The 113,303-nt window shown below is 64.7% G+C and carries 101 protein-coding genes, 1 tRNA gene, 2 pseudogenes and 2 riboswitches (2 of these 106 cut by a window edge); of the genes and pseudogenes, 47 read left to right on the top strand and 57 right to left on the bottom strand.

The window, feature by feature from the left end; translation table 11 throughout:
* Positions 1-132, top strand: the 3' portion of a protein-coding gene (locus PXJ20_RS02230) for a hypothetical protein (RefSeq protein ID WP_421030082.1). It extends 45 nt beyond the left edge of the window; the window shows 132 of its 177 coding nt (coding positions 46-177); its start codon lies off the left edge, out of view; it ends in the stop codon at positions 130-132.
* A 359-nt stretch (positions 133-491) separates the two neighbouring features.
* Here the strand turns inward: PXJ20_RS02230 and PXJ20_RS02235 are convergent, their stop codons facing one another.
* Positions 492-989: a helix-turn-helix domain-containing protein gene (locus PXJ20_RS02235; RefSeq protein ID WP_421030083.1), complete on the bottom strand. Its 498-nt coding sequence runs from the start codon at positions 987-989 to the stop codon at positions 492-494.
* An 87-nt stretch (positions 990-1,076) separates the two neighbouring features.
* Between PXJ20_RS02235 and PXJ20_RS02240 the strand changes: the two genes are divergently transcribed.
* From PXJ20_RS02240 to PXJ20_RS02290, 11 genes and pseudogenes are all read left to right on the top strand, one after another.
* Complete coding sequence (locus PXJ20_RS02240; protein WP_421030084.1) at positions 1,077-1,292, top strand: hypothetical protein; 216 nt, start codon at positions 1,077-1,079, stop codon at positions 1,290-1,292.
* Positions 1,293-1,306: 14 nt separating this feature from the next.
* Positions 1,307-1,504 carry a hypothetical protein gene (locus PXJ20_RS02245; RefSeq protein WP_421030085.1) on the top strand — a complete coding sequence of 66 codons (198 nt, stop codon included), beginning with the start codon at positions 1,307-1,309 and terminating at the stop codon, positions 1,502-1,504.
* A 39-nt stretch (positions 1,505-1,543) separates the two neighbouring features.
* The gene (locus PXJ20_RS02250; RefSeq protein WP_421030087.1) at positions 1,544-1,747 is read left to right on the top strand and encodes a hypothetical protein; all 204 of its coding nucleotides are present in this window, start codon (positions 1,544-1,546) and stop codon (positions 1,745-1,747) included.
* On the top strand, positions 1,735-1,983 hold the full coding sequence (locus tag PXJ20_RS02255; RefSeq protein ID WP_421030088.1) for an ogr/Delta-like zinc finger family protein: 249 nt from the start codon (positions 1,735-1,737) through the stop codon (positions 1,981-1,983). The genes PXJ20_RS02250 and PXJ20_RS02255 overlap by 13 nt, the downstream gene beginning before the upstream one ends.
* An 86-nt stretch (positions 1,984-2,069) precedes the next feature.
* A complete protein-coding gene (locus tag PXJ20_RS02260; protein ID WP_421030089.1) occupies positions 2,070-2,282 on the top strand; it encodes a hypothetical protein in 213 nt (70 codons plus the stop codon).
* A gap of 4 nt (positions 2,283-2,286) precedes the next feature.
* Complete coding sequence (locus PXJ20_RS02265; protein ID WP_421030090.1) at positions 2,287-2,490, top strand: hypothetical protein; 204 nt, start codon at positions 2,287-2,289, stop codon at positions 2,488-2,490.
* Between the two features lie 44 nt (positions 2,491-2,534).
* Complete coding sequence (locus tag PXJ20_RS02270; RefSeq protein ID WP_421030091.1) at positions 2,535-2,729, top strand: hypothetical protein; 195 nt, start codon at positions 2,535-2,537, stop codon at positions 2,727-2,729.
* Positions 2,729-2,986, top strand: a complete 258-nt coding sequence (locus PXJ20_RS02275; RefSeq protein WP_421030092.1) for a hypothetical protein — start codon at positions 2,729-2,731, stop codon at positions 2,984-2,986. The genes PXJ20_RS02270 and PXJ20_RS02275 overlap by 1 nt, the downstream gene beginning before the upstream one ends.
* Positions 2,987-2,988: 2 nt before the next feature.
* Positions 2,989-5,781 (top strand): toprim domain-containing protein, encoded by a 2,793-nt coding sequence (locus tag PXJ20_RS02280; RefSeq protein WP_421030093.1) that lies wholly within the window; start codon positions 2,989-2,991, stop codon positions 5,779-5,781.
* 720 nt (positions 5,782-6,501) lie between these two features.
* Positions 6,502-6,558, top strand: a pseudogene (locus PXJ20_RS02285) (DNA-binding protein); the annotation flags it as partial.
* A gap of 113 nt (positions 6,559-6,671) precedes the next feature.
* Entirely contained in the window at positions 6,672-7,748 is a 1,077-nt protein-coding gene (locus PXJ20_RS02290; protein ID WP_421030094.1) for a tyrosine-type recombinase/integrase, read from the top strand.
* Positions 7,749-7,814: 66 nt separating this feature from the next.
* Here the strand turns inward: PXJ20_RS02290 and PXJ20_RS02295 are convergent.
* A tRNA-Arg gene (locus PXJ20_RS02295) sits at positions 7,815-7,890 on the bottom strand.
* A 319-nt stretch (positions 7,891-8,209) separates the two neighbouring features.
* Between PXJ20_RS02295 and PXJ20_RS02300 the strand changes: the two are divergent.
* Positions 8,210-9,129: pseudogene (locus PXJ20_RS02300) on the top strand (c-type cytochrome).
* A 195-nt stretch (positions 9,130-9,324) separates the two neighbouring features.
* Here PXJ20_RS02300 and PXJ20_RS02305 read toward each other — a convergent pair.
* Positions 9,325-11,415 (bottom strand): UvrD-helicase domain-containing protein, encoded by a 2,091-nt coding sequence (locus PXJ20_RS02305; protein WP_421030095.1) that lies wholly within the window; start codon positions 11,413-11,415, stop codon positions 9,325-9,327.
* A 266-nt stretch (positions 11,416-11,681) separates the two neighbouring features.
* Here PXJ20_RS02305 and PXJ20_RS02310 point away from each other — a divergent pair, with 266 nt between their 5' ends.
* The 8 genes from PXJ20_RS02310 (at position 11,682) to PXJ20_RS02345 (ending at position 22,926) form a co-directional block, all read left to right on the top strand.
* Positions 11,682-12,725, top strand: coding sequence for an oxidoreductase (locus tag PXJ20_RS02310; protein ID WP_421030096.1), 1,044 nt, complete (start codon positions 11,682-11,684; stop codon positions 12,723-12,725).
* Positions 12,726-12,817: 92 nt separating this feature from the next.
* Positions 12,818-13,228, top strand: coding sequence for a hypothetical protein (locus PXJ20_RS02315; protein WP_017772227.1), 411 nt, complete (start codon positions 12,818-12,820; stop codon positions 13,226-13,228).
* 32 nt (positions 13,229-13,260) lie between these two features.
* Positions 13,261-13,352: riboswitch (glycine riboswitch) on the top strand.
* Between the two features lie 43 nt (positions 13,353-13,395).
* A riboswitch (glycine riboswitch) is annotated at positions 13,396-13,537 on the top strand.
* Between the two features lie 94 nt (positions 13,538-13,631).
* Positions 13,632-14,750: a glycine cleavage system aminomethyltransferase GcvT gene (gcvT, locus tag PXJ20_RS02320; RefSeq protein ID WP_421030097.1), complete on the top strand. Its 1,119-nt coding sequence runs from the start codon at positions 13,632-13,634 to the stop codon at positions 14,748-14,750.
* Between the two features lie 78 nt (positions 14,751-14,828).
* Positions 14,829-15,209 carry a glycine cleavage system protein GcvH gene (gcvH, locus tag PXJ20_RS02325; protein ID WP_017772229.1) on the top strand — a complete coding sequence of 127 codons (381 nt, stop codon included), beginning with the start codon at positions 14,829-14,831 and terminating at the stop codon, positions 15,207-15,209.
* Between the two features lie 154 nt (positions 15,210-15,363).
* Complete coding sequence (gene gcvP, locus PXJ20_RS02330) at positions 15,364-18,315, top strand: aminomethyl-transferring glycine dehydrogenase (protein WP_199544475.1); 2,952 nt, start codon at positions 15,364-15,366, stop codon at positions 18,313-18,315.
* A gap of 167 nt (positions 18,316-18,482) precedes the next feature.
* Positions 18,483-19,625 (top strand): alginate lyase family protein, encoded by a 1,143-nt coding sequence (locus tag PXJ20_RS02335; protein ID WP_277597057.1) that lies wholly within the window; start codon positions 18,483-18,485, stop codon positions 19,623-19,625.
* A gap of 46 nt (positions 19,626-19,671) precedes the next feature.
* On the top strand, positions 19,672-21,060 hold the full coding sequence (locus PXJ20_RS02340; RefSeq protein ID WP_017772232.1) for an L-serine ammonia-lyase: 1,389 nt from the start codon (positions 19,672-19,674) through the stop codon (positions 21,058-21,060).
* Between the two features lie 153 nt (positions 21,061-21,213).
* Positions 21,214-22,926, top strand: a complete 1,713-nt coding sequence (locus PXJ20_RS02345; protein ID WP_421030098.1) for a thiamine pyrophosphate-binding protein — start codon at positions 21,214-21,216, stop codon at positions 22,924-22,926.
* A gap of 230 nt (positions 22,927-23,156) precedes the next feature.
* On the opposite strand, the gene PXJ20_RS02350 is transcribed toward PXJ20_RS02345, so the two are convergent.
* The 4 genes from PXJ20_RS02350 to hemE all read right to left on the bottom strand — a co-directional run bounded on the left by PXJ20_RS02350 (position 23,157) and on the right by hemE (position 33,237).
* On the bottom strand, positions 23,157-24,305 hold the full coding sequence (locus PXJ20_RS02350) for a branched-chain amino acid ABC transporter substrate-binding protein (RefSeq protein ID WP_017772234.1): 1,149 nt from the start codon (positions 24,303-24,305) through the stop codon (positions 23,157-23,159).
* Between the two features lie 87 nt (positions 24,306-24,392).
* Positions 24,393-28,367 carry a trifunctional transcriptional regulator/proline dehydrogenase/L-glutamate gamma-semialdehyde dehydrogenase gene (putA, locus tag PXJ20_RS02355; protein WP_421057407.1) on the bottom strand — a complete coding sequence of 1,325 codons (3,975 nt, stop codon included), beginning with the start codon at positions 28,365-28,367 and terminating at the stop codon, positions 24,393-24,395.
* A gap of 1,054 nt (positions 28,368-29,421) precedes the next feature.
* Complete coding sequence (locus PXJ20_RS02360; protein ID WP_421030100.1) at positions 29,422-31,677, bottom strand: primosomal protein N'; 2,256 nt, start codon at positions 31,675-31,677, stop codon at positions 29,422-29,424.
* 423 nt (positions 31,678-32,100) lie between these two features.
* Positions 32,101-33,237, bottom strand: a complete 1,137-nt coding sequence (gene hemE, locus PXJ20_RS02365; protein ID WP_421030101.1) for a uroporphyrinogen decarboxylase — start codon at positions 33,235-33,237, stop codon at positions 32,101-32,103.
* A gap of 209 nt (positions 33,238-33,446) precedes the next feature.
* Here hemE and PXJ20_RS02370 point away from each other — a divergent pair, with 209 nt between their 5' ends.
* On the top strand, positions 33,447-34,199 hold the full coding sequence (locus tag PXJ20_RS02370) for a transporter substrate-binding domain-containing protein (protein WP_051061918.1): 753 nt from the start codon (positions 33,447-33,449) through the stop codon (positions 34,197-34,199).
* Between the two features lie 523 nt (positions 34,200-34,722).
* Here the strand turns inward: PXJ20_RS02370 and PXJ20_RS02375 are convergent.
* From PXJ20_RS02375 to PXJ20_RS02500, 26 genes are all read right to left on the bottom strand, one after another.
* Complete coding sequence (locus tag PXJ20_RS02375; RefSeq protein WP_421030102.1) at positions 34,723-36,468, bottom strand: AMP-binding protein; 1,746 nt, start codon at positions 36,466-36,468, stop codon at positions 34,723-34,725.
* A 243-nt stretch (positions 36,469-36,711) separates the two neighbouring features.
* Entirely contained in the window at positions 36,712-37,137 is a 426-nt protein-coding gene (locus PXJ20_RS02380; RefSeq protein ID WP_017772241.1) for a F0F1 ATP synthase subunit epsilon, read from the bottom strand.
* A gap of 172 nt (positions 37,138-37,309) precedes the next feature.
* Positions 37,310-38,704: a F0F1 ATP synthase subunit beta gene (gene atpD, locus PXJ20_RS02385; RefSeq protein ID WP_026120933.1), complete on the bottom strand. Its 1,395-nt coding sequence runs from the start codon at positions 38,702-38,704 to the stop codon at positions 37,310-37,312.
* A 106-nt stretch (positions 38,705-38,810) separates the two neighbouring features.
* Positions 38,811-39,695, bottom strand: a complete 885-nt coding sequence (gene atpG / locus PXJ20_RS02390; protein ID WP_026120934.1) for a F0F1 ATP synthase subunit gamma — start codon at positions 39,693-39,695, stop codon at positions 38,811-38,813.
* A 94-nt stretch (positions 39,696-39,789) separates the two neighbouring features.
* Entirely contained in the window at positions 39,790-41,331 is a 1,542-nt protein-coding gene (gene atpA / locus PXJ20_RS02395; protein ID WP_017772244.1) for a F0F1 ATP synthase subunit alpha, read from the bottom strand.
* A 48-nt stretch (positions 41,332-41,379) separates the two neighbouring features.
* Positions 41,380-41,919 carry a F0F1 ATP synthase subunit delta gene (locus PXJ20_RS02400; protein WP_017772245.1) on the bottom strand — a complete coding sequence of 180 codons (540 nt, stop codon included), beginning with the start codon at positions 41,917-41,919 and terminating at the stop codon, positions 41,380-41,382.
* Between the two features lie 2 nt (positions 41,920-41,921).
* On the bottom strand, positions 41,922-42,392 hold the full coding sequence (locus tag PXJ20_RS02405; RefSeq protein ID WP_017772246.1) for a F0F1 ATP synthase subunit B: 471 nt from the start codon (positions 42,390-42,392) through the stop codon (positions 41,922-41,924).
* Between the two features lie 140 nt (positions 42,393-42,532).
* Positions 42,533-42,802, bottom strand: a complete 270-nt coding sequence (atpE, locus tag PXJ20_RS02410) for a F0F1 ATP synthase subunit C (RefSeq protein ID WP_007180033.1) — start codon at positions 42,800-42,802, stop codon at positions 42,533-42,535.
* A 77-nt stretch (positions 42,803-42,879) separates the two neighbouring features.
* On the bottom strand, positions 42,880-43,731 hold the full coding sequence (gene atpB, locus PXJ20_RS02415) for a F0F1 ATP synthase subunit A (RefSeq protein ID WP_017772247.1): 852 nt from the start codon (positions 43,729-43,731) through the stop codon (positions 42,880-42,882).
* A 214-nt stretch (positions 43,732-43,945) separates the two neighbouring features.
* The gene (locus PXJ20_RS02420; RefSeq protein WP_411829033.1) at positions 43,946-44,515 is read right to left on the bottom strand and encodes an ATP synthase subunit I; all 570 of its coding nucleotides are present in this window, start codon (positions 44,513-44,515) and stop codon (positions 43,946-43,948) included.
* Between the two features lie 394 nt (positions 44,516-44,909).
* The gene (locus PXJ20_RS02425; RefSeq protein WP_421030960.1) at positions 44,910-46,016 is read right to left on the bottom strand and encodes an SLC13 family permease; all 1,107 of its coding nucleotides are present in this window, start codon (positions 46,014-46,016) and stop codon (positions 44,910-44,912) included.
* 95 nt (positions 46,017-46,111) lie between these two features.
* Positions 46,112-47,002, bottom strand: coding sequence for a ParB/RepB/Spo0J family partition protein (locus PXJ20_RS02430; RefSeq protein ID WP_126878981.1), 891 nt, complete (start codon positions 47,000-47,002; stop codon positions 46,112-46,114).
* Positions 47,003-47,040: 38 nt separating this feature from the next.
* Complete coding sequence (locus PXJ20_RS02435; protein ID WP_017772251.1) at positions 47,041-47,811, bottom strand: ParA family protein; 771 nt, start codon at positions 47,809-47,811, stop codon at positions 47,041-47,043.
* Between the two features lie 152 nt (positions 47,812-47,963).
* Positions 47,964-48,713: a 16S rRNA (guanine(527)-N(7))-methyltransferase RsmG gene (gene rsmG / locus PXJ20_RS02440; RefSeq protein WP_421030103.1), complete on the bottom strand. Its 750-nt coding sequence runs from the start codon at positions 48,711-48,713 to the stop codon at positions 47,964-47,966.
* On the bottom strand, positions 48,710-50,671 hold the full coding sequence (mnmG, locus tag PXJ20_RS02445) for a tRNA uridine-5-carboxymethylaminomethyl(34) synthesis enzyme MnmG (protein WP_421030104.1): 1,962 nt from the start codon (positions 50,669-50,671) through the stop codon (positions 48,710-48,712). The genes rsmG and mnmG overlap by 4 nt, the downstream gene beginning before the upstream one ends.
* A gap of 226 nt (positions 50,672-50,897) precedes the next feature.
* Positions 50,898-51,665 carry an ABC transporter ATP-binding protein gene (locus PXJ20_RS02450; protein WP_126879002.1) on the bottom strand — a complete coding sequence of 256 codons (768 nt, stop codon included), beginning with the start codon at positions 51,663-51,665 and terminating at the stop codon, positions 50,898-50,900.
* Positions 51,665-53,449, bottom strand: a complete 1,785-nt coding sequence (locus PXJ20_RS02455) for an ABC transporter permease subunit (protein ID WP_017772255.1) — start codon at positions 53,447-53,449, stop codon at positions 51,665-51,667. Before PXJ20_RS02455 ends, PXJ20_RS02450 begins: the two co-directional genes overlap by 1 nt.
* Before the next feature lie 4 nt (positions 53,450-53,453).
* Positions 53,454-54,509 carry a branched-chain amino acid ABC transporter permease gene (locus tag PXJ20_RS02460; RefSeq protein WP_199544451.1) on the bottom strand — a complete coding sequence of 352 codons (1,056 nt, stop codon included), beginning with the start codon at positions 54,507-54,509 and terminating at the stop codon, positions 53,454-53,456.
* Between the two features lie 354 nt (positions 54,510-54,863).
* Complete coding sequence (locus tag PXJ20_RS02465) at positions 54,864-56,027, bottom strand: ABC transporter substrate-binding protein (RefSeq protein ID WP_199544449.1); 1,164 nt, start codon at positions 56,025-56,027, stop codon at positions 54,864-54,866.
* 225 nt (positions 56,028-56,252) lie between these two features.
* A complete protein-coding gene (locus PXJ20_RS02470) occupies positions 56,253-57,419 on the bottom strand; it encodes an ABC transporter substrate-binding protein (RefSeq protein ID WP_421030105.1) in 1,167 nt (388 codons plus the stop codon).
* 656 nt (positions 57,420-58,075) lie between these two features.
* Positions 58,076-59,047, bottom strand: a complete 972-nt coding sequence (locus PXJ20_RS02475; RefSeq protein WP_017772259.1) for a branched-chain amino acid ABC transporter permease — start codon at positions 59,045-59,047, stop codon at positions 58,076-58,078.
* Positions 59,047-59,931 carry a branched-chain amino acid ABC transporter permease gene (locus tag PXJ20_RS02480; RefSeq protein ID WP_421057408.1) on the bottom strand — a complete coding sequence of 295 codons (885 nt, stop codon included), beginning with the start codon at positions 59,929-59,931 and terminating at the stop codon, positions 59,047-59,049. Before PXJ20_RS02480 ends, PXJ20_RS02475 begins: the two co-directional genes overlap by 1 nt.
* Before the next feature lie 135 nt (positions 59,932-60,066).
* Complete coding sequence (locus PXJ20_RS02485; protein ID WP_017772261.1) at positions 60,067-61,284, bottom strand: ABC transporter substrate-binding protein; 1,218 nt, start codon at positions 61,282-61,284, stop codon at positions 60,067-60,069.
* A gap of 91 nt (positions 61,285-61,375) precedes the next feature.
* Positions 61,376-62,134 (bottom strand): ABC transporter ATP-binding protein, encoded by a 759-nt coding sequence (locus PXJ20_RS02490; RefSeq protein WP_017772262.1) that lies wholly within the window; start codon positions 62,132-62,134, stop codon positions 61,376-61,378.
* The gene (locus PXJ20_RS02495; protein ID WP_017772263.1) at positions 62,131-62,910 is read right to left on the bottom strand and encodes an ABC transporter ATP-binding protein; all 780 of its coding nucleotides are present in this window, start codon (positions 62,908-62,910) and stop codon (positions 62,131-62,133) included. Before PXJ20_RS02495 ends, PXJ20_RS02490 begins: the two co-directional genes overlap by 4 nt.
* Before the next feature lie 241 nt (positions 62,911-63,151).
* The gene (locus PXJ20_RS02500) at positions 63,152-64,873 is read right to left on the bottom strand and encodes a GMC family oxidoreductase (protein WP_421030106.1); all 1,722 of its coding nucleotides are present in this window, start codon (positions 64,871-64,873) and stop codon (positions 63,152-63,154) included.
* A 179-nt stretch (positions 64,874-65,052) separates the two neighbouring features.
* Here PXJ20_RS02500 and PXJ20_RS02505 point away from each other — a divergent pair, with 179 nt between their 5' ends.
* Together PXJ20_RS02505 and PXJ20_RS02510 are read left to right on the top strand one after the other, a co-directional pair.
* A complete protein-coding gene (locus tag PXJ20_RS02505) occupies positions 65,053-65,952 on the top strand; it encodes a LysR substrate-binding domain-containing protein (RefSeq protein WP_421030107.1) in 900 nt (299 codons plus the stop codon).
* Positions 65,953-66,164: 212 nt separating this feature from the next.
* Positions 66,165-66,719 carry a class IV adenylate cyclase gene (locus tag PXJ20_RS02510; protein WP_017772266.1) on the top strand — a complete coding sequence of 185 codons (555 nt, stop codon included), beginning with the start codon at positions 66,165-66,167 and terminating at the stop codon, positions 66,717-66,719.
* A 110-nt stretch (positions 66,720-66,829) separates the two neighbouring features.
* Here the strand turns inward: PXJ20_RS02510 and PXJ20_RS02515 are convergent, their stop codons facing one another.
* Entirely contained in the window at positions 66,830-67,321 is a 492-nt protein-coding gene (locus PXJ20_RS02515; protein ID WP_017772267.1) for an Lrp/AsnC family transcriptional regulator, read from the bottom strand.
* 182 nt (positions 67,322-67,503) lie between these two features.
* Between PXJ20_RS02515 and PXJ20_RS02520 the strand changes: the two genes are divergently transcribed.
* Positions 67,504-67,809, top strand: coding sequence for a 4a-hydroxytetrahydrobiopterin dehydratase (locus PXJ20_RS02520; protein ID WP_126878973.1), 306 nt, complete (start codon positions 67,504-67,506; stop codon positions 67,807-67,809).
* Positions 67,810-67,892: 83 nt separating this feature from the next.
* Here the strand turns inward: PXJ20_RS02520 and PXJ20_RS02525 are convergent, their stop codons facing one another.
* Complete coding sequence (locus PXJ20_RS02525) at positions 67,893-68,123, bottom strand: DUF3717 domain-containing protein (RefSeq protein WP_126878972.1); 231 nt, start codon at positions 68,121-68,123, stop codon at positions 67,893-67,895.
* A 111-nt stretch (positions 68,124-68,234) separates the two neighbouring features.
* On the opposite strand from PXJ20_RS02525, the gene PXJ20_RS02530 reads away from it, so the two are divergent.
* Positions 68,235-68,921: a response regulator transcription factor gene (locus tag PXJ20_RS02530; protein ID WP_017772270.1), complete on the top strand. Its 687-nt coding sequence runs from the start codon at positions 68,235-68,237 to the stop codon at positions 68,919-68,921.
* A 72-nt stretch (positions 68,922-68,993) separates the two neighbouring features.
* Entirely contained in the window at positions 68,994-70,505 is a 1,512-nt protein-coding gene (locus PXJ20_RS02535) for a sensor histidine kinase (RefSeq protein ID WP_277597069.1), read from the top strand.
* A 17-nt stretch (positions 70,506-70,522) separates the two neighbouring features.
* On the opposite strand, the gene PXJ20_RS02540 is transcribed toward PXJ20_RS02535, so the two are convergent.
* From PXJ20_RS02540 to mnmC, 7 genes are all read right to left on the bottom strand, one after another.
* A complete protein-coding gene (locus PXJ20_RS02540) occupies positions 70,523-71,026 on the bottom strand; it encodes an SET domain-containing protein (protein ID WP_017772272.1) in 504 nt (167 codons plus the stop codon).
* Between the two features lie 237 nt (positions 71,027-71,263).
* Complete coding sequence (locus PXJ20_RS02545) at positions 71,264-72,376, bottom strand: NADH:flavin oxidoreductase/NADH oxidase (RefSeq protein WP_421030108.1); 1,113 nt, start codon at positions 72,374-72,376, stop codon at positions 71,264-71,266.
* A gap of 150 nt (positions 72,377-72,526) precedes the next feature.
* Positions 72,527-73,258 carry a glutamine amidotransferase gene (locus PXJ20_RS02550; protein WP_421030109.1) on the bottom strand — a complete coding sequence of 244 codons (732 nt, stop codon included), beginning with the start codon at positions 73,256-73,258 and terminating at the stop codon, positions 72,527-72,529.
* A gap of 172 nt (positions 73,259-73,430) precedes the next feature.
* Positions 73,431-74,075 carry a MarR family winged helix-turn-helix transcriptional regulator gene (locus tag PXJ20_RS02555; RefSeq protein WP_126878969.1) on the bottom strand — a complete coding sequence of 215 codons (645 nt, stop codon included), beginning with the start codon at positions 74,073-74,075 and terminating at the stop codon, positions 73,431-73,433.
* A 666-nt stretch (positions 74,076-74,741) separates the two neighbouring features.
* Positions 74,742-75,857 carry a YbdK family carboxylate-amine ligase gene (locus tag PXJ20_RS02560; RefSeq protein ID WP_421030110.1) on the bottom strand — a complete coding sequence of 372 codons (1,116 nt, stop codon included), beginning with the start codon at positions 75,855-75,857 and terminating at the stop codon, positions 74,742-74,744.
* A gap of 129 nt (positions 75,858-75,986) precedes the next feature.
* Positions 75,987-77,192 (bottom strand): cation:proton antiporter, encoded by a 1,206-nt coding sequence (locus tag PXJ20_RS02565; protein WP_017772276.1) that lies wholly within the window; start codon positions 77,190-77,192, stop codon positions 75,987-75,989.
* A gap of 878 nt (positions 77,193-78,070) precedes the next feature.
* Positions 78,071-80,053 carry a bifunctional tRNA (5-methylaminomethyl-2-thiouridine)(34)-methyltransferase MnmD/FAD-dependent 5-carboxymethylaminomethyl-2-thiouridine(34) oxidoreductase MnmC gene (gene mnmC, locus PXJ20_RS02570; protein WP_421030111.1) on the bottom strand — a complete coding sequence of 661 codons (1,983 nt, stop codon included), beginning with the start codon at positions 80,051-80,053 and terminating at the stop codon, positions 78,071-78,073.
* Between the two features lie 433 nt (positions 80,054-80,486).
* On the opposite strand from mnmC, the gene PXJ20_RS02575 reads away from it, so the two are divergent.
* On the top strand, positions 80,487-80,765 hold the full coding sequence (locus tag PXJ20_RS02575; RefSeq protein WP_006401505.1) for an HU family DNA-binding protein: 279 nt from the start codon (positions 80,487-80,489) through the stop codon (positions 80,763-80,765).
* A gap of 140 nt (positions 80,766-80,905) precedes the next feature.
* On the opposite strand, the gene zigA is transcribed toward PXJ20_RS02575, so the two are convergent.
* The 3 genes from zigA to PXJ20_RS02590 all read right to left on the bottom strand — a co-directional run bounded on the left by zigA (position 80,906) and on the right by PXJ20_RS02590 (position 83,314).
* Complete coding sequence (gene zigA, locus PXJ20_RS02580; protein WP_413212783.1) at positions 80,906-82,174, bottom strand: zinc metallochaperone GTPase ZigA; 1,269 nt, start codon at positions 82,172-82,174, stop codon at positions 80,906-80,908.
* Between the two features lie 153 nt (positions 82,175-82,327).
* On the bottom strand, positions 82,328-82,720 hold the full coding sequence (locus PXJ20_RS02585) for a lytic transglycosylase domain-containing protein (protein WP_411829032.1): 393 nt from the start codon (positions 82,718-82,720) through the stop codon (positions 82,328-82,330).
* A gap of 351 nt (positions 82,721-83,071) precedes the next feature.
* Positions 83,072-83,314 carry a hypothetical protein gene (locus PXJ20_RS02590; protein ID WP_152494921.1) on the bottom strand — a complete coding sequence of 81 codons (243 nt, stop codon included), beginning with the start codon at positions 83,312-83,314 and terminating at the stop codon, positions 83,072-83,074.
* Between the two features lie 13 nt (positions 83,315-83,327).
* Here PXJ20_RS02590 and gspD point away from each other — a divergent pair, with 13 nt between their 5' ends.
* From gspD to gspF, 3 genes are read left to right on the top strand one after another with little or no spacing between them, the layout of a single operon-like run.
* Entirely contained in the window at positions 83,328-85,775 is a 2,448-nt protein-coding gene (gene gspD, locus PXJ20_RS02595) for a type II secretion system secretin GspD (protein WP_421030112.1), read from the top strand.
* Positions 85,772-87,322, top strand: a complete 1,551-nt coding sequence (gene gspE, locus PXJ20_RS02600) for a type II secretion system ATPase GspE (protein WP_421030113.1) — start codon at positions 85,772-85,774, stop codon at positions 87,320-87,322. Before gspD ends, gspE begins: the two co-directional genes overlap by 4 nt.
* A gap of 6 nt (positions 87,323-87,328) precedes the next feature.
* A complete protein-coding gene (gene gspF, locus PXJ20_RS02605; RefSeq protein ID WP_017772282.1) occupies positions 87,329-88,546 on the top strand; it encodes a type II secretion system inner membrane protein GspF in 1,218 nt (405 codons plus the stop codon).
* Positions 88,547-88,562: 16 nt separating this feature from the next.
* On the opposite strand, the gene PXJ20_RS02610 is transcribed toward gspF, so the two are convergent.
* Complete coding sequence (locus PXJ20_RS02610) at positions 88,563-88,973, bottom strand: hypothetical protein (RefSeq protein ID WP_421030114.1); 411 nt, start codon at positions 88,971-88,973, stop codon at positions 88,563-88,565.
* A gap of 180 nt (positions 88,974-89,153) precedes the next feature.
* Here PXJ20_RS02610 and gspG point away from each other — a divergent pair, with 180 nt between their 5' ends.
* The 8 genes from gspG to PXJ20_RS02650 are packed head-to-tail and all read left to right on the top strand — an operon-like array spanning position 89,154 to position 95,206.
* On the top strand, positions 89,154-89,618 hold the full coding sequence (gene gspG / locus PXJ20_RS02615) for a type II secretion system major pseudopilin GspG (protein WP_126878961.1): 465 nt from the start codon (positions 89,154-89,156) through the stop codon (positions 89,616-89,618).
* Positions 89,619-89,636: 18 nt separating this feature from the next.
* On the top strand, positions 89,637-90,116 hold the full coding sequence (locus PXJ20_RS02620) for a GspH/FimT family pseudopilin (RefSeq protein ID WP_233411849.1): 480 nt from the start codon (positions 89,637-89,639) through the stop codon (positions 90,114-90,116).
* 37 nt (positions 90,117-90,153) lie between these two features.
* The gene (gspI, locus tag PXJ20_RS02625) at positions 90,154-90,561 is read left to right on the top strand and encodes a type II secretion system minor pseudopilin GspI (RefSeq protein ID WP_421030961.1); all 408 of its coding nucleotides are present in this window, start codon (positions 90,154-90,156) and stop codon (positions 90,559-90,561) included.
* Positions 90,539-91,309 carry a PulJ/GspJ family protein gene (locus PXJ20_RS02630; protein ID WP_421030115.1) on the top strand — a complete coding sequence of 257 codons (771 nt, stop codon included), beginning with the start codon at positions 90,539-90,541 and terminating at the stop codon, positions 91,307-91,309. Before gspI ends, PXJ20_RS02630 begins: the two co-directional genes overlap by 23 nt.
* 2 nt (positions 91,310-91,311) lie before the next feature.
* The gene (gspK, locus tag PXJ20_RS02635; protein ID WP_199544431.1) at positions 91,312-92,433 is read left to right on the top strand and encodes a type II secretion system minor pseudopilin GspK; all 1,122 of its coding nucleotides are present in this window, start codon (positions 91,312-91,314) and stop codon (positions 92,431-92,433) included.
* A gap of 19 nt (positions 92,434-92,452) precedes the next feature.
* Positions 92,453-93,904 (top strand): type II secretion system protein GspL, encoded by a 1,452-nt coding sequence (gene gspL / locus PXJ20_RS02640; RefSeq protein WP_421030116.1) that lies wholly within the window; start codon positions 92,453-92,455, stop codon positions 93,902-93,904.
* Entirely contained in the window at positions 93,901-94,404 is a 504-nt protein-coding gene (locus PXJ20_RS02645; protein WP_413212788.1) for a type II secretion system protein M, read from the top strand. Before gspL ends, PXJ20_RS02645 begins: the two co-directional genes overlap by 4 nt.
* A gap of 22 nt (positions 94,405-94,426) precedes the next feature.
* A complete protein-coding gene (locus tag PXJ20_RS02650; protein ID WP_421030117.1) occupies positions 94,427-95,206 on the top strand; it encodes a type II secretion system protein N in 780 nt (259 codons plus the stop codon).
* A gap of 7 nt (positions 95,207-95,213) precedes the next feature.
* Here PXJ20_RS02650 and PXJ20_RS02655 read toward each other — a convergent pair whose 3' ends face one another.
* Together PXJ20_RS02655 and PXJ20_RS02660 are read right to left on the bottom strand one after the other, a co-directional pair.
* Complete coding sequence (locus tag PXJ20_RS02655) at positions 95,214-96,878, bottom strand: efflux transporter outer membrane subunit (RefSeq protein ID WP_421030118.1); 1,665 nt, start codon at positions 96,876-96,878, stop codon at positions 95,214-95,216.
* Between the two features lie 221 nt (positions 96,879-97,099).
* Positions 97,100-97,471, bottom strand: a complete 372-nt coding sequence (locus tag PXJ20_RS02660; protein WP_411829031.1) for a hypothetical protein — start codon at positions 97,469-97,471, stop codon at positions 97,100-97,102.
* Between the two features lie 48 nt (positions 97,472-97,519).
* Between PXJ20_RS02660 and PXJ20_RS02665 the strand changes: the two genes are divergently transcribed.
* Both PXJ20_RS02665 and PXJ20_RS02670 read left to right on the top strand, forming a co-directional pair.
* Complete coding sequence (locus PXJ20_RS02665; RefSeq protein ID WP_413212791.1) at positions 97,520-98,017, top strand: MarR family winged helix-turn-helix transcriptional regulator; 498 nt, start codon at positions 97,520-97,522, stop codon at positions 98,015-98,017.
* 155 nt (positions 98,018-98,172) lie between these two features.
* Positions 98,173-99,735: a DHA2 family efflux MFS transporter permease subunit gene (locus tag PXJ20_RS02670; protein ID WP_421030119.1), complete on the top strand. Its 1,563-nt coding sequence runs from the start codon at positions 98,173-98,175 to the stop codon at positions 99,733-99,735.
* A 75-nt stretch (positions 99,736-99,810) separates the two neighbouring features.
* Here PXJ20_RS02670 and PXJ20_RS02675 read toward each other — a convergent pair whose 3' ends face one another.
* The 4 genes from PXJ20_RS02675 to ada all read right to left on the bottom strand — a co-directional run bounded on the left by PXJ20_RS02675 (position 99,811) and on the right by ada (position 104,628).
* Positions 99,811-100,311: a hypothetical protein gene (locus tag PXJ20_RS02675; protein WP_017772297.1), complete on the bottom strand. Its 501-nt coding sequence runs from the start codon at positions 100,309-100,311 to the stop codon at positions 99,811-99,813.
* A 226-nt stretch (positions 100,312-100,537) separates the two neighbouring features.
* A complete protein-coding gene (gene gshA / locus PXJ20_RS02680) occupies positions 100,538-102,154 on the bottom strand; it encodes a glutamate--cysteine ligase (RefSeq protein ID WP_421030120.1) in 1,617 nt (538 codons plus the stop codon).
* A 333-nt stretch (positions 102,155-102,487) separates the two neighbouring features.
* A complete protein-coding gene (locus tag PXJ20_RS02685) occupies positions 102,488-103,447 on the bottom strand; it encodes a DNA-3-methyladenine glycosylase family protein (RefSeq protein ID WP_421030121.1) in 960 nt (319 codons plus the stop codon).
* Positions 103,444-104,628: a bifunctional DNA-binding transcriptional regulator/O6-methylguanine-DNA methyltransferase Ada gene (ada, locus tag PXJ20_RS02690; RefSeq protein ID WP_421030122.1), complete on the bottom strand. Its 1,185-nt coding sequence runs from the start codon at positions 104,626-104,628 to the stop codon at positions 103,444-103,446. Before ada ends, PXJ20_RS02685 begins: the two co-directional genes overlap by 4 nt.
* Positions 104,629-105,149: 521 nt before the next feature.
* Between ada and PXJ20_RS02695 the strand changes: the two genes are divergently transcribed.
* Positions 105,150-105,575, top strand: a complete 426-nt coding sequence (locus tag PXJ20_RS02695; protein ID WP_017772301.1) for a VOC family protein — start codon at positions 105,150-105,152, stop codon at positions 105,573-105,575.
* A gap of 28 nt (positions 105,576-105,603) precedes the next feature.
* Here PXJ20_RS02695 and PXJ20_RS02700 read toward each other — a convergent pair whose 3' ends face one another.
* Together PXJ20_RS02700 and sap1 are read right to left on the bottom strand one after the other, a co-directional pair.
* A complete protein-coding gene (locus PXJ20_RS02700) occupies positions 105,604-106,161 on the bottom strand; it encodes a YaeQ family protein (protein ID WP_126878950.1) in 558 nt (185 codons plus the stop codon).
* A gap of 431 nt (positions 106,162-106,592) precedes the next feature.
* Positions 106,593-106,934, bottom strand: a complete 342-nt coding sequence (gene sap1 / locus PXJ20_RS02705) for a surface attachment protein Sap1 (RefSeq protein WP_017772303.1) — start codon at positions 106,932-106,934, stop codon at positions 106,593-106,595.
* 572 nt (positions 106,935-107,506) lie between these two features.
* Here sap1 and PXJ20_RS02710 point away from each other — a divergent pair.
* The 4 genes from PXJ20_RS02710 to PXJ20_RS02725 all read left to right on the top strand — a co-directional run bounded on the left by PXJ20_RS02710 (position 107,507) and on the right by PXJ20_RS02725 (position 109,485).
* Positions 107,507-108,163, top strand: a complete 657-nt coding sequence (locus tag PXJ20_RS02710; RefSeq protein WP_017772304.1) for a LysE family translocator — start codon at positions 107,507-107,509, stop codon at positions 108,161-108,163.
* Between the two features lie 325 nt (positions 108,164-108,488).
* Positions 108,489-108,656 (top strand): hypothetical protein, encoded by a 168-nt coding sequence (locus PXJ20_RS02715; protein ID WP_017772305.1) that lies wholly within the window; start codon positions 108,489-108,491, stop codon positions 108,654-108,656.
* A 46-nt stretch (positions 108,657-108,702) separates the two neighbouring features.
* Positions 108,703-108,882 (top strand): hypothetical protein, encoded by a 180-nt coding sequence (locus tag PXJ20_RS02720; protein ID WP_421030123.1) that lies wholly within the window; start codon positions 108,703-108,705, stop codon positions 108,880-108,882.
* 219 nt (positions 108,883-109,101) lie between these two features.
* Positions 109,102-109,485 carry a hypothetical protein gene (locus PXJ20_RS02725; RefSeq protein ID WP_199544417.1) on the top strand — a complete coding sequence of 128 codons (384 nt, stop codon included), beginning with the start codon at positions 109,102-109,104 and terminating at the stop codon, positions 109,483-109,485.
* A 363-nt stretch (positions 109,486-109,848) separates the two neighbouring features.
* Here PXJ20_RS02725 and PXJ20_RS02730 read toward each other — a convergent pair whose 3' ends face one another.
* A complete protein-coding gene (locus PXJ20_RS02730; RefSeq protein ID WP_017772308.1) occupies positions 109,849-110,034 on the bottom strand; it encodes a hypothetical protein in 186 nt (61 codons plus the stop codon).
* Between the two features lie 279 nt (positions 110,035-110,313).
* The gene (gene mnmE / locus PXJ20_RS02735; RefSeq protein ID WP_421030124.1) at positions 110,314-111,714 is read right to left on the bottom strand and encodes a tRNA uridine-5-carboxymethylaminomethyl(34) synthesis GTPase MnmE; all 1,401 of its coding nucleotides are present in this window, start codon (positions 111,712-111,714) and stop codon (positions 110,314-110,316) included.
* A gap of 379 nt (positions 111,715-112,093) precedes the next feature.
* On the opposite strand from mnmE, the gene PXJ20_RS02740 reads away from it, so the two are divergent.
* Positions 112,094-112,516, top strand: a complete 423-nt coding sequence (locus PXJ20_RS02740) for a transcriptional regulator (protein ID WP_421030125.1) — start codon at positions 112,094-112,096, stop codon at positions 112,514-112,516.
* Positions 112,517-112,649: 133 nt separating this feature from the next.
* On the opposite strand, the gene yidC is transcribed toward PXJ20_RS02740, so the two are convergent.
* Positions 112,650-113,303, bottom strand: partial view of a membrane protein insertase YidC gene (gene yidC / locus PXJ20_RS02745; RefSeq protein WP_421030126.1) — the 3' portion only. 1,005 nt of this gene lie beyond the right edge of the window; 654 of the gene's 1,659 nt are visible here — the last part of the coding sequence; the start codon falls outside the window, past its right edge — the gene reads right to left on this strand; its stop codon occupies positions 112,650-112,652.

The following is a 113,303-nucleotide window of genomic DNA, read 5'->3' on the forward strand; positions in this document are numbered from 1 at the left end:
CGCTCGGGCAGCACGCAGATTCGTCATGGCCTGCAGCGCAGTCTCGAGAACGAGGCCTACCGACTGCATTGCATTGTCGATCGTGGCTCGTATCTCTTCGCGTTCGTCGTTGCTCACATCAAGACGAACTGAAGACAGCCTCGACAAGCAATGTACGTCCGTGTGCTGCACGGCTGTCGTCGACAAACGAGCCGTATTGTCATTCATATTCTTGTGCATTCTTCTGGTCCCTCTTTAACCCATTCAAAGACCGGGTCGCCTCACGAGAAGCGTCTCCCTGCACTGCTCCCATCGGTGGCATCTCCGGCTTACAGAATGCTAACCCAATACTGTATGTATATACAGTATTAGTCATATGAATGTGTTGTACCCGCTGTGCGCGCGTCCAGTCGGGGAGCAGTACCAAGAAAGGTTCTATTGCGTCAAAACCCCACCCGTGAGCGGCGCCGTAGCACTGCAATCGCAGGTTCCGTAACTCGGTGGGCTTGGCGCTATTTCTTTTTCGCGTTCGTCGCGCGCTCGACCTTCAGCCGTTCGAGCTCAGCCACTGCGCGATCGACATTCTCAGCGGTGCGTTGATCAAGGGCTGCACGCCGATTTTCCGAAAGGCGCTTCGCGCGCCGCGACGTCGCAGTCGCAAGCATCGACGCCGTGTTGATGCAGCTGGCGATGAAAGCATGCAGTGCAGCCTTTCCTGTTTCGTTAAATAGTCGATAGTTTTCGATCACATCGCGCTCGTCGTCGTTGACGACAAATCCGATTGCGCTGCCTGAACCTGCGTCACCGGAAGTCCGCACGCCCTTCAAGACGTACAGCAGATCGACTCCAAGCTCGGCAACCGCGGCCAAGTACTTAGCGTCCGGTGTGCGCTCTCCGGATTCGTAATTTGCCTGAGCACCGCGAGCAACTCCTCCCACTGCGGCAAATTCCTCCTGACTCAGGCCGAGCTTCAAACGCTCTTCGCGAAGACGCGTGCCGAATGTTCTCATTTGAATTCATTTACGTTGACGCTCTCAATTGAGAGCATTACACTAGCCTTACCGTAACGCAAGACTAACGACCAAAGTATACCGACCATGACGACCGCCAAAGGCCCGCGCCGTTCTCCGCGCGGCACCATGTCGGACAAGCCCGTGTATGTGGGGCTCACCCCTGCCGAACGCGGCGAGTTGGAGATGCTCGCCGCACAGCGCAACCGCTCGATTTCGAGCATGGCGCGTGAGCTGATTCGCATCGGCTCACGTCAGCTCCGCGCACTCCCTGCCCCCCGTTCCCGCAACGAACGCCGTTGAATTGAGGAGCACGCATGTACCCCGATCCGAAGCGCGTCCGCGCGCACAAGCACACCATCCGGTTCGACGACTACGAGCAGGCCGTTCTCACCGCACTTGCAAACTACCAGGGCGAACAGCTCGCCGTGATGATCCGCGAGATCGTGATGCGCGAAGCAACCGCGGTGCTCGCCGAACGCAACACCCTGATTCTGGACCGCACGAGTGCCTGAACGAAGGCACCGAACCGCCAACAATGAGCCGCTCCTACGATGCCCGAAACCAGCACGGAAGTAGCCTTCTCGGACGCCGATTGCGACGTGCTGGAACACGTACGCAGGCAGTTCAACCTGCCGTCGATCGAGGCTGCTGCCGAATGGCTCGTGAAACGACGTCTGCGCCTGACCGCGGCGCAGCTCAACGGCCGCGGCCGCGCACTGTATCTCGTCCGGAGTAAGCCCAAATGCGAATCCTGAACCGTTGCCCGCACTGCCGTACCCGTGCGACCGCGCGCAGCAGCCGCGATATGTCGCTGACCTTCCGCGAAGTCACCTTCCAGTGCAACAACACGGCATGCGGCCACACGTACGTGGTGAACATGGAATTCGCACGCACGCTCTCGCCATCGGCAATGCCTAATCTCGCGCTGAACCTGCCGCTCTCACCTCACGTGCGCGAGCAGCTGGCAAAGCAGCTCGAACTGCCCGTCTAGCGCCCTAACCCGCTTTCCCCGTTTCCCCTCGCATCGTGCCTGTACGGCGCGAGGGGCTTTTTTGCCCAAAGAAAGGAGAAATCCGCATGGCCACCCTCGCCTCCGCGCCCGTCGTGATGCCGTTCGATCCGTCCGCCCTGCCGCTCGATCAGCGCCGCGAATACCTGCAGACGCTCTGGCGCGCCGACATCGATCCGTTCGTGTTCGTCGGCACGGCACGCCGTCTTGGCTATGTCCTCGGCTGCCATTGGGACATCGACGCCGGCATGCCCGTCCTCACCTCCATCGTTCTGCACTGACCCGATGCGCGCGCCCATCACGGACCTTGAGCTGCGCGTGACGTGGCACCGCCTGCGCATGGTCGGCGACTTCGACACGTCGATGCGGCACCGCGCCGTGCGTCTCGTCGTCGAGTCCGCTGCGCGCGCCCTGCAGGACCGCGAGCAGGCGCGTTCACGGCGTGCATGCGACGGCAAGTGTCTCGCGGCGAACGACACCAGCGATTGACTGAACCGCGCCGGCCTCCGGCGCACCGACAAGGAACCTCACCCATGAAACAGTACGTTTTCGGCATCGGCGTGTTGCTGGTGCTTTCGTTCTCGCTGGCCGGCCTGACCTTCACGGCCGCCGGCATGCTGCGCCGCTTCGAGCTGAAGTGCGGGCCGCTGCTGTCGCTCGCGGTTGCCGCCGGCGCGCTCGTTTCGCTGCTCGCAGCACTGGCCTGGTCCGTTCCGGCGAGGACGTAATGGAACGCTCAACCAATACCGCTCCGCACGACGCTGTATTGCGTGCGGCCATCGCCGCAGCCGCCGCCACGCTTCCGTTCGACAACCGCCCCGGCAGCATGCAGCGCCAGTGCACGCTCGGCCTGTTCGTCGCGGCCCTGAGCGACCGCCTCGCGCTGGCCTTCCCGCAGTCGGCCGATGCGCTCAGGGCCATCGTGTTCAGCCCGTCCACGGACGGCAACCCCGCATCCCCGCAGCAATCCGGGCAGCCCGCATAGCAATGGCAACAATCGAAGAACTGAAACAGCGCATCGACCTGCACGACCTCGCCGAACGCCTCGGCATCAGGCGCGGCCGTGGCGGCGACCGTGCGCTCTACCACTCGCCGCACCACGACGACAAAAGCCCGTCGCTGTCGATCTACGTGAACCACCCGAAGCACGGCACCGGCTGGCGCGATCACAGCGCCAGCACGGGCGGCTCGTGCATCGACCTCGTGATCCACGTGCGCGGCGGCACGGTGGCCGAAGCCGTGCGGTTCCTGCACGACGCCTACGGCATCCCGCACGAGCGGCCCGAGCCCGGCGAGCGGCGCGAGAAATCGACCGTCGAGTACATCGCCGACCGCTGCCTCGCCGAGCGTGACCGCGTGCGCGAATACCTCGCGGGCCGCGGCATTTCCGCCGCGGCGATCGACGCCGCCATCGCCACCCGCTCGCTCGGCTTCAACACGTGGACAAGTCCAAAGGCCGCCGCCGGCGAAGTGGGACACGGCGGCCCCGCTGCCGCGTTCATCGTGCGTGCGCCGCATGACGGCCGCGTGGTGGCCGTCGACATGCGCTACGTCGACCCCGCGCTCAACGGCGGCGTCAAGACGCAGACCCAGGGCGACAAGGCTGGCTTCGCATGGATCGCGGACGCACACCGGCTCGCCAAGGCCCGGCGCGTGTTTATCGTCGAGAGCGCCATCAACGCACTGTCGGTCGATACCTGCGCCATGCCGGCCACGGCCGCGCTCGCACTGCGAGGGCTCGCCAACGTCGAGGCCATCGACTTCGCCTTCCTGCGCGGCAAACAGGTGGTGATCTGCCTCGACAACGACGAGCCCTTCGCAGACGGCCACCCGCGAGCTGGCCACCGCCCCGGCCCCGAGGCCGCATGGGCGCTCTACGAGCGCCTCACGTCGCTCAACATCAGCGCGGTGCTCGTCGACCAGGCGGAGTGGCTGGCCGATCTGGCAGACGGGGAAACAGCGCGCAAACCCATCAACGACGTGAACGACTATCTGCAGCTGCGCGGGCCGGCCGAACTGGCGCGCGCGCTCGAGCAGATCGAGCCGTGGCTCATCGCCGGCATGGCTGGCGACGCCACGCGCCGCGGCCGGCCGCGCATCTTCCTGCCCTCGCACGACTTCGCGCAGTACTGGCGTTTCCGCGTGCGGCCCGACTTCACCAGTCACATCACGAAGATGGACCGCAACGAGGAAAGCGGCGTCGAGACGCCCGTCATGACGGATCTGTGCGGCTTCCGCATTGCCGCCATCAGCCGCGTGTCGGTGGCCAGCGCGACGGCCACCATGACAGGCGACGACGACCAGGCGCCGACCGTCTATTTCGCCGTCTCCGTGCAGGCGCCGCGGCACGGCGCGCAGCTCATCCGCCGCGTGATGCTCGACGACCAGCTCCACAACGTCGACCAGTGGGGCAAGTTCGGCCCGATCTGGGCGCCGGCGCCGTTCAAGCGGATGGTGAACATACTCGAGCGCGGCGCCGACCTCGGCGCACGGCAGGCGGCCAACTTCGTCGGGCTCGCCTGGCGCGACGGCCGCCTCATCGTCAACGAAGGCCCGGACTGCTACTTCACCGAGGCCGACAAGCAATGCCCGTATCACAACCTCACTTTCCCGGGCGGGCCGGTGAGTGACGCGCGCCGCGTCATCACGGCCTACCAGACGACGTTCAGACAGAACGCCGCGACCATTCCGCTCGTGTGGGCGCTCGGGGGCCACCTGAAAGCCCTGCTCGGCTTCTGGCCGCACATCACCATCCAGGCCAACAAGGGCGCCGGCAAGTCGACGCTCATCAAGCGCCTCGAGCGCTCGCTCGCCTTCACGATGTTTTCGGGCCAGTCGCTGCAGACCGAGTTCCGGCTGCTCACGAGCATCAGCCATACGAGCCACCCGGTCGGATGGGAAGAACTGTCCGCGCGCCGGCAGGACGTGATCGACAAGGCCGTGGGCCTGCTGCAGGAGAACTATCAGTACACGGTGACACGCCGCGGCTCGGACATGACCGAATACCTGCTGTGCGCACCGGTGATGCTCGCCGGCGAGGACGTGCCCGTGCGAAGCCTGCTCGGCAAGCTCGTGCGCACGACGCTCACCGGCAAGCGCGGGCCGCTGCTGCCCGACGACCTGCCGCGCTTCCCGATGCGCCAGTGGCTCGAATTCCTCGCCGGCCTCGACAAGCGCGCGGTGCTCGACCAGTACGCCGCACTGAACGGCAAGGCGCTCGCAAACTGCCGCGCGAGCGGCGAGGACGATGGCGCGAAGCGCATGGCCGGCAACTATGCCGCCGTCGCGCTCGCGTGGCGCTACCTGTGCGAGTTCGCTGGCATGGACCCGAGCGAGGGCGACTTCCCGCGCGATCTGCTCGCGGAAATGAACGGCCACATCGCGGAGACGAGCGCCGACCGCGAGCCGTGGGTGTGGATCATGGAGACCGTGCTGTCGGAGATCGACGGCGGCAACTACAAGCACCCGTACACGTTCGACACCGTCGACGGCGAGTTCTGCCTGCTGCTGCGCACGGGGCACGTGATGGACCACATCGCGCACACCAGCGCGCTGCGTGACAAGTGGAACAGCCTGCCGGTGAAGTCGGACCGCGTGTTCAAGGCGCAGCTCAAGCACGCCGGCGTGGTGGTGGGCGAAAAGGAAGTGGAGCGCCGCATCTACACGCGCCGCGTGCCCTACCTCACGCCCGTCTCGCTTCAACGTCTCGCCGGGTTCGGCCTGCACGTATCGGTACGCGAGGATCTGGCCACGGACGCATTACAGGGGAACCGCCCATGACCCGCTCACAGCCATTGCGGCCGCCGTGCGGCCGTCCCCCCCTGCCTCGTTCCTTCCGGCCGCGTAGCGGCCCTGAATCCGGGTTTGAGGTGCGTGCGCCAATGCGTGCAGCAGCCGGCGCACGGCAACCCGCCGTCGCGTTCGTGTCCGCGCTCCCCCGTACCCCCTGCGAGTCGAAACGGCCGGGCAACGGCACAAGCCGGGAGGGACCGGGGCCGCGCGGGCGCGTTTTGCCGCCGGGAACACACAGGCAGCGCAGCCGACACGTGGTTTTTGCGTGGTCTCTTTCGTAAGTCATTGATTGTTGAGAGGACTGCCGCCACGAGTCGCACGCCGTTTGCCACGAGTCATGCCGGTTTTGCCATCAGTCCGGTTTCGGCGCCGGCCGCCTTCGCCCTTTTCTTCTCTCTCTTCAATCCATTGAAAAAGAAGAAGAAAGAAAGCGGAGAAGGGCAAGGAATCGGCCGGAACAGCGTGCCACTAGTCAGGGGCGTTTTGCCATCAGTCGCGGACGGTGCCTATTTTTTGAGCCACGGGTTATTGACGGTCGCCATGCCTGAGTGATGGCAATTGATAGCACATAAAGCATTTAGAAATCAGCACGTTATGAATGAACTTCGCCCAAACCATCATTCCACTAGTTGCGCTGCCTGTGCCCCCGCTGCACGAGCTGCAGCGGTCATACCGGTCAACACGGTTGACCTCGCCGGCGCCGCTGCAATGCTTGGCGCGCACCCCGAAACCGTGAGGCTGAAAGCGAAGGCGGGCGAAGTGCCTGGCCGCAAGGTCGGCAAGCGCTGGATGTTTTCAACGGTTGCCCTGCAGCGTTACCTCGCCGGAGAATGGATTCCGCGAGTTGTGCAGGGCGATCAGCAGGAGGAAGTAAATAAATGTCGCTCTACAAACGTAGTAGGAGTCCAAACTGGTATTACAGGCTCACGCCACCCGGCGGTGGTCCGGTCATACAAGGCAGCACTGGCACCAGCAACAAAGAGCAAGCGCAGGAGTTCTATGACCGCCTGAAAGTAGATCTCTGGAACCAGGCGAAGCTCGGCCACAAGCCACGCTACACCTGGAACGACGCGGTTGTCAGATACGTCAGCGAGCGCGAAGGTTTGGCAAGCCTAGAAACATCGAAAACGCACCTGCGATGGCTGGACCAGCATCTTTCCGGTGCCACGCTCGCGGACATAGACCGCGATCGGATCGATTCAATTGCACTTGCGAAACGGAGGGAGCCTCGGGTGGTCCGAACGAAAAAGGGTCTCAGGGAAACGGGCAAGACCGTGAGTGCGGGCACCGTGAACCGCGTCATCGGCGTACTGAAAGCGGTGCTCAATGCGGCCGTCGAGTGGGAGTGGCTGGATCGCGCTCCAGTGACGAAGCGCGTGAAGGTCGCGTCGAAGCGGATTCGATGGCTGACCCAGGCGGAAGCGGAAAGGCTACTGGCCGAGTTGCCGGAACACCTCGCCGACATGGCGCGATTCAGTCTCGAGACAGGTCTGCGTCGCTCGAACGTGACCGGGCTGCAATGGTCGCAGGTTGATATCGTGCGACGCGTCGCGTGGATTCACCCGGATCAGGCGAAGGCGCGGAAGGCAATCACGGTTCCGCTTTCCGGCACGGCAATCGCCGTGCTGCGGCGGCAGCTAACGAAGAAGCGCGCGCCCGAGTACGTCGACAGCGTGTTCGTTTACCACGGCAAACCGGTCTACCAGACTGTGACGGCCGCCTGGACAAAGGCGTTGAAGCGTGCCGGCATCCGCGACTTTCGCTGGCACGATCTGCGGCACACCTGGGCGAGCTGGCACGTGCAGCGCGGGACGCCGATGCAGGTGCTCAAGGAGCTGGGAGGATGGGAAACGCTGGAGATGGTGCAGCGGTACGCGCACCTGTCAGCCGACCACCTTGCCAGGTGGGTTGTGCCGCACACGAGCGCGACCGACCTGCAGTTAGCGGCGGGCTAACTGTATTTTCACTGTACTGAGGGGGGAAAGATGACTTAGCGAAATCGCTGGCAGGCATGTCCAGCTTGGCGCGCCCGGCTGGGATCGAACCAGCAACCCCTGCCTTCGGAGGGCAGTACTCTATCCATTGAGCTACGGGCGCTTCAACACGAAAGCGCCGCAACCGGGGGTTGCAGCGCTCAGCGAGACCGAGAGAATAACCGCTTTCGCTGCCTGCGTCCACCGCGCGGCCGTGACGGGACCGCGTCCCGGGGCGGCCCGCGGTACGATTTTCAGCCGTCCGCAGCTAGAGAAAGGACCCTCGACGTTCCCGCCCTCTTTCGGGTAAACGCCTGCTGAAGACCCCGCGCCCGCGCTCGCCGTCGCCAAAACCTTGCGTCTATAATCGCTCGTGTTTGATCAGAATCATGTCGTTGCCGTCCTGCTGTACCGCTCACAAAATCAACGGAGACGAGACAAGCATGAGCGAAGCACCCCACGGAGCCCCGATCAAAACACCCGGCCAGCTGATCGCCGCTGTCATCGCCGGATTTGCCATTCCCGTCATCGTCATTGTGCTGCTCGCCTACTACGTCGATAACTCGACGCGCACAGGCGCGGGCACCGACGAGCTATCCGATGCCGCCGTCGCCAAACGCGTCGCGCCCATCGCCCAGCTGAACCTGCGCGACGCCAACGCGCCGCACGTCTACAAGACCGGCGAGCAGGTCTATCAGGCGGTCTGTTCCGCGTGCCACGCGGCGGGCGCAGCCGGCGCGCCGAAGTTCGGCAACGCCGGCGACTGGGGACCGCGCATCTCGCAGGGCTTCGACACGCTCTGGCACAACGCCCTCAACGGCAAGAACGCCATGCCGCCGCGCGGCGGCACGAGCCCCGACGACTACAGCGACTACGAAATCGGCCTTGCCGTCGCCTACATGGCCAATCACGGTGGCGCGCAATTCCAGGATCCGCCGAAGCCGGCCGCTGGCGCACAGGGCGCATCGGCTGCGGCAGCCGCATCGGGCGGCGCAACGGCCTCAGACGCCAATGCAGCAGCCGACGCGCAAGCCGCAGCCGCAAAAGCGGCAATCGCCGCGATCGGGCAGACCGCATCCGCACCGGCCGCAGGCGGTGCGGCGCCACGCAGAGTGCCGACGCGTCGCAGGCGGGCAAGGCGCTCTATCAGCAGGTGTGTCAGGCCTGCCACGCCGCGGGCGTCCTCAATGCGCCGAAGTTCGGCGACAAGGAAGCCTGGGCGCCACGCCTGAAAGACCCGATGGACGTCGTCTACAACTACGCGTTGCACGGCAAGGGCGCGATGCCGCCGAAGGGCGGCTCGAACGCGTCCGACGCGGACGTGAAGGCCGCCGTCGATTACATGGTCAGCGCGGCGAAGTAAGCGAAACGAGCGGAGCCGCGGGCTCGATGAACGGCGCCACGAATGCGAAAGCAGGCGCGGCGCGTCTCAATGAATCGAGTTCGTCGGGACCATTGGCTCCGTCAAACAGCGCCGCCGGAGAACGGCACGAGCAGGGATGTTGCTCGTGAACCTGCGCGAGCAATTGGTCGTCGCGATCGGCCCGCCACCTTCCCCTCAAGCCTTCTGCAACAACGCCTTGAGACTCGCCAGCCGGTCCTTCGGCGTCATCGGCGCCTCGTCTTCGGTGGGCGGCGGAGCCTCGTCGAGGCCCATCTCGACAATGAAGCGCGACGCCTCGCACACGATAGTCTCCCGCGCCCGCTTGCGCTTCTTGCACCAGTTCAGATGCAGGCTGCGCTGCGCGCGCGTGATCGCCACGTACATGAGGCGCCGCTCTTCCTCGATGCGCGCGTCGTCGATGGGTTCGTCGTCCGCGCCGCCGCGATGCGGCATGATGCCTTCCTCCACGCCCACGAGGAACACGTGCGGATACTCGAGCCCCTTCGACGCATGCACGGTCGACAGGCGCACCGCATCCGGGTCTTCGTCCTTGCCTTCCAGCATCGACATCAGCGCGACGGTCTGGATCAGGCCCAGCAGGTTCTTGCCGGTGTCCGCGAGGCCGTCGGCGTTGTCGTAGCCGGTCGCCTCGCCTTCGTCCGAAATGGCCTGCTCGGGCTTGGTGCCCTTGCGCTTCAGCCACTCCAGAAACTCCAGCACGTTCTGCCACTTCGCCTGCGCCTGGCGTTCGTCGAACGCGTCGTACAGGTAGGCCTCGTAGTGAATCGCCTCCATGAGGTCGTCGAGCACGGTGGTGGCGGGGTCTTTGTCCGCGCGATCCGTGAGGCGCTGCATGAAGTCGCAGAAGGTGCGCATCGGTTCGATTTGCCGCGCCGAAAGGCGCGCCTCGATGCCGCCCATGTACACGGCCTCGAACAGCGACACCTTCGCCTGCCCCGCGAACGCGCCCAGCGCTTCGAGCGTCGTGTTGCCTACGCCGCGCCGCGGCGTGGTGATGGCGCGGATGAAGGCGGGATCGTCGTCGGGATTCGCGATGAGACGCAGGTAGGCGCACAGGTCTTTGATCTCGGCCTTGTCGAAGAACGACTGGCCGCCCGAGAGCACGTAGGGAATGCGCTCGCGCCTGAGCACCTGCTCGAAGATGCGCGCCTGGAAGTTGCCGCGATAGAGAATCGCGTAGTCGCGAAACTGCGCGCGCCGCTCGAACTTGTGCGCCGAGAGCCGGAACACCACGGACTCGGCCTCGTGCTCCTCGTCGTTGCAGCCGGTCACGGTGATCGAATCGCCCATGCCGTGCTCGGACCACAGCTTCTTCTCGAAGAGTTTCGGATTGTTCGCGATGACGTTGTTCGCCGCCGTGAGAATGCGCGCGGTGGACCGATAGTTCTGTTCGAGCTTGATGACGTGCAGCTTCGGGAAGTCCTTGCCGAGCTGCGCGAGATTTTCGAGCGTCGCGCCGCGCCAGCCATAGATGGCCTGGTCGTCGTCGCCCACCGCCGTGAACGCGGCGCGCGGGCCGGCCAGCAGCTTGAGCAGTTCGTACTGACACGCGTTGGTGTCCTGGTACTCGTCGATCAGCAGATAACGCAGCCGGTTCTGCCAGCGGTCGCGCACAGGCTCGTTCTTTGCGAAGAGCTCGGTCGGCAGGCGGATGAGGTCGTCGAAATCCACGGCCTGATACGCGTGCAGCGTCGCCACGTAATTGCGGTACACGATGGCCGCCTGGTGCTCGTCCTCGTTCGACGCCGTGGCCATGGCCTCTTCGGGCGTGACGAGGCCGTTCTTCCACAGCGAAATGATGGTCTGGATCTTGCGGATGAAGCCCTTGTCCGTGGACCCCACCTGCTCCTGGATCATGGCGAAGCAGTCGTCGGAATCCATGATCGAGAACTGCGGCTTGAGGCCTACGTGCTCGGCTTCCTGGCGCAGGATCTGCACGCCCAGCGAGTGAAAAGTACACACGGTGAGCTGGTTCACCGGCACCTTGCGGCCTTCCTTGCCGGGCGTGGTGAGCGTCTTGCCTTCGAGCAGCTTGCCCACGCGCTCGCGCATTTCGGCGGCAGCCTTGTTCGTGAAGGTGACGGCGGCAATGTGGCGCGGCTCGAAGCCTTTGGCCTCGATGAGATGCGCGATCTTCTGGGTGATCACGCGCGTCTTGCCGCTGCCCGCGCCGGCGAGCACGAGACAGGGACCGTCGAGATAGCGCACCGCTTCGCTTTGGGCGGAATTCAGGCCTGCGGACATCGTTGCTGGAATGGGGAATGACAGGTGGCACCGCCGCGGGCGCGAGTCACGCGCGGCGGCGGAAGTTGGACCCGCGATGTTAACACGGAGGCGCCTTCGGCTTCGGACATCGACGCCTTCGGCCCGAGACGGCGGCGCCCGCGGCGTCAGACAGCCGCGCCCCGGCGTCATACGGCAACGTCCGCGCTTTCAGCGTGTCACAATCGCTGTCTCGCGCTGCCGCCATGGTGGCAAGACAGCGCGCCGTTTTTTTGCAGGAAGCTTTCATGACTGCCCCGCTGAAAACAGGTGTGATGGGCTACGGCTTCGCCGGCCAGACGTTTCACGCGCCGGTCATCGCCCATTGCGGCCGCGCGACCGTTGCCGCCATCGCAACCGGCCAGGCCGAGCGCGCCCGTGCCGACTTCCCCGCGGCCACCGTGGTGCCCGACCTCGACGCGCTGCTCGCGCTCGGCGACATCGAATGCGTCGTCATCGCCACGCCCAACGACACGCACTTCGACCTCGCGCGACGCACGCTGGAAGCCGGCAAGCACGTGGTGGTCGACAAGCCGGTCACGCTCACCGCCGCCGAAGCCCGCACGCTCGCCGATCTCGCCGCAAAGCAGGGCCGCCTCTTCGCGCCGTTCCACAACCGCCGCTGGGACGGCGACTTCCTCACCGTTCGCGACCTCGTGGAAGGCGGCAAGCTTGGCCGCATCACGCACTTCGAATCGCATTTCGACCGCTTCCGTCCGCTCGTGCGTCAGCGCTGGCGCGAAGACGCGGCGCGCGGCGGCGGTCTGCTGTTCGACCTCGGCCCGCATCTGATCGATCAGGCGCTCGTGCTGTTCGGCACGCCGCAAACCGTCACCGCGACCGTGAAGACACATCGCGATCACGGCACCGCGCCCGACTACGTGCATCTCCAACTCGGCTACGCGGCGCACCAGGTGGTGCTGCACGCCAGCGCGCTCGCCGCCATTGCGCCGCGTTTCGTGATTCACGGCACGCGCGGCAGCTACCGCAAGAACGGGCTCGACACCCAGGAAGACCAGCTGAAGGCCGGCTTGCGTCCCGGCGACGCCGGTTTCGGCGGCGGCAACGAACCGGGGCTCTTGCACGTGATCGAAGGCGAACAGGAAGTGGAGCGCGCGCACGCCACGCGCGACGGCGATTACATCGGCTTCTATCGGGCGCTGGCAGCCTCGATTCGTGACGGCGCGCCGTTTCCCGTCAGCGCGCAGGACGCGGTGGACGTTATGACCATCATCGAACTGGCCAATCGCAGCGCCGAAGAAGGCCGCACGCTCGCCTTTGCACGCGCGTGATGCGCCTGATGCACCTCACGTACGTAAGGCCGTTCATCTTCCGGGGAAGAACCATAAGAGCCACCGCCATCATCGCCATAAGGAGAACTGGAATGCCTCGCATGATCCGCGCGCTTGCCGCCTGCGCGCTGATTTCCGCTCTGGCCGCCTGTGTCGCGCCCCGGCCGCCGCGCAAACCCCATGCACCGCCCCCGCCGCCTCCTTCGCAATCCCAGCCGCGACCTGCGCCGGCCCCCACGCCGGCTCCGCCGCCCCGCGACATCGGTCTCGACCGGCTGGATCAGGTCGACAGCCGCATCGACATCCTGCATCGCCGCATCGATGCGCGCGTCGACAAGGGCTTCTATCCACAACCGCAAGGCGACTCGCTGCATCACCGGCTCGACGTGATCCGCGAGGAAGCGCACGACATGGCTGCGCAGCACGGCGGCGGCGTTTCCGCTGACGAACAGCGCGTGCTGAATCAGGAACTGGACGGCGCCTCGCGGATAATTGGCGAGTAATTGACACGACCCCGGCGGCTCCCTCACAATCGCCACGCGCGCCGGGAGAGCGCGCCGGTTTTTTGAGCCGGCGCCGCCGAAGGGGCAACCCGCAAACTCTCAGGCAAAAGGACCGTGCGCGCCGGACCGCCAGCCCGCCCCCGGAAACGGGCGCAAAACTGGCACACCGTCCGAACTCTGGAGAGCGGCAGTAGCCCCGGCGCAAGCCTCGCGGGCAGGCTGCCCACCGAAGGGGCGCGCGCCTCGCCGTGTATCGCTGGATCGCCACGGCAGCGCAATCTCTCAGGTATCGAGGACAGAGGGGCCATGCACCGAACCATCCGCCGGCATTTCGCCGCGTGAGGTTCGCTGCATGGCCCTTTTTGTTTTCGCCGCTTGTTCAACAAGCCAAGCCTGAGGCCCCATGACCGAACTCAAACGCACTCCGCTCAACGCCACGCACCGCGCGCTCAACGCCCGCATGGTCGACTTCGGCGGTTGGGACATGCCCGTCAACTACGGCTCGCAGATCGACGAACACCGTGCCGTGCGCACGGATGCAGGCATGTTCGACGTCTCGCACATGTGCGTCATCGACTTTGCCGGCGAGCGCGTACGCGCCTTCTTCGAGTACGCGCTCGCCAACAACGTCGGCAAGCTGCAAACGCCGGGCCGCGCGCTCTACTCGTGCATGCTGAATCGCGATGGCGGCGTGATCGACGACCTGATCGTCTACTTCTTCGCCGAAGACAGCTTCCGGCTCGTCGTCAACGCGGGCACCGCGGACAAGGACATCGCCTGGCTCGAAGCGCTCAATGCCGAGCGCGGCTTCGGGCTCACCATCACGCCGCGCCGCGATCTCGCCATCGTCGCCGTGCAGGGTCCCAACGCCCGCGACAAGGTCTGGCAGGTCGCGCCGTCCACGCGCACCGCAACCGAACTGCTCAAGCCCTTCAACGCCGCGAAAATCGACAACACGCCGTTCGGTGAGCTGATGGTGGCACGCACGGGCTACACCGGCGAAGACGGCTTCGAAATCGTGCTGCCCGCCACGTTCGTCTGCGAATTCTGGGATGCGCTGGTGCGCCAGGGCGTGCGCCCCTGCGGGCTCGGTGCACGCGACACGCTGCGCCTCGAAGCCGGCATGAATCTTTACGGCCAGGACATGGACGAACAGGTCTCGCCGCTCGACGCCGGCCTCGCCTGGACCGTCGACCTTGCCACGCCGCGCGACTTCGTGGGCCGCACAGCGCTCGAGGCGCAAGCTTCGCGCTGCGGCTTCGTCGGTCTGATCCTGCAAAAGGAAAACGGCAAGGCGGGCGGCGTGCTGCGCGCGCATCAGAAAGTGATTACGTCGCTCGGCGAGGGTGAGATCACGAGCGGCACGTTCTCCCCGACCATGCAGGAATCCATCGCGTTCGCCCGCGTGCCGAAAGGCGTGCAGCCCGGCGACGCCGTTCAGGTGCAGATTCGCGACCGGGCGTTTCCCGCAAGCGTGGTAAAACTGCCCTTCGTGCGCAACGGCAAGGTGCTCACCGGCTGAAGCGGCCGGATCGAGCTACCGGCGGCGCGCGTCCCGCCCTCTTTTTAGCCATTACCGAATCAAGCACAGGAGCATCCAATGAGCATCCCGGCCGATCTGAAATACACCGAATCGCACGAATGGGTCCGCACCGAAGCTGACGGCACGTTGACCGTCGGCATTACGGACCATGCCCAGGAAGCGCTCGGCGACATCGTCTTCCTCGAACTGCCCGAAGCGGGCAAGGCCGTTTCGGCGGGCGACGGCGTGGCCGTGGTGGAGTCGGTGAAGGCCGCCTCGGACATCTACGCGCCGGTTTCGGGCGAGATCGTCGAATCGAACACGAGCCTGGTCGACACGCCCGACCAGGTGAACGGCGCACCGTACACCAGCTGGCTCTTCCGCATCAAGCCGGCTGCCGGTGCGTCCACCGACAAGCTGCTCGACGCCGCCGGCTACGAGAAAGCCATCGGCGCCTGAGTTCAAGCACAGTCTTAAAGCGCAGTTCGCGCAGTTTTTACAGCCGTCACCACGACAGGCGCGGCGCCTCCGGCCCTTTGCTAAATTGCAGCGACGTAGCAGCAACCTCGCAGCAACGTAGCGACCCCGGAACGCCGCGCCGGCAGGAACCCTCATGAAGCTCGACCACCCGGATCACCTGATGAACCGCACTCCTCTTTCACTCGCGGCGCTCGAAGTGCATGACGCGTTCGCCGAGCGCCACATTGGCCCGGACGCAGCCGGCCAGCAGGCGATGCTCGACGCGCTCGGCTTCGCGTCGCGCGCCGCGCTGATCGACGCGGTGATTCCCAAGGCGATCCGGCGTGCCGACCCGCTGCCGCTGGGCCCGTTCGCCCAGCCGCTCTCCGAGGCCGAAGCGCTCGCCGCGCTGCGCGAACTGGCGAACAAGAACCAGGTGTTCCGCACGTACATTGGTCAGGGCTACTACAACGCGCACACGCCGCCGGTGATCCTGCGCAACGTGCTCGAGAACCCGGCCTGGTACACGGCCTACACGCCGTATCAGCCGGAGATTTCGCAGGGCCGCCTCGAAGCGCTGCTCAATTTCCAGCAGATGGTGATGGACCTCACGGGTCTCGCCATCTCGAACGCGTCGCTGCTCGACGAAGCCACGGCCGCCGCCGAAGCCATGACGCTGCTGCAACGCGTGGGCAAGCCGAAGTCGAACGTGTTCTACGTAGCCGACGACGTGCTGCCGCAAACCATTGAAGTCGTGAAGACGCGCGCCACGCCCGTGGGCATCGAGGTGAAGGTCGGTCCCGCCGCCGACGCCGCAAGCGCCAACGCATTCGGCGTGCTGCTGCAGTACCCCGGCGTGAACGGCGACGTGCGCGACTACCGCGCGCTCGCCGAAGCAATCCACGCCGCGGGCGGCCACGTAGTCGCCGCGGCCGACCTGCTCGCGCTCACCGTGCTCACGCCGCCTGGCGAATGGGGCGCGGACGTCGCGGTGGGCAACGCGCAACGCTTCGGCGTGCCGGTCGGCTTCGGCGGACCGCACGCGGCGTACCTCGCCGTGCGCGACGAGTTCAAGCGTCAGATGCCGGGCCGCCTCGTGGGCGTGACGGTGGACGCGCAAGGCAAGCCCGCGCTGCGCCTCGCGCTGCAAACGCGCGAACAGCACATCCGCCGCGAGAAGGCGACGTCGAACGTCTGCACGGCGCAGGCGCTGCTCGCCATCATGGCCAGCATGTACGCCGTCTATCACGGCCCGCGTGGTCTCAAGACCATCGCGCTGCGCGTGAACCGCATCGCGTCGCTGCTCGCGGCGGGCGCGAAGAAGCTCGGCTACACGCTCGTCAACGAAACGTTCTTCGACACGCTCACGTTCGAAACCGGCGCCCGCACGCAGGCGCTGCACGACGCCGCGCTCGCGCGCCGCATCAACCTGCGCCACGTGAGCGAAACGCGCGTGGGCGTCTCCATCGACGAAACCACCACGCGCGCCGACCTCGCCGACCTGCTCGCCGTGTTCGCGCAAGCTGCCTTCGCGAACGACGTGCCGCAAGTCGACGCGCTCGACGCCGAACTCGCGGCAAGCGCCACGGGCGCACTCGGCTCAGTGCCGGCCGGCCTCGAACGCACGAGCGCGTACCTCACGCACCACGTGTTCAACCGCCACCATTCGGAGACGGAAATGCTGCGCTACCTGCGCAGCCTCGCCGACAAGGACCTCGCGCTCGACCGCTCGATGATCCCGCTCGGCTCGTGCACGATGAAGCTCAACGCCACCTCGGAAATGCTGCCCGTCACGTGGCCCGAGTTCGGCCAGATCCACCCGTTCGCACCCGCCGAGCAAACGGTCGGCTATCGCGAAATGATCGACCAGCTTGAGCAGATGCTCGTTGCGGCCACCGGTTACGCCGCTGTCTCGCTGCAACCGAACGCGGGCTCGCAGGGCGAGTATGCGGGCCTGCTCGTCATCCACGCGTATCACGCGTCGCGCGGCGAAGGGCATCGCAACGTCTGCCTGATTCCGGCGTCCGCGCACGGCACCAACCCGGCGTCGGCGCACATGGCCGGCATGCAGGTCGTGGTCGTGGCGTGCGATGCGCAGGGCAACGTCGATATCGAAGACTTGAAGGCGAAGGCCGCGCAGCACGCGGACAAGCTCGCCGCCATCATGATCACGTACCCGTCCACGCACGGCGTGTTCGAGCAGAACGTGCGCGAGATCTGCGAGATCGTGCATGCGCACGGCGGCCAGGTCTACGTGGACGGCGCCAACATGAACGCGATGGTCGGCCTCACGGCGCCGGGCCAGTTCGGCGGCGACGTGTCGCACCTGAACCTGCATAAGACGTTCTGCATTCCGCACGGCGGCGGCGGACCGGGCGTGGGTCCGGTCGCCGTGGGCGCACACCTCGCACAGTTCCTGCCGAACCAGCTTTCGTCGGGCTACCGGCGCGCGGAACAAGGGATTGGCGCCGTCTCGGCCGCGCCGTATGGCTCGGCGTCGATCCTGCCGATCTCGTGGATGTACATCGCGATGATGGGCGCGAAGAACCTCACCGCCGCAACGGAAACCGCGATCCTCAACGCGAACTACGTCGCGAAGAAGCTCGCGCCGCATTATCCGGTGCTGTATTCGGGCCCCGGCGGGCTCGTGGCGCACGAGTGCATTCTCGATCTGCGCCCCATCAAGGAAACCAGCGGCATCACCGTGGACGACGTGGCCAAGCGCCTCGCCGACTTCGGCTTTCACGCGCCCACCATGAGCTTCCCGGTGCCGGGCACGCTGATGGTGGAGCCCACCGAGTCGGAGTCGAAGGAAGAACTCGACCGCTTCATCGACGCGATGATTGCGATTCGCGAAGAGATTCGCGCCGTGGAAGAAGGCCGCGCGGACCGCGAGGACAACCCGCTCAAGCACGCGCCGCATACGGCCGCGGTCGTCACGGCGAACGAGTGGCCGCATGCGTACTCGCGCGAAGCGGCGGCGTATCCGCTGCCTTCGCTGCTCGCCAACAAGTACTGGCCGCCGGTGGGCCGCGCGGACAACGTCTACGGCGACCGCAATCTGTTCTGCTCGTGCGTGCCGGTTTCGGACTACGCCGATTCGTAATCGCTACCCGCATGCGGCGGCCCGGTTCATGGGTCGCCGCAGCGCTTCAGCTCTAGCTTCCGATTCACCCCGCGCCCAGCAGCCGCAATAGCGACGCGGGAAACTCGCCTTCGCGCCTCGCAAACCGTTAACATCACACACCTGTCAGCTCGACTCGGGAGTCCCGCATGGTGCGAAAGGTGCGAACGACAACAACAAGGCCCGTACACGGCTCGCGGCATGCGTCTTCCTCGTGGGCGATTCGCGTCGCCGCGCTGGTTGTGGCCGGTGGCGCGCTCGCATGGCCAGCGGCTGCGGCGTTGGCGGCCATGAATTTCTGTGCGGCGCCCGCGCTGCAAAGCAGCGAACGCACGAGCACGGACCCGGGCGTCAAGGCACTGGTGGCCGACGTGCAGGCGCGCGTGAACGAAACACCACACGCGGTGCCGCGGCTGCACACCGAAGGCACGTTGCCGCACGAAGGCATCTACGACCAGAGCGTGGAAGCCGAAAAAGATCTCGACCTGATGCGCAACGCCGCGCTCGCCTGGCGCGCCACCACCGACGATCGCTTCCTGAAGCTCGTCGACCGCCTGCTCTACGCATGGGTCACCACGTATCAACCGAGCTTCAACCCCATCGACGAAACGCATTTCGAAGGGCTGATTCTCGCCTACGACATGACCGCGAGCGCGCTGCCCGTGAAGACGCGCAATGCCACGATGGCCTTCCTCACGAAGTTCGCCAACGGCTACATCGCGCAGATCGACGCGCAGCCGCGCCCGCTCGCGGGCACGTTCAGGAACAACTGGCAAAGCCACCGCATCAAACTGATCGCGATGGCAGCGTTCACGCTGGATAACCGCAAGATGATTGCGGCAGCGCAGCGGCTTTTCGTGGAGCACATCGGCGACAACATCGAGCCTGACGGCTCCACCGTCGATTTCACCGAGCGCGACGCGCTGCACTACGTTACGTACGACCTGCAGCCGCTCGTCACGGCCGCGCTTGCGGCACGCCGGCACAACCGCAACTGGCTACCCGAGCGCGCGCCCAGCGGCGCGACGCTCGCTGCCGCGCTTAACTGGCTCACGCCGTATGCGCTCGGCCAGAAGACACACGAGGAGTTCGTGCACTCCACGGTCGCCTTCGATGCGAAGCGTCGCGAAGCCGGGCTGCCGGGCTATTCGGGCGAATGGGATCCGAAGAACGCGGCCGAACTGTTCCACCTGGCCGCGCGCCTCGACGGACGCTATGCGCCCATCGCGCTGAAGCTCGCGCCCACGCCGCCCGCGTGGCTCGCCGTGTGCTTGCCGTTGCCGGCGCGCTGAGTCGCGGCGGAAAACTTTCACTCAATCCTTCGTTCCAGGAGCAGTAATGGCAGTCAGCGTGTTCGACCTCTTCAAAATCGGCATCGGTCCCTCCAGCTCGCACACGGTGGGTCCGATGCGCGCGGCGCTGATGTTCGCGCAGGGGCTCGAGCGCGACGGCCTGCTCGATGCGACCGCATCGGTGAAAGTGGATCTGTACGGGTCGCTGGGCGCCACCGGCAAAGGCCACGGCACCGACCGCGGCGTGATGCTCGGTCTCATGGGCGATGCACCGGATACCGTGGATCCCGATACGATCGCGTCGCGCCTCGAAGCCGTGAAGCAATCGCGCGCGCTTGCGCTGCTGGGCCGGCACGCCGTGCCGTTCGTGCAGAAGGACCACATCGGCTTCTTCCGTCAGGCGCTCGCCGAGCATCCCAACGGCATGAAGCTCCACGCGTTCGACGCCGAAGGCACCACGCTGCGCGAATCGACGTATCTCTCCGTGGGCGGCGGCTTCGTCGTGACAGCGGGTGCACCGAACACGAAGGTGCTCGCCGCCGTCGACCAGTTGCCGCATCCGTTTCGCACCGGCAACGAACTGCTCGCCATGTGTGCGGCCACGGGCAAGACCATCGCACAGCTGATGTGGGAAAACGAGCGCGCCTGGCACACCGACGAAGAAACGCGCGCCGGCCTCTTGAAGATCTGGAACGTGATGCAGTCGTGCGTGGCGCGCGGCTGCGGCATCAACAATCCGGATGCGGACGGCACGCTGCCAGGTCCGTTCCAGGTGAAGCGCCGCGCGCCGCAGCTTTACCGCGCGCTCACGGGCAACCCGGAACGTGCACTGCAAGACCCGCTTTCGATGGTGGACTGGATCAACCTGTACGCCATCGCCGTGAACGAGGAAAATGCCGCGGGCGGGCGCGTGGTCACGGCCCCCACCAACGGCGCGGCGGGCATCATCCCCGCCGTGCTCCACTACTACACGCGCTTCATGCCAGGCGCGAACGAACAAGGCGTGCTCGACTTCCTCATGACGGCTGCCGCCATCGGCATTCTGTACAAGCTCAACGCGTCGATTTCGGGCGCCGAAGTGGGCTGCCAGGGCGAGGTGGGCGTGGCGTGCTCGATGGCGGCGGGCGCGCTTGCAGCCGTCATGGGCGGCACGCCGAAGCAGGTGGAAAACGCCGCCGAAATCGGCATGGAACACAACCTCGGCCTCACCTGCGACCCGGTGGGCGGCATGGTGCAGATTCCCTGCATCGAACGCAACGCGATGGCTTCCGTGAAAGCCGTGAACGCCGCGCGCATGGCGCTGCGCGGCGACGGCAGCCACTACGTGTCGCTCGACTCGGTCATCAAGACGATGCGCGAAACGGGCGCCGACATGAAGACGAAGTACAAGGAAACTTCGCGCGGCGGCCTGGCGGTGAATATCGTCGAGTGCTGAGCCGCGCTTGCGGGAGCGCGTGATTCGCGTCGTGACGCTGCGCGATTTGCCGTCGTAAGCTGTCGAAGTCCGATGATTTGCTGAACTCGTTCTCTTGTTCAGGTCCGCGATCAGAACCCACTCAGGACCAACCATCCAGGAGGCTTCACTGCAATGCCGCAGCCGAACATTCCCGCCCCTTCTTCCTCCGATACGACAACGGGTGCACGTCTCATCGTCGATGCGCTGCTCGGCCACGGCGTTGACCGCGTGTTCTGCGTGCCCGGCGAGAGTTTTCTCGCCGTACTCGATTCGCTGCACGACGAGACGGAGCGTATCCAGACCGTGGTCTGCCGCCACGAAGCCGCGGCGGCCAACATGGCGGAGGCGGTCGGCAAGCTGACGGGGCGGCCGGGCGTGGCGATCGTCACGCGCGGGCCGGGCGCGACGCACGCGTCCATCGGCGTTCACACGGCGTTTCAGGACTCCACGCCCATGATCCTGCTGATCGGTCAGGTGGCGCGCGAACATCTGGACCGCGAGGCTTTCCAGGAAATCGACTACCGCCGCATGTTCGGGCAGATGGCCAAGTGGGTCGCGCAGATCGACGACGCTCGGCGCATTCCCGAGTACCTGAGCCACGCATTCCACACGGCGACGTCGGGCCGCCCGGGCCCCGTCGTGCTCGCGCTGCCCGAAGACGTGTTGAGCGAGATCTGCCCGGCGCAGCCGCCCGCGCCGCCTTATCAGCGTGTGGCCGCGTCACCGTCGCGTGCGCAGATGGAGCGGCTGCGCGAGTTGCTCGAAGCGGCACAACGGCCGTTCGTGGTGGCGGGCGGCAGCGGCTGGACGCCCGCCGCCTGCGAGAACCTCAAGCGCTTCATCGAGAACTGGCGCCTGCCCATCGGCCTCGCGTTCCGCTACCAGGACACGCTCGACAACGAGCATCCGAACTACGCGGGCGACGTCGGGCTCGGCGTGAATCCGGCGCTCGCGCAACGCATCCGCGATGCCGACCTGCTGCTCGCACTCGGCCCGCGTCTTGGCGAAGCCACCACGGGCGGCTACACGCTGCTCGACATCCCGAAGACGAAGCAGACGCTCGTTCACGTCCATCAGGGCGCCGAGGAACTGGGCCGCGTCTACGCGCCGGAGTTGCCCATCGTCTCCGGCATGCCGGAACTCGCCGAACTGCTCGCGCAACTGCAGCCTTCGAAGGAGCCCGTGTGGTCAGGCAGCGCAGCACAAGCGCACAGCGCCTACCTCGAATGGCGCAAGCCGCGGCCGATGCCCGGCGAGATCCAGCTGGGCGAGATCATGCAGCAACTACGCGCGCGGCTGCCCGAAGACGCCATCGTGACAAACGGTGCGGGCAATTACGCGACGTGGCTGCATCGGCACTTCTCGTACCGTCATTTCCGCTCGCAACTCGCGCCCACGAGCGGCGCGATGGGCTACGGCGTGCCGGCGGCGATTGCGGCGAAGTCGCTGTATCCGCAGCGCACCGTCGTGGCGTTCGCGGGCGACGGCTGTTTCATGATGGCGGCACAGGAGTTGGCCACCGCGATGCAATACGGCCTCGCGGTGCTCTTCATCGTGGTGAACAACGGCCATTACGGAACGATCCGCATGCATCAGGAGCGCACGTATCCGGGCCGCGTGCATGGCACGGGGCTGACGAACCCCGACTTCGCCGCATTCGCGCGCGCATTCGGCGCACACGGCGAAACGGTGGAGCGCACCGCGGACTTCCTGCCTGCGCTGGAACGCGCGCTCAACTCGGGCCTGCCCGCGCTGCTCGAACTGCGCGTGCCGCAGGACGCCAGCACACCCGCCGCTACGCTCGGTCAATTGCGCGAGCAGGCGCTGAAGGCGCGCGGCGGCTGAGGCCGCGTACGTCGTACGCGTGCCGTGCGCCGAATGTGCCGGGTATGCCGAGTGCACCGATTCACCACCCGCACCGCGCCGCCGATAACGCGAGCCCCAAAAGAAAAGCCCCGCAGGCATTGGCCTGCGGGGCTTTTTCATGGCGTCTACTTCGTCGCGACGCTTGCGGGTAGCTTGCCTTTGGCGCGCCGCCTCGCCGAACGATCAGCCAGGCGGGGCAACCAGGCAGCTTACTTGCCGCCCACGCTTTCCAGCGTCGTCCACTTGCCGTCGACGACCTTGTACAGCGTGATGCCACCGTTCTTCAGGTCGCCCTTCGAGTCGTAGGCGAGCTGCTTCGTCGTCACAGCCGGCATGTCGGTCTTCGCGAGGAACGGCAGGTACTTCGCCGGATCGGTCGAGTTCGCCTTCTTCATGGCCGTGAACAGCGCCATCGCGCCGTCATACGCGTACGGCGAGTAGGTCTGCACGTCTTCGCCGAAGCGCTTCTTGTACTTCTCGACGTATGTCTTGCCGCCCGGCATTTCGTCCAGCGGCAGGCCGGCAAGCGATGCCACCGTGCCGTTCGCCGCGTCGCCCGCAAGCTGCAGGAAGGTCGGCGTGTGGACCATTTCGCCGCCCATCAGCGGAGCCTTCACGCCCAGCGCCTTCATCTGCTTGACCATCGGTGCGGCCTGCGCGTCTGCGCCGCCGTAGTAGATCAGGTCCGGATTGGCAGCCTTCAGCTTGGTCAGGATCGACTTGAAGTCCACGGCCTTGTCGTTCGTGTATTCACGATCGACGATGGTCGCCCCCGCCGCCTTCGCGGCCTTCTCGAACTGGTCGGCGAGACCCTGGCCGTAGGCCGTGCGATCGTCCACGATCGCAATCTTCTTCATGCCGAGCTTCTTCACCGCGAACGCGCCGGCCACCGAGCCTTGCTGCGTGTCCGAGGTCATCATGCGGAACGTGGTCTTGAAACCTTGCTGCGTGTATTCCGGCGCCGTTGCCATCGCGATCTCGGGAATGCCCGCGTTCGCGTAGATGCGCGAAGCCGGGATCGTCGTGCCCGAGTTGAAGTGGCCGAGCATGCCCTTGATGCCGTCGTCAACGAGCTTCTGCGCGACGGTGGTGCCCGTGCGCGGGTCGGCCTGGTCGTCTGCCGAGTCGAGCACGAAGTGAACCGGCTTGCCGCCGATCACGGGCTTCGTCGCGTTCATGTCTTCGACGGCCAGCGTGATGCCGTTCTGGAAATCTTTGCCGTAGTGCGCCTGCGCGCCCGTCATCGGGCCCGCGAAGCCGATCTTCACGTCGTCTGCCTGCTGCGCATGCGCGGTCCCCGCCAGCGACATTGCAGCAACCAGCGTTGCGCCTGCCAGCTGTTTCATCGTGTGTTGCATATCTTCTCCTTGATACCAGGTATGGAATGGAGCGGCTTACGGGATCGCCGTGCCCCTCCTTCTTTGCGCCGACCGGTCCGGGATGGCTCAGCCGATCGTCATCAAATTCGCGTTACCACCCGCCGCGGCCGTGTTCACGCTGACCGAGCGTTCCGTGAGCAGGCGTTCGAGCGCGTAGTCTTCGTCGCCGCTCGCGAGCGCATGCGCCGCCACGCCCTGCACCGAGACGATGGGCCCCGGCCGCTTCGCCACTTCCTTCACGAGGGCGAGCAGCTCGTCGCTGTCGCCTTCGAACAGCACCGCGTTGAACATGGCATCCGCACCCTTCTTCACGCTCGCATACGGCTTGAGCGCGGCCGGCAGCGCGCCAACCAGCGCCTCGCCCGCGGCGCTGTCGAAGAGCGCACGGTTGCCCGTGGCCAGCACGACCGCAAGCTGCGCGCGCGCGCCGGTCGGCGTGGACGCCACGCACAGCACCGTGCCGCGCGCCGAAAGCGTGTAGGTATTGCGCTCGCCGGTCGGCCCCGGCAGCACAGCGGTGGCGCCCACGAGCACGTGCTCGAGGTAGCTTTCGCAGCGAGCAGCCAGTGCCGGCTCGCGCTCGGCGATCAGCCAGTCGCGCAGCGCGGTGAGCGCAGCCTGCGCGGAGTGCGGCACGGGCGAACCCGCCGCGCCTTGCGCCTCGTCGCTGCCGTCACCGCTTTGCGGCGCATCCACCACGAGCGTCTGCGCGAGCGACACGGGCAAGCCCGCGGGCCGCGTCGCGAGCAGCCGCTGCAGATAGAGCGGACCGCCCGCCTTCGGCCCCGTGCCCGACAAACCCTCGCCGCCGAACGGCTGCACGCCCACCACTGCGCCGATCACGTTGCGGTTCACGTAGATGTTGCCCACGTGCGCGCGGCCGACCACATGCGCAATGGTTTCGTCGATACGCGTGTGGATGCCGAGCGTGAGCCCGTATCCCGTCGCGCGGATCTGCTCCAGCAGCCGGTCCAGTTGCGCGCGGCGGTAACGTACCACGTGCAGCACCGGACCGAACACTTCGCGCTTGAGTTCGTCGAGGCTATCGATCTCGATCAACGTCGGCGGCACGAACGTGCCTTGCGCGCAGCCTTCCGGCATGTCCAGTTGCGCCACCTTGCGGCCCTTTTCGCGCATTGCGGCGATGTGGGCGTCGATGCCGCGCTTCGCGTCGGCGTCGATCACGGGGCCCACGTCCACCGAAAGGCGGTCCGGGTTGCCGATGGTGAGTTCGCGCATTGCGCCCGTGAGCATTTCCAGCGTGCGTTCCGCGACGTCGTCCTGCAGACAAAGAACGCGCAGCGCCGAGCAGCGTTGACCCGCCGAATCGAAAGCGGACTGCAGCACGTCGGCCACCACCTGCTCCGCGAGCGCGGACGAATCCACGATCATCGCGTTCTGGCCGCCGGTTTCGGCGATCAGCGGAATCGGGCGGCCTTCGGCGTCGAGGCGTTCCGAGAGCGTCTTGTTGATGAGCCGCGCCACTTCGGTGGAGCCCGTGAACATCACGGCGCGCGTGCGCGGGTCGGCCACGAGCGCGGCACCCACGGTCTCGCCGTCGCCCGGCAGCAGTTGCACGGCGCCGGCCGGCACGCCGGCTTCACGCAGAATGCGCACGGCTTGCGCGGCGATCAGCGGCGTTTGCTCGGCGGGCTTGGCGAGCACGGTGTTGCCCGCCGCGAGCGCTGCCGCCACCTGACCCATGAAAATGGCGAGCGGGAAGTTCCACGGGCTGATGCAGACCACGGGACCGAGCGGGCGATGCGTGTCGTTCGAGAACTCGCTGCGAATCTGCGCGGAGTAGTAGCGCAGGAAGTCGATGGCTTCGCGAATTTCGGACACTGCGTTCGGCAGCGACTTGCCCGCCTCGCGCACCACGAGGCCCATCAGCGTGTGCATTTGCGCTTCAAGCAGGTCAGCAGCACGCGCGAGGCAATCGGCACGGGCGTCCACGGGCGTGGCCTGCCAGATCGGCGCGGTGGCCACGGCGTGCGAGAGCGCCGTGTTCACGTGCGCGGCGGTGGCTTCCACCACCGTGCCCACGAGGTCGCGATGATCGGCCGGATTGCGCACGTCGCGTGCAACGCCGCTCACCGTCTCGGTGTCGTCGAGCATGGGCGCGGCACGCCACGGATGATGCGCACTCGCCAGCAGCGCCGACGAGAGCGACGCGAGCCGATGTTCGTTCGACAGGTCGAGGCCCATCGAATTGACGCGCTCTGCGCCATACAGATTGCGCGGCAGCGGAATCTTGGAATGCGGCGCGCCGACGGGTGAAACCTTCGCGGCTTCCTCGACCGGATCTGCCACGAGTTCGGCCACCGGCACGGAGGTGTCCGCGATACGGTTCACGAACGACGTGTTGGCGCCATTTTCGAGCAAGCGCCGCACGAGGTACGCGAGCAGCGTCTCGTGCGTGCCGACCGGCGCGTAGACGCGGCACGGGCGGTTCAGCTTGCCCGCGGAGACCGGCCCCGTCACCTCTTCGTAGAGCGGCTCGCCCATGCCGTGCAGGCACTGGAACTCGTACTGGCCGGGGTAGTAGTTCTGCCCCGCGAGGTGATAGATGGCCGAGAGCGTATAGGCATTGTGCGTGGCGAACTGCGGATAGACGGCGTCCGGCGCCGCGAGCAGCTTCTTCGCGCACGCGAGGTACGAGACGTCCGTGTAGATCTTGCGCGTGTAGACCGGGTAGCCTTCCAGGCCGTCCACCTGGGCGCGCTTGATTTCGCTGTCCCAGTAGGCGCCCTTCACGAGCCGCACCATGATGCGGTGACGGCTGCGGCGTGCGAGGTCCACGATGTAGTCGATCACGAACGGGCAGCGCTTCTGGTACGCCTGCACCACGAAACCGATGCCGTTCCAGCCTTGCAGCTCGGGGTCGAAGCAGAGCGCTTCGAGCAGATCGAGCGACATTTCGAGGCGGTCCGCTTCTTCGGCATCGATGTTGAGACCGATGTCGTAGCGGCGCGCGAGGATGGCAAGCGAGCGCACGCGCGGCAGCAGCTCCGTCATCGTGCGTTCCTGCTGCGAACGCGAGTAGCGCGGATGCAGCGCCGAAAGCTTGATGGAGATGCCGGGGCCTTCGTAGATGCCGCGCCCGCCCGCCGCCTTGCCGATGGCGTGAATGGCCTGCTCGTAGGACGCGTAGTAGCGCTGCGCGTCGGCTTCCGTGGTGGCGGCTTCGCCCAGCATGTCGTAGGAGTAGCGGAAGCCCCGTGCCTCGAACTTGCGGCTGTTCGCGAGCGCTTCGCTGATGTTCTCGCCCGTCACGAACTGCTCGCCCATCAGGCGCATGGCCATGTCCACGCCCTTGCGGATGAGCGGCTCGCCGCCCCGGCCAATCAGGCGCGTCAGCGCCGACGAAAGGCCCGTTTCGCTGTTGGTCGTGACGAGCTTGCCGGTAATCATCAGACCCCAGGTGGCCGCGTTCACGAACAGCGACGGCGCGTGGCCCACGTGCGACTTCCAGTCGCCCTTGCTGATCTTGTCGCGAATCAGGGCGTCGCGCGTGGCGCGGTCGGGAATGCGCAGCAGCGCTTCGGCGAGGCACATGAGCGCCACGCCTTCCTGGCTCGACAGCGAGAACTCGTGAATCAGCCCTTCTACACCACCGCCCGAGCGCTTCGCGCGCAAGGCTTCGACAAGACGCGCGGCCAGCTTCTGCACGTCCGCGCCGAGGCTGGGCGAAAGACGCGCCTGACCCATCAGGAACGGCACGCACTCCGGCTCGGGCCGGCGGTACGCCGCCGTGATCGCCGCGCGCAGCACCGACTGCGGCTGCACGTTTTGCGCGAATTCGAGGAACGGATGCGAGGCGCTGTCTTCCTCGGCGTCGACGGCAGCGCCGTCGGCGAGGTCGGTTGCACCGTGGTGACCGGTGAGTTCGGCGGGCAGTTGGCCGTGCTCGATCTTCTCGAGGTAGGCAAAGATGGCCTGCTTGATGAGCCAGTGGGGGGTGCGCTCGAGGCGCGCGGCGGCGTCTTTCAGCCGGGTACGCAGGAGGTCGTCGACTTTGACGCCGAGGGTGGTGCTCGCCATATTTCGCTCACGGGCCGGTGCGACCGGCCAATACCAAAAAAGTTGGCCGAATCGTACGCCTCCCAATAAAAAGGTGCAACCAAGCGGGAACGTGGGTTGCACCGCCTTGGAAGCCTTATGGCACAAGGGTTTTCAGTCGATCGCACCAAACCGGGGCGCGCTATGCGGAATCGGTATTTTCCCTGATGAGATTCTTTGTGCCGCCGCCCTTATCGAAACGCCGACGCCGCCGTTATACAGCTATGCGCCCTGTCGCACGGTGCTCGACTAAAAGGATTGGCGAAATGGAAAAGTGGATGGTAATTGCTGGCGTGTGGGCGATGTGCGCGACGTGCGCGATCCTGTTTATTCGCGGGGCGTCGTCCCCGGCGGTCCGCCCCGTTCCTGTAAAGGATTCGTCGGGACGCGACGCGCGCGGGCTCATCGACGCACAGCGCCACGAAAGCTGAAGAGAAGCTGGCGAACCCGGATCTCGACAGGGGTTGCCCTCGCCGGGCGTGCGCGTCGCACGTTCAGGCGCGCGACGTGCGGGTGCGCTGACAAAGAGGCCGCTGACAAAGCGGGCACTCAAGCAGGGCGCGAGGACAGGGCATCCAGGCGGCGCCCGGCAGCTGCGGCAGTCACGCCGATGCTGAGGCCAACCAAGGCTGAAACTGCGGGCAGGTATCGCGAGGCGAGACCCGGCGAATCGTGCAGCGTGCAGAGACGGCTTTAAGGCGACAGCATCTCCGAAACCCGAACCGAATACAGCGAGACCCGCAATGCTCTGCTCTATCGAATGTCGATCGTCCGCGCGCAACCGGCAGGCCGCGCAGCAGCGCGCCCGGTCCAGTCGTGCCAGCGCGGCGGCGCGTCCGCCGGCACTCATGTTCCCGGCGCGAGGCTATGCCAGTACGGTGCGAGCACGTGCGCGGACAGCGCGTAACCGCTGGCGGTATTAACCGAGATTGGTTACGACAGCGCACCCCCGCATTCATGAGCCCGCCTTTCGCGCTGTCGATATGACCCGCGCGGATAGGCGCCTTCCCTTCGCTACGCTCGACCGGCAACAGCCTCAGATATCGAGCGGATCCACCTCGACACTCCAGCGCAGCACGCCTTTGATCTGACGCAGCGCCGGCAGCCATGCCCGCAGCGTGGCCTGCAGCGCGGCGCGCGACCCGCTTTCGATCAGCAACTGGGCGCGATGCACGTGCATCACTTTCACGATGGTCATGGGCACGGCGTCGTAGGCCGTGACGCGCTCCGCGGCCGGAATCTCGTGCAGCGCCGCAGCGGCCTGCTGGAGGAATGCGAGTGCGGCATCGAGCGTGCGCCCCTCGGCGCGCAGCAGCGCCTGGTAGACGAAAGGCGGCAGATGGGCGTCGCGACGCTCCGCGAGCGTCGCTGTCGCGAAACCCACATAGTCGTGACGCGTGAGCGCGTGATAGAGCGCGTGGCGCGCGTAGCGCGTCTGCACCAGCACTTCGCCCGGCTGGCCGGCGCGGCCCGCGCGCCCGCTCACCTGCATCAGTTGCGCGAACAGACGCTCGCTGGCGCGAAAGTCGTGCGAGAAGAGCGCCGTATCCGCATTGAGCACGCCCACCAGCGAGACACGCTGGAAGTCGTGGCCCTTCGCGATCATCTGCGTGCCCACCAGGATATCCACCTCGCCCGCGTGCACGTCCGAAAACAGCGCTTCGGCGCTGCCTTTGCGGCGCGTGCTGTCCGCGTCGATGCGCAGCACGCGGGCGCCGGGCACGGCCTGGGCGAGCGCTTCCTCGATGCGCTGGGTGCCACGGCCCATCGGCGCGATATCGACGTTGCCGCAGTCCGGGCACGCGCGCGGAATGCGCGATTCCCAGCCGCAATGGTGGCAACGCAGCGCACGCTCCGGCTTGTGGAGCACGACGTAGGCGCTGCACCGCGGGCAGCCGGCCACCCAGCCACAGGCGTCGCACGAAAGGATGGGCGCGTAGCCGCGGCGATTCAGGAACACGAGGCTCTGCTCGCCGCGTTCGAGGCGCGTCTTCATCGCGGCGACGAGTGGCCCGGAGAGCCCCTCGAACGACGCACGGCCGCGGCGGTGCTCGTCTTCGAGATCGATCAGCTTTACGACGGGCAACGCCGCATCGGTCACGGCCCGGCGAGACAGCGTGAGCCGCGTATAGCGGCCCTGCTCCGCGAGCCACCAGCTTTCCAGCGACGGCGTAGCCGAACCGAGCACCACGGGCACGTCGAGCTGCTTCGCGCGCCACACGGCGAGGTCGCGCGCGGAGTAACGCAAGCCTTCCTGCTGCTTGTAGGCGGGGTCGTGCTCCTCGTCGACCACGATGATGGCGAGCTTCGGCAACGACGCCAGCACCGCGAGCCGCGTGCCGAGCACGATGCGCGCGTGGCCCGTGTGCGCGGCGAGCCAGTTGCGCGCGCGTTCGCCCTCGGCGAGACCGCTGTGCAGCGTGACGATGGCGCCCTCCGCCAGCGAAGCAAAGCGCGCGCGGAACGCCGCTTCGAACTGCGGGGTGAGGTTGATTTCAGGCACGAGGACGAGCGCCTGAGCATCCGGACGACGCTCGAGCAGATGAGCGAGCGCGCGCAGATAGACCTCGGTCTTGCCGCTGCCGGTCACGCCGTGGAGCAGAAACGGCGCGAAGCCGCTGGCGCCGGTGATGGCGGCGAGCGCGATGGTTTGCTCGTCGGTCAGAACGGGGAGCGATGCCGGGCCGGCCGTGGTGACGGGCGGGGTGGCGCTATTGCCCGCCGCAAACGGATCGACCACCTCGCGCTGGACCCAACCGGTTTCGCACCAGGCGTCGAGCACGGCCACGGCTTTGGGATGGAGCGAACGAGCGTCGGAGGCGAAAAGCGCATCCTCGGCCAGCAACGCCGCGGCCAGTCGACGCAGCGCATTGGCGCGCACGGGCAGGGAGTCCGGTAGAGCGCCGCGGCCAGCGGGCAGCACGCGGTAGCGCGGCTCGTGCGCGAACAGGCGTTCCCAGCGCGACGCGTCGCGCAGTGCCTGGGGCAGCGCCGGCAACGCGACTTCGCCCAGGCCGCGCTGGTAATAGTCCGCGGCGAAGGCGGCGAGCGCGAGCCAATCGGCGGAAAGCGGAGGACAACCGCCGCACACGCTCGTGACGTTGCGCAGACGATCAGGCGGCACGTCGCTGTGAGCGGTCACTTCGCATACGAGCCCCACCGCTTCGCGTCGTCCGAACGGCACGTTGACCAGCGTCCCGGGCAGTGGGGCCGGCCCGCCGCCCGGGTAGCGATAGTCGAAGAGCGTGGACAGCGGATGGTCCAGCGCGACGCGGACAAAGCGGCCCGTCATTCGGCTGCCTTTAGCATGGGCCGGTCGCGGCGAGTGTTGTCCAGCCCACACTTAAAGTAAAACTTCACTTTCGGCGCTAAGTTAAGGATTCGGCTGAACAAATGCGCCGCGAATCGCGGCGCGCCTGTGGATAACTTTGTTAAGAAGTTCGCCCGGAAGGCCGCCCCGTGGCGTTTGGCCGCTATTCGGCCAGGAAGGCCGGCCTGACGGCCGCTCCGCGAAAAGCCTTGTCTGTCAAGGGATTGATCAAAATCGCGGCGATCCGGCAAGGACTTTGCAGCGACGAAATGCTCTACCGCGCCGCAACGTGACCTGTGTGCATAAGTCAAGTCTTGACAACGCGAAAAGGGCCTGTGGATGGCCTTCTGCGTCCCCCGGCACCCTGAGGCGTGGAGCCCACTTCATCGCACTGCAACAGAAGCGTCACACTGCGGGGCCGGATGGGGCCGTGCCCGCCGTCAGACCCGCTGTTAGACCCGTTCCGCGAATTGCCCGGCTGTGCCGATGCACCTCGTCCACCAGCTCTGCGACGTGCTCCGGCGGCGTGAACTGCGAGATGCCGTGCCCCAGGTTGAAAACATGGCCCGGATGGTCGCCAAAGCTGTCGAGCAGCGCGCGCGCCTCGATGCGGATGCTTGACGGCGGCGAGAACAGCACAGTGGGGTCCAGGTTGCCCTGCAACGCAACGCGGTCGCCCACGAGTTCGCGCGCACGACCCAGATTCACGGTCCAGTCGAGCCCGACGGCGTCCACGCCGGTGGCCGCGATCTCTTCCAGCCACAACCCGCCGCCCTTCGTGAACGTGATGACGGGCACGCGTGCGCCATCGTGCTCGCGCTTGAGCTGCTGCACGACCTCGCGGATGTAGTGCAGCGAGAAGCGCTGATAGACCCCATCTGCAAGCGCCCCGCCCCACGTGTCGAAAATCATCACGGCTTGCGCGCCGGCTTCGATCTGCGCATTCAGGTACGCGGCCACGGACTTCGCGTTGATGTCGAGAATGCGATGCATCAGGTCCGGGCGGGCGTAGACCATGGTCTTCACGGTGCGGAAGTCGTCGGAGCCGCCGCCTTCCACCATGTAGCACGCAAGCGTCCACGGGCTGCCCGAAAAGCCGATCAGCGGCACACGCTGGCGGCCTTGCGCGTCGACAAGCGCGCGGCGGATCTGGCGAACGGCGTCGGTCACGTAGCGCAGCGTGCCGTCGATATCGGGTACGGCGAGCCGCGCCACGTCCTCTTCGGTGCGCACGGGGCGCGCGAACTTCGGTCCCTCGCCCGCGGCGAAGTCGAGCCCCAGGCCCATCGCGTCGGGAACGGTGAGGATGTCCGAGAACAGAATGGCGGCGTCGAGCGGATAGCGGTCGAGCGGCTGGAGCGTGACCTCGGTCGCGTAGTCGGGATTCTTGGCAAGCCCGAGAAAGCTGCCGGCGCGGCTGCGCGTGGCGTTGTACTCGGGCAGATAGCGCCCCGCCTGGCGCATGAGCCACACCGGCGTGTACTCGGTGGGCTGTCGCAACAGCGCGCGCAGGAAAGTGTCGTTCAGAAGAGGATGGGCCACGTTGCGGAGCGTCTGTCGCGTGAAAGGCAAAGCCGCATTTTACCCGTACGGCGCCTGGCTATTGCGGCCTCTCGCTGCGTACTATCATCAAGGGCCGCATCGATTCATCGGGCATTCACAAACGAGGAGACCTCATGAGAAGAAATCGGACCACCGCTATCGCGTCAAGCATCGCATCGAGCACATTGGCCGGCGTCTTGCTCGCCGGCATGGCGGGCTGCGCACAGAATCCCGCAGCGCCGCAGAACGAAGCGAAGGCCACGTCGCGTCTCGATGAAATTCTCGCGCGCGGCACGCTGCGCGCCTGCACCACCGGCGACTACAAGCCCTATTCGTACTACCGGCCGGACGGCCAGTTCGAAGGCATCGACATCGACATGACGCAATCGCTCGCGAAGTCGCTTGGCGTGAAGGCGGAGTTCGTGAAGACGACGTGGTCGAACCTGATGAACGACTTCGTCGCGAAGTGCGATGTGGGTGTGGGCGGTGTCTCGACGACACTCGAAAGACAAAAGCGCGCGTTCTTCACGCAGGCTTATCAGATCGACGGCAAGGCACCTATCGTGCGATGCAGCGACGTGAGCCGATACCAGACGGTGGAGCAGATCGACCGGCCGTCGACACGCGTCATCGTCAACCCGGGCGGCACGAACGAACGTTTCGCGAAACAGTTCTTCCCGCACGCCAACCTCACGGTGTATCCGGACAACGTCACGATCTTCAAGCAAATTCTCGCGGGCAAGGCCGATGTGATGGTGACCGACGCGTCCGAAACGCTTTTGCAGCAGAAGCTGAATCCGGGGCTATGCTCCGTTCATCCCGACAAGCCGTTCCAGTACGGTGAGAAGGCATGGTTGCTGCCTCGCGGCGATGTGGTCTTCCAGCAGTACGTCGATCAATGGCTGCACCTGTTGCGTGCGACGGGCGAGTACCAGTCGATCTCGGACAAGTGGCTGAAGTAACCGTAACCGCGCCCCGAATGCGCGATTCCTGACTGTTTCTTACGACGCATCGTGCGCAATGATTGCGGTATGCATAGCGTGCGATGCGCTCTGAATGCGAGTGTTTCTGAGCCTCTAATTAAGAGATAAAAATACCGGTAAATTCGACCGAAAAATGTCATAAGGACGGCAAAAAAATCGCGGAGAGCCTTATCTGGCGGGCGTTACAACCTGAAACACTTTGTTACCGCGCTACCGGGTTAATTCGCCCACAATGCCCTTCAACGCTTTAACGGTTTCAACACGGATGTGGCCAGGTGTAAGTGTGAGCGGACACGATTCATCGGCCGGTCGGCGTAAGCCGAAGCCCTTCGCAGGGGCATCCTTGCTGGAGCCGTGACACGGCCTTGCAGGCCTTCACGAGCGGCTCCTTCATTGGTCTCCTCGCGCTAACCCCGTAGCGTGTGGTTTTTAGCGGGCTCCAGGCCCGCTTTTTTTTTGCCATTTTTCGGGCTCCAGAACATCTTCCTTCGCCCGGAAAACTTCACGCAGTCTTCTGCACCGTGAGATGCAGTTCGTCGATCATGCGCTCGCGCATCACGAACTTCTGAATCTTGCCCGTCACCGTCATCGGCAGTTCATCGACGAAGCGCACGTACTTCGGAATCTTGTAGTGCGCAATCTGACCACGGCAGAACTCCTGAATCTCGTCGGGCGTGGCCTGCTCTCCCGAGCGCAGCACGATCCACGCGCATAGCTCTTCGCCATACTTCTGATCCGGCACACCGAACACCTGCACGGTCTGGATCTTCGGATGGCGGAACAGAAACTCCTCCACTTCGCGCGGGTAAATGTTCTCGCCGCCACGAATGACCATGTCCTTCAGGCGACCCACGATGTTGCAGTAGCCTTCGGCATCGATCGTTGCGAGATCGCCCGTGTGCATCCAGCCATCCACGATGCTTTCCTTCGTCTTTGCGTCGTCGCCCCAGTAGCCGAGCATCACGGAATAGCCCTTCGTGCACAGCTCGCCTGTGTCGCCAACCGGCACGATGTTGCCCAGCGGATCGACGATCTTCACTTCGAGGTGCGGCTGGATGCGGCCTACCGTTGTCGTGCGCTTGTCGAGCGGATCTTGCGTGGAACTCTGGAACGACACAGGGCTCGTTTCCGTCATGCCATAGGCGATGGTGATTTCGCTCAGATGCATCTTCGAGACCACACGCTTCATGGTCTCGATAGGACATGGCGAGCCGGCCATGATGCCGGTACGCAGACGCGAGAGATCGAACGTCGCGAAATCGGGATGATCCAGTTCCGCGATGAACATGGTGGGTACGCCATGCAGCGCCGTGCACCGTTCTTCGGCAACAGCAGCCAGCGTGGCACGCGGATCGAACGCTTCGCCGGGAAACACCATGTTGGCGCCCACCGAAACACACGCGAGCACGGCCAACACCATGCCGAAGCAGTGATAAAGCGGCACCGGAATGCAGAGCGCGTCCGGTTCGGTGAGTCGCATCGCCATCGCGATAAAACGCGCGTTGTTCACGACGTTGCGATGCGTGAGCGTGGCGCCCTTCGGATTGCCCGTCGTGCCGCTGGTGAACTGGATGTTGATGGGATCGTACCGGTCGAGCGTGGCGCCGATGCCGTCTAGCGTGGCCTTGCCGTTCTGCTCGCACCACACGCGGCCGCGCTCCACCACATCGGAGAAGGTCAGCATGCCGGGCGTTTCCGTGTCGCACATGCGGATCACCATGCGCAGGTCCGGCAGTCGGGCGGCATGCAGGTCGCCCGGCGTTGCGCTCGCCAGTTCGGGGGCAAGCTCCTGCAGCATCTCCAGATACATCGACGTCTTGAATCGCTCCGCCGAAATGATGGCCTTGCAGCCCACCTTGTTCAGCGCGTATTCGAGTTCGTGCAGCCGATAGGCCGGATTGATGTTCACGAGCACGGCGCCGATGCGCGCCGTGGCGAATTGCGTGAGCAGCCATTCGACGCGGTTCGGCGACCAGATGCCGACGCGATCGCCCTTCACGATGCCAAGCGATGCGAGCCCGGCGGCGAGCACGTCCACCTCGTCGGCGAACTCGCGCCACGTCCAGCGAATGTCCTGCTCGCGAAACACCACGGCTGGCCGGTCGGGAAAGCGCTCAACGGTGTCGAGCAGGAACTGCGCGATCGTCGCCTCGCTAAGCGGAATATCGGTTGCGCCGCGCACGTATGAAAGGCCGTCTTTCGGTTCAATACATGCGGACGCGTCGCCGCCCGCAGCTTGCGTTGCCATGGTGATGTCTCCGTGAGAGGTGAGCTCTCTATTGAAATGAATTTGAAACCGATTCTGCCACTGCTCGATGACGCCACGGCATCAAGTCTTACCCGCAGCGCGCCTGGCCATGTCGATGACGATGGTCACCGCCAGCCAGCGGCGACGGACTCTCGATTTTGCTGACCTTTCCGTAAACGTCAAGTGTGGACGAAAAAAAAGCAGCCACGAAGGCTGCTTTCTTTGACCGTCGTCGCCGAGCGATCAGTGCTGACCGCGCAGCTTGCGCAGACGCTGGATCGCAGCGAGCTGTGCCGTCGCGTACGCAAGTTCCGCCTGAGCGGTGGCGTACTCGATGTTCGAGCCGGTGTTCTGCAGCGCCTCTTCCGCGCGCTTGCGGGCCTGCTCGGCCTTCGCCTCGTCGAGGTCCTTGCCGCGAATCGCCGTGTCGGCCAACACCGTCACTGCGCCCGGCTGCACTTCGAGGATGCCGCCGGCGACGAACACGAACTCTTCCTCGCCGTTCTCAGCCTCGATGCGCACCGCACCCGGACGAATCCGCGTGATGAGCGGCGTGTGGCCCGGCAGAATGCCGAGCTCGCCCGCCTCGCCCGGCAGCGCGACGAATTTCGCCTGGCCCGAGAAGATCTGCTCTTCCGCGCTGACGACGTCTACCTTGATCGTTGCCATATGTGTCGACTCCTGCCGACGAGTGCGAGCGGCTCGCGCTCACTCTCGTCCATGCAAAGCTGGTTGAGCGTAGGACGGGGCGCTACGTGTTGTCCGCGTCTTTGCTGCGTCGTGTGTACGACTGCGGCGAGACGAAAACCCACGCGGCGCCCTGCTTCGTTACACCCGACCGTTACTGGATCTTCTTGGCCTTCTCGAAGGCTTCGTCGATCGTGCCGACCATGTAGAACGCCTGCTCCGGCAGGTGGTCGCACTCGCCTTCCACGATCATCTTGAAGCCGCGGATGGTTTCCTTCAGCGGCACGTACTTGCCAGGCGAGCCCGTGAACACTTCAGCAACGTGGAACGGCTGCGACAGGAAACGCTGGATCTTACGTGCACGCGCCACCGACAGCTTGTCTTCCGGCGACAGTTCGTCCATGCCCAGAATCGCGATGATGTCGCGCAGTTCCTTGTAGCGCTGCAGCGTTTGCTGCACGCCGCGCGTGATCGTGTAGTGCTCTTCGCCAATCACGTTCGGGTCGATCTGACGCGAGGTCGAATCGAGCGGGTCCACGGCGGGGTAGATACCGAGCGACGCGATGTCACGCGAAAGCACGACCGTTGCGTCCAGGTGGCCGAAGGTCGTAGCAGGCGACGGGTCGGTCAAGTCGTCCGCAGGCACGTACACAGCTTGCACCGAGGTAATCGAGCCCGTCTTGGTCGACGTGATGCGTTCTTGCAGCTTGCCCATTTCTTCAGCCAGCGTCGGCTGATAACCCACCGCCGACGGCATCCGGCCCAGCAGTGCCGACACTTCCGTACCGGCCAGCGTGAAACGGTAGATGTTGTCGACGAAGAACAGCACGTCGCGGCCTTCGTCGCGGAAGTGCTCGGCCATCGTCAGACCGGTCAGCGCCACACGCAGACGGTTGCCCGGCGGCTCGTTCATCTGGCCGTACACCAGCGCGACCTTGTCCAGAACGTTGGAGTCCTTCATTTCGTGGTAGAAGTCGTTCCCTTCACGGGTACGCTCGCCCACGCCCGCGAACACGGAGTAACCGCCGTGTTCCTTCGCGATGTTGTTGATGAGCTCCATCATGTTCACGGTCTTGCCCACGCCCGCACCGCCGAACAGCCCCACCTTGCCGCCCTTCGCGAACGGGCAGATCAGGTCGATAACCTTGATGCCGGTTTCGAGCAGTTCCGTGGAAGGCGCCAGTTCGTCGAACGCCGGAGCCTTCTGGTGGATCGAGCGCTTGTGTTCGCTTTCGATCGGGCCGGCTTCGTCGATCGGACGGCCGAGCACGTCCATGATGCGGCCGAGCGTCGGCTTGCCGACCGGCACCGAGATCGGGTGGCCGGTGTTCTTGACCATGATGCCGCGGCGCAGACCGTCCGATGCACCCAGACAGATCGTACGCACAACGCCGTCGCCCAGCTGCTGCTGCACTTCCAGCGTCAGCTCCGTGCCTTCCAGAATGAGGGCGTCGTAGACCTTCGGCATGTGCTCACGCGGGAACTCCACGTCGATCACCGCGCCGATGCACTGTACGATCTTGCCTTCTACCAAAGCAGTTGTACTCATCGCTTTTCCTTTAGATACCTGATTCTTCACTCGCGCTAGGGCGCCATCTCGAGCGCCCGGCTACGGGGACGTTTCGTCTCGCGCCTGTCTGGCCGCACCGTCGCGGTCAGACTGCCGCCGCGCCGCTCACGATTTCCGACAGTTCCTTCGTAATCGCGGCCTGACGGCTCTTGTTGTACGAGAGCTGCAGTTCGTTGATCACGGTCTTCGCGTTGTCCGAAGCAGCCTTCATCGCCACCATCCGCGCCGACTGCTCCGAAGCCATGTTTTCGGCCACGGCCTGGTAGACGAGCGCTTCGACGTAGCGCACCAGCAGTTCGTCCACCACGGCCTGCGGGTCCGGCTCGTAGATGTAGTCCCACGAAGTCTTCGGCGTCGTACCGTCGCCTTCCCTGCTTTCGAAGCGCTCGGCCGACAACGGCAGCAGTTGCTCGATCACCGGCTCTTGCTTCATCGTGTTGACAAAGCGCGTGTACGCGAGATACACCGCCGAGATCTTGCCTTCCGAATACTGGTCGAGCTGCACCTTCACCGCGCCGATCAGCTTTTCGAGGTGCGGCGTGTCGCCCATCTGCACGACGTTCGACACCACCTTCGCGCGGATACGGTTCAGAAAACCGAGACCCTTGCTACCGATCGCCGTTGCCTCGATCGACTTGCCTTCGCCTTCGAGTTCCTTGAACTTGTTCAGCGTGGCACGCAGCACGTTCGTGTTCATGCCGCCGCACAGACCCTTGTCCGTCGTGACGAGAATCACGCCCGCCGTCTTCGCCCCGGTGTTGGCCACCATGAACGGATGACGATACTCGGGGTTCGCGCTGCTCATGTGCGCAGCGATGTCGCGGACCTTGTCGGCATACGGGCGAGCAGCGCGCATGCGCTCCTGAGCGCGGCGCATCTTGGACGCGGCCACCATCTCCATCGCCTTCGTGATCTTGCGCGTGTTTTGCACGCTCTTGATCTTGCCGCGAATTTCCTTCATTCCAGCCATTGCTTGCTCCTTGATCGAAGCGCGGCGGGTGCACTTGCGTGCCGCCCACTGCGCCTCCAGGTCCGTTTATCGTTGATGACTCGCGGACAGGGGATCAATATGCGCCGGACTTCTTGAAGTCCTTGATCGCGGCATGCAGCGCGCTCTCGTCGTCCTTCGACAGGTCCTTCGTGTCCTCGATACGCTTCACGAGGTCGGCATGGCTCGTCTTCAGGAATTCGCGCAGGCCCTTTTCGAAGGCCAGCACGTCCTTCACTTCGAGGTCGTCGAGGTAGCCGTTGTTCGCGGCGAACAGCGACACAGCCAGTTCCCACACCTGCAGCGGCAGGTATTGCGGCTGCTTGAGCAGTTCCGTCACGCGGCGGCCGCGCTCCAGCTGCTTGCGGGTTGCTTCGTCGAGGTCCGACGCGAACTGCGCGAACGCGGCGAGTTCACGATACTGCGCGAGGTCGGTACGAATACCGCCGGAGAGCTTCTTCACGACCTTCGTCTGCGCCGCACCACCCACGCGCGACACCGACACGCCGGCGTTAATGGCGGGGCGGATACCTGCGTTGAAGAGGTCGGTTTCGAGGAAGATCTGGCCGTCCGTAATCGAGATCACGTTCGTCGGAACGAACGCGGTCACGTCGCCGGCTTGCGTTTCGATCACGGGCAGTGCCGTGAGCGAGCCGCTCTTGCCCTTCACTTCGCCGTTCGTGAACTTCTCGACGTACTCTTCCGAGACGCGAGCGGCACGCTCGAGCAGACGCGAGTGCAGATAGAACACGTCGCCCGGGTAAGCTTCACGGCCCGGCGGGCGGCGCAGCAGCAGCGAGATCTGACGATACGCCCAGGCTTGCTTGGTCAAGTCGTCGTAAATGATCAGCGCGTCCTGGCCGCGGTCGCGGAAGTATTCGCCCATCGTGCAGCCCGAGTACGGCGCGAGGTATTGCATCGCTGCCGATTCCGAAGCCGACGCGGCGACCACGATCGTGTATTCGAGTGCGCCCGTTTCTTCGAGCTTGCGCACCACGTTCATGATCGACGAAGCCTTCTGGCCGATCGCGACGTAGATACAGATCAGGTCCTTGCCCTTCTGGTTGATGATCGCGTCGACAGCCACCGCCGTCTTGCCGGTCTGGCGGTCGCCGATGATCAGCTCACGCTGGCCGCGGCCGATCGGCACCATCGAGTCGATCGACTTCAGACCCGTTTGCACCGGTTGCGACACCGACTTACGCCAGATCACGCCCGGGGCGATCTTTTCGACCGCGTCGGTCAGCTTCGCGTTGATCGGGCCTTTGCCGTCGATGGGGTTGCCGAGGGCGTCGACCACGCGGCCGATCAGCTCCGGACCCACCGGCACTTCGAGAATGCGGCCCGTCGTCTTGACGATGTCGCCTTCCGAGATGTGCTCGTACTCGCCCAGAATCACCGCGCCGACCGAGTCGCGCTCGAGGTTCAGTGCGAGGCCGAAGGTGTTGCCCGGGAATTCGAGCATTTCGCCCTGCATCACGTCCGACAGGCCGTGGATGCGCACGATACCGTCGGTCACGGAAATCACGGTGCCCTGGTTGCGAACGTCCGCGCTCGCTTCAAGGCCCTGGATCCGGCTCTTGATCAGCTCGCTGATCTCAGAGGGATTGAGTTGCATTATTCGCTCCTGATAATCAATTCTGTTGCGTGCCAGCGGGCATGCGCGTCAGGCGGTAAGAGCCGTCTGCATGCGGGCGAGCCGCGCGCGGACCGAGGTATCGAGCACTTCGTCACCGACCGTAACGCGCACGCCGCCGATCAGCGACGAATCGACTTCTACGGTGGGCTTCAGCTTGCGTTGGAACTTGCGTTCGAGGCTGGCGACCAGCTGGTTCAACGGCTCGCCCTCGAGCGGAAAAGCGCTGACGATCAGCACATCCGCCGCGCCTTCACGGGCGTTCTTCAACTCTTCGAACTGCTGCGCGATTTCCGGCAACAACTGCAGCCGATGGTTGTCGACGAGCATCTGCACGAAATTCTTCGCCTGCGGGCTGTCCTTCAGCGGCGACTTCACCGCGCTGAGCAGCAGCTCGCTCACCTGCTGACGGCCAACTTTCGGGCTCGATGCGATCGACAGCACTTCGGGCAGACGCGCAACCTGTGCCAGCTCCTCTACGAGCGTGGACCAGGCGGCGATGTCACCAGCTTCGGCCACGCCGAACAGCGCTTCCGCATACGGGCGGGCAACGGTTGCAAGTTCGGCCATGATCAGAGCTCGGCTTTGAGTTGATTGAGCAGTTCGGCGTGAGCCGTCTGGTCGATCTCGCGCTTCAGGATCTGCTCGGCGCCCTTCACGGCGAGTGCGGCCACTTCGGCACGCAGCGTTTCGCGCGCCTTCACGACTTGCTGCTCGGCATCCGCCTTGGCCTGCGCGACGATGCGTGCGGCTTCGGCCTGGGCCTGCGCCTTGATTTCGTCGGCGACCACGACAGCGCGCTTTTCCGCTTCGGCGATACGTTGCTGACCCTCGTTGCGCGCCACAGCGAGTTCTTCGCCGACGCGCTTGTGCGCTGCTTCGAGTTCGTGTTTGCCCTTCTCGGCGGCCGCGAGGCCGTCGGCGATCTTCTTCGAGCGCTCGTCGAGGGCGTTGATCAGCGGCGGCCACACGAACTTCATCGTGAACCACGCGAGGATCAGGAACACGACCATTTGCGCAAACAAGGTTGCGTTGAGATTCACGGTGTTTCCTTAAACGTTGCGTTTTTCAGGGAATTGAAACGGCAAGGCGCTCATCGATGCGAACTCGATCAGCGCCCCGGCACCCGTTCCGCCCTGCGCCTCATCCCTGTTATAGACGAGGCGCAACTTTCCGGGGAACCTTAGCCTGCGAGCTTCGAGAGCAGGGGGTTCGCGAACGCAAACAGCATTGCCACACCAACGCCAATCAGGAACGCCGCGTCGATCAGACCAGCCAGCAGGAACATCTTCGTCTGCAGCGGGTTCATCAGTTCAGGCTGGCGGGCGCAGGCTTCGATGTACTTGCCGCCCATCAGGCCGATACCGATACAGGCGCCGATTGCACCCAGGCCGATGATGATGCCGATACCGATGGCGGTCAGACCCTGGATGTTGGCGATGAAAGCTTGCATGATCACTCCTTGTTGAAAGTTCTTGGGAACTGGGATTTGGAAATTAACTGAAACTCAAAGCGGTTCTGACGCGCGCGTTAGTGCGAGTCGTGTGCCTGGCCGATGTACACCAGCGTCAGCATCATGAAAATGAACGCCTGCAGCAGCACGATCAGGATGTGGAAGATGGCCCACACGCTGCCGGCGATCACGTGGCCGATGAAGCCAAGCACCGTCGTGTCCGCGCCGAAGGTCCAGATGCTGCCGAGCAGGGCAATCAGCAGGAACAGCAGTTCACCCGCGTACATGTTGCCGAACAGCCGCATGCCGAGCGAAACCGTCTTCGCGACGAACTCGATGATGTTCAGTGCAAGGTTCGGAATCCACAGCAGCGGATGCGAGCCGAACGGAGCGGAGACGAGTTCGTGGATGAAGCCGCCGGCGCCCTTGATCTTGAGGTTGTAATAGATCATCAGCACGAACACGCCGAGCGCGATGCCGATGGTGCCGTTGAGGTCGGCGGTCGGCACGATGCGGTGGTGCGTGATGACGTCCGACAGACCCAGCCAGCCGATCACACGGCCCGGCAGGTCGACGGGAATGAAGTCGAGGGAGTTCATGAGCGCGACCCAGACGAACACGGTCAGCGCGAGCGGTGCGATGAATTTGCGGTTGCCGTGGATCATCGCCTTCGATTGATCCTCGACCATTTCAACCAGCATTTCGACGGCGCACTGGAAGCGGCCCGGAACGCCGGACGTCGCCTTGCGCGCAGCAAGACGCAGGATCAGGATCGTGACGAGGCCGCACAGAATGGACCAGAACAGCGTGTCCAGATTCCAGACGTGAAGGTCGAAGATCGACGTCTGGTGCGAGGTGGAAAAGTTCTGCAAGTGGTGCGCAATGTACTCGGACGGATCCAGAGCGCGCGTGCCTTCGCTAGCTGCCATATTATTAACGCCACCCAAATTGTCGAAAATCGTTTTCCGGCCGCTTTCGTCCGTACATGTGTGACGAAAGCGCGCCGCCGCGGACCGTGCGGGTCATGTTGACCACACCGGCCGGCCCGCGCTCCTCATGGCCGCCGCAACGTGAGGCGCCGGCCTGTTGTCTCTTCTGCTGCGCATTGCGTCGCGGTTATCCGCGCCACGGTGCGCTTCACGCTCAACGCCATGCGAGCGCAATCCAGTACGTCTTTAGCGCGATCAGGTAGGTCACGAGCAGCGGAACCCACTGCACGTCGCGATACCAAAACGCGATGGCAACGAACATCGCGATGGTCGCGCCCATCTTGAACGCTTCGCCGAGCATCCAGTTCATCACCGTGGCACCCGCGCCCGGCGTCTTCAGCCGCGCGGCGAACAGTGCACCCGGGACCCAGCAAATCGCTCCCCCCAGGAAGGCTGACAGCGCAGCAGCGCCCGGCGGCTTGTAGAACAGCCACCACACCAGCGTAGCAACCAGGGACAAAACCACTTGCGCAGCCACAACCCGGAAGGGCGTGACGCGCGATGGGCGACTCACATTGGGACCGAACAGCTTTTCGGCTTCGATCCGCGTGAGCGGAACGATGTTGTTGTTATCCTGCTGGTCGGCATCCCACTGCGCGTTGTAATCGGTGCGCCCGGACGCGGAATCTGCGCTTGGTCCGTCTTGCGTGCCGCCAGGAAAATTCTTTCCGCCCGGCCCGTTCAACGCTTGGCCCGGCCTTCCTTCTGGCCTGTGAGCCGCCATCGCCATGTCCGCAAAAGTCCAGAGTTTTAGCCCGCCCGCTTACGCTGCGCTTACGTGGCTGCCTACCAAATAAATCCGGGCGATTGTAAGCGATAGTTGCAGCCAATTCAAGATTTTAGGTCGTTCAATAAACCCGTGAAACGAGGCTTCATGATGCGAAAAAGCAGCCTCAAAACAGGGGCTCGGCGGCAACTGTAAGGGACTCTGTCAACAGCTCGCCAACCGGTCGCAAGACGTCGTCCCAGGCGCCTGCCTGGGACTCTATGCAACGTCGTCGCCCATGCTGGCTGCATGGGAAATCGCGATGGGTCGGGGTCGATCGCAGCGTTTTCGATAAGAGACGTTCGCGGGCCCGCAGGCAACGCCGGTGCGCGGTCCCGGCAATCTGCCCGCCTCAAAACTGCAACAGCAGCCAGCCACCCAGTACTGCGCTCACCAGCCAGAACGGCACAGAAACGAGATGAAACGGCAGCCACATGCCGCGCTCGCCGGAAAGGCGCACGGCAATCAGATTCGCGAGCGAGCCGATGGCGATGCCGAAACCGCCCACGCTCACACCGAACGCGAGCGCGCGCCAATCTTTGGTGAACTCGGCCAGCATGATCGCGGCGGGCACATTGCTGATTCCCTGCGACAGCACCGCCCCTGCGACATAAGCGCGCAGTGGCGTGCCAAGCCCGATGCGTCCGATCGCGTCGTGCACCCACGGCAGCGCGGCCGCGCTGCGCAGCACAATGAACATCAGCACGAAGATGAGCAGCAACAGCCAGTCGATCTTCAGCACCACGCGCGGGCGCCAGAACAGGAAGCCCGCTGCCACGCCGGCGAGTGCGATGCCGGCGCGATGCGCGTCCGCCAGCAGCACGAACGCCACAAACAGCACGGCGGCCACGCCGGCGACGCGCCGGTCCACGGCGTGAGGCTCCACATCCGTCGACAGATCGAGCGGCTTGGCGCGAAACCCCACTGCCGTGAGCACAAAGAGCATCGTCATCAGGACGGCGCACAGTGGCGCGAGCGCCATCACGAAGCGGCCGAACGACACGCCGCTCGTCTGCCAGAGAAAGAGGTTCTGCGGATTGCCAAGCGGAGTGAGGATCGACCCAGCATTGACCGCGAGCGCGATGTAGATCACGAGCCGCCGCACGGGCAACGGCGTCAGCCGGTTCAGCGACAGCACGAGCGGCACGACGACGAAAAGGGCGACGTCGTTGGTGAGCAGCGTCGAGAGTGCGGCCGCAAGCGCGATCAGCAGAAACGCGAGCGCGCGTTCGGAGTGGATGTGATGCACCACGCGATGCGCGAGCCACATCAGGAATCCTGAGTATTCGACGGCCTTTGTGAGAATCAGCAGCCCCGTCAGCGTGAGCACGGTCTGCCAGTCGATCAGGCCTGGCAGCGACGCCCATTCACGAGGATGGAAAAGTTGCAGCGCGGCAAGCGCGATCACGAGGATCGCGAGGACCGGCTCTTTGGCGGCAAGTGCAAGAGCGGCACCCACGGGGCCGCCCCGCGTCTTCGCGGTAGGTTCGGAAACTGGCACGGTGGAACGACCTGAGATGGGCGGCGTTTTGGACAGCCGGACAGGAGACCGCCTCAAGCGGCGGCCATGTTCCCGCGCAGGCGCGCGAGAATGCCTTCGAGCGAGTCGAGATCGCCGAAGTCGATGGTCACCTGACCACGACCGCGGCGTCCCAGCTTGATCTTGACGGTCGACGCGAGCAGGTCAGACAGCTCTTCCTCGAGACGCCGCGTGTCGCGCCCACCGTCATGATTGGCACGCGCCTTCACGGCGGGCGCGGCCTTGGTGGTCGCCGTCACGAGCTTTTCGGTCTCGCGCACGGACATCCGCTTGTTCACCACCTGGTTGGCGAGCGCGATCTGGGTTGCGGCGTCCACGGCAAGCAGCGCGCGCGCGTGGCCCATGTCGAGATCGCCGGCCAACAGCATGGTCTGCACTGGCGCGGCGAGATTCAGCAGACGCAGCAGGTTCGACACCGCGCTACGCGAACGTCCCACCGATTCGGCCGCCTGCTCGTGCGTGAAATTGAATTCGTCGAGCAGGCGCTGGATACCCTGCGCCTCTTCGAGCGGATTCAGGTCTTCGCGCTGGATGTTTTCGATCAGCGCCATTGCGGCGGCGGCCTGGTCCGGCACGTCCTTCACGAGCACCGGCACTTCGTCGAGGCCTGCAAGGCGCGCCGCACGGAAGCGCCGCTCGCCCGCGATGATCTCGAACTTGTCCACTGCAACCGGACGCACGAGGATCGGCTGCATCAGGCCCTGCGCGCGGATACTGGCGGCAAGCTCCTGCAGTGCACCCTCGTCCATTCGTGTGCGCGGCTGGTACTTGCCAGGCTGAAGCTTCGCAAGCGGCAGCGTGTTCGGCGCGCCCTCGATCTTCACGGCCTCGGTGATGTCGGCGCTGCCGCCTAGCAGCGCTTCGAGTCCGCGGCCCAGTCCCTTCTTCCTTGCTACTGCGTTCATGGTGCTTCCCCGCTCCGCTTTGGGTGAAAGGCCGCGCGTCATAGTGCGCGCACCCGCTCAATCATTTCCGCGCCGAACTGTACGTACGCCTGCGCGCCGCGCGATGCGCTGTCGAACACCACACCCGGCAGCCCGTAGCTGGGCGCCTCGGCAAGCCGCACGTTGCGCGGGATCACGGCGTCGAACACCTTGTCGCCGAAGTGTTCCTTCAACTGGTCGGAAACCTGCTGCTGCAACGTGATGCGTGGATCGAACATCACGCGCAGCAAGCCGATGACCTTCAAATCCCGATTCAGGTTCGCGTGAACCTGTTTGATGGTGTTGACGAGGTCGGAGAGGCCTTCCAGCGCGAAGTACTCGCACTGCATGGGGATGACCACACCGTGCGCCGCGCACAGTCCGTTCAGCGTCAGCAGCGAGAGCGCGGGCGGGCAATCGATGAGCACGAAGTCGTACTCGTGCTCGACGTTCGCGAGCGCCTGCTTCAACTGACGTTCACGGTTTTCGACCGTCACGAGCTCCACTTCCGCGCCGGCCAGCTCGCGGTTGGCGGGCAACACGTCGTACGTAACCGCCGCGGGACGCACACGGGCGTCGGCCACCGAAACGCCATCAACCAGCACCTCGTACACCGTGTTTTCGCAGGCGGCCTTGTCGATGCCGCTACCCATGGTGGCGTTGCCCTGCGGGTCCAGGTCGATGAGCAGAACCCGCTGTCCCTGCGCTGCGAGGCTCGCGGCAAGATTCACTGTTGTCGTCGTCTTCCCGACTCCGCCCTTCTGGTTCGCCACGCAGAAGATTTTTGCCATCGTTTGTGTGTCCCTGTTTACTGCTGGTTTGCTGCGTGAATGCTGCCTGGGTGTCGCTGTTTCTCGTCCGATTGCTGCGAAGCCTGGTAGTGGCGGTGCCTAACAGCCGCCATCCCCGGCCTTCTTATGGCAAATCACCCCTTTTTCTTTCTTCAACTGCCATCTTCAGTCTTTCCGCTCACGCTCATTGGCGCCATGCCGCCCGCATCGACCCGTACCTCGACAAGATGCCGCTCAGCGTCCAGAAACGGCACGTCGAGACGCACGACCTGGGTCGCGCGCGAGCCGGCTGGCAGGCGAGCGATCTCGGCATCGGGCCGCACGCCCTTCATAGCCCAGATCGCACCGCGATCGGAAACAAGGTTGCGGGCAAGTGTAACGAAATCCGTGAGTTCTGCGAATGCACGCGAGACGATCACGTCGAATTTTCCCGGCACTTCGATGCCGGGACGAAGCGACTCGACACGGCCAGTCACGACAGAAAGATTGGTGAGACCAAGTTCGGCCTTGGCCTGCGACTGAAAGGCCGTCTTCTTGTGGACGATGTCATTCAGCGTAATGGACCACTGCGGCAGCGCGATAGCGAGCACGATTCCCGGCAACCCGCCGCCGGAACCAACGTCCAGCACAGACACGGCGCTGTCGCGCGGCAACTCGGGCGCGAGGTGCGGCACGATGGCGAGCGAATCGAGCACATGCTGGATCAGCATCTGGCGCGGATCGCGAATCGCCGTCAGGTTGTAGACGGCGTTCCACTTTGCGAGCAGCGCGACATAATCGAGCAGCGCCGCTCGCTGCGCGTCCGTCAGGTCGATACGCAGTCGATCCGCGCCTTCCTCCAGCATGGCGGCGAGCGCTTCACGATCGACAACGGAAGAAAGGCGTCCGTGGCGGCCCGTCATTGGGCCACCGACGTGCCGCTGTCGTTGCCCTGCTCGCCCGCCGCCTGGCGGCGTCGACCCAAGCCGCGCTTCAAATGAACCATGAGCAGCGAAATCGCAGCCGGCGTAATGCCCGAAATGCGCGAGGCCTGCCCGATGGTCTCGGGACGGAACTGATTCAGCTTCTGGCGGGCCTCGAACGAGAGGCCACGCACTTCGGCGTAATCGATGCCTTCAGGCAGCCGGGTGTTCTCGTGCGCGCCATTACGCTCGATCTCGTCGGCCTGCCGATCGATGTAGCCCTGATATTTGATGCCGATCTCGATCTGCTCCTTGATCTGTGCGAGCAGTACCTCGTCGTCGGCAAGCGACGTTTCCGGTCGACACGCGCCGTCTTGCAGACCGCACACGCCGTCGTAGCTCACACCCGGGCGACGCAGCAGATCGGCGAGGTTGTACTCGCGATCGATCGGCTTGCCGAGCAGCGCAGTCGCCTCTTCGGCGGAAAGAGTCTTCGGGTTCACCCAGGTTGTCCGCAGCCGCTCTGTTTCACGTGAAACAGCGTCGCGCTTGCGACTAAAAGCGTCCCAACGCGCGTCGTCGACGACACCCAGCTCACGGCCGATCTCGGTGAGCCGCATGTCGGCGTTGTCTTCCCGCAGGCTCAGGCGATACTCCGCCCGACTCGTGAACATGCGATACGGCTCCGACACGCCGCGCGTAACGAGGTCATCCACGAGCACGCCGAGATAAGCCTGGTCTCGGCGCGGGCACCACGCGTCTTTGCCTTGCACCTGCAAACCGGCATTGACGCCAGCCAGCAACCCTTGCGCGGCCGCTTCTTCATATCCGGTCGTGCCATTGATCTGACCCGCAAAGAACAGGCCGCTGATCACCTTGGTTTCCAGCGACGCCTTCAACCCACGCGGATCGAAGTAGTCGTACTCGATTGCGTAGCCAGGCCGCAGGATATGCGCGTGCTCCAACCCACGCATGGAGCGCACTAGTTCAAGCTGCACGTCGAACGGCAGACTTGTCGAAATGCCATTGGGGTAGAACTCGTTCGTCGTCAGCCCTTCGGGCTCCAGGAAGATCTGATGCGACTCCTTCGACGCGAAGCGATGAATCTTGTCTTCGATGGACGGGCAATAACGCGGGCCCACGCCTTCGATCACCCCGGTGTACATCGGTGAACGGTCCAGGCCGCCGCGAATGATGTCATGCGTCTGCGCATTCGTATGCGTCACCCAGCACGGCACCTGCCGCGGATGCTGCTCCGCACGGCCAAGGAACGAGAACACCGGTATCGGATCGAGGTCGCCGGGCTGCTCCTCGAGCTTCGAGAAATCGATCGTCCGCCCGTCGATGCGCGGCGGCGTGCCGGTCTTGAGCCGCCCTTGCGGCAGCTTTAGCTCTTTAAGTCGCGCCGACAGCGTGACAGCCGCCGGATCGCCGGCGCGTCCACCAGTGTAGTTGTTGAGCCCGACGTGAATCTTCCCATCCAGGAACGTCCCAGCCGTCAGCACGACGGCGCGCGCGCGGAACCGAAGGCCAACCTGCGTCACGGCGCCCACGACGCGGTCGCCCTCCACCATCAAATCTTCAACGGCCTGCTGGAACAGCCAAAGATTCGGCTGATTTTCGAGGCGTCGACGAATGGCCTGCTTGTACAGCAGCCGATCCGCCTGCGCACGCGTGGCACGCACCGCAGGCCCCTTCGAGGAATTGAGAATGCGGAACTGGATGCCGCCCTCGTCCGTCGCCGCGGCCATCGCGCCGCCCAGCGCATCCACCTCTTTCACGAGATGGCCCTTGCCGATGCCGCCAATCGACGGATTGCAGCTCATCTGCCCGAGCGTTTCGATGTTGTGCGTCAGCAGGAGCGTCTTGACGCCCATGCGGGCAGCGGCAAGCGCGGCCTCCGTGCCGGCATGACCGCCGCCGACGACGATGACGTCGAATTCTGTTGGATAAAGCATGGTGATCCCACGCATGAATCTGCGTGAGCCTTTCGAGAAAATGGGTATGCGCGAATTATAGCGGGTTAGCGTTTTCGGCCGTTCAGGTCCGAATTTGGTTCCCTTCCAAAAGGCAGGCCGCGGACGAAAAAAGAGGGTGTTTCACGTGAAACATGAAACACCCTCTCGATGCGCCCACAGGGCGCCGCTGCTCTCAGCGCGGCGAATGAACCGCAGTCGACAACTGCTAAGCCGCCTTCCTCGTCAGCCCCAGATATGTCTCGATCACCTGCGGATTCTGCGCAAGCTCATTGGCCCGGCCTTCGAGCGCCATTTCGCCCGTCTCCAGCACGTACCCATAATCCGAGATCTGGAGCGCGGCACGCGCATTTTGTTCGATCAGCAAGGTCGCTACACCGGTCTGCCGCAGCGCGCTGATGATGTGAAAAATCTCCTTCACGATCAGCGGGGCCAGGCCGAGACTCGGCTCATCGAGCATCAGCAGATCCGGCTTTCCCATCAGCGCGCGACCCACCGCCAGCATCTGACGCTCACCGCCGGACAGCGTACCGGCCGCCTGCCGCCGACGTTCCTTCAGCCTCGGAAACAGCGTGAAGACCGGTTCGAGCTGATCGAGCCATGCCTTTTCCCCCGCCCGCTTGCGGCGATAGGCACCCAGCAGGAGATTGTCCTCAACGGACATCGACGCGAACAGTTCCCGCTTCTCCGGCACGAGGCACATCCCCCGGGCGACACGCTTTTCGATCGCCAGCGCGCCCACCTCTTCGCCCAGGTAGCGCACGTGTCCACTCGCGTGACCGCCCGTCGGCAGCGCGCCCATGATCGCGTTGAGCAGTGTTGACTTGCCGGCGCCGTTCGGGCCGATCACGGACACAATCTGCCCCGCGCCCACCTTGATCGCGGCCCGATGCAGCGCCTCCACCTTGCCGTACCGCGCGGACAGCCCATCGACTTCCAGCACCGGCACAGCGCCCGCTCCATTCTTCACCGCCATCATTCCACCCCGCCCAGATACGCTTCGAGCACCGCCGGATCCTTCTGCACGTCCGCGGGCAGTCCTTCCGCGATGCGCGTGCCGAATTCCATCACCACCAGCCGGTCGGTGAGGTTCATCACGAAGTCCATGTCGTGCTCGACGAGCAGCACGCTCATGCCCTCTTCCTTGAGCTTGCGCAGCAGCGCGGCCAGCTGCTGCTTTTCCTGATATCGCAGGCCGGCCGCTGGTTCGTCGAGCAGCAGCAGCGTCGGATCGCAGCACAGCGCCCGCGCGATCTCGAGCACGCGCTGCTGGCCCAACGCGAGGCTCCCAGCCTCGTCGTACATGTGCCGCTCGAGGCCCACCCGGCGAAGCTGCCTTGCGGCCTCGTTCATCAGCCGCGCCTCTTCCGCAGCATTGAGCCGCGCAATGCTGCGCCACACGCCGGCATGGCCACGCAGATGCGCGCCTATGGCGACGTTCTCCAGCACCGTCATGCCTGGCAGCAGCTTGACGTGCTGGAAAGTGCGCCCGATGCCGCGCCTCACGATTTCACGTGAACTCAGCGCATCGATCCGTTCGCCGCGGAAGGTGATCTGGCCTGCCGTGGGCTGCAGCACGCCAGTGACGAGATTGAACGTGGTCGACTTCCCGGCGCCGTTCGGGCCGATCAGCCCGACAATCTGCCCTGCCTTCACCTCGAAACTCACGTCGTTCACCGCCACGAGCCCGCCGAACTGCTTGCGCGCCTTATTGACGGTGAGCAGCAATTCGCCCGGCTCCGGTTTGCTGCGCTGCGGCAACGGCTCCGCGTGATCGGGAACGTGAGCGCGCGGACCGCGCGGGAAGAGCCGCGCCACGTACGGCCACACGCCGTGCCGCGCGTACTGGAGCAGCAGCACCATCAGCACACCGAAGACGATGACCTCGAAATTGCCGTTCTCACCCAGCAGCCTCGGCAGCAGCGTCTGCAGCCAGTCCTGCAACAACGTGAGGATGGCCGCGCCCAGCACGGCGCCCCAAACGTGCGACACGCCGCCCACCACAGCCATGAACAGGTACTCGATGCCGTGATTGAGCCCAAACGGCGTGGGATTCACTGCCCGCTGCAAGTGCGCGTAGAGGAACCCCGACACGGCAGCGAGCACGGCGGCATACACGAAGATCACGACGCGCATCCACGCCGTGTTCACGCCCATCGCCTCGGCCATGGCGCCGCCGCCTCGCAGCGCACGAATCGCCCGGCCCGGCCGGCTGTTAAGCAGATTCTGAACAGACACCACGGACGCCAGCACCACCACCCAGATCAGGTAGTAGATGTGCCGCCCCGACTCCAGATCGATGCCGAACACGTTCAGCACCGGAATGCCGTTGATGCCGTCGTACTTGCCGAGCATCTCCATGTTGCCGAACAGGAAGAACAGCGCGAGACCCCAGGCGATGGTGCCGAGCGGCAGAAAGTGGCCGGAAAGGCGCATCGTCACAGCGCCCAGCACGAGCGCAATAAGCGCCGTGAGCACGACACCGGCGATGAGCGCGAGCCACGGCGACACGCCGAACTGCGTCGTGAGATACGCGGTCGCATACGCGCCCACGCCCACGAACGCCGCCTGCCCGAAGCTCGTCATGCCGCCGATGCCCGTGAGCAGCACGAGCCCGATCGCCACGATCGCGTAGAGACCAATGTAGTTGAGCAGCGTGATCCAGTACTCCGGCACCCGCAGCGGATGCGGCAGCACCGGAAGTGCAAACATCACAGCAAGAAACAGCCAGAAGAAGCGGTTGCGAATCATGCGTTTCATCGCGTCACTCCTCCTCTTCTTCGGTGTGCGGGCTCGCCAGACTGCGCCACAGCAACACGGGAATGATCAGCGTGAACACAATGACTTCCTTGTAGGCACTGGCCCAGAACGACGAATACGATTCGAGCAGCCCGACGAGCACCGAACCCGCCGCCGCCACGGGATAACTCACGAGCCCACCGATGATCGCCCCCACGAATCCCTTCAAGCCAATCAGGAAGCCCGAGTCGTAGTAGATGGTGGTGAGCGGTGCGACCAGGATGCCGCATAGCGCGCCCAGCCCGGCAGCGAGCGTGAACGCGAGGCGGCCCGCCTGCGTGGTGCCGATGCCGACAAGCCGCGCGCCGAGCCGGTTCACCGAAGTCGCCCGCAGCGCCTTGCCCGACACCGTGCGATCGAAATAGACGTACAGCCCGACGATCAGCACGATCGCGGTGCCGATCACCCACAAGCTCTGGCCCGTAACCGAGAGCGAACCCACGTTGAACGTAGCGTCCGAAAACGCGTTGGTGCGCGACCCTTCGGCGCCGAACATCACGAGCCCGAGGCCAACCATGGCGAAGTGCACGGCCACCGCGACGATCAGCAGCAACAAGGTAGTCGCCTCGGCAATCGGTTCGTACGCGAGGCGATACACGAACGGGCCCATCGGCACCACGATGGCGAGCGTCAACGCAATCTGCGCGAGCATCGGCAACTGCATGCCGAATGTGCCGCGCGTGATTGCGTAGACGGCAACGGGAAACAAGAGGTACTTGCCGGCGAGTGTCACGAGCGTACGCGCGAGCTGCGTACGTCGCTCGGGATGCCGCACGAGGCCGAGCATCTCAACGACGAAACACGCCGCACCCATCGCCATCAAGAGCCAGCACGTGGCGGGAAACTTCTGTGTCTGCAGCGCGGCGAGCGTGAGTGCGCCGTACGAAACGAACTCGCCCTGCGGAATGAAGATCACCCGCGTGACGGAAAACACCAGCACCAGTGCGAGCGCGAGCAGCGCGTAAATGGCGCCGGTCGTGATGCCGTCTTGCGCGAGGATCGCCGCAATTGATAGATCCATACTTCCTCTTCGTGTCTTTCTGGAATGCCTGAATCGGGGATGCGTAGATGGGGTGGACGCGCAGCAAGGCGTGATGAACGCGCGGCCAAGGCGCCATTGTGCTCGAACAGAACGACCTGGCGGCGACACGTGCGCCACGCATGGCGCGTCACGCTGGATGATGGAGCGTGCCGATCACAACGACGAATCGCAACGGCGACCGCGGCAGGGCATGGCGCCCTACGCGAGCGACACACTCACACACGCGCTTGCCCGCATCGCCGCCCGCGAGAAGCAGGACGCGCGCAACGCTCCGCCCATGCGCGCGTCCCCGAAGTGCTGCCGATGTTGCCGATCTCGCTGATCCGAAGCCGCTTACTTGCCCTGCTGCAGCTTCCACTTGCCGCCGGAGATCTGCACGATCACGCGGGCACGTTCGTCGAGGCCGTTGTGATCCGCCGACGTCATGTTCATGATGCCGTGCGCCACCGGCAGATCCTTGAGGCTTTCGAGCGCGCTGCGCAGCGCCTCACGGAACTCGACGGTACCGGGCTGCGCCGTCTTCAGCGCCTCGGGAATGGCCCGCTGCAGCATCTGGCCGGCGTCCCATGCGTGGCCACCGAACGTCGAGACCGAACCCGCGCCATAGGCCTTCTCATACGCGTTCTTGTAGGCCTCGGAGGACTTCTTCACCGGGTTCGAATCGGGCAACTGGTCGGCGACGAGAATCGGCCCTGCGGGCAGCAGTTCGCCTTCGCAGTCTTTGCCGCAGACGCGCAGGAAGTCGTTGTTCGCAACGCCATGCGTCTGGTAGATGGCGCCCTTGTAGCCGCGCTCCTTGAGCGTCTTCGCCGGCAGCGCCGCTGGCGTACCCGAGCCCGCGATCAGCACCGCATCGGGGTTGGCCGCCATCAGCTTGAGCACCTGGCCCGTGACCGATGCATCGGTCCGGTTATAGCGCTCGTTGCCCACCACCTTCAGATGACGCGCGCCGGCCGCCGCGTTGAACACCGTGTACCAGCTCTCGCCGTACGCGTCGGAGAAGCCGATGAAGCCCACCGTCTTCACGCCGTGCTGCTCCATGTACTGGGCGATTGCGTCGGCCATGAGGCTGTCGTTCTGCGGCGTCTTGAAGACCCACGCGCGCTTGGCGTCCATCGGCGAAACGATGGCGGCCGAGGCAGCCATCGAGATCATTGGCGTCTTCGCTTGCGACACCACGTCGATCATCGCGAGCGAGTTAGGCGTGACCGTGGAACCAATGATCGCGTCCACGTGGTCTTCGTCGATCAGCTTGTGCGTGTTCTGCACGGCGTGGCTCGTGTCGGATGCGTCGTCGAGCACGATGTACTGCACGGTCTTGCCGCCAATCTCCTTCGGCAACAACTCGATGGTGTTCTTCTCGGGAATGCCGAGCGATGCCGCCGGCCCCGTCGCCGACAGCGTGACGCCAATCTTCACCTGCGCGAACGCGCTGCTCGCGCTGAAGAGTGCGGCCGCTGCGAGCGTCGCCCCTACCCACTGTGTCCTCGTTTTCATCTGTGTCTCCAAACGCTTGTCTCTTGTTTCGTATCGTCCCGGCCCTTCGCGACGCGGCCGGCTTCTGAGTGTAGTGACGGGGTCCGCCCATGTGGACACATGGTTTTCCCTGTCGGGTGCATCTACGGCGAGCGCCGCTTCATGCGCGCGGCGCGAACAACAAAAAAGGCGCGTCCACTTGTCCGCGCCTTTGTTCGAAAGAGTCTGTCTGTGGTTGCCCCTGCCTCAGTCGCCTGCGAGCTTCCACTTGCCGCCCACGATCTGAACCATCACGCGCGCCCGCTGGTCGAGACCCGCGTGGTCGGTGGCACTCATGTTGAAGATGCCATGTGACGCGGGAAGGTCTTTCGTGCTCTCCAGCGCCGCGCGCAGCCCTTCGCGAAACGCTTTCGTGCCCGGCTGCCCCTGCTTGAGCGCAATGGGCACCGCGCGTTGCAGCAGCAGCCCCGCATCCCAGGCATGACCGCCGAAGGTCGAGATCGACCCGGCACCCCAGGCGCTTTCATAGGCCGCCTTGTACGTCAACGCCGCCTTCTTCGCCGGGTTCGACGCCGGCAACTGTTCGGCCACGAGCAGCGGGCCCGCGGGCAGGTACGTACCCTCGCAATCCTTGCCGCACACGCGCAGGAAGTCGTTGTTGGCCACGCCGTGCGTCTGGTAGTAGCGGCCTTTGTAGCCGCGCTCCTTGAGCGTCTTCTGCGGCAAGGCGGCGGGCGTGCCGGCGCCGGCGATCAACACGGCGTCGGGGTTCTGCGACATCATCCGCAGCACCTGCCCGGTGACGGACGTGTCGTTGCGTGCGAACCGCTCGTTCGCCACGATGCGAATCTTCTTGAGTTCGGCGATCTTGCCGAACTCCTTGTACCAGCTCTCGCCATACGCGTCCGAGAAGCCGATGAACGCGACCGTCTTCACGCCGTGGTCGGCCATGTGCTGGGCGATGGCGGTGGCCATCAGAATGTCGTTCTGCGGCGTCTTGAAGACCCACGCGCGCTTCGCGTCCATGGGCTCGACGATGGAGGCCGCCGCGGCCATCGAGATCATCGGCGTGGACGTTTCGGCAGCAACGTCGATCATCGCAAGCGAGTTCGGCACGACAGTGGAACCGATCAACGCATCCACGTGATCTTCGCTCGTGAGCTTGCGTGCATTGCGCACGGCCTGAGTGGGATCGGTGGCATCGTCCAGCACGATGTAGTCGATCTTCTGGCCGGCAATTTCCTTCGGCAGCAACTGGACCGTGTTCTTCTCCGGAATGCCGAGCGACGCCGCCGGACCCGTGGCAGACACCGTGACGCCGATCTTCACATCCGCCCACGCCGTCCCCGCCAGCATGGCCCCCGCTCCCGCCACCGCGCACGCCGCGCTTATCCACCGCACTGCCGCCAACATTGACGCTCCTCGCTTTTTTCCTGCTTATTCGATTGAAATTCGCCCGAAAACCGCCTGGATGCGGTGGGCCAAATGGCGCCGCCTCACCGCGGGAAATACCGCGCCGACCAGTTGTTTTAACGGCACATAAATGCCGACCAGGCGGTCGGCGAATGGCGAGTGTAGCGGACGCAAGCCATATGCGGCAAGCATTTGCAGGCGTCAGACAAATGAGAAAAAACCCGCGGCTTGTGTGCCAGAGGCTGTTTCCGAAGTTCGGGCAGGAAGAGAAAAACGGGCAGCCGTTTCAGGCCGTGAAGGGAAATAACGGGAAAACCAGCGGATGAAGCACGCGGATGGAAAAACCAATATAAAAAGCGCTGTTGGATTCCTATCCAACAGCGCTTTCCGTTTGGGCACTGAGTGCCTCATGTCTCCTCGTTCTCCACCTGCAAATTCGGTGCATCAGAACTGGGTGCAAGATTAAAGATGCCCCGCCTTGCGGACAACTAGCATTTACCCTAGTGGTGCACTGCGGCACTCAATTGGGGCACATTGACACCGCAACGTTGCACGTGCGGCTCTGCCGGTGCGAAGCATCGCAGCACGTTCAGCGAAAAAACGTCGGGATACCGAAGCAATCGCGTAGCCCACACAAGCGCCAGATTGGCTATCGCTCAAGCCCGCAAGGGCCGCACACGCGCCACGATCTCGCCGACAATTCCGCGCCGGAATGCCAGCACGCACGCAATGAAGATGAGCCCCGTGACGATGGTCGCCGACTCACCGAGCGAGCGGAACCAGTCGACGCCTGTCGCCGACGCAAGCGCCCCGCCGATCTCGCCCAGCCGATCGCCCAGCGAGACAATCAGCGCAGCGCCCAGCAATGGCCCGAACAGCGTGCCCATGCCGCCCACGAGCGTCATCAGGATGACGAGCCCCGACATGGTCCAGTACGCGTCGTCGAGCGTCTCGAAGCCGAGTACGACCACTTTCAACGCGCCTGCCAGACCTGCAATGCCCGCAGAGAGCACGAACGCGAGCAGCTTGAAGCGGTCCGTGTCGTAGCCGAGCGAAATGGCGCGCGGCTCGTTCTCCTTGATGGCCACCAGAATCTGCCCGAACGGCGAATGCACGATGCGTACGATCAGCAGAAACGCGAGCACCATCACCACGAGCACCACGTAGTACAGCACCAGGTCTGAACTCAGCGAGAGCAGCCCGAACAGCTTGCCGCGCGGCACGCCCTGCATGCCGTCTTCGCCGTGCGTGAACGGTGCCTGAAGGAACACGAAATAGACCATCTGCGCGAGCGCGAGCGTGACCATTGCGAAGTAGATGCCCTGGCGGCGAATCGCAAAGAGCCCCACCACGAGCCCGAGCAGCGTGGCCGCCGCGGCGCCCGCGAGCACGCCGAGTTCCGGCGTGAGCCCGATCGACTGGATCGCGTAGCCCGCCACGTAACCCGAGCTGGCGAGAAACATCGCGTGGCCAAACGAAAGCAGCCCCGTGTAGCCGATCAACAGATTGAACGCCGCCGCAAAGAGCGCGAAGCACAGCACCTTCATTACGAAGACCGGATAAGCGCCCGCGAGCGGCGCCACGATCAGGCCCACGAGCAGCAGGACATAAAGCGCTTTTCTCTGCATCATCTTTCCTTGCCGAAGAGGCCAGCGGGACGAACCAGCAACACGATCGCCATGATGACGAACACCACGGTCGCCGACGCTTCCGGCCAGAACACGCGCGTGAAGCCTTCTATCACGCCCAGCAGCAAACCCGTCACGATGGACCCCATGATCGAGCCCATGCCACCGATCACGACCACCGCGAACACGGTGATGATCATGGGCTGCCCCATGAGCGGCGAAACCTGGATCACGGGCGCAGCGAGCACACCCGCAAACGCGGCCAACGCCACGCCGAAGCCATAGGTGAGCGTGACCATCATCGGTACGTTGATGCCGAAAGCCTCCACGAGCTTCGGGTTCTCGGTACCCGCACGCAGATACGCACCCAACCGCGTGCGCTCGATCACGAACCACGTCACGAAACACACCGTAAGCGAAGCCACCACGACCCATGCGCGATAGTTCGGCAGGAACATGAAGCCGAGGTTGGTCGCGCCCGAAAGCGCCGACGGCACGTCGTACGGCTGGCCCGACGAACCGTAGATGGAACGGAACACGCCCTCGATCACGAGCGTGAGGCCGAAGGTGAGCAAGAGCCCGTAGAGATGATCGAGCTTGTAGAGCCAGCGCAGCATGGACCGCTCGATCAGCATGCCGAATACGCCCACCAGCAGCGGCGAGAGCACGAGCATCGCCCAATACGGCACGTGGAAATACGCGAGCCCCATCCACGTGAGCATCGCTCCCAGCATGAACAGCGCGCCGTGGGCGAAGTTGATCACGTTGAGCAGCCCGAAGATCACAGCAAGGCCAAGGCTCAGGATCGCGTAGAACGAGCCGTTCACGAGTCCGAGCAACAACTGGCTCAGCATCGCCGGCAACGGAATGCCAAAGATCGTCATGAAAGCCGCCATGAATGCCAACAACGGTTATGCACACAAGCAGCGCGCGGCGCGGGCTTCTCTTGCGCCGCGCCGCGTGCCGCATGCCTGACACCCCTGCGTCACACCCTTCGGGTCCGACAAAACGCCAGGGCGTTACTTCCACAGCGCGCAGCGCGTCTCCTGCTTCGTCGTGAAGGCCTGCTCGCCCGGAATGGTGGCGACGATCTTGTAGTAGTCCCACGGCTCTTTCGATTCAGCCGGCGTTTTCACCTGCATGAGGTACATGTCGTGGATCATGCTGCCGTCCTGACGCACGTAGCCCTTCGCGTAGAAGTCGTCGATCTTCTGCTTCTTGAGCTGCGCCATCACCTTGTCCGAGTCCGTGGAGCCCACGGCCTGCACGGCCTTCAGATACGTCATCGTGGCGGAGTAGTCGGCGGCCTGCAGGCTCGACGGCATCTTCTTCATCTTGTCGAAGTAGCGCTGGGCCCACTGGCGCGAAGCCGCGTCCTTGTTCCAGTACCAGCTGTCGGTCAACACAAGGCCTTGCGTGGTTTCGAGGCCGAGGCTGTGGATGTCGTTGATGAAGATGAGCAGCGCCGCAAGCTTCATCGTCTTGGTGATGCCGAACTCCTTGGCCGCCTTGATCGAGTTGATCGTGTCGCCGCCCGCATTCGCGAGGCCCAGAATCTGCGCTTTCGACGATTGCGCCTGCAACAGGAACGACGAAAAGTCCGACGCCGACAGCGGGTGCCGTACGTCGCCCAGCACCTGGCCGCCGTTGGCCTTCACCACGTCGGCGGTATTCTTTTCGAGCGCCTTGCCGAACGCATAGTCCGCCGTGAGGAAGAACCACGTCTTGCCGCCCTGCTTCGTCACGGCCGAGCCCGTGCCTTTCGCTAGCGCCGTCGTGTCGTACGCATAGTGGATGGTGTACGGCGTGCATTGCTCGTTGGTGAGCGTGTCCGCGCCCGCGCCGATGCTGATGTACACCTTGTGCTTCTCGCCCGCGACCTGGTTCATCGAGAGCCCGGTGGCCGAATTCGTGCCGCCGATCAGCATGTCTACGCCGTCGCGGTCGAACCATTCGCGCGCACGCGAGGCCGCAATGTCGGCCTTGTTCTGATGGTCCGCGTAGACCACCTGAATCGGCTTGCCGTTCACCTTGCCGCCGAAGTCGGCCACCGCCATGCGGATGGCCTCGAGACCCCCCTGGCCGTCGATGTCCGCATAGAGTCCCGACATGTCCGTAATGAAGCCGATCTTCACCGCGTCGTCGGCTGCCCGCGCGTTGCCGGCCGCGAACGCGGCACACATCGCAGCTGCGATGCCGATCGACGTAAAGCGCGCGAGAGTCCTGTTCTTCTTCATTCCTGTCTCCTTCATTCGTTGCGTTGTGGTTGTGCGAGGCAATCAGGCGGCGCGCCCGGCACGCGGGTGTCGCCGTGAAGCGGGTTTCGGTTCAGACGCCCAGCAGATCGTGCAGCACGGGCATCTTGCTTTCGAGTTCGGCAGCGCCGAAATGCTCGACGATGCGGCCATGCTCCATCACGTAGAAGCGGTCCGCGAGCGGCGCCGCGAACCGGAAGTTCTGCTCGACCATCACGATGGTGTAACCGCGCGCCTTGAGCGCGACGATCATGCGTGCAAGCGTCTGCACGATGACTGGCGCCAAGCCCTCCGATATCTCGTCGAGCAGCAGCAGATTCGCGCCCGTGCGCAGGATGCGCGCCACTGCGAGCATCTGTTGCTCGCCGCCGGAGAGACGCGTGCCCTGGCTCTGCCGGCGCTCCTTGAGATTCGGAAACATCTGGTAGATCTCGTCGAGCGACATCGTGTGCGCATGCCGGCTCACGGGCGGCGGCAACAGCAGATTCTCTTCGCACGAGAGGCTCGAAAAAATGCCGCGCTCTTCGGGGCAGTAGCCCACACCGCAATGCGCGATGCGATGCGTCGCCATGCCGATGGTTTCGCGGCCACCAATCTGGATGGAGCCGGTGCGGCGACCCGTGAGGCCCATGATGGCGCGCAGCGTGGTAGTGCGGCCCGCGCCGTTGCGGCCGAGCAGCGTCACCACTTCGCCGCGTCCCACGGTGAGGTCCACGCCGTGCAGGATGTGCGATTCGCCGTACCAGGCTTGCAGGCCCGCAATGGCGAGCGCGGGCGTGCTTTCGGCCGCGCCGCTCACTTCTGTGTTCTCGCGTTCGGTCACGGTGTTCATGCGTGTGCTCCCGCAAGTGCTGCGTCGGCGCTGCCCATGTAGGCCTGCATCACGAGCGGGTTTTTCGAGACCTCCGCGTAAGCGCCCTCGGCGAGCACCTCGCCGCGTTGCAGGACCGTGATCGTGTCCGAGATGCCGGCAATCACATTCATGTTGTGTTCCACCATCAGAATCGTGCGGCCCGCCGATACTTTTTTGATCAGCGCGGTCACACGATCCACGTCCTCGTGTCCCATGCCTTGCGTGGGCTCGTCGAGCAACATGAGTTCAGGTTCCATCGCGAGCGTGGTGGCAATTTCGAGAGCGCGCTTGCGACCGTAGGCAAGTTCTACCGTGCGCACATCGGCGAAATCGGTCAGGCCGACCTGCGCGAGCAGATCCATTGCGCGGTCGTCGAGTTCGCGCAGCGTGCGTTCGCTCCGCCAGAAATGGAACGTGGTGCCGAGCGTGCGCTGCAACCCCACGCGCACGTTCTGCAATGCCGTCAAATGCGGAAATACCGCGGAAATCTGAAACGAACGGATGATGCCGCGCCGCGCGATCTGCGCGGGGCGTTCACGCGTGATGTCGATGCCGTTGAAGACGATCTGCCCCGCGCTGGGTTCGAGGAATTTGGTGAGCAGGTTGAAGCACGTTGTTTTGCCCGCGCCGTTCGGGCCGATGAGTGCATGAATCGTGCCGCGACGCACGCGCAGGTTCACGCCGTTGACGGCCGTGAAGCCCTTGAATTCCTTCGTGAGTCCGCGCGTCTCCAGAATCGTGTCGCCGAGAATCATGTCCTCTTCCATGCGAATTAAGGCGAAGTCTTGTAGACACTTCGCGCACCGGATTGCGCGAACGCGTGATGACGACCGCACCCCCGTATCGGCCGTGGCGCAGTGCAGGGCTGCGGATGGCAGCGTGGGGCACCGTGCGGCATGGCGCCATTGTCTCGCCAATGATGCAGCGCAATCATAGGGATTTGCACTTAGGGCCTCGTGCGTATTTCACGCGCGTGAAATGCGCGCTGCCGCGTCGTCATGCAACGGACATCGGCACGCCTGCGCTCGTCTTTTCATCCCGCCCCGCGAGTCGCGCGCGACGATCGGCGCGCAGCATGTCGCTCGCGCGCTCCGCGATCATGAGCGTGGGCGAATTGGTGTTGCCCGATGTGATGACGGGCATCACCGATGCATCCACCACACGCAGCCCTTCCACGCCGCGCACACGCAAGCGGCTGTCCACTACCGCGCCGGGATCGTCGGCGGTGCCCATGCGGCAGGTGCCTACCGGATGAAAGATCGTGGTGCCCACGTTGCCTGCGGCGTCCTGCAATTCTTCTTCCGTCTGATACGCGAGACCGGGCAGGATTTCGTGTGGACGATATGGAGCGAGCGCGGGCGCGGCCGCGATACGCCGCGTGAGTCGAAGCGCGTTGACCGCGACATGGCGGTCGTAGTCGGTGGAAAGATAATTGGGCGCGATGGCCGGTGCCACGGCGGCATCGGGCGAGGCGATATGAATGCTGCCGCGCGAAGTGGGCCGCAAATGGCACACCGACGCCGTGAACGCGTTGAAGCGATGCAGCGGTTCACCGAAACGATCGAGCGAGAGAGGCTGCACGTGATATTCGAGATCGGGCCGTGTGAGCGACCCATCGGATGGATCCGACTTCGCGAACGCACCGAGTTGTGACGGAGACATCGACATGGGGCCGCTCTGGAACAGCGCGTACTGCATGCCGATCATCAGCTTGCCCCACCAGTGGGCCGACGCCGTGTTGAGCGTGCGCACGTGCTGCACGCGAAACGCCATACGCAACTGGAGATGGTCCTGCAGGTTCTCGCCCACACCGCGCAAATCGTGCACGACATCGATACCCAACCCTTGCAGCCGCGCACCGTTACCCACGCCCGACAGTTCGAGCAACGGCGGCGAGTTCACAGCACCTGCACTTAGCACCACTTCGCAACGCGCCTTTGCTATGTAGCTCACGCCATCGCCGCGATATTCCACGCCGACGCAGCGCTTGCCCTCGAACACCACACGCTCGGTGAGCGCACCTGTGATGATGGTGAGATTGGGCCGCTTCATTGCGGGACGCAGAAACGCCTTCGATGCATTCCAGCGAATGCCACGCTTCTGGTTCACCTCGAAGTAGCCGACGCCGCTGTTGTCGCCGCGATTGAAGTCGTCGGTGGCGGGAATGCCGGTTTGCTGTGCGGCGTCGGCGAACGCTTCGAGAATCTTCCACTTGAGGCGCTGCCGTTCGACGCGCCATTCGCCGCCTTCGCCGTGCCACGTATTCGCGCCGCCGTGATGGTCCTCGCTGCGACGAAACACGGGCAGCACTGCATCCCACGACCATGACGAGTCGTTCGTGATGCGCGCCCACTCGTCGTAGTCTTCGCGCTGACCGCGCATGTAGATCATGCCGTTGATCGACGAGCTTCCACCCAGCACGCGGCCACGCGGATACGAAAGCGACCGGCCATTGAGACCCGCTTCGGCCTGCGTCTTGTAGAGCCAGTCCGTGCGCGGATTGCCGATGCAGTAGAGGTAGCCCACCGGCACGTGAATCCAGTGGTAGTCGTCTTTACCGCCGGCTTCGAGCAGCAGCACGGAAACGTCGGGGTCTTCCGTAAGCCGGTTGGCGAGCACGCAGCCTGCGGTGCCCGCGCCCACGATCACGTAGTCGAATTCGCCTTCGAGCCGGCGCGGCTCGCCGCGGCCTGCTGCCGTCGCTTTGGTCTGGTCCATCGTGTGTTGTCTCCTCCGTTGCGCTGCATTTTGCTGCGGCGCACCTTCGTAATCGGCATGGCGCGGGTATCTGTCCCACCTTCGCATCGCCGACGGTTCGCCAAGCGTAGCGGCGAAACCGCGGGGCAATCCAATGAGTTATGCTCAACTGCCATATAAGGCGCACTCATATCAGGAATATGGACCTGACCTTGCTCCGGGCCTTTGTCACCGTGGCGCGCGAGGGCAACCTCACGCGTGCCGCCGTGCATCTGCACCTCACCCAGCCCGCCGTGAGCCTGCAGATCAAGAACCTTCAGGAGACGCTCGGCGTGTCGCTCTTCACGCGCACGTCGCACGGGCTCGCACTCACGCGCGACGGCCAGGCGCTGCTGCCGCACGCGGAGCGCGCGCTCGCCGCGGCCGGCGACGTGCAGCGCGCGGCCGCCACGCTGCGCCACGAAGTGCGCGGGAGGCTGCGCATCGGCACGATCCTGGACCCGGAATTCCTGCGGCTCGGCGGCTTCCTGAAACCGCTCGTGGAAACATGGCCGCAGATCGAAACCGCGCTGCGGCACGGCATGTCGGGCTGGGTGCTGGAGCAGGTGCGCTCGCGCGAGCTCGACGTCGGCTATTACATCGGACTGCCCGACGAAGACGAGCCGCGCGACGGCAGCGCGTTTCATGCCGTCGCGCTCACGCACTTTCAATATCGGGTGCTCGCGCCCGCAGGCTGGAAAGACCGCGTGCGCGGTATCCACGACTGGCGTGGCCTCGCCGCGTTGCCGTGGATCTGGACGCCGCCCGCGTCGGCGCATAACCGGCTGCTCACGCGCTGCTTCGCCGAAGCCGGCGTCACGCCGGTGAAGGTGGCCGAAGTGGACCAGGAGCCCTCCATGCTCGACCTCGTGAAATCGGGCGTTGGCCTCTCGCTCGCGCGCGACGCCACGGCACTCGCCGAGGCGCACGCACACGCGCTGACCATCGTGGAAGGCATCACCGTGCCCACGCAGCTCACCTTCATCACGCTTGCGGCACGTGCAGAGGAGCCCGCCATCGCGGCCGCGCTCAAGCTGATCGAGGCGCAATGGGCGATATGAGCGCCACTCATGACGTACGACGACGTGACGAACTTGCGCCGTAACGCCACGGTCACACGGTTTTTGCTAGATTCGGAGTTCGCGTTTCCGTCCCTGGCTTGAATCGATGGCTTGCATCGCGCCAGGGTGGCTGTTTCTTTCCGGCGGCGCCGCGTTGCCTTTGCACGGCCAGCGGCGCCGTTGCTGTTTCATCGACAGACAGGAGCTTCAGCATGGCACGCAACATCGAGATCAAAGCCCGCGCCCGTGACTTCGAACAGTTGCGCGAGCGCGCTGCGCAGTTGACGCCCGAAGCACCGCTCATCTTCCGTCAGCAGGACTTCTTCTACGACGTGCCGCGCGGCCGTCTCAAGCTGCGCCAGTTCGACGACGGGACGCCCGCCGAGCTGATCTTCTATCAGCGCGACGATCGCGACGGCCCCAAGGCGTCGTACTACACGCGCAGCCCCGTCACCAATCCCGAGGCCATGCACGCGCTGCTCGCAACGGCACTCACGACGCGCGGCATCGTCACGAAGGAACGCCACGTCTACCTGGTGGGACGCACGCGCATTCATCTCGATCGCGTGGACGGACTGGGCGATTTCGTGGAACTGGAAGTGGTGCTGGGACCGGACGACGACGAGGAAGGCGGCGAAGCGGAGGCGCACGCGGTATTCGCGAAGCTCGGCGTGCCGGAAGCGGATCTCGTGGCCGTGGCTTACGTGGATCTGCTCAATGCGGCCGACGACAAACCTGAGTTGGGCGAGCCGCTCATCGTCGCCTGATGCTGATGCGCGGCACGTGGCACAGCAAAACGCGATGACGTTCGCACCGGAGCGATCCCGATCTTTGATTCCCGATCCCGGATGGGTCGCGCCGTTCGCGCTTCATGCGCTCAGGCCGCGGAAAGTCCCGGCCCCAGGTGCGCGAGCGGCAGCGGGCCGTTGCGCTTGAACGTAGCAAGCACGATGTTCGAGCGCACGCTGTCCACGCCCGGCACGCGCATGAGTTTCTTCATGACGAACGAGGAGAGCGCATTGAGGTCGGGCGCCACGATCCGCAGCAGATAGTCGGCCTCGCCCACTACGGCGTGGCATTCCAGCACTTCGGGCAGCATGTCGATCTGCTGCTGAAACTGCTCGATGATCGAATCGCCGTGGTGCTTGAGCTTGAGGCTCGTGAACGCCGTCACGCCCAGGCCAAGCTTTTCGGGCCGCAGCACGACGCGATAACCATCGATCACACCCACCGCCTCGAGCCGCTGCAACCGCCGCCCGATCTGCGAAGGCGACAGCGGAATTTGCTCGCCGAGTTGCTGATGGGTGGCGCGTCCATAGCGTTGCAAGACCTCGAGAAGCGCGAGATCGAAGTGATCCAGTTCAAGCATGAACGTTCTCCGCGTTTCGTGACTGCTTTTCGCATGAGTATTGCATAAAGCAGCAAGACGTCGCAGAGCAGTGCACCGGCAGCGGAACGCAGACGGAAGGCGGTCCGGCGACATGCGGGCATCCGTGGAAAAATAGCCGGACGCTCAGCTTCTCTCACGACCCACCCACGAGAGGTGACACGATGATCCACAAGCTCACTTCCGAGGAACGCGCCAGCCAGTTCCCGCAACTCGACGGCTGGCAGGCCATGGCCGGCCGCGACGCCATCCAGCGGAAATTGCGCTTCGCCGACTTCAACGAGGCCTTTGGCTTCATGACGCGCGTCGCCATCAAAGCCCAGGAGATGGACCATCACCCCGAATGGTTCAACGTCTACAACCGGGTGGAGATCACGTTATCCACGCACGAAGCGAGCGGTATCACCGAGCGCGACATCCTCATGGCGAAGTTCATCGATTCGATCGCGAAAGGCGCGCAGCCCGATTGAGCGAGGCGACCGCGGGAAACGCAAATGGAGGCCAAAAAACGCCGCGGGTGAAAGGATATTGCAGGACAACCGCCATTGGGCCTTCAGTTCGTGCGCCCAATATTAAGGCGAACGTAAGTTTCCCAGGCTTCGCGTGCCAAAGGCTCCAGCGCATCCAGCGATACGGCGTTCCGACGCTGTACAATCAGCAGCGCATACGGCTTGGAGAGCGCGCTTGCCTCCTTGCACAAGGTAAGCTCGTCGCCAAAGGAAGGCGAACGGCTGCGCCAAAAGTTGATCGCGGCTTCCAGTTCGTTGATCGTAATTTCGGACATGTCTCTCGTGATCATCCGGGCACCGCACGCTACCCAGCGTGCTTCCTGTGCATCCGCGCGCCGGCGAACCGCGTGCCTGACAAGCTAACCCATTGTAATTGAGCGAATCCCATGCGACTCCTTCTCATCGAAGACGACCGCCCTATCGCACGCGGCATCCAGAGTAGCCTCGAACAAGCCGGCTTCACGGTCGACATGGTCCACGATGGCATCTTCGCCGAACAGGCGCTCACACAGAACCGCCACGAACTCGTGATTCTCGATCTGGGCCTGCCCGGCATCGACGGCATGACGCTGCTCTCGCGCTTCCGTCAGAGCAATCGCCACACGCCCGTGATCGTGCTCACGGCGCGCGACGAACTGAACGATCGCGTTCAGGGCCTGAATTCCGGCGCCGACGACTACATGCTGAAGCCCTTCGAGCCCGCCGAACTCGAAGCGCGCATTCGTGCCGTCATGCGCCGCAGCGGTCCGCACGGCGACGTGCCGCGCCCCGAAGTGTCGCTGGGCGGCGTGCGTCTGTCGGGCGTGGACCGCCGCATCTTCAACGACGACAAGCCGCTCGAACTCTCGCCGCGCGAATTCGCCGTGCTCGAAATGCTGTTGCTGCGCCACGGCCGCGTGGTCAGCAAGGCCCAGTTGCAGGATCACCTCACGCATTTCGGCGGCGACCTCGGCGACACCGCGATCGAGGTCTACGTGCACCGCGTGCGCAAGAAGCTCGAAAACTGCCGCGTCGAAATCGTGACCGTGCGCGGCTTCGGCTATCTCCTCCAGGAGATTCGCCAGGCTTCGTAACGAAGCCGCGAAGGCCGTGCGAGCCGAATCACCGGTTCGCACGGCACATCATCTTTTTCGGCAGGTCCGATCATGCCCCACCCGGCCGCGAACAGTCTGAGGCGCACGCTGCTGCGCCGTCTCGCTGCGCCGCTCTCGCTGCTCGCGCTCATGAGCGGACTCATCGCGTACTGGCTCGCGTGGCAATACACGCAGCACGTCGTGGACCGCTCGCTCGCCGACCTGGCGACCGCTATTTCGAGACAGATCCAGATTGCGGGCCGCGACGCGCCCATCACCGTTCCGCCGCTCGCGCAGGCGATGTTCTCCGACCCGGTGGAACATCTCGTGTACCGCATCAGCGACGGCACCAGGGAAATCGCCGGCGACCCGTCGCTGCCGCTGCGGGGCACGAACATTACGCGCATGCACTTCGCGTACGTCTTCGAGACGCAGCACAACGGCATTGGCGTACGCGTCGCGCAGGTGCGGGTTGAACAGCCGCACGGCAATCCGATCGTCGTGGAAGTGGGTCAGCCGGTGCGTCACCGCTTTCGTATTGCCGCCGAGTTTCTCGTGGCGATCATGATGCCGCTGCTGCTGTTGCTGTTCGCGGGCTGGGCCATCGTCTGGCGCGTGGTGAACCAGCAGCTCAATCCGCTGACCGATCTGGCCGATTCGCTGAACCGGCAAACGCATACGTCGCTCGAGCCCGTCGACGAAACCTACGTACCCCTTGAGATCCGACCGCTCACAGGCGCGCTCAACGCGCTGCTCGGTCGCCTCAAAACCGCTCTCGACGCACAGCGCAAGTTCATTGCCGACGCCGCCCATCAATTGCGCACGCCGCTCACGGCCGTGAAGCTGCATGCGGAGCAGGCCGTTGTCTCACGCGACCCGCAACAGGTGCAGGCTGCGGTGCGTGAGCTGCGCGCAGCGGCGGACCGCGCCGTGCGCCTCTCCAACCAGTTGCTTTCGCTTGCGCGCGCCGAGCCCGGCGAGCAGGCTGCGCGCTTCGTCAATATCGATTTCGCCGCACTCGCGTTCGAAACCGGTGCCGAGTGGGTGCCGCGCGCTCTCGCCGTGCAGGTGGACCTCGGTTTCCAGCGACTCGACGACCCGGCGAACGATCATCCGCTACTCGTACGCGGCAACCCTGTGCTGTTGCACGAGGTGGTGGCGAACCTGCTCGACAACGCGTTGAAGTACGCACCGCCCGCGCGTCTGGATGGTGGACGCATCACCGTGACGGTGACGCAGCTGCAGACCGACGGCGTGGCGATGGCCGAAATCGCCGTGGAAGACAACGGACCGGGCGTACCGAAAACCCAGCAGGCCGACCTGTTCAAGCGTTTCTTCCGCGGCGACGGTCAGAGCGACTCCGGCGTGGATGGCGGCGCGGGCCTCGGCCTCGCGATCGTCCACGACATCATGAAGTTGCACCGGGGCACCGTGCACTACGAGGACGCGCCGGAAGGCGGCGCACGCTTCGTCGTTCGTGTGCCGCTGGCGCCGCAAGCGCCCGCTACGGAAAGCACGCGCGCCACGAGCGACCACAGTGCCGAGGCAAAAAAATCGGCGCACCAGGCGCCGATCGACATGTAATTCCAGGGGCCGCTGCCTTACTTCTTTTTCTTCTTTGCAGACTTGCCCTCGCCCTTGCCGCCCTTCTTCGTCTTCTCGGGCGGCGCGAGCATCGTGCCGCGACACTTGCGGGCGCCGCACCGGCATTCGTATTCGCGCTGAAGCTTCTTCGTCTGACGCGCGTCGATCACAAGGCCGTAGTCGTAGAACAGCTCTTCGCCCGCGGCGATGTCGCGCAGTGCCTCGATGTAGACGTGACCGTCGATCTCTTCGGCCTCGCAGTTAGGCGCACACGAATGGTTGATCCAGCGTGCGCTGTTGCCGTTCACCTTGCCGTCGATCACGTCGCCGCTTTCCAGCGCGAAATAGAACGTGTGATTCGGTTCTGCCGGATTGTGCGGATGACGCCGCAGGGCTTCCTTCCACGAGATCCGTTCGCCCTTGTATTCGATCAGGCGCTCGCCGGCTGCAATCGGTTCGAGGGCGAACACCCCTTTGCCGTGCACACCCGACTGGCGCACGGCGAACCTGCGTGAACTCATTGAATGAATCCTTGTGAAGAACGGGAAGTGAACATTCCGGCGGCAAACCTCGCGTTAGCCGCTGCCGGCGCGCGATATGCCGCGGCATTTCTCAGGCGCGAATAGCAAACGCGGCGCCCCCGAGGCGCCGCGTCATCCGCTGTAGCGCACATCGCGCCACAAACGGCATCGTACACGCTTGATACGGATTCGTTCAACCTGCCAAATAGCGGGCGGCTCGTGGTGGTCAACCTGCGACTAACGTTGGCCGAACGAAATATCGCCGAACAGTGCCTTCTGCTCGCGCGGCTGCGAACGCCAATATTGCGGCGGCGCCTGCACGGTGGCGCCCAATTGTGCCGCCGCGTGCCACGGCCAGCGCGGATCGTAGAGCATGGCGCGCGCCATGGCGACGAGATCCGCGTCGCCTTCTTCGACAAGGCGACTGGCATGCTGCGCATCGGTGATCAGCCCGACGGCAATGGTCGTAAGGCCCGTCGCCTTCTTGACCTCACGCGCAAACGGCACCTGGTAGCCGGGTTCGAGCGGAATCTTCTGCAGCGGCGAGACGCCGCCCGAGGAGACATCGATCCAGTCGGCGCCGCGTCGCTTCAACTCGTGGGCAAAGGCGATCGTGTCTTCCAGCGACCAGCCACCGTCCACCCAGTCGGTTGCGGACACGCGCACGCCAACCGGTCTGTCGGCCGGAAACTGCGCGCGCACGATGTCGAAGATTTCGAGCGGGAAGCGCATGCGGTTTTCGCGCGAGCCGCCGTATTCGTCGGTGCGCTGGTTGGCGAGCGGCGAGAGGAACTGGTGCAGCAGATAACCGTGAGCAGCGTGCACTTCGATGGCGTCGATACCGAGTCGGGCCGCACGCCGCGTCGCCGCCGCGAATGCCTCACGTACGCGCGCGAGGCCCGCGGCATCGAGCGCGAGCGGCGACGCTTCTCCGTCCTTGTGCGGAACCGGCGAGGGTGCGTGCGGCTGCCAGCCGCCTTCAGCCACCGGAATCAGCTGGCCGCCTTCCCACGGCACGTGACTCGATGCCTTGCGCCCGGCGTGCGACAGCTGCATCGCGACGCGAATGGGCGAATGCTTGCGGATGGCCGCGAGCACCGGCTTGAGGGCCGCTTCGGTGGCGTCGTCCCACAAGCCCAGATCGGCGGGCGTGATGCGTCCGTCGGGTTCGACTGCGGTCGCTTCGATGCAGAGCATGCCGGCGCCAGAGAGCGCCAGTTGCCCGAGATGGATCATGTGCCAGGCGGTTGCTTCGCCACGTTCCGCGGAGTATTGGCACATCGGCGAAACGACGATGCGATTCGGAAGCGTCACGCCACGCAGCGTGATGGGGGTGAACAGCGCGCTCATGGACTCTCTCGTCAGACGATGACAGGAGCGGTCGAGAATAGCATGCGGGTTTTATCGGTGCAGGCAGGCTGCACGCGGCGCGCAGCGGCCAAAAGAAGGTGAACGCGTTGCCTTTCTTGCCGACGTCTGCTCACGCCCCGCGGCTTCGCTTCAACCCTTTGCTTTGGCGCTCATCGTGGCATCCACCTGGTCGAGCCACTCGCCGAACATCTGACGCGCAGCCGCTTCGAGCCGCGGACCGAAGCGCGCGGTGTCGGCACGCAACTGATTGACGTCGATGCCATGTGACGCGAGTTCGCCGGCATACCCGACGAGCCAGGGCTCGAACCGGTCCGTGCGAATTTCGGGGTGGCATTGGAGACCGAGCACGTGGTCGCCCCACACGAACGCCTGATTCTCACAGGCCGGCGTGGAGGCAAGCCGCGTGGCGCCTTGCGGCAGGTCGAACGTGTCGCCGTGCCAGTGCAGCATCGAGGTATGGGCGCCGTCGAGATGACGAAGCGGCGAGGCGCGGCCCGCGTCGGTGAGCGTGAGCGGCGTCCAGCCGAGTTCGGCGCGGCCGGCCGGATAGACCCGGGCGCCGAGCACCCGCGCAATCAACTGCGCGCCGAGACAGATGCCGAGCGTCGGCAGTCCAGCAGCAATGCGCTTTTCGACCATCGCGGCAAGCGGCGTGAGCGTGGGGTAATGCGCGTCGTCGCAGGCGTTGATCGGACCGCCCAGTATCACCATCAACGACGACGTGACGGGATTCGGCGCCTCGATGCGCGCAAAGCCCACGTCGAGATAGCGTACGAGACGCCCGCGGTCCCCAAGCACGAGTTCGAGACTGCCCAGATCCTCGAAGTACACATGGCGTACGGCCAACACTTCGCGATTCATCGCCGCTTCCCCGCTTCACGTTCACGCTTCACACAGGCCACGCGGAATACCGCAGACCTCGAATGGGCAAAAACACGCGCTAAGCGCGGCGCACCTGGCAGGGACTGCGGTTCACGTCCCCGGGCAACAGCGGAAGCGCCGCAGGCGGGCCGTTCCGTTTCCGGAGGGCGCTTCAGCCCTGCTGCGCGAAGATCTTCCAGATCTTCTTCTGCGTACCGGCGTCGGCCTCATCGTACGCGCCGCAGTCCAGCCGCAGGTCCGTGTCGACAAGCGCGAGGTTGAGCGCACCGCAGCGATGCGGTGCCTTCTTCGGATTCCTGCTTGCTTCGAGGTGCTCGCACGTCAGGCACATGCGGTGTGCCGGAATATGCGCCTGCACTTCGAGCTGGCGGATGGTCTTGAGCAGCGTGCGATAGAACGTGATCTGCTCGTCGTCGCGCAACGTGCTCACGGCCTTCGCGAGAAAATCCGGCCATTGCGCCGCACGTTTGGCCGCCGTGCGGCCACGCGTGGTGAGGCGCACCGCCAGCGCGCGGCCGTCGTCCAGCGCACGGCGCTTTTCGACCAGCCCCTTGTTTTCGAGCGTGCTCACCGCGTCGCTCGTCGTGGCGGCGGTGAGCGCGGTTTCGCGCGCAATCTCGCCGAGCCGCATCGGCCCCTTGCGCTGCATCAGCAAAACGAGAATCTCGCCTTGCGTGGGGGTCAACCCCGCTCCTTCTGCCCATTCCCATGCCTGACTCCGCATGGCCGTACTCAGCCGCAACAGGCTGTGGGTCACACGCCCGGTCGGCAGTTCTCCGTAAACGCCTTCGCTCATAGTCTTTCGCTGGTTATTGACAGCTCGCGCTGTATCGTCGGCCGCCAGTTGCGCCGGCAACCTGTGGGGAAGGACGGCTTCATCGGGATACTGTCCCGTCTTCCCGTCCCGGAAACGCCATTTCAAAAATGTCCCGCTCCGTTGCACTGTCGCCGGGTAACAAGGCGCCGCGCCCGGGGCCGCGCGAGCCATCTGCTTACGCGTGTGGGGCTTGCCGCAATCATTCACGCTGCGGCAAAGCGACATTCTATGCGAGAGCGCCCAATCGCACAGCTAAGTTATCCCGACGAGGCTGTGGATAATGCGTTGAAAACGGCCGGGATTGCGTGTGTGCGGTTTCTTGATAAAGCGCGCGACCGATTGGCACGCCTCAAAGTTATCCCTCTTTTGCGTCGCTCGCGCAGTCGCAATCCATGCGCTTATCAATTGCGCAGGTGTCTGACTTTGCGACGAATTATTCGGTTATCCACAGGTAGGCGCAATGCTTGTTAACTACTACGATGTTTGTATACGTAAACATTTGAAATCATAAGAAGCCACGACGGACGAAAATTTTTTTGATGTCACGGTATGACGTCTGCGTGACATAGCTCACGCTTACGCTGCCTTGCATCTCTTTTCGAATTTTTCGCCCCGCGTGGTCTGTCTCTTCACCCCAGCGCGACCTTATTCGCGCCAGCGCAGGCACTGCTGGCGAACCGCCTCGTGGAGCGACTTCTCCTGAGCGACGACGCCGCGCAGCCAGGTGGCATCGTTGACCTGACTACGCGCGATCATCCCGATCTCGGCAAGCGCGTGGCCGGAACCGAGCGCGTCGGCATGGGGCGCAATGCGCTCGAGCGTTTCGATGATGTCTTCCGAAATCGTGCGGCGCTCGCCTGTCTGCGGATTGATGCAACTGCCCGCCAGTCCGAAGCGGCAAGCCTCGAAACGGTTGAACGTGTAGACGAGGTAATCGTCTTCCTTCGGCGTGATGGGCTTGTCGAGCAGCAGATGGCGCGCGAGCGTCTGGATGTAGCACGCGATCGCCGCGGCCCGGTCCACCGAAAGCGGCGTATCCATGACGCGAACTTCGATCGTGCCGAAGCCGGGCTTCGGCCGGATGTCCCAGTAGAAATCTTTCATGCTGTTGACCACGCCCGTGTGGACCATCTTCGAAAAATATTCTTCGAAGCTGTCCCACGTGAGCACGAACGGCGCGCGGCCCGACAGCGGGAACGCGAACACGGAGTTGAGCCGGGCCGAATGGAAGCCGGTGTCCACGCCCTGCACGTAAGGCGACGAGGCCGACAGCGCGATGAAGTGCGGAATGAAGCGCGACATGGAATGCAGCAGGAACAGCGCGCTGTCCGCGTTCGGGCAACCGATGTGCACGTGCTGGCCAAACACCGTGAACTGCTTGGCGAGGTAGCCGTAAAGCTCCGAGAGGTACTGAAAGCGCGGGGAATCGACGATGCGCCGCTCGCTCCATTGCTGGAACGCATGCGTACCGCCGCCGCACAGGCCCACGTTGAGCCGGTCGGCCGCGGCCACGAGCGTGTCGCGGATCTCGCGCAGATCGCCGAGCGCCTGTTCGTGCGACGTGCAGATGCCCGTGGAGAGCTCGATCATGCTCTCGGTAATTTCGGGCGTGATGTTGCCCGGAATCTTCTGGTCCTTGATGAGCCGCAGCAGGTCGGTGCCGGCTTTGGTCAGATCATAGTCATGGGTGTTGACGATCTGCATCTCGAGTTCGATGCCGAACGTGAACGGCTTCGAATCGACAAAAGTTTCAAGTGACATGGCATTTCCGCTTCAACCGCGCATGTCCGACCGGCACTCATCCGCACCAACCGGCACACCTGCGCGGCGTTGGGTTTCGACAGGTGATGCTGACGGCCACGCCCGTACTGCGGCGTGACCACGGAAAACCTACTCTTCGCGCCGTTCCCCGACTTGCGCGAGGCTGCGGTACACAAGCCACGGTCCGACAATCTGGAACACGACGATTGCGCACATGACCACGGCGCGCAGCTGCGGGTCGAACGTCGGATAGAGCTCGTAGGTGTCGTCCACGAGCAGCCAGGCGAGCGCCGACATCGGCGAAAGCGACAACCCGAGCGCGACGCCCTGCTTCCAGTGCAATCCGCTCGGCTTCGCGAAGATAAGCACGCCAACCAGCTTCGCGACGAGACGCGCCACGATCAGCCCGGCCGCGGCAAGTCCGCCAATTGCGATGTCTCGCCACTCGAACGTGGTGAGCGTGAGCACGAACAGGATCACGGTGAGCAGCCACCCCGCCGTGCCGAAGTGCTGCGGCCACAGTTGCGGACGAGGCTCCAGATTTTTCACGATGATGCCGGCGGCAAGCAGGCTCAGGATCGTGGAGAGCTTGAGCAGATGCGCGATGGCCACCGCCAGCACCACGAGACCGAACAGCGCGACGAACGAATGCTCGTCCTGCGCGCTCAGCTTGCGATAAAAAAGTGTGCAGGCCTTCGCCAGCAGGAACGCCACCAACAGCGAACCCACGAGCAGATAAAGCGGCTGCAGGATGGTGGCGAACACGTTGCCGTAAATTTCCTGGTGCAGCCAGCTGGAGGCGAGTTTTTCGACGACCACCGCGTACATGCTGTTGAGCGCCGTGAGCGTCATGAGCCGCTGCGTGACCTGACCTTCGGCGCCGAGTTCGGTCTTCAGCTGGATCACCATGGCCGGCGACGTTGCCATCGCGATGGCGGAAATCACCATCGCCACCATGACCGGCACCTTCAGGAACAGCAAAACGGTCAGCACGAGCACGAAGGTCAGCGTGGATTCAGCGATGCTCGAGAGAATCAGCGACGGGTTGCGGCGAATCCATCGCAAGTCGAGCCGGCTGCCGAGTTCGAACAGCAGCAGCCCGAGCGCGACATCGAGCAGCGGCCGCGCGGCGCTGGCGGAATCGGCGTCGATCACGCCAAAGCCCGCCGAACCGGCAATCAGACCGATTACGGCATAACCCGAAACGCGCGGCAAACGCCACGCGCGGTAGCAAAGCTCGCCGCACAAACCCGCAACGAGCAGCGCGAGACCGGCCCAGAAGATCGCATCCGGGGCAACGGGCCAGGCGGGAAAAAACGAAAACGCCGACTTCATCGTATTGGTTTCTCCTTTTTTTGCAGGACGGCGCGTGCGCACGCGAGAACACGGTCCCGGCAAAGCGCACTTTCGATGCCAGGGTGGACGCTGCCCGTTTGCTGGCGGCCGCGCCGCCAGCCGCCATACTCGCCGCGCATACACGATGCGGCGCCAGTCGTCCTCTAGCGGATCGAGACGGAAAACAGGAAACACCCAGCCGGGCGGAGGGACGCCCGGACCGGCGTATTTGCAGACGCGTTGCCGTAGCGACGAGTTTGCGATCGATGAATGAACGTTGCCCGATGCCCTACGCACTCAGATTCCGGGCGACCGGCAACCGTTCCTTGGATGCGCCCGCTGCCTGAGCATGGGCGCCTGGAGAACGGCGATTGTGCCACAGCTTTTTTGCACTCGATGCCATCTGCGACGAACTTGCACTCAAAACGGTAAATACGTAATTGATCTGCGGATAGTCGCTGTCAATCAGGCAAAAAAGACCGATCAGGCTCGTTTCATGGATGAGTGTTGGAGGTGCGCGCAAACCTGAGCGACGGTGCACAGAAGGGCCCACCCGCTGCTTTCGTGTTTCCAGACAGGTCCGGGCTAGCCCTTGGTTTACAGGTTTATCTGTATGTATACGTAGTAGAAGTTAACAAAGCGCCCACTTTTCTGTGGATAACCCCGGTTTACCGTGAGGGATCAGCGACTTGCCGCTCGCACAACCGGATGTAAAGCATGTGTGGCGCAGGCTCGCTTCTCCTGGCAACTTTTCTGGCCTGGGAACGACGACGCCAGTTACCCCGTTTACGTCCACATCGGTTCCACACGAGTTGCACCCGTCCTTCCAGCGGTTATCCACAACCTAGCGTGGATAACCTTCGCGCGAACCGAGGCCCTCAGACGAGCGTCTGCTGCCGTAACGCGCGCAGAAGGAAGCGGGCGGGGTCCAGACTCTCGGCCAGATCCCGTTCGAGCGGCCACGGCTCCCCTTCGATCTGCGAGGCGATCAATTCGGCGCCGAGCGCGGCCCACACCAGTCCACGCGATCCGTACGCGAAGGCGCCATAGAGCCCTTCGGCGCGCGGCAGGTCGAGCGGCCACGCGCCTCGCAGGCGAACGGCATCGCGCGTAGCCGCGGATTCGTCGGCAAGCTGCCCGAGCATGGGCAAGCGGTCGCTCGTCACGCAGCGAAAGCCGACGCGGCCTGTGAACCTCGCCTCGAGCGCCGAACGTGCGCCCGGCAGCATCTGCGATATGCGTTCGACGTTTTCGATGTGGCCAGCCTCGCGTATCGATGGTTCAGGGTCGTCGAGCTCGTAGGTCGCGCCGGTGAGCGTGATGCCGCCGGAGAGCGGAATGGCGTAGCCCTCGCCGATGATCGGCATGCGCAGCGGGGTGAGCGGATTGGTGGCGTGGCGAGCGTCGTCGAGGGAATGCAGCAGCGTGAGCTGGCCGCGAATGCTGCGCGTCGGCGCATGACGAAGGCCGGCCACGCGTGCGGCGTCGTGCGCGTTCGCGAAGATGATGATGGGTGCGCGGGCGACGACGTGGTTCGCTTCGTCGAACACGGTCCATTGTCCGTCGCTGCCTCGTTCGATACGCGCGGCCTGCACGCCGAAGCGCCGTTCGAGCAGGCCACCCGCCGCTTCACATTGAGCGGCGCAAACGGAGGCCGGCTGGATCCAGCCGCCCTGCGGATAGAACCAGCCCGGCTGCGCGACGGCGACGCCGGCCATGCGTTCGGCCTCTTCGCGCGTGACGGGCTTCACGTAGTCGGCGGGCCACGCGAAGGTTGCAAGCGCATCGTTCATGGCGAGCGCTTCTTCGTCGTTTGCGGCGAGATGCAGCAGACCGCCCGCGCCGCGCGAAAGATTCAGGCCGGCTCGTTCGAGTTCGGCCCAGCGCTGCAGTGCATACAGGAAACCGGCGCGCGTGATGCGCGACGCGCTGCTGTCGTCGCGCGAGATCATTGGGTGAAACACGCCGGCGGGATTGCCGGAGGCGTCTTGCGCCGCGGCGGGGTGACGCTCCAGCAGCGTGACGCGCCAGCCGCGGGCGGCGAGCCGTTCCACCATCGCGCACCCGGCAAGGCCTGCGCCGATCACGATGGCGTGCCGTTCGGTGACGGCGACAGGCAACGGCGGCTCGTAGCGCCGCACACGCCAGCGCGGCGCAAAACGCCCGACCAGCATCGCGCGTTTCGTGCCGAAGCCGTCCACCTTCCGGTATTCGAAGCCGCTTTGTTCGAGCGCACGTTTCACGTCGCCCGAGCTCGACCAGGTGGCGAATGTCGCGCCTTCGCCTGCCACACGTGCAAGCGCCTTGAAGATGGCCGGCGACCAGAGCTCTGGATTTTTTGCGGGTGCAAAACCGTCGAGATAGAACGCGTCTGCACGCAGCCAAAGCGCAGGAAGTGTTTCGATGGCGTCGCCGAAGACGAGCGTCAGCGTGATTCGCCCTCCTTCGAATTCGAGCCGGTGCGTGCCCGGCACGAGCATGGGCCACGCGTCGGCGAGTTGCTGCGCGAGCGCGGTAATCGATGCATCCGCAACCAGCGGCCCGAGCGCGCGTCGCAAGTCCGCAGCGACGAACGGATGCTTTTCCACCGATACGAAATGGAGGCGCTCGCACCGCGCTGCGTCATCGCGCCACGCTTTCCACGTCGCGAGGAAGTTGACGCCCAGACCGAAGCCGGTCTCTAGAATTGTGAAATTTCGGCGCCGCTGCCATCGCCCGGGTACCGCGTTGCCCTGCAAAAAAACGGCTTCGGACTGCGCAAAAGCGCCGGCGATGCTGTGATAGGCGTCGCCATAGAGCGGCGAGAACGGGGTGCCGTTGTCGTTGAACGCGAGCGTGGCAGGAGTCAGGGAAGCGGTCATACGCTGCAAAAAGTGGGAGCGCCGGACGCTGTCAGGACGCAGCGGCAGCGTCCGGCAAAGGGCTTGCCGATGCCCGGAGAGCCCCGCCGCACGGGGCTTTGCGGGCAAAACGTTGGCAAAAACCAACGCCCCATGTCACGAATGGTGAACGCTGGAAGCCTTATCTGACGGGGCTCAGAGGAAATTTGCCGTCGTCGGGAAAACGCGCGGCTCATGCTGTAAATCTTCGAAACCCTTGTCGTTATTGGGTTTGCGCTGCGCTATCATAGCAAGCGCCGCTCAGGGAGCGGCAGCACGGCCGTAGCGCAGCTTGCTGCGCAAAGCTTTTATCCGGGGTGCCCGGAGACCGGCGCTGCTCGACGGCGTGGCCCGCGCACGTATAATCGGCGCGTTCGCGCTGTTCGTGTCAACCTAAACTCAGAAAGGAACTTTAATGAACAAACAGGAACTGATCGACGCCGTCGCAGCACAGACGGGCGCTAGCAAGGCTCAAACCGGCGAAACGCTGGACACGCTTCTCGAAGTGATCAAGAAGGCTGTGTCGAAGGGTGACGCAGTGCAACTGATCGGCTTCGGCAGCTTCGGTTCGGGCAAGCGCGCAGCACGTACGGGCCGTAACCCGAAGACGGGCGAGACCATCAAGATCCCGGCTGCCAAGACCGTCAAGTTCACGGCTGGCAAGGCGTTCAAGGACGCAGTCAACAAGCGCTAAATATCAGCCGCTCAGGTTGACGCCCGCCGCTGGCGGGTTTTTTTTCGCCTGTGCCTCTCGCGTGCGCAAATTCGCACTACTGGCGATGTGGATGGAAAGGGGCATAGCAGGCCCCTGCCCCCAAGCAGAATCGGGAACGATCAAGCGGAGCGGTGGACGATTTCGCTATCACCTGCTTCGCCGTGCTCTTCAGCGTCGATGTCCCAGGCGGGAAACGGATCGGGCAACTGACGCCATGCGGCGGGGCCTGCGGCGTATTCCGCGTCGGTGAGAAGACACGCGTCGAGCTTTGCCCGCCACGCTTGTGTGTCCAGATCCACGCCGATCATCACGAGTTCCTGCCGGCGATCTCCAATCGACATATCGTTGGCATCGCCGTACCAGTCAGCCGCAATTTCAGCTTCGAGCGCTTCGTCATCGGGCCAGGTGCTGCGGTCCTGCGCGGCCCACCACATGCCCGCCGGACCATGCCGGCACGCACCGCCCGCCTGCGAAAGCGAACCCACCACGTCGTTGCGCGTAGCGAGCCAGAAGAAACCCTTGGTCCGCAGTACGCCTTTCCATTCTTCGTGCAGCAGCGCCCATAGCCGCTCGGGATGAAACGGACGGCGCGCGCGATAAACGAAGTTGCCGATGCCGAACTCGTCGGCCTCGCTGTGCGTGTGGCCATGTTCGTTGAGCGACGCGAGCCAGCCCGGCGCACTGGACGCCGCGTCGAAATCGAAGCGCTTCGTATTGAGCACCTCCGAGAGCGGCACGGCGCCGAAGCGGCTCACCACCTGCACGGCGCGCGGATTGATGCGCGCAAGAATGCGCTGCAGCCGCGCCAGTTCCTCGGCCGAAACGAGGTCCGCCTTGTTGACGACGAGCACGTCGCAGAACTCGATCTGCTCGACCAGCAACTCGACGAGCGTGCGGTCGTCTTCTTCCGTGGCCGCGAGGCCCCGTTCGGCGAGCGCGTCGGCGCAGGCGTAATCGCGCAGGAAATTGAAGGCGTCCACCACCGTCACCATCGTGTCGAGCCGCGCGACTTCGGCGAGCGATACGCCGTCGTCGTCCTCGAAGGTGAAGGTTTCGGCGATGGGCATTGGCTCAGCGATGCCGGTGGATTCGATCAGGATCGCGTCGAACCGCTTTTCGTCGGCAAGACGGCGGATCTCGGTCAGCAGATCGTCGCGTAACGTGCAGCAGATGCAGCCGTTCGACATTTCCACGAGCCGTTCCTCGACGTGCGAAAGCGCGGACGCGTCGCGCACGAGCGCAGCGTCGATGTTCACCGCGGCGAGGTCGTTCACGATCACGGCCACGCGCAGGCCCGCGCGGTTGGCGAGGATATGGTTCAGGAGCGTGGTTTTGCCCGCGCCCAGAAACCCGGAGAGCACAGTAACGGGCAGTGGCGGCTGGTTCATTTCGGTACGCAAAGCGAAGAGAGGAAAGCGCGGGGCGCGGCACCCGTCATGGGCGAGGCGTCGCGGCAGCATGAACCCGCATTGTGCACCAGGTGGGAAAGTGACGGCCGGCGCTGAGCCACGCGCGCCTACCGTGGGAACTATGGCGCCAACCTAACGCGAGTCAGGCAGCAGCTTCCACTTGCGCAGAATCGCCGCGATCTGCCGCGCGTACTGGTCGCGTAGCGAGGGCGTTTCCGAGTGGTATGCGCCCACGGCCTGCCACGTGTTGCCGTACTTGTTCATCTTCTGCCGCAAGTGCCAAGCGGCAATGTAGACGTTCTTGCACGGCTCCATCAGCGTGTTCGACGAAATGCCGTATTGGGACAGCACGGGCAGATGCACCGAGTTGATCTGCATGACGCCGTAGTCCGTGGAGCCATTGGCGTTCTTGTGGACCGCGTCGGGATGATTGTGCGATTCCTGCCATGCAATGGCGCGCAGAATCAGCGGATTGACCTTCTGGTAGTTCGCGGCTTCGTCGAAGCAGTCCGCGCGCGCAGGCATGCTCGCGACCGCGAGGCCGAGCGCAGCATAGGCAACGACGAGAGACGAAGCGCGTTTCATCAAGACCACTAAGCAGATGAAGCAGGTGAGACGGAGAAGCGCCCGGGCCAGGTACCCGCAGGCGCGTTCACTTACCGGGACACCGCTGCGGGCGGGCGCCCTGGTCAAGCTCGGCATTCGGGAAAACCCGCTCATGCATGGCAAGCCCGGCATGCCGATCGGCCCGTATCATACCGGCAGACATCCCCGCGTCAAGTTGGCTACCCGACAAAATCCGGTAGAAAACGAAACGGCATCCATGGGTTTTTGGGCGTAATCCTTACCAGTTGTTACCCGCACGGAACCGAGCTTTCAGACAGCTTGACGGAAGCGCGGCACAGTCCCGGCGAGGTTTAGAGGAACTGCACGGCCCCATTTGATTTGTGACGAAAACGACATAAAAAGCTGGTAGTGTTCATCCTTTTGAATAACCAGGTGACTGACAAGAGGGGTCGGCACCTGGGCGTATCGGCGGTCATCGTTTTCGCGCAACAGCGAGTTGAATGCGCAGGACTGCCGGACGTGTCCGCAGTCGATATCGACTTCACATTCCATGAGAAGAAACCGAATGGCATTGCGTCGCGTCGCCACGGCGCTGCTCGTGAGTGGACTGATTACCGCGCAGATCGCACACGCGCAGGTCACGCTCAATTTCGTCAACGCGGATATCGATCAGGTGGCGAAAGCCATCGGTGCCGCAACCGGCAAGACCATTATCGTGGACCCTCGCGTCAAGGGTCAGCTCAACCTGGTTTCGGAAAATCCGGTTCCCGAAGAACAGGCTCTGAAAACATTGCAGGCGGCCTTGCGCATGCAGGGCTTTTCGCTGGTGCAGGACCACGGCGTACTGAAGGTTGTGCCCGAGGCCGACGCGAAGCTGCAAGGCGTGCCCACCTATGTGGGCAACACCACGCCCGCGCGCGGCGACCAGGTCGTGACGCAAGTCTTCCAGCTCAAGAACGAGTCGGCGAACAACCTGCTGCCCGTGTTGCGTCCGCTCATCTCGCCGAACAACACGATTGCCGCGTATCCCGGCAACAACGCGCTCGTCGTGACCGACTACGCCGACAACGTGCGGCGTCTCGCAGCGATCATCGCGGGCATCGATACGGCTGCGGGTCAGCAGGTCGCCGTCGTGGCGCTCAAGAATGCGAACGCGCTCGACACGGCCCAACAGCTTTCGAAGATGCTGGACCCCGGCACGATCGGCAGCACGGACCCCACGCTCAAAGTCTCGGTAACAGCCGATCCGCGCACCAATTCGCTGCTGCTGCGCGCCTCGAACGCGCAGCGCCTTGCCGCGGCGAAGTCGCTCGCCAAACAGCTCGATGCACCCACGAGTCAGCCGGGCAACATGCACGTCGTGATGCTGCGCAACGCGGACGCCGTGCGTCTTGCGCGCACGCTGCGCGGCATGATGGGCAAGGGTTCAGGCAACGACACGTCGAATAGCGGCGGCGCCAACGCGTTCAATCAGAACGCGGGCGGCGCGGCCGGCGGACTGTCGGGTTCCACGGGCACGGCCGGCATGCCGCCGCTGCCCTCGGGTTCGACCAGCTCGTCGCTCGGCAACTCGATGACGGGGGGCAGTTCGTCGGGCACCGGCAGCAACAGCGCGCCGTTCCTCGGCGAAAAGGAAGGCAGCAACAATCAGGACGAGAACCAGTCCGGCGGCGGCATGATCCAGGCCGACGCGGCCACCAACTCGCTCATCATCACGGCGCCCGAGCCGGTGTACCGCAACCTGCGCAGCGTGATCGACCAGCTCGATTCGCGCCGCGCCCAGGTCTACATCGAAGCGCTCATCGTCGAACTCAACGCGACGACCGCGGCGAACCTCGGCATTCAGTGGCAAGGCGCGCTGCTGGGCGGCAACAACGCCGTCTATGGCGGCTCGAATTTCGGCTCGGGCAGTTCGAGCATCGTCGACCTCACGGCGCAAGGCGCGGCGATTGCGAACAACACCAACCTGCTCGGCACGAATTCTTCGAACCTGCTGCCCAACGGCCTGAACATCGGGTTGCTGCACCGGTTCGGCAGCGTGTTCGGACTGGGTGGCCTGCTCAATGCGCTTGCCACGTCGAGCGACTCGAACGTGCTGTCCACGCCTAACCTGATCACGCTCGACAACGAGGAAGCGAAGATCGTGGTGGGCCAGAACGTGCCGGTTGTCACGGGCTCCTACGCAACGCCCACCGCGAATGCGGCGACCTCGGTAACCGCATTCAACACGTTCGACCGCATCGACGTGGGCGTTACGCTCCACGTGAAGCCGCAGATCACCGAGGGCGGCATCCTCAAGCTGCAGCTCTACCAGGAAGATTCGACCGTGGACCCGACCACGGTGAACAACCCGGGCGGCGTGACGATCAACAAGCGTTCCATCCAGTCCACCGTGCTGTGCGACAACGGCGAGATCATCGTGCTGGGCGGCTTGATGCAGGACCAGTATTCGAACGGCAACAGCAAGGTGCCGCTGCTCGGCGACATTCCCTGGCTGGGCCAGCTGTTCCGCTCGGAAAACAAGACGCGTACGAAGAGCAACCTGATGGTGTTCCTGCGGCCCGTGATCGTGCGCGATCAGGCCACGAGTTCGGCCATCACGCTCAATCGCTACGATTACCTGCGTGACCAGCAAGGCGGCTATCAGACCGACAATCGCTTGATCCGCGACCAGAACATTCCGATGCTGCCGCCTGCCCCGCCGGGTCCGAGCGAGGGCGCCGTGCCGGCGCAAAATCTGTTCGATCTCAACAGCATGCGGCGCCAGCCCGCGCAGCAGAACGGCGCGCCGGCAGGCGGCACGCCGCCTGCTGCACCTCAGTCAGGAAGTGCCGCGGGCGTGTCGAGCTACGCGGTGCCGGGCGGTGCGTCGACCAGTCTGGGCACGAGCGCGCCGGCTGCACCGTTGCAGCAGGCGCCGCTCACAGCGCCCAATGCACCCGACAACGCAACAACCAACGCAACGCCGAACACCACGAACAACTCCGTTGCGTCACCAGGAGCGCATCCGTGAACACACCGGCATCGGCGGGCGGCGTTTCGAGCGGCGCACGTCCGGGGCTACCGCCCGCGGCGGCGTCGGCCGTTTCCTCGACAGGCGCCGCTGATCGCGAGCCGCCCTCGGCACTGGCCGCACGGCTCGTGCCCTATGGTTTTGCCCGAAACGGCCAGATTCTCGTCGCGCATCAACACGCCGATGCGCTCGAAGTCTGGATCAGCGAACGCACGAACGACGCTGCGCTCGCCGAGATCGCACGCAACTTCGGCGCGCTTTCCATCGTGCGTTTGCCCGCCGACGAACTCGCCCAGGCCATCAATCAAGCCTATGCGCGCCAGGACGGCAGCGCAGCCCAGGTGGTGGGCGAAGTGGAAGGCGAAGTGGATCTCTCGCGTCTCATGCAGGACATTCCCGAAGTGGAAGACCTCCTGGAGTCCGAAGACGACGCGCCGATCATCCGCATGATCAACGCGTTGCTCACGCAGGCCGCGCGCGAGCAGGCGTCGGACATTCACATCGAGCCGTTTGAAAATGCGTCTGTGGTGCGGTTTCGCGTGGACGGCACGCTGCGCGACGTGGTGCGTCCCAAGAAGGCGCTGCACGGCGCGCTGATTTCGCGCATCAAGATCATGGCGCAGCTGGATATCGCGGAAAAACGTCTGCCGCAGGATGGTCGCATCACGCTGCGCGTGGGTGGCCGACCTGTCGACGTGCGCGTCTCGACGCTGCCCACGGGCCACGGCGAACGTGCCGTACTGCGTCTGCTCGAAAAAGACGCGCAGCGCCTGAATCTCGAAGCGCTCGGCATGGCGCAGGACACGCTCGCGAAATTCGACCGGCTGATCTCGCGCCCGCACGGCATCGTGCTGGTCACGGGCCCGACCGGTTCGGGCAAGACGACGACGCTTTACGCCTCGATGTCGCGGCTCGAAACGGCCACCACCAACATCATGACGGTGGAAGACCCGATCGAATACGACCTCGGCGGCATCGGCCAGACGCAGGTGAACGAGCGTATCGGCATGACGTTTGGCCGGGCGCTGCGCTCGATTCTGCGGCAGGACCCGGACATCATCATGATTGGTGAGATCCGCGACCTGGAGACTGCGCAGATCGCGGTGCAGGCATCGCTCACGGGCCACCTCGTGCTCGCGACGCTGCACACGAACGATGCGGCCTCGGCCGTCACGCGTCTCACCGATATGGGCGTGGAGCCGTATCTGCTCGCGTCGTCGTTGCTCGGCGTGCTGGCGCAGCGGCTGGTGCGTCAGCTGTGCCCGGTGTGCAAAGCGGAGCGCAGCGAAGACGGCCACGTGCACTGGCATCCCGTGGGCTGCGACAAGTGCGGGCAGTCGGGCTACGCGGGCCGGCGCGGCGTGTACGAACTGCTGCTCGTGGACGACACCATCCGCTCGCTCATCCACCGCAACGCGGCAGACGCCGAGATTCTCGCCGCAGGTCGCGCGCAGGGCATGCGCACGCTGCGCGAGGACGGCGAGCGTTGGGTGGCGGCGGGCATGACGTCGCTGGAAGAAGTGATTCGCGTGACAGGTGGAGCCTGACGCGTCATGCCGGCATTCCGTTTTGAAGCGATCGACGCGGCGGGCAAGGCGCAGAAGGGCGTGCTCGACGCGGACAGCGCGCGCAGCGCCCGCACGCAGCTGCGCACGCAGGGGCTCACGCCGCTCGTCGTCGAACCCGCGGCGAGCCGCACGCGCGGCGAGCGCCAGCAGCGCCTCGCGATTGGCCGCCGGCTGTCGCAGCGCGAGCAGGCCATCCTGACGCGGCAACTGGCGAGCCTGCTCGTCGCCGGCCTGCCGCTCGATGAGGCGCTTGCGGTGCTTACCGACCAGTCGGAGCGCGACTACATCCGCGAGTTGATGGCCGCGATTCGCGCCGAGGTGCTGGGTGGCCACTCGCTCGCCAATGCGCTGGCGCAGCATCCGCGCGACTTTCCGGACATCTACCGCGCGCTCGTCGCAGCGGGCGAGCACACCGGCAAACTCGGCCTCGTGCTCTCGCGGCTTGCCGACTACATCGAGCAACGCAACGCGCTCAAGCAGAAGATCGTGCTGGCGTTCACGTATCCGGCCATCGTCACGATCATCGCGTTCGGCATCGTCACGTTCCTGCTCAGCTATGTGGTGCCGCAGGTGGTGAACGTGTTTGCGAGCACGAAGCAGCAGTTGCCCATCCTGACCGTGGTGATGATGGCGCTCTCCGGCTTCGTGCGGCACTGGTGGTGGGCGTTGCTGATCGGCATCGCGGTGCTCGTGTACCTGGTGCGCTCCATTCTTGCGCAGCCGGGGCCGCGGCTCTCGTTCGACCGGTGGCTGCTCACCGCGCCGCTCGCGGGCAAGCTCGTACGCGGTTACAACACCGTGCGCTTTGCGAGCACGCTGGGCATTCTCTCGGCGGCGGGCGTGCCGATTCTCCGTGCGTTGCAGGCGGCCGGCGAGACGCTCAGCAATCGCGCGATGCGCGGCAACATCGAAGATGCGATTGTGCGCGTGCGCGAAGGTACGTCGCTTTCACGCGCGCTTGGCAACACGAAGACGTTTCCGCCCGTGCTGGTCCATCTGATCCGTTCGGGCGAAGCGACCGGCGACGTAACCACCATGCTGGACCGCGCGGCCGAAGGCGAGTCGCGCGAACTGGAGCGGCGCACGATGTTCCTCACGAGCCTGCTCGAGCCGCTGCTGATTCTGGCGATGGGCGGTGTGGTGCTCGTGATCGTGCTGGCGGTGATGCTGCCGATCATCGAACTCAACAACCTCGTGCAGTGAGGGTGTAACCGCGCGGCTAGCGCACGTAGATGGTGGGACCGGCGGCGTTGGCCGGCAGGAAGACTTCGGAATGCACGCCGTTGCGGTCGATCACGATGGAGCGCGCGCGCACTTCGGCAAGCTTTGCGCCTTCGGTGAGCGGGCCGCCCAGCGAGACGGCCTTCGGCGGCTCGCTGCCCACGCTGACGATGGCCGCTGCGCCCTGCTTGAGCGCAAGAATGCCGAAGAGGCGCACGTCCTGGTTCACGCTGCGCGTGAGCTGGCCGCCGAAGAGGGTAGCGGCCTGATCGACGGAAACGGGCGCATGCACGGCCGCAGCCGGCACGGGCGCCGAACGCGCGGTGAGGGTGACGATCCAGTAGGTCAGCGTCGCGCAGAACACGGCGAAAAGCGCGAGCGACAGGATGCGGATTTGCAGGGTGTTCATGGCGCGCATTGTACGAAGTATTGGAAGGTTTGAGGCTCGTCGGAAAAGCATCTGAAAGCTTGCCGCCCCTCGCCATTACAATGACCGGCCGGGCGCCGTACGGCTCGTGATGCGCAGCGTATCACGCGTGCCGGCCCGAATTGGTGAACTCAAAATTTTTCGCAAACGAGGTAGGAAGTCATGCAAATGTGGACCAAAGGCCGTGCCGATATCGAAGCACTGCGCGCTCGCCGCCAACGCGGGTTCACGCTGATCGAAATCATGGTCGTGATCGCGATTCTCGGCATTCTCGCCGCGCTGATCGTGCCGAAAATCATGAGCCGCCCCGACGAGGCGCGGCGCGTGGCGGCGCGTCAGGACATCGGCACCATCATGCAGGCGATGAAGCTCTACCGGCTCGACAACGGCCGCTATCCGACCCAGGAGCAAGGGCTGCGCGCGCTGGTCGAAAAGCCGTCTGTGGACCCGGTGCCGAACAACTGGAAAGACGGCGGGTACCTGGAACGTCTGCCTAACGACCCGTGGGGCAACGCCTATCAGTATCTAAACCCCGGCGTGCACGGCGAGATCGACGTATTCAGCTACGGCGCGGACGGCAAGGCCGGCGGCGAAGGCAACGACGCCGACGTCGGCTCGTGGCAATAGCGAGACAGCGAAAGAGCGATGAGAGAAGGTTTGCCGTGCGCGCGGCGTGAAGGTGGTTTCACGCTGCTCGAAATGCTCGTGGTGCTGGTGATAGCAGGCTTGCTGGTGTCGCTTGCGTCGCTTTCGCTCACGCGCAATCCGCGCACGGATCTGAACGAAGAAGCGCAGCGGCTTGCGCTGCTGTTCGAAACGGCGGGCGACGAGGCTCAGGTGCGTGCGCGTCCCATCGCGTGGCAGCCGCTCGACAACGGCTTTCGCTTCGACGTGCACACCGACGACGGCTGGCGCCCGCTGCGCGACGACGACCTGCTCGGCCCGCGCCATTGGGAAGGCGGCGTGACGGGCGTTTCGATCGATTACCCGGGTTCGGATACGGGCGCGGACCGCATCGTGTTCGGCACCGAAAGCGTCGATGTGCCGGTGCGCGTCACGCTCTTTTCCGCAGCAGGCAACGCAACGATTGTCGGCACCGGCAACGGCCGCTACGAGGTGCATTGAGATGGCCGCTCCGGTTTGCCGCTGCACCCGTGGCGAAATGGATGGTGCGCTGCGCCCTGCCCTTCGCGTTCGTGCAGCGCGCGGCTTCACGATGATCGAAGTGCTGGTCGCGCTCGCCATCATTGCGGTGGCGCTCGCGGCATCGCTGCGCGCCGTGGGCAGTCTCGCGGCCGGCGAAGCGGACCTGCATCGGCGCCTGCTGGCGGGCTGGAGCGCGGACAACGCGCTCGCCCAGCTGCATCTCGCGCACGCGTGGCCCGAAGTTGGCGAGCAGAGCTTCGACTGCTCGCAGGGCAACCTGCAACTGCTTTGCACGGAACGCGTGAGCGCTACGCCGAACCCGGTGTTCCGGCGCGTGGAAGTGGCGGTGACGATGCCTGGGCACGACGGCAATCTTGCGCAAATGGTGACGGTGGTCGCGAATGAAACCAGCCGGCCGTTGTGATCCTGCCGGCCGCCGCGAGTGCCGCGACACGGCATCAGCGGCGCACGCCGGCCCGCGTGTTTCGCGCCGCGCTTCGCGGTGTAGTTCACGACGTACCGCACGACGTACCGCGCGCGGCTTCACGCTCATCGAGCTGCTCGTCGCCATCGCCATACTCGCGGTCATCGCGGTGTTGTCGTGGCGCGGGCTGGATCAGATTATCCGCGGCCGTCAGATCGTGACGAGTTCGATGGAGGACGAGCGCGTATTCGCGCAGTTGTTCGACCAGATGCGCATCGACGCCCGGCGCGCTGCTTCGGACGACGAAACGGGCGAAGCCGCGGTCTCCGTGAGCGGCGGCGCGCTGCAGATCGTGCGCAGCTTCGCGGTGCCCCAGGGCAACGCACCGCGGCTGCAGGTGGTGCGCTATCGCATCGCCAACGGTCGCGTGATTCGCTACGCGTCGCCGCCGCTCGCCAACGTGGGTGAACTGCGGCGCGCGCTACGCGGCAGCGAAACCGACGAGTGGAGCGCCGTGCCGCTGATGGGCGGCGTGGGCGCCATCAACGCGCGGCTGTTTGTGCCGAAGGTGGGCTGGACGACCCAGATGAAAGACGTGCAAAGCGCCATCACCGAGAACGACAACAACCTCAAGGTGCCGCAGCTCGGCAACGCGCCGCTGCCGCGCTCGGTGACGGGGCTCGAGGTGAGCATCGGCGCGGCGTCGCTGCAGCGGCCTGTGACGCGCGTGTTTCTGGTGGGAGAGTGACGATGCGTGCGCTCCACTCTCGTCGTCGTCTTCATGCCCGGCGCCAGCGCGGGGCCGCGATTATCAGCGCGCTGCTTGTCGTCGCGCTCTCGGCCATTCTGGTCTCCGGCATGTTGTGGCGGCAGCAGGTGCAGGTGCGTCGCATCGAAAACCAGCGTCTGCTCGCACAGGCGCAGTGGGTGGCGCGCGGCGCGACGGACTGGACACGGCTGATATTGCGCTCCGAAGCCGACACGTCCGCGGGCGTGACGTACCTGGGTGGCGTCTGGGGCGTGCCCATTGCGAAGACGCGGCTGTCGGACTTCCTCGGCCAGATCGGCGATGCCGGCGCGCAGCAGGGCGCGTCCACGTATCTGTCGGGGTCGATCGAAGACGCGCAGGCGCGCTTCAATCTGCGCGATCTCGTTTCCACGGCGACGCCCGGCGCGCTGCAACTCGACGTCCAGGAGATCCAGTCGTTCCAGAGGCTGCTCCAGATACTCGGCCTCAACGGGCAGTTGGCGAAGGCCGTGGCGCTACAGATGCGTGCGGGTCTCGCGCACTCGGCCACGCGCTTCCAGACGCAGACGGCGCCTGGCAGTACCACGGGACAATCGTCCACGCAGCAGCTTCAGAATCTGGCCGCGGGCGGCGCCACCGGTGGCACCAATTTCACCAACAACCCGGGCCTCGAGGACAGCAACGACAACAGCGCCGTCGCGCCGCTGCTGATGACGAGCGTCGATTCGCTGCTCGACGTACCCGGCTTCACGCGCGACACCGTCGAGCGGCTGCGTCCGTTCGTGACCGTGCTGCCCACCTCGACGGCCGTGAACATGAACACGGCGCCCGCCGAGGTGATCGCGGCCGTGGTGCCGGGCATGAACCTGTCGAGCGCGCAGGCGTTCGTGGCGCGCCGGCAGACGGTGTTTTTCCATAATGTCGGGGACGTGCAGCTTGCGCTGCGCGGTGCGGGCGTGGAGCAGACGGCCGTGGACCCCAACCAGTTCGACGTGAACACGAGTTATTTTCTGGTACATGGCCGCGTGCAGCACCAGCGCGCCGAGCTGGACCGCACCACGCTGATCTGGCGCGATCCGCTCACGCACACGACGCGCATTGTCTGGATACGAGACCAACTGTGAATATCGCCGGGAGAGGCCTTTGAGCACGCTGATTGTCCTGATGCCGCCACGAGATCCGGCCGTGCCCTCGCAGGAATGGCAACTGCCGGAGCTGCCTTTCCTGCTCGTCGACAAGGCGGGGCGCACGCAGCGGGCGGGCCGCTCAGCGCTTGCGCTGTTGCCGCGCGCCACGCAAACGGTGCTGATGATTGCCGCGCGCGACGTGCTGATGATTCCCGCCGCCGTGCCGCCGCTCAAGGGGCCGCGCCTGCGCCAGGCGCTGCCCAACGTGGTGGAGGACCACCTGATCCAGGACCCCCAGCATTGCCACCTCGCACTCGACCCGCAGCCGCTGCCGGACGGCCGGCAGATCGTGGCCGTGATCGACCGCGCGTGGTTTCGTTTTTTCGTCGACGCCTTCACGTCTGCCGGACATCGCAACCTGCACGCGGTGCCGGTGACGCGGTGCCTGCCGGCTGCGGGCGAAGCAGTGGCGCCCGGCGCGCCGGTTGCGGGTGAAGCCGCTGAGCCGGGCAAGACGGCGCAGGCGGGGCGCAGCGACGTAGGCGCAAGCGGTGCCGACACAGCGCTTGCCGAAGAAACCGCGCTCGATACGATTGCTGCGACGCCGGTGGTGGCCGCGCTGCTCGGTAAGGTCGCACAGGTTTCGGCCGCCCTTTTCACCGATGCGGCGGACGCCGAAACAGCCGCTATCACGGGAATCATCGCGGGCACCACCACGGCCGCCGCGCCGCGCGTGGAGCTTGCCGTGGCGCGTGGCGCGCAGGGCGAAGGCCTCGCCGTACCGGCCTCCAGCGCGGCGGCGACCCTCGACGCCCTCGCGGCCGGCGCGCCGCTCACCGTCTACACGTTGACGGACCTGCCGGGCGAACCGCAACTGGCTTCGTCGGCAGCGATGCCGCCCGTGCCCAACGCGCGGCCGCTCACGTTCGAAGCGCTCGCGCGCCGTGCGCCGGAAAGTCGCTTCGACCTGTGCCAGTTCGAGTTCATGGTGCAGCCGTGGCGGCTCGACCGCGCGACGCTGCGCCGCCTGAGGCTGCCGCTCGCGCTCGTGGCGGCATCGCTCGTGGCGGCGATCATCGGCGCGAACGTGCAGTGGCTCATGATGGCGCGCCAGCGCGACACGCTCAGCGCGCAGATGACCGAAACGCTGCTCAACGCGTTCCCGAAGACGACGGTCGTGCTCGACGCGCCCGACCAGATGTCGCGCCAGCTCCAGCAACTGCGTGTGGCGGCGGGCGAGCTGTCGCCCGCGGACTTTCTTTCGCTCTCCGATGGGCTCGCGCGTTCGCTGGGGCCGGTGCCCGTCAACGGCATTGCGGCGCTTGATTACCACGACCGTCGGCTCGACGTGACCTTCAAGCCCGAGGTCAAGGTGGACCCCGACTTCGGCAAACGGCTGGAACGCAACGGACTCTCGGGCGCCATCGATAGCAACACGGGCAAGTGGACCATCAGGAGCGGATCATGAAGTCGGCACTCGCAGAAGCCTGGGCCCGTTTCTGGGAAGTGCGCACGGCGCGCGAAAAGCAGCTCATCACGTGGGGCGGCGCAGTGCTGGCCGTGGTGATCGGCTGGTCGGTGTTGTGGTCGCCGGCCCAGGATGGCCGCGCGCAGCTGCGCGAGACGCTGCCCGCCATGCAGCGTCAGCTCGCGCAGATGACGGCGCAGGCCAACGAGGCGCGCACGCTCTCGGCCGCGGCGCAGGGCGTGGCGCCCACCGGCATCGCGCTGCGCGACGCCTTGTCCGCCTCGCTCAACGATCACGGCTTGCCGCCCGCGCAGGTGCAGGTGATCGGCAACGCAGTGCAGGTGCAGATGAAGAACGCACCGTTCCCGGCGTGGGTAGCCTGGCTCGACGACGCGCGCAAGCAGTTCAAGGTGCAGGTTTCCGAGGCCCACGTGACGGCGCTCAAGGCCGACGGCCAGGTGGACCTGACTGCGTCGCTACAGCCGCCGTCCGTCCATTGATGGCCGACGCACAGGATTTCGCATGAGCTTCTGGATGCGCCATGTGCGCGCCGCGCTGCCATGGCTCGTGGTGGCCGTGCTTTCGAGCAGCATCGTGCTGCTCGCCATGTTGCCGGCCGCGTGGATTGCGCCGCAGTTCGCGAAGGCCACGCACGGGCACGTGAACCTGGTGGAACCGGCCGGTTCGTTGTGGCACGGTTCGGCCTCGCTGATGCTCGCGGCCGGTCCCGACGAGACCGGCGCTACGGTGCTGCCGGGCCGCATCGAATGGCAGACGGCGTTCTGGCCGCTTTTCACGGGGCGCGTGCAGATGCGCATGCGCCAGAGCGAAGCGATGCCGGACCCGGTCACCGTGGATGCCACCACGCGTGGCGCCGTGCTTTCGGCGGGCGCGATGGCGGTGCCGGCTTCGCTGCTGAGCGGCCTGGGCGCGCCGTTCAATACGCTCGATCTGCAAGGCGACGTGCGGCTCGCCTGGACCGACTGGCGCACCTTCGGCAACGAAGCGTTCGGCCGTCTCACCATCACGCTCGACGACATGAGTTCGCGCGTGTCGCTCGTGAAGCCGCTGGGGACGTACCAGGTGGTGTTTCAGGCGCAGGGCGTTTCGTCGACGCTCGATCTTTCCACCTTGAAGGGTCCGCTCATGCTCGCGGGCCACGGCGTGGTGTCACCGGCGTCAACCTCGTTTCAGGGCACCGCGAGCGCGACGCCCGACCAGCGCGACAACCTGGCAGGTTTGCTGAATCTGCTGGGGCGGCCCACGGGGCCGGGAACGGTCGCGCTGGTGTTCTTCCGCTGACGGTTTTTCAACTCGCTGGGGTTTGGTCCGACGTTTGGCTCGGCGCTTGGCCCTGCGTTTGGCTCGACCCGGCGCCGGCTGGCGCGGCACCCGGAGATTGTTGCCCCGCCGCGGCCGGCGTCGAAGCCGGCGCGGCCGCGGGCGCCATCACGTCGCCCGTTTCGCGATCCATCTGCGCGACGTCCCAGCCGCCGCCCAGCGCCTTCACGAGTCCTACCGACGACACCATCCGCTGCCCCGCAAGGCTCGCCAGCTTCTGCTCGGCCGTGAACGCGGTGGTCTGCGCCGTGAGCACGTTCAAGTACGCCACGGTGCCCGCCTTGTACTCGTTCGTGATGATGTCGAGCGCGTGCTTCGCCGATTCCACCGCCTGCTGCTGCACGACGATTTCCTGCGCGAGGATGCGCTGCGACGCGAGGTTGTCTTCCACGTCCTGGAACGCGGCGAGCACCGCCTGGCGGTACGCAGCGGCCTGCTGGTCGTAGGCGGCGCGGGCGGCCTCCGTCTGCGCGCGGCGCAGGCCCGCGTCGAAGATCGTGCCGGCCAGCGACGGCCCGAGCGTCCAGAAGCGCGACGGCATGGAAAGCAGCTTCGAAAACACCGAGCTTTCGAAGCCGCCGCTTGCCGACAGCGTGAGCGACGGGAAATACGCGGCAATGGCCACGCCGATCTCCTCGTTCGCGGCGGCGGCCTTGCGCTCGGCCGACGCAATGTCCGGCCGACGTTCCAGCAGCGCCGACGGCATCTGCACGGGCACCTGCGGCGGCACGGCGTCGAGCGGCGCGGGCGGAATCGAGAACGTAGAGGCCGGTTCGCCCACCAGCACGGCGATGGCGTGCTCGTCCTGGGCGCGCGCCACGCCGTTGTCGATGGCCGATGCCTGAGCCGACTGCAACTGCGTTTGCGCCTGGATCACGTCGGCGCGGCCGGCCACGCCTTGCGCGTACTGGTTCTGCGTCAGTTGCAGGGAACGCTGGAAGGCGGCGACGGTGTCGTCGAGCAGCTTCTGCTGGGCGTCCAGCGAGCGCAGCGAGAAGTAGGTCTGCGCGAGCGTGGCCTGGGCCGAGAGACGCGCGTTTGCGAGGTCCGCAGCGGCGCTTTGCTGGCTCGCCTCCTGGGCGCCCACGGTGCGGCTTACCTTGCCCCAGAGGTCGGGCTCCCAGCTTGCGTCGAGCGAGGCGCTGTAGCTGTTGCTGATGACGCCCGAGCGGCCGCTAGAAAACGAACTGGACGAGCTGCTGGAACTCAGTGGCGAGCGCGAACGGCTCGCGCTACCCGACGCGGTGATCACGGGGAAATACGACGCGCGCGCCTCGCCGACGAGTGCCCGCGCCTGACGATACGCGGCCGCGAACTGGGCGATCGACTGGTTGTTGCGGTTGAGCTTGTCTTCCAGCGCGTTCAGCTGCGCGTCGTTGTAGATGGCCCACCAGTCGCCGCGGTCGTGCTGGTCGGCGGGCTGCGCCACTTTCCAGCCGTCGGGCGTTTCCTTGTAGGTGGCGGGAACGGCCGTGGCCGGACGGTGGTAGTCGGGGCCCACGGCGCAGCCGGCGAGCAGCGCGGCAGCGGCGGCGATGACCGCGAGCGTGGCAAGGTGCGGCTGGCCTGGTCGGCTGGACGGTCCGGAACCTGGCACCGCGGCAGACGCGCGCGTGATTCGATGAAACGGCATGCAATGAATTCCTGTCGATGCGGGCGGCGCGCATGCGGCGCCGGCCGGGCTTGCCGAATGCGGCACTGGCGTACCCGCCGCGCCCATGTTCGGCGAGGCCGGCACGTTCCGGCCGTTGCTGCATTCGATCGGGCAATGGTAGCGCAGCGCGCAGACCGGCGCGAAACCGCAAGGTTAATGCGGGGAAGGTGAAGGATGTGTTACCGGCGCTGGTCCGACGATTACTCGTCGTTACGGCCCGCCGACCGCCGCGCATGGGGCGTGGCCGCACGGCAGGCGGGCGTTTTGCCGGCACCGGCGGGGCATGGCTCGCCGCGGCGCGCCTCGCGCTGCCGCCGTCGTTCGGCCCAGGCAAAGAACAACACCGCCAGCGAGCCGCCCGGCAACACGAACATCGCCGCGTACAACGCGATCTTCCACCAGCGCACCGGCTTCTGGAGCGACTCCAGCGCGATGTCGGTGAGAGAGCGGCCAAGGCCGCCGAGAGCGTTTTTCAGGTACGGCATGGCGAACATCCTTGCACGCGCGGGCCAATCGGGTGCGCGTAATTGATTGCCTTCAATAATATTGACTATGCAATTAATTTGCAACATACTCTGCGCCAAATCAGGTGACGTGTTGTTCTCTGCGGAACTTTGTCGATGAGCGATGGCCCTTACGACCCGGCTGACATCAACCTCGAGTCGAGTCTCGGTTACTACCTGTCCAAGGCCCGCAACGTTCTTGGGCAGCGGATGGACCGCGCGCTCGAGCCGCTTGGGCTGACCGCTTCTCAGATCGGCGTGATGCTGTTGCTGCTGTGGCGCCGCGCGAATACGCCGTATGACCTGTCGCGCGAGCTTTCGTACGACAGCGGGTCGATGACGCGCATGCTGGACAGGCTGGAGAAGAAGGGCCTCATCGCGCGCAGCCGGAGCAGTACGGACCGGCGCGTCGTGGAGCTGGCGCTCACGGCACCCGGCGAGGACGCGGCCCGGCAACTGCCGGCCATCATCGCGCGCGTGCTCAACGAGCAACTGCGCGGCTTTTCGCAAGAAGAAGTGACACAGCTGATGGGCCTGCTTGCGCGGTTCATCGCCAACGCGCCCGACGTGGACACGGGCGGCTGCCCCGCAGCCGCCGGGAAAGATTCGCATTGATGACGTAACGGCGGTGCGCGATCACACCTCAGCGCGCCGTATTGCCGGAATTTATCTGTCTGGGCAGAAAGTGTTGTTGCATGGATGCAGCGCCGCTCACGCGGCCTGAATTCATGACATGACAGGATTCTGCCGGGCCAACGAGAGACTGGACCATGAACGCAACCGCTTCATCCGCCCTGCCCGCGCCCGCGGAACCCGCGCCGCTCTCCGGCGGCACACTCGCCCTGCTGACTGTCGGGCTCGCGCTCGGCACCTTCATGGAGGTGCTCGATACCTCGATTGCGAACGTCGCGGTGCCCACCATTTCGGGCAACCTCGGCGTGGCGAACAGCGAAGGCACGTGGGTGATTTCGTCGTACTCGGTGGCTTCGGCCATCGCCGTGCCACTCACCGGGTGGCTCGCGCGCCGCGTGGGCGAAGTGCGGCTCTTCACCCTCTCCGTGTTGCTCTTCACGCTGGCTTCGGCGGCGTGCGGGTTTGCCTCCAACTTCGAGACGCTGATCGCGTTCCGGCTCGTGCAGGGTCTCGTTTCGGGGCCGATGGTGCCGCTCTCGCAGACTATCCTGATGCGCTCGTATCCGCCCGAGAAACGCGGTCTCGCGCTCGGGCTATGGGCGATGACGGTGATCGTCGCGCCCATCTTCGGGCCCGTGATGGGCGGCTGGATCACGGACAACTACACGTGGCCCTGGATCTTCTACATCAACATGCCCATCGGCATCTTCTCCGCGACCTGCGCGTTTTTCCTTCTGCGCGGACGCGAGACGAAGACGACGAAGCAGCGCATCGATGCCGTGGGTCTCGCGCTGCTGGTGATCGGCGTGTCGTGCCTGCAGATGATGTTGGACCTCGGCAAGGACCGCGACTGGTTCAGTTCGAAGTTCATCGTGGCGCTCGCCATCATCGCGGTGGTCGCAATCGCGTTCATGCTCGTATGGGAAATGACCGAAAAGGAGCCGGTGGTCGACCTCTCGCTCTTCAAGGACCGCAATTTCGCGCTCGGCGCGTTGATCATCTCGTTCGGCTACATGGCGTTCTTCGGCTCGGTGGTGATCTTTCCGCTGTGGCTTCAGACGGTGATGGGTTACACGTCCGGCCTCGCGGGGCTTGCCACCGCGCCGGTGGGGCTGCTCGCGCTCGTGCTCTCGCCCATGATCGGACGCAACATGGACCGGCTGAACCTGCGCGTGGTGGCGTGCTTCGCGTTTCTCGTGTTCGCGTTCGTCTCGTATTGGAACGCGAGCTTTACCCTCGACGTGCCGTTCGACAAGGTGATCTTGCCGCGGCTCGTGCAGGGTATCGGCGTGGCGTGCTTTTTCGTGCCGATGACAACGATCACGCTGTCGAGCGTGCCCGATGAGCGGCTCGCAAGCGCCTCGGGGCTATCGAACTTCCTGCGCACGCTTTCCGGCGCAATCGGCACGGCGATCAGCAATACGTTCTGGGAAAACGACGCGATTCGCCACCACGCAGTGTTGACCGAATCGGTGAGCGTCTATTCGCAGACCACGACTTCGTTCAGCAACGCGCTCGCGAGTCTGGGCGTTGCGGGCCAGAGTGCGAATGCGCAGATTGACCAGATCATCACGCAGCAGGGCTACATGATGGCGACCAACGACTTTTTCCGGATCTCGTGCGTCGCCTTTCTGGTGCTGGCGGGGCTGGTGTGGATTACGCGGCCGAAGAAGGGCGCGGCCGCGTCCATGGGGCATTGATGGGGCGCGCGGCCTCGAGCGTTGAATGAAGCGCTTGATCGGGCGTGCTCACTGAGGCTCGAGGCCGTCCCGCCTCTATTGCGAGACCGGAGAACTGTCTGACGATGCCGCTGGTGCCGCGGCCGGTTGATCGGGCAACGCGCCGGGCTTCTGCGTGGCCGCTGGCGCAGGTGGCGTGGCGGGCATGCCCGGTCCGCTGCCCCGCACGTAGGCTTTGAAGTCGGCGCCTGCGTTCCATGGGTCGGGCTTGCAGCCGAGCGAACTGTCGCAATGCGCGGCGAAGCCGATCGTCATGCTGCCGTCGGGGTTCGGCGTTTTCGTGATCTCGAATGCAAGCGCGCGACGGCCGCCATCGGGCCCAGCGGTCTGGATCAGCGAGTCGTTGACCGTTTGCAGCTCGTATTTCGAGTGGTCCTTCACCCAGGTCTGGGCCCGTTGCCACCAGGCATCGCATTGAGACTTGCTCGTGCATGTGAGCGGCGTGGTGGCGATCTGCATCACTTCAGGCTTGACCTCGCCGCGCGTGGTGCATGCGGCTGCGGCAACGCACAGCAAGGCCGGAAAGATTCGTTTCATTGCGTTCATGCCCTCCCTGAGCGGAACGGCGAGCCGCGCTGGCGCGGGTTCGCGGCTGGTGCCGATTGAGGCCAGGCAAGGCCAACCAGGGTCAGCCGAGTGGCGCTCGTGTTCTTGAAAGTTGGACTGCGCGAAGGCGCGTGCGTTTCATGCGAAGCGGTTGATGGGCGCTTCGCCGCACGATGGATGCCGCGAAGCACATGGCGGCATGCTGTGCGGCGCCCCGCTAGACGCTGAAGCGGTTCAGCGTGTACGCGCGATAAGCGGCGACGAAAGCATCGAACGAGCCTGCTTCCTCGCGCTCCATCTTTGCCTGTTCCTCGATGGACTGCGCCGCCAGCGCCTCGAATTGCGCGGTCGCGGCGGCATCGAGCGGTCTTGCGCGGAAGAACGCCGCGTGCTGCTCGCTTTGCGCGAGGCTGAATTGCAGGAAGCCTTGTTGCTGCTCACGCATGGCGTGCAAGACGCGCGCCGATGGCGTGAGCGACGCGTCGGCGAGTTTCGCGCGCTGCATGGCTACGGCGCGCGCGTGTTCGTCGCTGCCGGCTGCTGCGTCGAGCGTGGCCGCGGCGAGGTCGATCTTCGAGAGCAATTCGGCGGCCCAGTCCTGCATGGAAACCGCCTTGCCGTCGCGCGTGAGTTCGAGCCCAGGCTTGCGACCTTCCATCGTTACGCGCCCGAAGTTGCGGTTCGCCTCGGCATAGGCTTCGGGTGGCAACGGCGCGCTATCGTCCAGCACGCACGCAAGCAGGTACGCGTCCAGAAAACGCGCCGTGGGAAGTGCAATGCCGACAGGCTCGAACGGATCGATGTCCATGCAGCGCACTTCGACGTACTGCACGCCGCGAGAGGCAAGCGCGTGAAGCGGACGCTCGCCGGGATACGTAATGCGCTTCGGACGGATCGTCGAGTAGAACTCGTTTTCGATCTGCAGCACGTTCGTGTTGATCTGAATCCATTCGCCGTCGCGATGCGTGCCGATGGCTTCGTACGGCGGATACGGTTGGCTCACCGCTTCGGTGAGTGCATCCAGGTAGCCTTGCAGCGTGTCGTAATCGGCATGCAGCGCGGCTTGTCCCGTGGTGTTCGAGTAACCGAGATCGCTCATGCGCAGGCTCGTCGCGTAGGGACGATAGAGCGTGTGGGCGTCGAACGTTTCCAGCGTATGCGGACGGCCGCGCAGGAAGCGCGCATCCAGCGCCGGCGACGCGCCGAACAGATACATGAGCAGCCAGCTCGTGCGGCGGAAGTTGCGGATCAGCGCGAAGTAGCGCTCGGACTGGTAATCGACGGCCGTTGCCGTGGATTGGTGATGCGCGTGCAGCAGGCGCCACACTTCTTCGTTCAGCGAATAGTTGTAGTGGATGCCTGCGATGCATTGCATCGTGCGCCCGTAGCGCAACGCGAGGCCCACGCGATACACGTACTTGAGCCTGCCGATGTTCGAGCTGCCGTAACGCGCGATGGGAATGCCGTCGTCGGTATCGGGCAAGAGGCCCGGCATCGAACTGTTCCACAGAATCTCGTCGCCAATCGAGGCGTACACGAAGCGATGCAGTTCGTCGAGGCGCGCGAGCGTGTCGGCGGCGTCGTGTTCGGCGGGCGTGATGAGTTCGAGCAGCGCTTCCGAGTAGTCCGTGGTGAGCGACGGATGCGTGAGCGCCGAGCCGAGCGCCGCCGGGTGCGGCGTCATGGCGAGCCGGCCGTCGTGCGTGACGCGCAGGCTCTCTTTTTCGATGCCGCGCAAGCCGCGCGTGAGCGCGCTGCGCTGCGGCCCGGCACTCAGCACGGAGAGGCGCTGCGAGAGAACGTCGTTCGTGCGGATGGAGGTCGTGTCTGGCATTGAGTCGGGTCAGGCAGGTACCGTCCGTGCGCGGTTCGCGTCGTGATTGCGAGGCTGCGGCGGGCGGTAAATTTTTCGGTAGCGGGCACTTTAACATCTCGCCACGCGCCCTGCTTGGCGTGCCCTCGTGGGCGGTCGGTGCCGTGTGTTGCATGCTCTGGCGGCCATGCCGGAGCGGTCCGACCTCGCTTGTTGCCCTTACCTTTGCCGCGGTTTTTGCCTTGTTTTACAGGCCGGTTCGCGTTTCGTGCGAATCCGTGCGACTCCATGCGATAGATGCCAGTAGCGCTTCATCTGTAACTGCCGCGCTTGCACACACACGCGCCTTGGCCTTCAACCGCCGCGCGCCGCGCCCGCCCGGTCTGCCACCTCGTTCCACAGATGAAGGGCCGCGTAGGCGCGCCACGGCCGCCACGCGTCGGTGCGCGCACGCTGCTGCGTGGCGCGCGCGAGCGACGGGTCGCGTGCGGCAATCGACTGCATCAGCACGAGGTCCGTGGCGGGCCATGCGTCGGGGTCGCGCCAGGCCCGCATGGCGACGTACTCCACGGTCCACGGACCAATGCCGGGCAACGCGAGCAGCGCCGCGCGCAAGGCGGCGGCGTCGCGCGTGGCGACCGCCGTATCGTCGATGGGCACGTCGCCCGATGCCACCGCCTGCGCGAAGCCCTGCAACGCGGCGACGCGCTTGCCGGGCATGCCGATCTTGTCGAGGTTGGCGGCGGCGAGCGCGGTGGGCGTCGGAAAGCGCCATGCCGTGCTTTCGTGGGGATGATCGTGGATGCGGCAACCGGCGCGCTGCACGAGCCGTCCGATGATCGTCGTTGCGGCTTTTACGCTCACCTGCTGGCCGACGATGGCGCGCACCACGAGTTCGAAGCCCGACCACGCGCCCGGCACGCGCAGGCCGGGCGCGGCATCGACGAGCGGCGCGAGCCAGGCGTCGGCGCCAAGGTGTGCGTGGATCTGCGCCGGGTTCGCACGCAGGTCGAACATGCGGGCGATGGGCGCGGCGAGCGCGTCTGCGTGACGGCTCGCCGCGCCTTCGATCGTCGCGACGACGCAGCGTTTGCGCGGGTGTTGGCGCACGGTGAGCGTGCCTTCGGCGCCGTGCCATTCGATGGCGCGGCGGTACGCGCCGTCTTCGACTGCTTCGACACCCAGCGTCGCGCGGCCGGCGAAGAAGCGCAGTAAGCGCGGCCAGTCATAAGGCGCCTTGAACGGCAGCTCCAGTGTGGCTTTTCCCGTTTCAGCGGAAGTAGCCGACGTCGTGGACGGGATGGCGGCGCTCAAGCGGCGTGATCCCAGGAAGCAGGCTCGGTGACTGGATTGCCGCCCGCCTTTGCCACCGACTTGCTCGCCGGATCGCCGTTCCCCCTGCCCGCTGCCGTGGCCGGCTGCGCTGCGCCGTGCGAGGCCTCGGCGGCGAGCAATGCGGCTTTGCGCTGCAATCCCCACCGGTAACCCGCGAGCGCGCCACCCTTTTGCACCACGCGATGACACGGGATGGCCAGCGCCACCGGATTCGACGCGCACGCGCTTGCCACCGCGCGCACCGCGCGAGGCGCGCCCACAACCTCGGCAATCTGCGAGTAGCTGCGTGTTTCGCCGTACGGAATGCGCTGGAGGGCGTCCCAGACGCGTTGTTGAAACGCGGTCGCGGCGATGTCGAGGGGCAGCTCGACACGTTCCTGCTCGCCGCCCAGGTACGCTTCGACCCGGGCGATGAAAGGCGCGATGCGCGCCGCGTCTTCGGCCAGCCTGGCGTTCGAGAACTCGGCGCGTAGCTCGTCGGCAAGCGCGGCCGGCTCGTCGCCGAACGCGATCCGGCAAATGCCTTTGTCCGTAGCGGCGACGAGCACGTAACCGAGGGCTGTCAGCGCGCTCGCGTAGCGCACGACGAGCCCGGCGCCCTTGCGCCGGTACACGGACGGCGTCATGCCGAGTTCGGCGCCGGCGCTGTCGTACAGCCGCGATGGCGAGCCGAAGCCTGCATCCACGCTCGCCCGCGTCACGCCGGTACCCCGCTGAAGCGCGTCGCGCAACGCGGCGGCGCGGCGCGCGGCCTGATATTGCCGCGGCGACACGCCCACCACCCGCTTGAACAGCCGCTGAAGATGGAACGGGCTCAAGTGCACGGCGTCGCTCAATTGCGCGAGCGTGAGGCGCTCGTGCGCGGCGGCGTCCAGCACGGCGCACGCGCGATTGACGACCTCCAGCTCGCGCGGCAGACCGCCCGGCTGGCAGCGCTTGCATTCGCGGTAGCCGGCGGCGCGTGCAGCGTCGGCAGACGTGAAGAACTGGACGTTTTCCCGCCGCGGCAGGCGCGAGGCGCACGACGGACGGCAGAACACGCCCGTGGTCCGCACGCCATAGAAAAAGGCGCCGTCGGCTTCGGCGTTGCGCCGGGTAATGGCGTCCCAGCGCTCGGTATCGGTTGTATCGGTTGTATCGGTTGCCCAGGCTGTTTTCATCTCAAAGCCCCTGCAATGTGTTTGGACGCTTCCAATGTAGCGGCGGCGCGTTGGCGGTACGCTCCGGTTCTTGCGGTTTCATTGCCGCGCCGGCCCGGTTCCCTCGGACTAGTCGGACGGTCGCTGTGTGCAAAGTGCGACAAATCGACATCGTTACGGGTTTTCCCTTAAAAAAACATTGCGTCGCACCAACCCGTTGTGTATATTGGTCTCTGTCTCCTCCATGTCTCCTCCTGATATGGATTAAGCCCGCTCACTTGAGTGGGCTTTTTTTCGTCCATAGGTTTAAGGAAAGGCTCGCGGGCCGGTTCGGCCGGGTTTGCGCGGGCCGACTCTTTCCTCCCCGGTAGCGCCTCATCGTACCCGCTGGCTGCCGTTGGCGCTCGGCGTCGCGGCCTGCGCCGCCGTCACTGGCCCGTGCCTTTGCGCCTCGCCGTGTCCCGGATCGCGCGGCCTGTGCCACCGTTCCGCCCGTCCCCTACACTGCCGTTATCGGCCGCGAACGTGCAGGAGGCTTTCCGATGAAGATCCACATCCGCGAGATCGACCATGTCGTGATCCGGGCCGCCAATCTGGATGCGCTGGCGCGGTTCTACTGCGACGTGCTCGGCTGCTTCGTCGAAAAGGAGCAGCGCGATCTGGGGCTCGTACAGTTGCGTGCGGGGCGCTCGCTGATCGACCTGCTGCAGGTGGGCGCCAGGATCGACCGCCCTGAAAGCGGCACGCCGGGCGTCGGTCGCAATATGGACCATCTGTGTCTGCGCATCGAGCAGTTCGACGCCGAGGCGCTCGTGGCGCATCTGAAGGCGGGCGGCGCCGAAGTGGGCGCCCAGGGCGTGCGTTACGGCGCGGACGGTTACGGCCCGTCGCTCTATCTGTTCGATCCGGAAGGCAACATGGTGGAGCTCAAGGGGCCGCCCGACGACGCGCTGACCACTTCGCTCTAGGTTTGGGCCGCGCGGCCGCCCTCGCCGGCTATGCCGCGTTCGCCGGCGCCTTCAACACCGTCCAGTCGACTGCCACCGGCTCGGTCGTCGCGCTGCCAAGCCATGCGGTGCCGTCCTGCACGGTGCATTGGAGGCGCATGGTGCGCTCCGCGAGCGCGCCAAGCGATGCCGCGACGCCCTCGCCCAGCGACCAAACCGTCACGTTGCGAAGCCGGTCTAGCCGCGTCTGGACGCCCTGCCACCAGATATCCGAAGTACGGCCGCCGTAGGCGATCACGACTACGTCCTCGGCACGGCCGCAGGCCTTGGCGATGCGCCGCTCGTCGGGCTGGCCGACCTCGATCCATCGTTCGATGGCGCCCGTCAGATCCTTTTGCCAGAGGTCCGGCTCGTCCGTGTCCGAGAGACCTTTACAGAATTCGAGCCGTTCCTGCGCGAAGAGCGCGAACGCGGCGATGCGCACCATCATGCGTTCGTCCGTTTCCGAAGGATGCCGCGCGATGGTGAGCGCGTGATCGGCGTAGTAATGGCGGTCCATGTCCGCGATCTGGAGTTCGGCCTTGTATATCGTCGATTTGAGCGCCATGGAGTATCCCGGACCCGTAAAAACGGGCCGTCTTATTTCGAGCCTTTGGAGCACGATTGACCGGCGCGACAGCGTGCGTTTCATGTAGTGAGAAAAGCACGCGTTGTTCCCGGCCCAACGATGGAGGCGATCGCAGCGCGTCGCCCTTCATGAAGACGACGTTCGATCATTCAGACTGAACGCCGGCGCGTGATGATACCGGACGCTTTGCCGTCGCGCCGCGCGCCTTTCCGTTATTGCTCACGGCGAGATAGCGATTTGTGGGTTGCGCGACGCCGTGCGATCTGGCGGGTTGCCAGTCGGCAGAGGATGGACAAAAACAAACGGCCTGGCGCAATGGCCAGACCGTTCGTCACTGCTCGCCGCCCGTGCGCGCCCTCCGCGGCGCTCCTGGGCGCCGCTTCGCGCTCGTACAGCGAACGACAGCTGCGTTATTGCTTGATGAACCTGTCGTTTGTCCAGAGACCTTGCTGGTCGGTGTTGCCCGCGTTCACGAATTCCACTTCATGGCCGACAACCTGCACGACGCGGAATTGCTGGTTTTCCGGGGTGGACAGGCATTCGAAGCCGGAGAAGAACTCCTGCATCTTTTGCTGTTCGCCCGCCCGCTGATGGTCGTTGACCGCGTCGAGCTTGTCCCGCGAAAGACAGCCGTAGGAGCCTGGCTTGAACTGAATGGTTTGTTGCGGCCTGACTACCGTGTCCTGCGCCTGTACGGCGGAAACGGCAACGAGTCCCGCTGCTGCGACAATCAAACCGGCTAGCATCTTCATATTCGCCTCCTGCGGGTAATTTGCTCAGGTTAGCTATGTATTTAACTTCAAAGGAATTCCCGCAGCTTTCAATTTAGAAGAAGCGCAAAAGACTGCAAGCACATCTTGTGTGCGTTCGCAACAGTGGCGAATTGTCGCACCCTATGCGACGTATCGAAGCAGCCGCACATGCTGGCCGGAGAAGGGAAGCGATAGCCTTGCGTTCCGCCGGAGCTGCCTTCTGACGCTTGCGCTATAAGGCTGTGCGTGATCCAAACCGTTAACCTGATAATCCAGTTAAGTGATTTACTAAATCGCAAGAGAAAATGACGCGCCGCACCTAAAGTCACATGAATGGGATGTGAAACGCGCGTCATAGGCGTCTCATAACGCATCGGATGCAGAATAAAAAGGATGCCATATCGTCGGTTTTATGACGTCAGCCCGATAAATTGGCGGTAAACGAATGCAGTCGGGAATGCCAATAACGAGGGTTTACCCGTTCGTTCCATGTTTGGCCTTGCCGGCCGTCTGGTGTACTTGCGCACGCCGCGGCTTCGTGGATAAATCAAACGTCTTCCCCGGAGATTTTCATGACCCTCGCTCACTGGCTTCCTTTTGCCATCGCGTCCGCCATTCTCATCGCCATCCCAGGCCCCACCGTCTTGCTCGTTATTTCATATGCACTCGGCCATGGCCGACGCTATGCGCTCGCCACCACGGCCGGTGTCGCGCTCGGCGATCTCACTTCGATGACGGCGTCCATGCTCGGACTTGGCGTCCTGCTTGCCGCGTCCGCGACGCTGTTCACCGCGCTCAAGTGGGTAGGTGCTGCTTATCTGGTGTATCTGGGCATCAAGCTGTGGCGCGCGCCGGCCGCGCCTGCGGTCACAACGGAAAGCGGTGCGCCCGCCGACGGCATGCCGGCCCCTGCCGAAACGCGCACGGGCCGCATCTTTGCCCATGCGTACGCGGTCACTGCGTTGAACCCGAAGAGCATCATCTTCTTCGTCGCATTCGTGCCGCAGTTCCTCGACGCCCACGCGCCAACGTGGCCGCAGATCGTCGTCCTCGAAGCGACGTTCGTCACGCTGGCTACGGCCAATGCCTTTGCTTACGCCATGCTCGCCTCGGCGGCCCGCAGCGCGATTCGCAGCGCACAGGTTCAGCGCGTGGTGAACCGCACCGGCGGCACGCTGCTGATCGGTGCCGGGCTACTGGCAGCGGTGTGGAAAAAGTCGGCGGCCTGAACAAGGGGCGCTGACGTTTCACCTGGCAGCGCGCACGCAGATCCGATGGGACCATCAGTCGCCGCGATAGACATTCGCCGTACGACGTACCGTGCGTCTTCAACACATTCAATCAAGGGGAGGGAGCCGGTTCGGCGCGAACTTCCCGCCGCGCCGTGAAGGCCCGCCCAGCCAATAACCGCGCGGCTTGCCGGCCGTTTGACAGGACGACCACAAGCCGCGCCGCGCCTGCCCGATTGTCTGCAATGCGTGTTTGCCCACGATGCAATTCGCCGGCGGCCGTCTAGAATGAAAATCACGGCTCCTCTGCGATCAGGAGGCTATCGTGATCGAGCATCTGGTACTGGGCGCGTTTCTCATCGTGCCGTTGTTAATCGTTGCGTTCCTGTTTTCGGACGAGCTCTGGCAGGAACATCGGCAACGTGTTGTCCACGATACGGAGCAGCGCCGTATCGACTGGCGGCATCCTGTTCGCAGTCTCATTCACCACTGACTCCGCTGCGTCTCATCAGATCGTTGTATGAGGGAAGGAGGCGCTCGTGTTGTTCGAGTTCTCCTGGATGACGTACTTCCTCGCGCTGTTTGCGCTCATGGTGCTCAGCATCGCGCTGACCACACTGTGCGGAACGGTGCCGCCACGCCAACGCAATGGCTCGCCGCACCGCGAGGCCGACGGGCACGATGCCGGGCACGCCCGACAAAGTGCGCGTCACGGTTAATTCTCAAGGCTGCTCTTACGAGTTCGCACAGCGGCAAGAGTTGGCAAGGTCTTCACTCTCGTTTTCCTCCTGGCGTGCCAGTACGATAGGCGCGCACGCTCGCGGCATGCCCGCCCGGCGGCACACCGCGTCACACTCATGGGCCGTTGCTTCGCTCAGGTGAGACGGGTCGCTTCTTTCCCATCCACACGCGGCAGCACAGGCAGCACGAAGCGCAGCATGACCACCTTAATGACGGTTTCCCTGATCGACGAAGACGGGCGCATCTCGATGAACTGCCAGCGCGCCGATGCCGCTATGCCGCTCGCGGCCGAGCACGTCGAACGGCTTATCGAAGGTCTTGGCCTGCTGCGGGAACAACTGCAGCCGCCGGTGCGCACGCGTGACCCCATCGCAGGCGAGCAGGTGCAGGCACAGCTTGATCCGAGGTGGTGGGTCGCGCCGGAGATGTTCGTGGGCGGCGCGCTGCTGCAACTGCGCCACACACGTTTCGGTTGGCTTGCATTCGCGTTGCCGCTGCAAAGCCTGCGCGACCTCCACAAGTCGCTGGGCGATCTGCTTGCTTTTTCCGAGCAGCAGGCCAGGGCGCAAAAGGTGAATTGAAGGAATGTCTACAGCCCACGCCGGCTGCATGAAGAAACAAAGCTGCGGCAGGGAATTCACGTAATGTGCGGTCCCTATTGGCGTGATGGCGCTCTTGTCCGATGATTCGCCCACAATACCGAAAAGCCATAGACGTCTAGACCACCAGTTTCGTTACGGGGCAAGTCATGCTGACCGCAGTCCTGATTGCGTCGCCGATCGCTATCGGCGCGCTTGTCGCCTTTGCATCTTTCGTCGATCCCAGAAGCGGACACTTCCGCCGACGTTAGGCACGATCAAATGCGCGTGCCTGGCTGTTGCCCACGCAGCGCGCTTTTGTGGCGAGCATCGGCGCGTTGCCGATGCCCCTTGGCCTCATTGGGATTAGCGGCCGTGCCAGCCATGTCCGCCGCCGAAGCCGATACCGACGTCGATCGACGGCCCGTAGTAGTAACCGGGCGCATAGCCGTAGTACGCGGGCGCCGGTGCGTAGCCGTAGTAGCCGGGCGGGGCCACGACGCAGCCCGCGAGTCCCGCCGCCAGCATGAGAACCGTCAGTAGCCTCACCATGATGCGTGCTCCTCATTGAGTCATGGAGGGCGAGAATAGCGCCTTCGCGCTGTAGTAGTTGTGTCCGAAAATTACCGTCCGTACGGTTTCTGACCGCCCGCCGAGGCCGTGGCGCCAAGGCCTCCATCACGACCGCGACGTTCCCTTTGTAGCGCCTCGTTTCCATTTTTCCGCGGTTGTGTTTCGGCTTTTGCGCGGCGCTTTGTCTTTCTGACAATTCGATGAGCTATCGCGCTGCGGTGACGCTCTTGTGAGCCTCGGCATCGCTTGCCCGACAGCTTATTTCCCAATACAAAACCGACTAAAAATCACACCCAGCAAATCGTCGGAAGTGAATTCGCCGGTGATCGAATTCAGCTGTTCCTGGGCAAGGCGCAGTTCCTCGGCGAAGAGATCCAGTGCCTGGGCGTTCTGGTCGGCGTGCATGGTTGCCTGTTCGAGATGCTGGGCTGCTGCGCGCAGTGCGATCAGATGGCGTTCGCGGGCAAGGTACACGCTTTCGGCGCCGGCTTGCCAACCTGCAATGCGCAGCAACTCCGCGCGCAACAGCGAAACGCCGTCGCCTTGCTTTGCCGAGAGCCGCACCTCGCACAAGTCGCCTTCGGCGGCGGGGTCCAGCCGGTTCACGGCCGGCTCCTTACCCGTGAGATCGCTCTTGTTGAGTACGCGGATGACCGGCACCGCGGCCGGGAACCGCGTCGCGATGGCGCGATCTTCATCGGTCATGCCGACGCGCGCATCGAGCAGGTGCAGCACCACGTCGGCGCGTTCGATCTCGCTCCACGTGCGCTCGATGCCGATCTTCTCCACCTCGTCCTCGGTCTCGCGCAGCCCTGCGGTGTCGATCACATGGAGCGGAATGCCTTCGATCTGAATGGTCTGCGAAACCTTGTCGCGCGTGGTGCCGGCAATCGGCGTGACGATGGCGAGTTCCGCGCCCGCCAGTGCGTTCAGCAGCGACGACTTGCCGACGTTCGGCTGCCCCGCGAGCACCACCGATAATCCCTCGCGCAGAAGCGCGCCTTGCCGTGCCTCAGCGAGCACGTGGGCGAGCTGCTCGCGGATGCGAGCGAGCTTGCCGAGTGCGTCCGCGGCTTCGAGAAAGTCGATCTCTTCCTCGGGGAAATCGAGTGTCGCTTCGACGAGCATGCGCAACGCGATGACGTCCTCGACGAGCGCGTGGATATCGCGCGAAAACGCGCCCTCGAGCGAACGCCCGGCCGACCGCGCGGCCGCTTCCGTGCTGGCCTCGATCAGGTCGGCCACGGCCTCGGCCTGGGCCAGGTCGAGTTTGTCGTTGAGAAACGCGCGGCGCGTGAATTCGCCCGGTTCGGCGAGGCGCAGCGAGAATTCGCGGCCTGCGTCGATGCATCGCTGCAGCATCAGCTGCAGCACGATGGGGCCGCCGTGCCCTTGCAGTTCCAGCACGTGCTCGCCGGTGTACGAGTGCGGCGCGGGGAAGTACAGCGCGATGCCGCGGTCCAGCGCATTGCCGTTTGCATCGAGGAAGGGCACATAGCTCGCGTGACGAGCCGCGAGCGTTTGCCCGGCGATGGCCTGCATCAGCAACTGGGCGGCGGCCTCGCCGGCGCGACCGAACGAGACGCGCACTACGCCGATTCCGCCGCGCCCCGGCGCAGTGGCAATGGCGACGATTGGATCGGAATCGGTGGCGAGCATGGTGGCGAATCAGAGCGAAAACGGTGGAGCGGCGAACTGCGGGTTGGGTATGGCGGCTTCAAGCATAGAGCGCCCGGCATTGTATCGCGCACGCCGTTGAGGCCAGGAACGCGAAGTGCGCGCTTGGCGAATCGACCATGTCGAATATCTAATGGTGATCCGATATCTCGAATTAGCTAATGCATTTTGGGACGAAATTGCATGGACGACTTTGTCTCTTCGTGACGAGATCGGCCATCCGCAAGGCTCGGCGAGGATTGGCCAGTTGAATCCAGTTTGCATCAAAGAATCGTCAAATCAGGCTATATATAGCGTAAATGCACTAAATATAGCCTGGCCGGTTGTTAGCACCATATGAGGCGGATTGCACAATCGCGCCATGCCAACGCCCGAAGAAAAAGCCGCTTTTACCGAACGACTCAAGTTCGCGATGAAGCGCGCGCCCGAAAAGCTTCGCGGCGGTACTGACCTCGCGATGCATTTCAACCTGCGCTATCACGGTGAGCCAGTATCGCCGCAAACGGCCCACAAGTGGCTGACCGGACGCACGATTCCAAAGGAAGACAAACTCCGCACGCTCGCTGAATGGCTGAGTGTCGATCTGCATTGGCTGCACTACGGACCGCCCTCGGGCAGCGCGGGCTCGACAACAGTGCCGAAGCCACGGCCCCGCGACGAAAAGTATCCGCTCTCGCCCGAAGCACTGGAACTGGCGTCGAAGATCGAAGCGCTGTCGCCGCATCATCGCTATCTCCTGGAAGAACTCATTTCGGAGTTCTACGGCAACGCCGGCAAAAGCTGAGCGGCGGAAGCTGGCTGGCTCGAACTGGCACGCGGTTGGCCGCCCAGGCTAGCGCGACGGCGACGCGACGAGCCAAAAGAAAAAGCCGCCCGGTTTGATAGCCGGGCGGCTTTTTTTGCGACGCGTGCGGCGATCAGGCCGCCTTCTTCTTCTGACCCATCATGCGCGTGATGTACCACTGCTGCGCGATGGAAAGCACGTTGTTCACCACGTAGTACAGCACGAGGCCGGCAGGGAAGAAGAAGAACATGACCGAAAAGGCGATCGGCATGAACATCATCATCTTGGCCTGCACGGGGTCTGGCGGCGTGGGGTTGAGCTTCGTCTGCAGGAACATCGAGATGGCCATCAGCACCGGCAGGATAAAGTACGGGTCCTGCTGCGAGAGGTCGTGAATCCACAGAACCCACGGCGCGCCGCGCATTTCCACCGACGAGAGCAGCACCCAGTACAGCGAAATGAACACCGGAATCTGGATCACCACCGGCAGGCAGCCGCCGAACGGATTGACCTTCTCGGTCTTGTAGAGCTCCATCAGCGCGGCGTTCATCTTTTGCGGGTCGCTCTTGAAGCGTTCGCGCAGCGCCTGCATGCGCGGCGTGATCTCCTTCATGCGCGCCATCGACTTGTAGCTCGCCGCCGAAAGCGGGAAGAACACGGCCTTGATGAGCACGGTGAGCAGCACGATCGCCCAGCCCCAGTTGCCCACCACGCTGTGAATCTTTTCGAGCAGCCAGAAGAGCGGCTTCGCGATGATCGTGACCCAGCCGTAGTCCTTCACGAGTTC

This window comes from Paraburkholderia sp. A1RI_3L (assembly GCF_048957895.1).
In the GTDB taxonomy this organism is placed as follows: domain Bacteria; phylum Pseudomonadota; class Gammaproteobacteria; order Burkholderiales; family Burkholderiaceae; genus Paraburkholderia; species Paraburkholderia kururiensis.

What these genes read in the sequence shown, in the direction of transcription:
- PXJ20_RS02235 (WP_421030083.1), bottom strand. Translation starts at nt 989, where the DNA reads ATGAGAACATTCGGCACGCGTCTTCGCGAAGAGCGTTTGAAGCTCGGC.
- PXJ20_RS02240 (WP_421030084.1), top strand. Translation starts at nt 1,077, where the DNA reads ATGACGACCGCCAAAGGCCCGCGCCGTTCTCCGCGCGGCACCATGTCG.
- PXJ20_RS02245 (WP_421030085.1), top strand. Translation starts at nt 1,307, where the DNA reads ATGTACCCCGATCCGAAGCGCGTCCGCGCGCACAAGCACACCATCCGG.
- PXJ20_RS02250 (WP_421030087.1), top strand. Translation starts at nt 1,544, where the DNA reads ATGCCCGAAACCAGCACGGAAGTAGCCTTCTCGGACGCCGATTGCGAC.
- PXJ20_RS02255 (WP_421030088.1), top strand. Translation starts at nt 1,735, where the DNA reads ATGCGAATCCTGAACCGTTGCCCGCACTGCCGTACCCGTGCGACCGCG.
- PXJ20_RS02260 (WP_421030089.1), top strand. Translation starts at nt 2,070, where the DNA reads ATGGCCACCCTCGCCTCCGCGCCCGTCGTGATGCCGTTCGATCCGTCC.
- PXJ20_RS02265 (WP_421030090.1), top strand. Translation starts at nt 2,287, where the DNA reads ATGCGCGCGCCCATCACGGACCTTGAGCTGCGCGTGACGTGGCACCGC.
- PXJ20_RS02270 (WP_421030091.1), top strand. Translation starts at nt 2,535, where the DNA reads ATGAAACAGTACGTTTTCGGCATCGGCGTGTTGCTGGTGCTTTCGTTC.
- PXJ20_RS02275 (WP_421030092.1), top strand. Translation starts at nt 2,729, where the DNA reads ATGGAACGCTCAACCAATACCGCTCCGCACGACGCTGTATTGCGTGCG.
- PXJ20_RS02280 (WP_421030093.1), top strand. Translation starts at nt 2,989, where the DNA reads ATGGCAACAATCGAAGAACTGAAACAGCGCATCGACCTGCACGACCTC.
- PXJ20_RS02290 (WP_421030094.1), top strand. Translation starts at nt 6,672, where the DNA reads ATGTCGCTCTACAAACGTAGTAGGAGTCCAAACTGGTATTACAGGCTC.
- PXJ20_RS02305 (WP_421030095.1), bottom strand. Translation starts at nt 11,415, where the DNA reads ATGTCCGCAGGCCTGAATTCCGCCCAAAGCGAAGCGGTGCGCTATCTC.
- PXJ20_RS02310 (WP_421030096.1), top strand. Translation starts at nt 11,682, where the DNA reads ATGACTGCCCCGCTGAAAACAGGTGTGATGGGCTACGGCTTCGCCGGC.
- PXJ20_RS02315 (WP_017772227.1), top strand. Translation starts at nt 12,818, where the DNA reads ATGCCTCGCATGATCCGCGCGCTTGCCGCCTGCGCGCTGATTTCCGCT.
- gcvT (WP_421030097.1), top strand. Translation starts at nt 13,632, where the DNA reads ATGACCGAACTCAAACGCACTCCGCTCAACGCCACGCACCGCGCGCTC.
- gcvH (WP_017772229.1), top strand. Translation starts at nt 14,829, where the DNA reads ATGAGCATCCCGGCCGATCTGAAATACACCGAATCGCACGAATGGGTC.
- gcvP (WP_199544475.1), top strand. Translation starts at nt 15,364, where the DNA reads ATGAAGCTCGACCACCCGGATCACCTGATGAACCGCACTCCTCTTTCA.
- PXJ20_RS02335 (WP_277597057.1), top strand. Translation starts at nt 18,483, where the DNA reads ATGGTGCGAAAGGTGCGAACGACAACAACAAGGCCCGTACACGGCTCG.
- PXJ20_RS02340 (WP_017772232.1), top strand. Translation starts at nt 19,672, where the DNA reads ATGGCAGTCAGCGTGTTCGACCTCTTCAAAATCGGCATCGGTCCCTCC.
- PXJ20_RS02345 (WP_421030098.1), top strand. Translation starts at nt 21,214, where the DNA reads ATGCCGCAGCCGAACATTCCCGCCCCTTCTTCCTCCGATACGACAACG.
- PXJ20_RS02350 (WP_017772234.1), bottom strand. Translation starts at nt 24,305, where the DNA reads ATGCAACACACGATGAAACAGCTGGCAGGCGCAACGCTGGTTGCTGCA.
- putA (WP_421057407.1), bottom strand. Translation starts at nt 28,367, where the DNA reads ATGGCGAGCACCACCCTCGGCGTCAAAGTCGACGACCTCCTGCGTACC.
- PXJ20_RS02360 (WP_421030100.1), bottom strand. Translation starts at nt 31,677, where the DNA reads ATGACGGGCCGCTTTGTCCGCGTCGCGCTGGACCATCCGCTGTCCACG.
- PXJ20_RS02370 (WP_051061918.1), top strand. Translation starts at nt 33,447, where the DNA reads ATGGCGGGCTGCGCACAGAATCCCGCAGCGCCGCAGAACGAAGCGAAG.
- PXJ20_RS02375 (WP_421030102.1), bottom strand. Translation starts at nt 36,468, where the DNA reads ATGGCAACGCAAGCTGCGGGCGGCGACGCGTCCGCATGTATTGAACCG.
- PXJ20_RS02380 (WP_017772241.1), bottom strand. Translation starts at nt 37,137, where the DNA reads ATGGCAACGATCAAGGTAGACGTCGTCAGCGCGGAAGAGCAGATCTTC.
- atpD (WP_026120933.1), bottom strand. Translation starts at nt 38,704, where the DNA reads ATGAGTACAACTGCTTTGGTAGAAGGCAAGATCGTACAGTGCATCGGC.
- atpG (WP_026120934.1), bottom strand. Translation starts at nt 39,695, where the DNA reads ATGGCTGGAATGAAGGAAATTCGCGGCAAGATCAAGAGCGTGCAAAAC.
- atpA (WP_017772244.1), bottom strand. Translation starts at nt 41,331, where the DNA reads ATGCAACTCAATCCCTCTGAGATCAGCGAGCTGATCAAGAGCCGGATC.
- PXJ20_RS02400 (WP_017772245.1), bottom strand. Translation starts at nt 41,919, where the DNA reads ATGGCCGAACTTGCAACCGTTGCCCGCCCGTATGCGGAAGCGCTGTTC.
- atpE (WP_007180033.1), bottom strand. Translation starts at nt 42,802, where the DNA reads ATGCAAGCTTTCATCGCCAACATCCAGGGTCTGACCGCCATCGGTATC.
- atpB (WP_017772247.1), bottom strand. Translation starts at nt 43,731, where the DNA reads ATGGCAGCTAGCGAAGGCACGCGCGCTCTGGATCCGTCCGAGTACATT.
- PXJ20_RS02420 (WP_411829033.1), bottom strand. Translation starts at nt 44,515, where the DNA reads ATGGCGGCTCACAGGCCAGAAGGAAGGCCGGGCCAAGCGTTGAACGGG.
- PXJ20_RS02430 (WP_126878981.1), bottom strand. Translation starts at nt 47,002, where the DNA reads ATGAACGCAGTAGCAAGGAAGAAGGGACTGGGCCGCGGACTCGAAGCG.
- PXJ20_RS02435 (WP_017772251.1), bottom strand. Translation starts at nt 47,811, where the DNA reads ATGGCAAAAATCTTCTGCGTGGCGAACCAGAAGGGCGGAGTCGGGAAG.
- rsmG (WP_421030103.1), bottom strand. Translation starts at nt 48,713, where the DNA reads ATGACGGGCCGCCACGGACGCCTTTCTTCCGTTGTCGATCGTGAAGCG.
- mnmG (WP_421030104.1), bottom strand. Translation starts at nt 50,671, where the DNA reads ATGCTTTATCCAACAGAATTCGACGTCATCGTCGTCGGCGGCGGTCAT.
- PXJ20_RS02450 (WP_126879002.1), bottom strand. Translation starts at nt 51,665, where the DNA reads ATGGCGGTGAAGAATGGAGCGGGCGCTGTGCCGGTGCTGGAAGTCGAT.
- PXJ20_RS02455 (WP_017772255.1), bottom strand. Translation starts at nt 53,449, where the DNA reads ATGAAACGCATGATTCGCAACCGCTTCTTCTGGCTGTTTCTTGCTGTG.
- PXJ20_RS02460 (WP_199544451.1), bottom strand. Translation starts at nt 54,509, where the DNA reads ATGGATCTATCAATTGCGGCGATCCTCGCGCAAGACGGCATCACGACC.
- PXJ20_RS02465 (WP_199544449.1), bottom strand. Translation starts at nt 56,027, where the DNA reads ATGAAAACGAGGACACAGTGGGTAGGGGCGACGCTCGCAGCGGCCGCA.
- PXJ20_RS02470 (WP_421030105.1), bottom strand. Translation starts at nt 57,419, where the DNA reads ATGTTGGCGGCAGTGCGGTGGATAAGCGCGGCGTGCGCGGTGGCGGGA.
- PXJ20_RS02475 (WP_017772259.1), bottom strand. Translation starts at nt 59,047, where the DNA reads ATGCAGAGAAAAGCGCTTTATGTCCTGCTGCTCGTGGGCCTGATCGTG.
- PXJ20_RS02480 (WP_421057408.1), bottom strand. Translation starts at nt 59,931, where the DNA reads ATGACGATCTTTGGCATTCCGTTGCCGGCGATGCTGAGCCAGTTGTTG.
- PXJ20_RS02485 (WP_017772261.1), bottom strand. Translation starts at nt 61,284, where the DNA reads ATGAAGAAGAACAGGACTCTCGCGCGCTTTACGTCGATCGGCATCGCA.
- PXJ20_RS02490 (WP_017772262.1), bottom strand. Translation starts at nt 62,134, where the DNA reads ATGAACACCGTGACCGAACGCGAGAACACAGAAGTGAGCGGCGCGGCC.
- PXJ20_RS02495 (WP_017772263.1), bottom strand. Translation starts at nt 62,910, where the DNA reads ATGATTCTCGGCGACACGATTCTGGAGACGCGCGGACTCACGAAGGAA.
- PXJ20_RS02500 (WP_421030106.1), bottom strand. Translation starts at nt 64,873, where the DNA reads ATGGACCAGACCAAAGCGACGGCAGCAGGCCGCGGCGAGCCGCGCCGG.
- PXJ20_RS02505 (WP_421030107.1), top strand. Translation starts at nt 65,053, where the DNA reads ATGGACCTGACCTTGCTCCGGGCCTTTGTCACCGTGGCGCGCGAGGGC.
- PXJ20_RS02510 (WP_017772266.1), top strand. Translation starts at nt 66,165, where the DNA reads ATGGCACGCAACATCGAGATCAAAGCCCGCGCCCGTGACTTCGAACAG.
- PXJ20_RS02515 (WP_017772267.1), bottom strand. Translation starts at nt 67,321, where the DNA reads ATGCTTGAACTGGATCACTTCGATCTCGCGCTTCTCGAGGTCTTGCAA.
- PXJ20_RS02520 (WP_126878973.1), top strand. Translation starts at nt 67,504, where the DNA reads ATGATCCACAAGCTCACTTCCGAGGAACGCGCCAGCCAGTTCCCGCAA.
- PXJ20_RS02525 (WP_126878972.1), bottom strand. Translation starts at nt 68,123, where the DNA reads ATGTCCGAAATTACGATCAACGAACTGGAAGCCGCGATCAACTTTTGG.
- PXJ20_RS02530 (WP_017772270.1), top strand. Translation starts at nt 68,235, where the DNA reads ATGCGACTCCTTCTCATCGAAGACGACCGCCCTATCGCACGCGGCATC.
- PXJ20_RS02535 (WP_277597069.1), top strand. Translation starts at nt 68,994, where the DNA reads ATGCCCCACCCGGCCGCGAACAGTCTGAGGCGCACGCTGCTGCGCCGT.
- PXJ20_RS02540 (WP_017772272.1), bottom strand. Translation starts at nt 71,026, where the DNA reads ATGAGTTCACGCAGGTTCGCCGTGCGCCAGTCGGGTGTGCACGGCAAA.
- PXJ20_RS02545 (WP_421030108.1), bottom strand. Translation starts at nt 72,376, where the DNA reads ATGAGCGCGCTGTTCACCCCCATCACGCTGCGTGGCGTGACGCTTCCG.
- PXJ20_RS02550 (WP_421030109.1), bottom strand. Translation starts at nt 73,258, where the DNA reads ATGAATCGCGAAGTGTTGGCCGTACGCCATGTGTACTTCGAGGATCTG.
- PXJ20_RS02555 (WP_126878969.1), bottom strand. Translation starts at nt 74,075, where the DNA reads ATGAGCGAAGGCGTTTACGGAGAACTGCCGACCGGGCGTGTGACCCAC.
- PXJ20_RS02560 (WP_421030110.1), bottom strand. Translation starts at nt 75,857, where the DNA reads ATGTCACTTGAAACTTTTGTCGATTCGAAGCCGTTCACGTTCGGCATC.
- PXJ20_RS02565 (WP_017772276.1), bottom strand. Translation starts at nt 77,192, where the DNA reads ATGAAGTCGGCGTTTTCGTTTTTTCCCGCCTGGCCCGTTGCCCCGGAT.
- mnmC (WP_421030111.1), bottom strand. Translation starts at nt 80,053, where the DNA reads ATGACCGCTTCCCTGACTCCTGCCACGCTCGCGTTCAACGACAACGGC.
- PXJ20_RS02575 (WP_006401505.1), top strand. Translation starts at nt 80,487, where the DNA reads ATGAACAAACAGGAACTGATCGACGCCGTCGCAGCACAGACGGGCGCT.
- zigA (WP_413212783.1), bottom strand. Translation starts at nt 82,174, where the DNA reads ATGAACCAGCCGCCACTGCCCGTTACTGTGCTCTCCGGGTTTCTGGGC.
- PXJ20_RS02585 (WP_411829032.1), bottom strand. Translation starts at nt 82,720, where the DNA reads ATGCCTGCGCGCGCGGACTGCTTCGACGAAGCCGCGAACTACCAGAAG.
- PXJ20_RS02590 (WP_152494921.1), bottom strand. Translation starts at nt 83,314, where the DNA reads ATGGAATGTGAAGTCGATATCGACTGCGGACACGTCCGGCAGTCCTGC.
- gspD (WP_421030112.1), top strand. Translation starts at nt 83,328, where the DNA reads ATGGCATTGCGTCGCGTCGCCACGGCGCTGCTCGTGAGTGGACTGATT.
- gspF (WP_017772282.1), top strand. Translation starts at nt 87,329, where the DNA reads ATGCCGGCATTCCGTTTTGAAGCGATCGACGCGGCGGGCAAGGCGCAG.
- PXJ20_RS02610 (WP_421030114.1), bottom strand. Translation starts at nt 88,973, where the DNA reads ATGAACACCCTGCAAATCCGCATCCTGTCGCTCGCGCTTTTCGCCGTG.
- gspG (WP_126878961.1), top strand. Translation starts at nt 89,154, where the DNA reads ATGCAAATGTGGACCAAAGGCCGTGCCGATATCGAAGCACTGCGCGCT.
- PXJ20_RS02620 (WP_233411849.1), top strand. Translation starts at nt 89,637, where the DNA reads ATGAGAGAAGGTTTGCCGTGCGCGCGGCGTGAAGGTGGTTTCACGCTG.
- gspI (WP_421030961.1), top strand. Translation starts at nt 90,154, where the DNA reads ATGGATGGTGCGCTGCGCCCTGCCCTTCGCGTTCGTGCAGCGCGCGGC.
- PXJ20_RS02630 (WP_421030115.1), top strand. Translation starts at nt 90,539, where the DNA reads ATGAAACCAGCCGGCCGTTGTGATCCTGCCGGCCGCCGCGAGTGCCGC.
- gspK (WP_199544431.1), top strand. Translation starts at nt 91,312, where the DNA reads ATGCGTGCGCTCCACTCTCGTCGTCGTCTTCATGCCCGGCGCCAGCGC.
- PXJ20_RS02645 (WP_413212788.1), top strand. Translation starts at nt 93,901, where the DNA reads ATGAAGTCGGCACTCGCAGAAGCCTGGGCCCGTTTCTGGGAAGTGCGC.
- PXJ20_RS02650 (WP_421030117.1), top strand. Translation starts at nt 94,427, where the DNA reads ATGAGCTTCTGGATGCGCCATGTGCGCGCCGCGCTGCCATGGCTCGTG.
- PXJ20_RS02655 (WP_421030118.1), bottom strand. Translation starts at nt 96,878, where the DNA reads ATGCCGTTTCATCGAATCACGCGCGCGTCTGCCGCGGTGCCAGGTTCC.
- PXJ20_RS02660 (WP_411829031.1), bottom strand. Translation starts at nt 97,471, where the DNA reads ATGTTGCAAATTAATTGCATAGTCAATATTATTGAAGGCAATCAATTA.
- PXJ20_RS02665 (WP_413212791.1), top strand. Translation starts at nt 97,520, where the DNA reads ATGAGCGATGGCCCTTACGACCCGGCTGACATCAACCTCGAGTCGAGT.
- PXJ20_RS02670 (WP_421030119.1), top strand. Translation starts at nt 98,173, where the DNA reads ATGAACGCAACCGCTTCATCCGCCCTGCCCGCGCCCGCGGAACCCGCG.
- PXJ20_RS02675 (WP_017772297.1), bottom strand. Translation starts at nt 100,311, where the DNA reads ATGAAACGAATCTTTCCGGCCTTGCTGTGCGTTGCCGCAGCCGCATGC.
- gshA (WP_421030120.1), bottom strand. Translation starts at nt 102,154, where the DNA reads ATGCCAGACACGACCTCCATCCGCACGAACGACGTTCTCTCGCAGCGC.
- ada (WP_421030122.1), bottom strand. Translation starts at nt 104,628, where the DNA reads ATGAAAACAGCCTGGGCAACCGATACAACCGATACAACCGATACCGAG.
- PXJ20_RS02695 (WP_017772301.1), top strand. Translation starts at nt 105,150, where the DNA reads ATGAAGATCCACATCCGCGAGATCGACCATGTCGTGATCCGGGCCGCC.
- PXJ20_RS02700 (WP_126878950.1), bottom strand. Translation starts at nt 106,161, where the DNA reads ATGGCGCTCAAATCGACGATATACAAGGCCGAACTCCAGATCGCGGAC.
- sap1 (WP_017772303.1), bottom strand. Translation starts at nt 106,934, where the DNA reads ATGAAGATGCTAGCCGGTTTGATTGTCGCAGCAGCGGGACTCGTTGCC.
- PXJ20_RS02710 (WP_017772304.1), top strand. Translation starts at nt 107,507, where the DNA reads ATGACCCTCGCTCACTGGCTTCCTTTTGCCATCGCGTCCGCCATTCTC.
- PXJ20_RS02725 (WP_199544417.1), top strand. Translation starts at nt 109,102, where the DNA reads ATGACCACCTTAATGACGGTTTCCCTGATCGACGAAGACGGGCGCATC.
- PXJ20_RS02730 (WP_017772308.1), bottom strand. Translation starts at nt 110,034, where the DNA reads ATGGTGAGGCTACTGACGGTTCTCATGCTGGCGGCGGGACTCGCGGGC.
- mnmE (WP_421030124.1), bottom strand. Translation starts at nt 111,714, where the DNA reads ATGCTCGCCACCGATTCCGATCCAATCGTCGCCATTGCCACTGCGCCG.
- PXJ20_RS02740 (WP_421030125.1), top strand. Translation starts at nt 112,094, where the DNA reads ATGCCAACGCCCGAAGAAAAAGCCGCTTTTACCGAACGACTCAAGTTC.